The 114,906-nt window shown below is 47.6% G+C and carries 118 protein-coding genes, 1 other RNA gene, 4 pseudogenes and 1 other annotated feature; of the genes and pseudogenes, 47 read left to right on the top strand and 76 right to left on the bottom strand.

Annotated features, from left to right (window positions below):
* Positions 1–19 precede the first annotated feature (19 nt).
* The 6 genes from ppiB to HGT70_RS09950 all read left to right on the top strand — a co-directional run bounded on the left by ppiB (position 20) and on the right by HGT70_RS09950 (position 4,724).
* Positions 20–514 carry a peptidylprolyl isomerase B gene (ppiB, locus tag HGT70_RS09975; protein WP_214195748.1) on the top strand — a complete coding sequence of 165 codons (495 nt, stop codon included), beginning with the start codon at positions 20–22 and terminating at the stop codon, positions 512–514.
* Positions 514–1,230 (top strand): UDP-2,3-diacylglucosamine diphosphatase, encoded by a 717-nt coding sequence (locus HGT70_RS09970; RefSeq protein ID WP_214195747.1) that lies wholly within the window; start codon positions 514–516, stop codon positions 1,228–1,230. The genes ppiB and HGT70_RS09970 overlap by 1 nt, the downstream gene beginning before the upstream one ends.
* 110 nt (positions 1,231–1,340) lie before the next feature.
* The gene (gene purE, locus HGT70_RS09965; protein ID WP_071434519.1) at positions 1,341–1,850 is read left to right on the top strand and encodes a 5-(carboxyamino)imidazole ribonucleotide mutase; all 510 of its coding nucleotides are present in this window, start codon (positions 1,341–1,343) and stop codon (positions 1,848–1,850) included.
* Positions 1,847–2,911: a 5-(carboxyamino)imidazole ribonucleotide synthase gene (gene purK, locus HGT70_RS09960; RefSeq protein ID WP_214195746.1), complete on the top strand. Its 1,065-nt coding sequence runs from the start codon at positions 1,847–1,849 to the stop codon at positions 2,909–2,911. The genes purE and purK overlap by 4 nt, the downstream gene beginning before the upstream one ends.
* A gap of 95 nt (positions 2,912–3,006) precedes the next feature.
* Positions 3,007–3,789: an SDR family oxidoreductase gene (locus tag HGT70_RS09955; RefSeq protein ID WP_214195745.1), complete on the top strand. Its 783-nt coding sequence runs from the start codon at positions 3,007–3,009 to the stop codon at positions 3,787–3,789.
* A gap of 77 nt (positions 3,790–3,866) precedes the next feature.
* Entirely contained in the window at positions 3,867–4,724 is an 858-nt protein-coding gene (locus HGT70_RS09950; protein WP_214195784.1) for a co-chaperone YbbN, read from the top strand.
* Here HGT70_RS09950 and cueR read toward each other — a convergent pair.
* Entirely contained in the window at positions 4,721–5,125 is a 405-nt protein-coding gene (cueR, locus tag HGT70_RS09945) for a Cu(I)-responsive transcriptional regulator (RefSeq protein ID WP_214195744.1), read from the bottom strand. The genes HGT70_RS09950 and cueR overlap by 4 nt on opposite strands.
* Positions 5,126–5,221: 96 nt before the next feature.
* Here cueR and HGT70_RS09940 point away from each other — a divergent pair, with 96 nt between their 5' ends.
* The 3 genes from HGT70_RS09940 to ybaK are packed head-to-tail and all read left to right on the top strand — an operon-like array spanning position 5,222 to position 6,715.
* Entirely contained in the window at positions 5,222–5,425 is a 204-nt protein-coding gene (locus HGT70_RS09940) for a cation transporter (protein ID WP_214195743.1), read from the top strand.
* Positions 5,382–6,233, top strand: coding sequence for a TraB/GumN family protein (locus HGT70_RS09935; RefSeq protein ID WP_342355576.1), 852 nt, complete (start codon positions 5,382–5,384; stop codon positions 6,231–6,233). Before HGT70_RS09940 ends, HGT70_RS09935 begins: the two co-directional genes overlap by 44 nt.
* Before the next feature lie 2 nt (positions 6,234–6,235).
* The gene (gene ybaK, locus HGT70_RS09930) at positions 6,236–6,715 is read left to right on the top strand and encodes a Cys-tRNA(Pro)/Cys-tRNA(Cys) deacylase YbaK (protein WP_071434509.1); all 480 of its coding nucleotides are present in this window, start codon (positions 6,236–6,238) and stop codon (positions 6,713–6,715) included.
* Here the strand turns inward: ybaK and HGT70_RS09925 are convergent.
* The gene (locus HGT70_RS09925) at positions 6,712–7,578 is read right to left on the bottom strand and encodes a LysR family transcriptional regulator (protein WP_214195783.1); all 867 of its coding nucleotides are present in this window, start codon (positions 7,576–7,578) and stop codon (positions 6,712–6,714) included. The genes ybaK and HGT70_RS09925 overlap by 4 nt on opposite strands.
* An 89-nt stretch (positions 7,579–7,667) precedes the next feature.
* Here HGT70_RS09925 and HGT70_RS09920 point away from each other — a divergent pair, with 89 nt between their 5' ends.
* A complete protein-coding gene (locus HGT70_RS09920) occupies positions 7,668–8,093 on the top strand; it encodes a PACE efflux transporter (RefSeq protein WP_071434508.1) in 426 nt (141 codons plus the stop codon).
* A 142-nt stretch (positions 8,094–8,235) separates the two neighbouring features.
* Entirely contained in the window at positions 8,236–9,927 is a 1,692-nt protein-coding gene (gene ybaL, locus HGT70_RS09915; RefSeq protein ID WP_214195741.1) for a YbaL family putative K(+) efflux transporter, read from the top strand.
* A 31-nt stretch (positions 9,928–9,958) separates the two neighbouring features.
* On the opposite strand, the gene HGT70_RS09910 is transcribed toward ybaL, so the two are convergent.
* From HGT70_RS09910 to apt, 8 genes are all read right to left on the bottom strand, one after another.
* Complete coding sequence (locus HGT70_RS09910; RefSeq protein ID WP_214195740.1) at positions 9,959–11,260, bottom strand: inosine/guanosine kinase; 1,302 nt, start codon at positions 11,258–11,260, stop codon at positions 9,959–9,961.
* Positions 11,261–11,343: 83 nt separating this feature from the next.
* Positions 11,344–12,303, bottom strand: a complete 960-nt coding sequence (hemH, locus tag HGT70_RS09905; protein ID WP_214195739.1) for a ferrochelatase — start codon at positions 12,301–12,303, stop codon at positions 11,344–11,346.
* An 85-nt stretch (positions 12,304–12,388) separates the two neighbouring features.
* Positions 12,389–13,033, bottom strand: a complete 645-nt coding sequence (gene adk, locus HGT70_RS09900; protein ID WP_071434502.1) for an adenylate kinase — start codon at positions 13,031–13,033, stop codon at positions 12,389–12,391.
* A 111-nt stretch (positions 13,034–13,144) separates the two neighbouring features.
* Complete coding sequence (gene htpG, locus HGT70_RS09895; protein ID WP_071434501.1) at positions 13,145–15,013, bottom strand: molecular chaperone HtpG; 1,869 nt, start codon at positions 15,011–15,013, stop codon at positions 13,145–13,147.
* Between the two features lie 105 nt (positions 15,014–15,118).
* On the bottom strand, positions 15,119–15,724 hold the full coding sequence (recR, locus tag HGT70_RS09890) for a recombination mediator RecR (protein WP_071434499.1): 606 nt from the start codon (positions 15,722–15,724) through the stop codon (positions 15,119–15,121).
* Positions 15,724–16,056, bottom strand: coding sequence for a YbaB/EbfC family nucleoid-associated protein (locus HGT70_RS09885; protein WP_214195738.1), 333 nt, complete (start codon positions 16,054–16,056; stop codon positions 15,724–15,726). The genes recR and HGT70_RS09885 overlap by 1 nt, the downstream gene beginning before the upstream one ends.
* A gap of 52 nt (positions 16,057–16,108) precedes the next feature.
* Positions 16,109–18,004, bottom strand: a complete 1,896-nt coding sequence (gene dnaX, locus HGT70_RS09880; RefSeq protein WP_214195737.1) for a DNA polymerase III subunit gamma/tau — start codon at positions 18,002–18,004, stop codon at positions 16,109–16,111.
* Positions 16,706–16,767: a sequence feature (DnaX frameshifting element), on the bottom strand. Its footprint overlaps the gene before it by 62 nt.
* Positions 18,005–18,156: 152 nt before the next feature.
* Positions 18,157–18,711: an adenine phosphoribosyltransferase gene (gene apt / locus HGT70_RS09875; RefSeq protein ID WP_071434494.1), complete on the bottom strand. Its 555-nt coding sequence runs from the start codon at positions 18,709–18,711 to the stop codon at positions 18,157–18,159.
* 127 nt (positions 18,712–18,838) lie between these two features.
* On the opposite strand from apt, the gene priC reads away from it, so the two are divergent.
* Both priC and HGT70_RS09865 read left to right on the top strand, forming a co-directional pair.
* Positions 18,839–19,339, top strand: a complete 501-nt coding sequence (gene priC, locus HGT70_RS09870) for a primosomal replication protein PriC (protein WP_214195736.1) — start codon at positions 18,839–18,841, stop codon at positions 19,337–19,339.
* 35 nt (positions 19,340–19,374) lie between these two features.
* Entirely contained in the window at positions 19,375–19,542 is a 168-nt protein-coding gene (locus tag HGT70_RS09865; RefSeq protein WP_071434490.1) for a DUF2496 domain-containing protein, read from the top strand.
* Here HGT70_RS09865 and acrR read toward each other — a convergent pair.
* On the bottom strand, positions 19,539–20,177 hold the full coding sequence (gene acrR, locus HGT70_RS09860) for a multidrug efflux transporter transcriptional repressor AcrR (protein ID WP_071434487.1): 639 nt from the start codon (positions 20,175–20,177) through the stop codon (positions 19,539–19,541). The two genes, HGT70_RS09865 and acrR, sit on opposite strands and share 4 nt — an antisense overlap.
* Positions 20,178–20,344: 167 nt before the next feature.
* Between acrR and HGT70_RS09855 the strand changes: the two genes are divergently transcribed.
* The 4 genes from HGT70_RS09855 (at position 20,345) to HGT70_RS09840 (ending at position 25,547) form a co-directional block, all read left to right on the top strand.
* A complete protein-coding gene (locus HGT70_RS09855) occupies positions 20,345–21,523 on the top strand; it encodes an efflux RND transporter periplasmic adaptor subunit (protein ID WP_214195735.1) in 1,179 nt (392 codons plus the stop codon).
* Between the two features lie 27 nt (positions 21,524–21,550).
* Positions 21,551–24,673 carry an efflux RND transporter permease subunit gene (locus HGT70_RS09850; protein WP_214195734.1) on the top strand — a complete coding sequence of 1,041 codons (3,123 nt, stop codon included), beginning with the start codon at positions 21,551–21,553 and terminating at the stop codon, positions 24,671–24,673.
* 279 nt (positions 24,674–24,952) lie between these two features.
* Positions 24,953–25,303 carry an Hha toxicity modulator TomB gene (gene tomB, locus HGT70_RS09845; protein ID WP_071434482.1) on the top strand — a complete coding sequence of 117 codons (351 nt, stop codon included), beginning with the start codon at positions 24,953–24,955 and terminating at the stop codon, positions 25,301–25,303.
* A 19-nt stretch (positions 25,304–25,322) separates the two neighbouring features.
* Positions 25,323–25,547 (top strand): HHA domain-containing protein, encoded by a 225-nt coding sequence (locus HGT70_RS09840; RefSeq protein ID WP_071434480.1) that lies wholly within the window; start codon positions 25,323–25,325, stop codon positions 25,545–25,547.
* Positions 25,548–25,623: 76 nt separating this feature from the next.
* Here HGT70_RS09840 and ffs read toward each other — a convergent pair.
* Positions 25,624–25,720: signal recognition particle sRNA small type (gene ffs / locus HGT70_RS09835), an RNA gene on the bottom strand.
* Between the two features lie 126 nt (positions 25,721–25,846).
* Between ffs and HGT70_RS09830 the strand changes: the two genes are divergently transcribed.
* The gene (locus tag HGT70_RS09830; RefSeq protein WP_214195733.1) at positions 25,847–26,161 is read left to right on the top strand and encodes an MGMT family protein; all 315 of its coding nucleotides are present in this window, start codon (positions 25,847–25,849) and stop codon (positions 26,159–26,161) included.
* A 25-nt stretch (positions 26,162–26,186) separates the two neighbouring features.
* Here the strand turns inward: HGT70_RS09830 and HGT70_RS09825 are convergent, their stop codons facing one another.
* Positions 26,187–26,657: a YbaY family lipoprotein gene (locus HGT70_RS09825; RefSeq protein ID WP_071434476.1), complete on the bottom strand. Its 471-nt coding sequence runs from the start codon at positions 26,655–26,657 to the stop codon at positions 26,187–26,189.
* A 185-nt stretch (positions 26,658–26,842) separates the two neighbouring features.
* Here HGT70_RS09825 and HGT70_RS09820 point away from each other — a divergent pair, with 185 nt between their 5' ends.
* Positions 26,843–27,706, top strand: coding sequence for an acyl-CoA thioesterase domain-containing protein (locus HGT70_RS09820; protein ID WP_214195732.1), 864 nt, complete (start codon positions 26,843–26,845; stop codon positions 27,704–27,706).
* Between the two features lie 62 nt (positions 27,707–27,768).
* Here the strand turns inward: HGT70_RS09820 and amtB are convergent, their stop codons facing one another.
* From amtB to HGT70_RS09805, 3 genes are all read right to left on the bottom strand, one after another.
* On the bottom strand, positions 27,769–29,058 hold the full coding sequence (gene amtB, locus HGT70_RS09815) for an ammonium transporter AmtB (RefSeq protein ID WP_071434472.1): 1,290 nt from the start codon (positions 29,056–29,058) through the stop codon (positions 27,769–27,771).
* A 24-nt stretch (positions 29,059–29,082) separates the two neighbouring features.
* The gene (gene glnK / locus HGT70_RS09810) at positions 29,083–29,421 is read right to left on the bottom strand and encodes a P-II family nitrogen regulator (RefSeq protein WP_071434470.1); all 339 of its coding nucleotides are present in this window, start codon (positions 29,419–29,421) and stop codon (positions 29,083–29,085) included.
* A gap of 173 nt (positions 29,422–29,594) precedes the next feature.
* Complete coding sequence (locus HGT70_RS09805; protein ID WP_214195731.1) at positions 29,595–30,050, bottom strand: Lrp/AsnC family transcriptional regulator; 456 nt, start codon at positions 30,048–30,050, stop codon at positions 29,595–29,597.
* A 109-nt stretch (positions 30,051–30,159) separates the two neighbouring features.
* Here HGT70_RS09805 and queC point away from each other — a divergent pair, with 109 nt between their 5' ends.
* Entirely contained in the window at positions 30,160–30,855 is a 696-nt protein-coding gene (gene queC, locus HGT70_RS09800) for a 7-cyano-7-deazaguanine synthase QueC (protein WP_214195730.1), read from the top strand.
* Between the two features lie 31 nt (positions 30,856–30,886).
* Here queC and HGT70_RS09795 read toward each other — a convergent pair whose 3' ends face one another.
* From HGT70_RS09795 to bolA, 8 genes are all read right to left on the bottom strand, one after another.
* The gene (locus HGT70_RS09795) at positions 30,887–31,216 is read right to left on the bottom strand and encodes a ComEA family DNA-binding protein (protein ID WP_071434465.1); all 330 of its coding nucleotides are present in this window, start codon (positions 31,214–31,216) and stop codon (positions 30,887–30,889) included.
* A 134-nt stretch (positions 31,217–31,350) separates the two neighbouring features.
* Positions 31,351–33,219, bottom strand: a complete 1,869-nt coding sequence (gene ppiD / locus HGT70_RS09790) for a peptidylprolyl isomerase (protein WP_071434463.1) — start codon at positions 33,217–33,219, stop codon at positions 31,351–31,353.
* Positions 33,220–33,392: 173 nt separating this feature from the next.
* Positions 33,393–33,665 carry a nucleoid-associated protein HU-beta gene (hupB, locus tag HGT70_RS09785; protein WP_071434461.1) on the bottom strand — a complete coding sequence of 91 codons (273 nt, stop codon included), beginning with the start codon at positions 33,663–33,665 and terminating at the stop codon, positions 33,393–33,395.
* Positions 33,666–33,837: 172 nt separating this feature from the next.
* On the bottom strand, positions 33,838–36,195 hold the full coding sequence (gene lon / locus HGT70_RS09780) for an endopeptidase La (RefSeq protein WP_214195729.1): 2,358 nt from the start codon (positions 36,193–36,195) through the stop codon (positions 33,838–33,840).
* A gap of 179 nt (positions 36,196–36,374) precedes the next feature.
* Positions 36,375–37,646, bottom strand: a complete 1,272-nt coding sequence (clpX, locus tag HGT70_RS09775; protein ID WP_214195728.1) for an ATP-dependent protease ATP-binding subunit ClpX — start codon at positions 37,644–37,646, stop codon at positions 36,375–36,377.
* Between the two features lie 87 nt (positions 37,647–37,733).
* Positions 37,734–38,357 (bottom strand): ATP-dependent Clp endopeptidase proteolytic subunit ClpP, encoded by a 624-nt coding sequence (clpP, locus tag HGT70_RS09770; RefSeq protein WP_071434455.1) that lies wholly within the window; start codon positions 38,355–38,357, stop codon positions 37,734–37,736.
* Between the two features lie 219 nt (positions 38,358–38,576).
* Positions 38,577–39,875 carry a trigger factor gene (gene tig, locus HGT70_RS09765; RefSeq protein WP_071434453.1) on the bottom strand — a complete coding sequence of 433 codons (1,299 nt, stop codon included), beginning with the start codon at positions 39,873–39,875 and terminating at the stop codon, positions 38,577–38,579.
* A 279-nt stretch (positions 39,876–40,154) separates the two neighbouring features.
* Positions 40,155–40,469 (bottom strand): transcriptional regulator BolA, encoded by a 315-nt coding sequence (bolA, locus tag HGT70_RS09760; RefSeq protein WP_071434451.1) that lies wholly within the window; start codon positions 40,467–40,469, stop codon positions 40,155–40,157.
* Between the two features lie 156 nt (positions 40,470–40,625).
* Here bolA and HGT70_RS09755 point away from each other — a divergent pair, with 156 nt between their 5' ends.
* The 8 genes from HGT70_RS09755 (at position 40,626) to HGT70_RS09720 (ending at position 49,359) form a co-directional block, all read left to right on the top strand.
* Complete coding sequence (locus HGT70_RS09755) at positions 40,626–41,210, top strand: lipoprotein (protein ID WP_071434449.1); 585 nt, start codon at positions 40,626–40,628, stop codon at positions 41,208–41,210.
* Between the two features lie 42 nt (positions 41,211–41,252).
* A complete protein-coding gene (locus HGT70_RS09750) occupies positions 41,253–42,725 on the top strand; it encodes an AmpG family muropeptide MFS transporter (protein ID WP_214195727.1) in 1,473 nt (490 codons plus the stop codon).
* Positions 42,726–43,116: 391 nt separating this feature from the next.
* Positions 43,117–44,043, top strand: a complete 927-nt coding sequence (gene cyoA, locus HGT70_RS09745; protein WP_071434445.1) for a cytochrome o ubiquinol oxidase subunit II — start codon at positions 43,117–43,119, stop codon at positions 44,041–44,043.
* A 2-nt stretch (positions 44,044–44,045) separates the two neighbouring features.
* Positions 44,046–46,028 carry a cytochrome o ubiquinol oxidase subunit I gene (gene cyoB, locus HGT70_RS09740; RefSeq protein ID WP_071434443.1) on the top strand — a complete coding sequence of 661 codons (1,983 nt, stop codon included), beginning with the start codon at positions 44,046–44,048 and terminating at the stop codon, positions 46,026–46,028.
* Positions 46,028–46,636 carry a cytochrome o ubiquinol oxidase subunit III gene (locus HGT70_RS09735; RefSeq protein WP_071434441.1) on the top strand — a complete coding sequence of 203 codons (609 nt, stop codon included), beginning with the start codon at positions 46,028–46,030 and terminating at the stop codon, positions 46,634–46,636. Before cyoB ends, HGT70_RS09735 begins: the two co-directional genes overlap by 1 nt.
* Positions 46,636–46,965, top strand: a complete 330-nt coding sequence (locus HGT70_RS09730; protein ID WP_071434439.1) for a cytochrome o ubiquinol oxidase subunit IV — start codon at positions 46,636–46,638, stop codon at positions 46,963–46,965. Before HGT70_RS09735 ends, HGT70_RS09730 begins: the two co-directional genes overlap by 1 nt.
* A 14-nt stretch (positions 46,966–46,979) precedes the next feature.
* Complete coding sequence (gene cyoE, locus HGT70_RS09725; RefSeq protein WP_071434437.1) at positions 46,980–47,870, top strand: heme o synthase; 891 nt, start codon at positions 46,980–46,982, stop codon at positions 47,868–47,870.
* A gap of 127 nt (positions 47,871–47,997) precedes the next feature.
* Entirely contained in the window at positions 47,998–49,359 is a 1,362-nt protein-coding gene (locus HGT70_RS09720) for an MFS transporter (protein WP_071434435.1), read from the top strand.
* Positions 49,360–49,415: 56 nt separating this feature from the next.
* On the opposite strand, the gene HGT70_RS09715 is transcribed toward HGT70_RS09720, so the two are convergent.
* Positions 49,416–49,907 carry a YajQ family cyclic di-GMP-binding protein gene (locus tag HGT70_RS09715; RefSeq protein ID WP_214195782.1) on the bottom strand — a complete coding sequence of 164 codons (492 nt, stop codon included), beginning with the start codon at positions 49,905–49,907 and terminating at the stop codon, positions 49,416–49,418.
* A 99-nt stretch (positions 49,908–50,006) separates the two neighbouring features.
* On the opposite strand from HGT70_RS09715, the gene panE reads away from it, so the two are divergent.
* Together panE and HGT70_RS09705 are read left to right on the top strand one after the other, a co-directional pair.
* Entirely contained in the window at positions 50,007–50,924 is a 918-nt protein-coding gene (gene panE, locus HGT70_RS09710) for a 2-dehydropantoate 2-reductase (protein WP_214195726.1), read from the top strand.
* Positions 50,881–51,477 (top strand): DJ-1/PfpI family protein, encoded by a 597-nt coding sequence (locus tag HGT70_RS09705; RefSeq protein WP_071434431.1) that lies wholly within the window; start codon positions 50,881–50,883, stop codon positions 51,475–51,477. Before panE ends, HGT70_RS09705 begins: the two co-directional genes overlap by 44 nt.
* A 30-nt stretch (positions 51,478–51,507) precedes the next feature.
* On the opposite strand, the gene thiI is transcribed toward HGT70_RS09705, so the two are convergent.
* Positions 51,508–52,956: a tRNA uracil 4-sulfurtransferase ThiI gene (gene thiI, locus HGT70_RS09700; RefSeq protein WP_071434428.1), complete on the bottom strand. Its 1,449-nt coding sequence runs from the start codon at positions 52,954–52,956 to the stop codon at positions 51,508–51,510.
* Between the two features lie 216 nt (positions 52,957–53,172).
* On the opposite strand from thiI, the gene xseB reads away from it, so the two are divergent.
* The 3 genes from xseB to dxs are packed head-to-tail and all read left to right on the top strand — an operon-like array spanning position 53,173 to position 56,199.
* A complete protein-coding gene (gene xseB, locus HGT70_RS09695) occupies positions 53,173–53,412 on the top strand; it encodes an exodeoxyribonuclease VII small subunit (protein WP_071434426.1) in 240 nt (79 codons plus the stop codon).
* Between the two features lie 2 nt (positions 53,413–53,414).
* A complete protein-coding gene (gene ispA, locus HGT70_RS09690) occupies positions 53,415–54,314 on the top strand; it encodes a (2E,6E)-farnesyl diphosphate synthase (protein ID WP_214195725.1) in 900 nt (299 codons plus the stop codon).
* Positions 54,315–54,333: 19 nt separating this feature from the next.
* Positions 54,334–56,199, top strand: coding sequence for a 1-deoxy-D-xylulose-5-phosphate synthase (dxs, locus tag HGT70_RS09685; RefSeq protein ID WP_071434422.1), 1,866 nt, complete (start codon positions 54,334–54,336; stop codon positions 56,197–56,199).
* 374 nt (positions 56,200–56,573) lie between these two features.
* Here the strand turns inward: dxs and thiL are convergent, their stop codons facing one another.
* The 5 genes from thiL to nrdR all read right to left on the bottom strand — a co-directional run bounded on the left by thiL (position 56,574) and on the right by nrdR (position 60,164).
* Entirely contained in the window at positions 56,574–57,548 is a 975-nt protein-coding gene (thiL, locus tag HGT70_RS09680) for a thiamine-phosphate kinase (protein ID WP_214195724.1), read from the bottom strand.
* 60 nt (positions 57,549–57,608) lie between these two features.
* Positions 57,609–58,028 carry a transcription antitermination factor NusB gene (gene nusB / locus HGT70_RS09675; protein ID WP_071434418.1) on the bottom strand — a complete coding sequence of 140 codons (420 nt, stop codon included), beginning with the start codon at positions 58,026–58,028 and terminating at the stop codon, positions 57,609–57,611.
* Between the two features lie 16 nt (positions 58,029–58,044).
* Positions 58,045–58,515, bottom strand: coding sequence for a 6,7-dimethyl-8-ribityllumazine synthase (gene ribH, locus HGT70_RS09670; protein ID WP_214195723.1), 471 nt, complete (start codon positions 58,513–58,515; stop codon positions 58,045–58,047).
* Positions 58,516–58,593: 78 nt separating this feature from the next.
* Positions 58,594–59,712: a bifunctional diaminohydroxyphosphoribosylaminopyrimidine deaminase/5-amino-6-(5-phosphoribosylamino)uracil reductase RibD gene (ribD, locus tag HGT70_RS09665; RefSeq protein ID WP_071434411.1), complete on the bottom strand. Its 1,119-nt coding sequence runs from the start codon at positions 59,710–59,712 to the stop codon at positions 58,594–58,596.
* Positions 59,712–60,164, bottom strand: a complete 453-nt coding sequence (gene nrdR, locus HGT70_RS09660; protein WP_071434409.1) for a transcriptional regulator NrdR — start codon at positions 60,162–60,164, stop codon at positions 59,712–59,714. Before nrdR ends, ribD begins: the two co-directional genes overlap by 1 nt.
* A 173-nt stretch (positions 60,165–60,337) precedes the next feature.
* On the opposite strand from nrdR, the gene lysM reads away from it, so the two are divergent.
* Positions 60,338–60,775 carry a peptidoglycan-binding protein LysM gene (gene lysM / locus HGT70_RS09655; RefSeq protein WP_071434407.1) on the top strand — a complete coding sequence of 146 codons (438 nt, stop codon included), beginning with the start codon at positions 60,338–60,340 and terminating at the stop codon, positions 60,773–60,775.
* Between the two features lie 40 nt (positions 60,776–60,815).
* Here lysM and proY read toward each other — a convergent pair whose 3' ends face one another.
* The 5 genes from proY to phoB all read right to left on the bottom strand — a co-directional run bounded on the left by proY (position 60,816) and on the right by phoB (position 67,097).
* The gene (proY, locus tag HGT70_RS09650; protein WP_071434405.1) at positions 60,816–62,180 is read right to left on the bottom strand and encodes a proline-specific permease ProY; all 1,365 of its coding nucleotides are present in this window, start codon (positions 62,178–62,180) and stop codon (positions 60,816–60,818) included.
* A gap of 63 nt (positions 62,181–62,243) precedes the next feature.
* On the bottom strand, positions 62,244–63,563 hold the full coding sequence (gene brnQ, locus HGT70_RS09645) for a branched-chain amino acid transport system II carrier protein (protein WP_214195781.1): 1,320 nt from the start codon (positions 63,561–63,563) through the stop codon (positions 62,244–62,246).
* Between the two features lie 326 nt (positions 63,564–63,889).
* Positions 63,890–64,996: a cobalamin-independent methionine synthase II family protein gene (locus tag HGT70_RS09640; protein WP_214195722.1), complete on the bottom strand. Its 1,107-nt coding sequence runs from the start codon at positions 64,994–64,996 to the stop codon at positions 63,890–63,892.
* A 104-nt stretch (positions 64,997–65,100) separates the two neighbouring features.
* Positions 65,101–66,396, bottom strand: coding sequence for a phosphate regulon sensor histidine kinase PhoR (phoR, locus tag HGT70_RS09635; protein ID WP_214195721.1), 1,296 nt, complete (start codon positions 66,394–66,396; stop codon positions 65,101–65,103).
* An 11-nt stretch (positions 66,397–66,407) separates the two neighbouring features.
* On the bottom strand, positions 66,408–67,097 hold the full coding sequence (gene phoB / locus HGT70_RS09630) for a phosphate regulon transcriptional regulator PhoB (RefSeq protein WP_071434398.1): 690 nt from the start codon (positions 67,095–67,097) through the stop codon (positions 66,408–66,410).
* Between the two features lie 186 nt (positions 67,098–67,283).
* Here phoB and sbcD point away from each other — a divergent pair, with 186 nt between their 5' ends.
* From sbcD to rdgC, 3 genes are all read left to right on the top strand, one after another.
* A complete protein-coding gene (gene sbcD, locus HGT70_RS09625) occupies positions 67,284–68,513 on the top strand; it encodes an exonuclease subunit SbcD (RefSeq protein ID WP_214195720.1) in 1,230 nt (409 codons plus the stop codon).
* 3 nt (positions 68,514–68,516) lie between these two features.
* A complete protein-coding gene (locus HGT70_RS09620; protein WP_214195719.1) occupies positions 68,517–72,191 on the top strand; it encodes an AAA family ATPase in 3,675 nt (1,224 codons plus the stop codon).
* A 77-nt stretch (positions 72,192–72,268) separates the two neighbouring features.
* On the top strand, positions 72,269–73,180 hold the full coding sequence (gene rdgC / locus HGT70_RS09615) for a recombination-associated protein RdgC (RefSeq protein WP_214195718.1): 912 nt from the start codon (positions 72,269–72,271) through the stop codon (positions 73,178–73,180).
* A gap of 35 nt (positions 73,181–73,215) precedes the next feature.
* Here the strand turns inward: rdgC and ppnP are convergent, their stop codons facing one another.
* Both ppnP and aroL read right to left on the bottom strand, forming a co-directional pair.
* Positions 73,216–73,500 (bottom strand): pyrimidine/purine nucleoside phosphorylase, encoded by a 285-nt coding sequence (ppnP, locus tag HGT70_RS09610; RefSeq protein ID WP_214195717.1) that lies wholly within the window; start codon positions 73,498–73,500, stop codon positions 73,216–73,218.
* A 49-nt stretch (positions 73,501–73,549) separates the two neighbouring features.
* Positions 73,550–74,077 (bottom strand): shikimate kinase AroL, encoded by a 528-nt coding sequence (gene aroL, locus HGT70_RS09605; protein WP_071434388.1) that lies wholly within the window; start codon positions 74,075–74,077, stop codon positions 73,550–73,552.
* A gap of 237 nt (positions 74,078–74,314) precedes the next feature.
* Between aroL and HGT70_RS09600 the strand changes: the two genes are divergently transcribed.
* A complete protein-coding gene (locus tag HGT70_RS09600) occupies positions 74,315–74,995 on the top strand; it encodes a DUF2076 domain-containing protein (protein ID WP_214195716.1) in 681 nt (226 codons plus the stop codon).
* Positions 74,996–75,003: 8 nt separating this feature from the next.
* Here the strand turns inward: HGT70_RS09600 and HGT70_RS09595 are convergent, their stop codons facing one another.
* Positions 75,004–75,444, bottom strand: a complete 441-nt coding sequence (locus HGT70_RS09595; RefSeq protein WP_214195715.1) for a YaiI/YqxD family protein — start codon at positions 75,442–75,444, stop codon at positions 75,004–75,006.
* 90 nt (positions 75,445–75,534) lie between these two features.
* Between HGT70_RS09595 and proC the strand changes: the two genes are divergently transcribed.
* A complete protein-coding gene (gene proC, locus HGT70_RS09590; protein ID WP_214195714.1) occupies positions 75,535–76,350 on the top strand; it encodes a pyrroline-5-carboxylate reductase in 816 nt (271 codons plus the stop codon).
* A gap of 89 nt (positions 76,351–76,439) precedes the next feature.
* On the opposite strand, the gene HGT70_RS09585 is transcribed toward proC, so the two are convergent.
* From HGT70_RS09585 to HGT70_RS09570, 4 genes are all read right to left on the bottom strand, one after another.
* Positions 76,440–76,742: a PsiF family protein gene (locus HGT70_RS09585; RefSeq protein ID WP_071434379.1), complete on the bottom strand. Its 303-nt coding sequence runs from the start codon at positions 76,740–76,742 to the stop codon at positions 76,440–76,442.
* A gap of 104 nt (positions 76,743–76,846) precedes the next feature.
* Entirely contained in the window at positions 76,847–76,999 is a 153-nt protein-coding gene (locus HGT70_RS09580) for a hypothetical protein (RefSeq protein WP_214195713.1), read from the bottom strand.
* A gap of 145 nt (positions 77,000–77,144) precedes the next feature.
* Positions 77,145–77,435 (bottom strand): I78 family peptidase inhibitor, encoded by a 291-nt coding sequence (locus HGT70_RS09575; RefSeq protein WP_071434377.1) that lies wholly within the window; start codon positions 77,433–77,435, stop codon positions 77,145–77,147.
* A 68-nt stretch (positions 77,436–77,503) separates the two neighbouring features.
* Positions 77,504–77,698: a hypothetical protein gene (locus tag HGT70_RS09570; RefSeq protein ID WP_214195712.1), complete on the bottom strand. Its 195-nt coding sequence runs from the start codon at positions 77,696–77,698 to the stop codon at positions 77,504–77,506.
* A gap of 141 nt (positions 77,699–77,839) precedes the next feature.
* Between HGT70_RS09570 and HGT70_RS09565 the strand changes: the two genes are divergently transcribed.
* Both HGT70_RS09565 and HGT70_RS09560 read left to right on the top strand, forming a co-directional pair.
* Positions 77,840–78,022: a hypothetical protein gene (locus HGT70_RS09565; protein ID WP_092675674.1), complete on the top strand. Its 183-nt coding sequence runs from the start codon at positions 77,840–77,842 to the stop codon at positions 78,020–78,022.
* 41 nt (positions 78,023–78,063) lie between these two features.
* The gene (locus HGT70_RS09560; protein ID WP_241576286.1) at positions 78,064–78,327 is read left to right on the top strand and encodes a hypothetical protein; all 264 of its coding nucleotides are present in this window, start codon (positions 78,064–78,066) and stop codon (positions 78,325–78,327) included.
* Between the two features lie 28 nt (positions 78,328–78,355).
* Here the strand turns inward: HGT70_RS09560 and HGT70_RS09555 are convergent, their stop codons facing one another.
* The 8 genes from HGT70_RS09555 to ffh all read right to left on the bottom strand — a co-directional run bounded on the left by HGT70_RS09555 (position 78,356) and on the right by ffh (position 85,022).
* Complete coding sequence (locus tag HGT70_RS09555; RefSeq protein WP_071434373.1) at positions 78,356–78,787, bottom strand: OsmC family protein; 432 nt, start codon at positions 78,785–78,787, stop codon at positions 78,356–78,358.
* Positions 78,788–78,867: 80 nt separating this feature from the next.
* Complete coding sequence (gene adhP / locus HGT70_RS09550) at positions 78,868–79,878, bottom strand: alcohol dehydrogenase AdhP (protein WP_071434371.1); 1,011 nt, start codon at positions 79,876–79,878, stop codon at positions 78,868–78,870.
* A gap of 134 nt (positions 79,879–80,012) precedes the next feature.
* The gene (locus tag HGT70_RS09545) at positions 80,013–81,296 is read right to left on the bottom strand and encodes a cystathionine gamma-synthase family protein (protein ID WP_071434369.1); all 1,284 of its coding nucleotides are present in this window, start codon (positions 81,294–81,296) and stop codon (positions 80,013–80,015) included.
* A 223-nt stretch (positions 81,297–81,519) separates the two neighbouring features.
* Complete coding sequence (gene rplS / locus HGT70_RS09540; RefSeq protein ID WP_071434367.1) at positions 81,520–81,867, bottom strand: 50S ribosomal protein L19; 348 nt, start codon at positions 81,865–81,867, stop codon at positions 81,520–81,522.
* Positions 81,868–81,908: 41 nt separating this feature from the next.
* Positions 81,909–82,670, bottom strand: a complete 762-nt coding sequence (trmD, locus tag HGT70_RS09535) for a tRNA (guanosine(37)-N1)-methyltransferase TrmD (RefSeq protein ID WP_071434364.1) — start codon at positions 82,668–82,670, stop codon at positions 81,909–81,911.
* A gap of 33 nt (positions 82,671–82,703) precedes the next feature.
* Positions 82,704–83,252 carry a ribosome maturation factor RimM gene (gene rimM / locus HGT70_RS09530; RefSeq protein ID WP_071434363.1) on the bottom strand — a complete coding sequence of 183 codons (549 nt, stop codon included), beginning with the start codon at positions 83,250–83,252 and terminating at the stop codon, positions 82,704–82,706.
* Between the two features lie 18 nt (positions 83,253–83,270).
* Positions 83,271–83,519, bottom strand: a complete 249-nt coding sequence (gene rpsP / locus HGT70_RS09525; protein ID WP_071434362.1) for a 30S ribosomal protein S16 — start codon at positions 83,517–83,519, stop codon at positions 83,271–83,273.
* 141 nt (positions 83,520–83,660) lie between these two features.
* A complete protein-coding gene (ffh, locus tag HGT70_RS09520) occupies positions 83,661–85,022 on the bottom strand; it encodes a signal recognition particle protein (RefSeq protein ID WP_071434361.1) in 1,362 nt (453 codons plus the stop codon).
* Between the two features lie 168 nt (positions 85,023–85,190).
* On the opposite strand from ffh, the gene HGT70_RS09515 reads away from it, so the two are divergent.
* The 6 genes from HGT70_RS09515 (at position 85,191) to HGT70_RS09490 (ending at position 93,770) form a co-directional block, all read left to right on the top strand.
* Complete coding sequence (locus tag HGT70_RS09515) at positions 85,191–85,982, top strand: cytochrome C assembly family protein (protein WP_071434360.1); 792 nt, start codon at positions 85,191–85,193, stop codon at positions 85,980–85,982.
* An 11-nt stretch (positions 85,983–85,993) separates the two neighbouring features.
* A complete protein-coding gene (locus HGT70_RS09510; RefSeq protein WP_071434359.1) occupies positions 85,994–87,271 on the top strand; it encodes a CNNM domain-containing protein in 1,278 nt (425 codons plus the stop codon).
* 678 nt (positions 87,272–87,949) lie between these two features.
* The gene (locus HGT70_RS09505) at positions 87,950–88,705 is read left to right on the top strand and encodes a MurR/RpiR family transcriptional regulator (RefSeq protein ID WP_214195711.1); all 756 of its coding nucleotides are present in this window, start codon (positions 87,950–87,952) and stop codon (positions 88,703–88,705) included.
* Between the two features lie 93 nt (positions 88,706–88,798).
* Positions 88,799–90,175: a PTS transporter subunit EIIC gene (locus HGT70_RS09500; protein WP_214195710.1), complete on the top strand. Its 1,377-nt coding sequence runs from the start codon at positions 88,799–88,801 to the stop codon at positions 90,173–90,175.
* Positions 90,172–91,620, top strand: a complete 1,449-nt coding sequence (locus HGT70_RS09495) for a glycoside hydrolase family 1 protein (protein WP_214195709.1) — start codon at positions 90,172–90,174, stop codon at positions 91,618–91,620. Before HGT70_RS09500 ends, HGT70_RS09495 begins: the two co-directional genes overlap by 4 nt.
* Before the next feature lie 323 nt (positions 91,621–91,943).
* Positions 91,944–93,770, top strand: a complete 1,827-nt coding sequence (locus HGT70_RS09490; RefSeq protein ID WP_214195708.1) for a glycoside hydrolase family 15 protein — start codon at positions 91,944–91,946, stop codon at positions 93,768–93,770.
* A 37-nt stretch (positions 93,771–93,807) separates the two neighbouring features.
* Here HGT70_RS09490 and HGT70_RS09485 read toward each other — a convergent pair whose 3' ends face one another.
* The 25 genes and pseudogenes from HGT70_RS09485 to gshA all read right to left on the bottom strand — a co-directional run bounded on the left by HGT70_RS09485 (position 93,808) and on the right by gshA (position 114,689).
* Complete coding sequence (locus tag HGT70_RS09485) at positions 93,808–94,044, bottom strand: DUF2171 domain-containing protein (RefSeq protein WP_214195707.1); 237 nt, start codon at positions 94,042–94,044, stop codon at positions 93,808–93,810.
* 431 nt (positions 94,045–94,475) lie between these two features.
* Positions 94,476–94,748, bottom strand: a complete 273-nt coding sequence (locus HGT70_RS09480) for a hypothetical protein (protein ID WP_214195706.1) — start codon at positions 94,746–94,748, stop codon at positions 94,476–94,478.
* Between the two features lie 165 nt (positions 94,749–94,913).
* Entirely contained in the window at positions 94,914–95,285 is a 372-nt protein-coding gene (locus tag HGT70_RS09475) for a MafI2 family immunity protein (protein ID WP_214195705.1), read from the bottom strand.
* Positions 95,282–95,476: pseudogene (locus HGT70_RS16865) on the bottom strand (polymorphic toxin type 50 domain-containing protein); the annotation flags it as partial. The gene HGT70_RS09475 and the pseudogene HGT70_RS16865, both read right to left, overlap by 4 nt.
* Positions 95,477–95,926: 450 nt before the next feature.
* On the bottom strand, positions 95,927–96,157 hold the full coding sequence (locus tag HGT70_RS09465) for a hypothetical protein (protein ID WP_214195704.1): 231 nt from the start codon (positions 96,155–96,157) through the stop codon (positions 95,927–95,929).
* 15 nt (positions 96,158–96,172) lie between these two features.
* A complete protein-coding gene (locus HGT70_RS09460) occupies positions 96,173–96,667 on the bottom strand; it encodes a hypothetical protein (RefSeq protein WP_241576501.1) in 495 nt (164 codons plus the stop codon).
* A 72-nt stretch (positions 96,668–96,739) separates the two neighbouring features.
* Positions 96,740–96,877: pseudogene (locus HGT70_RS16720) on the bottom strand (RHS repeat-associated core domain-containing protein); the annotation flags it as partial.
* 78 nt (positions 96,878–96,955) lie between these two features.
* The gene (locus HGT70_RS09455) at positions 96,956–97,420 is read right to left on the bottom strand and encodes a DUF4279 domain-containing protein (protein WP_214195703.1); all 465 of its coding nucleotides are present in this window, start codon (positions 97,418–97,420) and stop codon (positions 96,956–96,958) included.
* A complete protein-coding gene (locus tag HGT70_RS09450) occupies positions 97,417–97,566 on the bottom strand; it encodes a hypothetical protein (protein WP_214195702.1) in 150 nt (49 codons plus the stop codon). Before HGT70_RS09450 ends, HGT70_RS09455 begins: the two co-directional genes overlap by 4 nt.
* A 122-nt stretch (positions 97,567–97,688) precedes the next feature.
* A complete protein-coding gene (locus tag HGT70_RS09445) occupies positions 97,689–98,156 on the bottom strand; it encodes a DUF4279 domain-containing protein (RefSeq protein ID WP_241576500.1) in 468 nt (155 codons plus the stop codon).
* Between the two features lie 160 nt (positions 98,157–98,316).
* Positions 98,317–98,559, bottom strand: a pseudogene (locus HGT70_RS09440) (DUF7878 domain-containing protein); the annotation flags it as partial.
* A 146-nt stretch (positions 98,560–98,705) separates the two neighbouring features.
* A complete protein-coding gene (locus tag HGT70_RS09435) occupies positions 98,706–99,215 on the bottom strand; it encodes a hypothetical protein (protein ID WP_214195700.1) in 510 nt (169 codons plus the stop codon).
* A 128-nt stretch (positions 99,216–99,343) separates the two neighbouring features.
* Positions 99,344–99,694 carry a hypothetical protein gene (locus HGT70_RS09430; protein ID WP_214195699.1) on the bottom strand — a complete coding sequence of 117 codons (351 nt, stop codon included), beginning with the start codon at positions 99,692–99,694 and terminating at the stop codon, positions 99,344–99,346.
* Between the two features lie 246 nt (positions 99,695–99,940).
* Complete coding sequence (locus HGT70_RS09425) at positions 99,941–100,318, bottom strand: hypothetical protein (RefSeq protein ID WP_241576496.1); 378 nt, start codon at positions 100,316–100,318, stop codon at positions 99,941–99,943.
* Between the two features lie 6 nt (positions 100,319–100,324).
* Entirely contained in the window at positions 100,325–100,603 is a 279-nt protein-coding gene (locus tag HGT70_RS16780; protein ID WP_241576499.1) for a hypothetical protein, read from the bottom strand.
* Positions 100,604–100,834: 231 nt separating this feature from the next.
* A pseudogene (locus HGT70_RS16775) lies at positions 100,835–100,957 on the bottom strand (RHS repeat-associated core domain-containing protein); the annotation flags it as partial.
* A gap of 126 nt (positions 100,958–101,083) precedes the next feature.
* Complete coding sequence (locus HGT70_RS09415; protein WP_214195698.1) at positions 101,084–101,548, bottom strand: DUF4279 domain-containing protein; 465 nt, start codon at positions 101,546–101,548, stop codon at positions 101,084–101,086.
* Positions 101,545–101,694, bottom strand: a complete 150-nt coding sequence (locus HGT70_RS09410) for a hypothetical protein (RefSeq protein ID WP_214195697.1) — start codon at positions 101,692–101,694, stop codon at positions 101,545–101,547. The genes HGT70_RS09415 and HGT70_RS09410 overlap by 4 nt, the downstream gene beginning before the upstream one ends.
* 122 nt (positions 101,695–101,816) lie before the next feature.
* On the bottom strand, positions 101,817–102,284 hold the full coding sequence (locus HGT70_RS09405) for a DUF4279 domain-containing protein (protein ID WP_241576498.1): 468 nt from the start codon (positions 102,282–102,284) through the stop codon (positions 101,817–101,819).
* A 160-nt stretch (positions 102,285–102,444) separates the two neighbouring features.
* Positions 102,445–102,864: a DUF7878 domain-containing protein gene (locus tag HGT70_RS09400; RefSeq protein ID WP_214195696.1), complete on the bottom strand. Its 420-nt coding sequence runs from the start codon at positions 102,862–102,864 to the stop codon at positions 102,445–102,447.
* Positions 102,834–107,069, bottom strand: a complete 4,236-nt coding sequence (locus HGT70_RS09395; RefSeq protein WP_214195695.1) for an RHS repeat-associated core domain-containing protein — start codon at positions 107,067–107,069, stop codon at positions 102,834–102,836. Before HGT70_RS09395 ends, HGT70_RS09400 begins: the two co-directional genes overlap by 31 nt.
* Positions 107,070–107,117: 48 nt before the next feature.
* Positions 107,118–110,021, bottom strand: a complete 2,904-nt coding sequence (locus HGT70_RS09390; RefSeq protein ID WP_214195694.1) for an Ig-like domain-containing protein — start codon at positions 110,019–110,021, stop codon at positions 107,118–107,120.
* Positions 110,022–110,038: 17 nt separating this feature from the next.
* Positions 110,039–112,219 (bottom strand): SdrD B-like domain-containing protein, encoded by a 2,181-nt coding sequence (locus tag HGT70_RS09385; RefSeq protein ID WP_214195693.1) that lies wholly within the window; start codon positions 112,217–112,219, stop codon positions 110,039–110,041.
* Positions 112,220–112,417: 198 nt separating this feature from the next.
* Positions 112,418–112,933 (bottom strand): S-ribosylhomocysteine lyase, encoded by a 516-nt coding sequence (gene luxS / locus HGT70_RS09380; RefSeq protein ID WP_071434277.1) that lies wholly within the window; start codon positions 112,931–112,933, stop codon positions 112,418–112,420.
* Positions 112,934–113,087: 154 nt separating this feature from the next.
* Positions 113,088–114,689 (bottom strand): glutamate--cysteine ligase, encoded by a 1,602-nt coding sequence (gene gshA, locus HGT70_RS09375; RefSeq protein WP_214195692.1) that lies wholly within the window; start codon positions 114,687–114,689, stop codon positions 113,088–113,090.
* Positions 114,690–114,906 lie beyond the last annotated feature (217 nt).

The following is a 114,906-nucleotide window of genomic DNA, read 5'->3' as shown; positions in this document are numbered from 1 at the left end:
ACCCTGACAGGAAATCATTATGGTCACCTTCCAAACGAATTTTGGCGATATCGTCATCAAAACCTTTGACGAGCAAGCACCAGAGACAGTGAAAAACTTTCTGAACTACTGTAGTGAAGGTTTTTACGACAACACTATTTTTCACCGTGTGATCAACGGTTTTATGATCCAAGGCGGTGGATTCGAACCTGGTATGCAGCAAAAAAATACCCACGCAGAAATTCGTAATGAAGCGAACAATGGCCTAAAAAATACCCGTGGTACCCTGGCTATGGCTCGTACCTCAGCGCCACACTCTGCGACTGCGCAATTCTTTATCAACGTTGCCGATAACGATTTCCTTAACTTCCGTGACGAAAGTGTACAAGGCTGGGGATACTGTGTGTTCGCAGAAGTCGTTGAAGGAATGGACGTTGTTGAGAAGATCAAAGCTGTCTCAACCGGACGTAGCGGTATGCATCAAGACGTGCCTAAAGACGATGTCGTGATCCAAAAAGCGATCGTGACCGAGTAATGTCACGAATCCTGTTTATCGCAGATCTCCATCTGTGTCAGGAAGAACCGGCAATTACTGCCGGTTTTCTGAATTTTCTTTCCCATCAAGCCCAACACTGCAGTGAACTCTATATTCTTGGCGATCTGTTCGAAGCATGGATCGGCGACGATGACCCGGCTCCACTGCACCAGCGCATTGCACTCGCGATCGCCGCGCTACCTATCCCCGTCTATTTTATCCACGGTAATCGTGACTTTTTGGTAGGAAAACGGTTCGCGCAGCAAGCGAATATGCAGCTCCTTCCTGAAGAGGTTGTTCTCGAGCGTTTTGGCCAACGTTTGGTGATTATGCACGGCGATACGCTCTGTACCGATGATATTAGCTATTTGAAATTTCGCAAAAAGGTCCGTACGCCTTGGATTCAGTGGTTATTTCTGCGCCTACCCCTGAAGCGTCGCCTGAAGATTGCGCGAAATATGCGACAAAGTAGCCAAGCAGCGAACCAGAACAAAGATATGAAGGTGATGGATGTCAATCAAGATGCAGTGACTGAGGTGCTCACTCGTCACCAGGCGACACTACTCGTTCATGGCCATACTCATCAACCCGCTATCCATCCCGTTACCGACATTTCACCCGCAGCACAACGCGCCGTACTCGGTGCTTGGCATAAAGAGGGGTGGATGATCGAATGGACTGCAGAAGGGCTGACGCTTAGCCATTTTCCTTGGTAATAATTACGACGCAACCGTTTTCCTCCCCGATTCGACATGGTATTCTTGCGCCCTAATCATCGCGAGTCATACGAGCTTGTGTTGCTGTCTAGGATTGAGGAGTTGAGTTCATGTCGTTAAGTTCTGCCCCCGCAAAAGTCGCCATCGTAATGGGTTCAAAAAGTGACTGGGCGACCATGCAGTCTGCCGCAGACGTATTAACCGAGCTGGGTATCGCCCATCATGTCGAAGTGGTATCTGCGCATCGTACCCCCGATAAACTCTTTCAGTTTGCAGAAAACGCGCAACAACAAGGTTTCGATATAATCATCGCAGGTGCGGGTGGTGCTGCGCATCTCCCGGGTATGTTAGCCGCCAAAACGCTAGTCCCAGTATTAGGGGTTCCCGTCCAAAGCGCCGCGCTGAGTGGCGTTGATAGCCTCTATTCCATCGTACAGATGCCTAAGGGGATCCCAGTAGGAACGCTTGCTATCGGTAAAGCCGGTGCCGCTAACGCTGCGCTTCTCGCCGCACAAATCCTCGCTCTCCATGACCCGATTATCACTTCACGCTTAGAAGCGTGGCGCTATGCACAGACAGATGCGGTGCTGCAACATCCAGATCCGCGGGAGGAGGTATGAAGTCAGTCTGCGTTCTTGGTAATGGCCAGCTCGGGCGAATGTTACGCCAAGCCGGTGAGCCGCTAGGGATTGCTGTATATCCTATCGGCATCGATGCTAACCCCACTGAGCTGCCGATCAAGCAGAGTATTATTACCGCAGAAGTCGAGCGGTGGCCGCAAACCGCCCTCACCCGCGAACTCGCCACGCATGACGCGTTTATTAACCGTGATATTTTTCCACGTTTGGCTGATCGTCTGCCCCAAAAACAGTTACTCGATCAACTCGGGCTAGCGACTGCGCCGTGGGAATTACTGCAGTCTCCCGCACAGTGGCCCGCGATTTTTTCACGGTTTGGTGATTTAGCGATCATCAAGCGTAGAACGGGTGGCTACGACGGCCGTGGACAGTGGCGCCTTACGGCACAGACCACGTCGCAACTCCCCGACGAGTGTTACGGTGAATGTATCGTCGAACAAGCAATCGCCTTCAAAGGCGAGCTCTCGTTAGTGGGCGCGCGCAACGCCGCTGGTGAAATGGTCTTCTATCCCATCACCCACAATCTCCATCAAGAGGGGATCCTGTTTGCAAGCGTAGTGTATCCTCAGGCACACAGCGCCCACCAGCAGCAAGCCGAAGCGATGCTGACGGCGATACTCAGGGAACTTGAGTATGTGGGTGTGATGGCCATGGAGTGTTTTATCACCGATGAAGGATTGTTGATTAACGAGTTGGCACCCCGCGTTCATAATAGCGGACATTGGACACAAGATGGCGCGTCGATCAGCCAGTTTGCGCTTCACCTTCGTGCGATCTGCGGTTTAGCGCTCCCGCGCCCCGTGGTGGAGTCACCCTCAGTTATGATTAACCTCATTGGCTGCGAGTTAGACTATCGGTGGCTCGCCGAGCCATTGGTTCGTTTGCATTGGTATGACAAAGAGGTCAGAGCCGGGCGTAAAGTGGGGCATTTAAATCTTTGTAGTGCCGATACCCCTGCACTACGTGAAAGCTTACAACGCTTAGTTGCATTACTCCCTACTGAATACGCGACCGCGATTGCTTGGGTTAACGCACAATTGTGATGATACGCTGAGGGGAAACCCTCAGCACTACTAGTACTATTCCCCCTCTCTATGCTAGCGTAACGCCTTTCCCTCACTCGCGAGCGCGACAATCTGTGCAAAAAAATATCCTTATAACGGGCTGCTCAAGTGGTATCGGCTTAATAACTGCCCTCGACCTTCATCAGCGTGGATACCGAGTTATTGCCGGGTGTCGAAAACCCGAAGATTTAACGCGCCTCAATGCGTTAGGATTGACGGCCCTACACATCGATATGGATGATCCGGTCTCTATCGAACAGGCGATTGAAAACGTCCGTAGGCTGACAGGTGGGAAGCTGTTTGCCTTATTCAATAACGCAGGTTATGGCCAGTATGGCCCATTAGCGACGATCAGCCGACAGCAGATGGCCTATCAGTTTTCGACCAATTTCTTTGGTGTTCATCAGCTCACCCTCGGCCTATTACCGCTGTTGCGCACGCACGGTCATGCTCGGATCATTAATACAAGCTCAGTGATGGGCTTCATTGCCACCCCCGGCCGCGGAGCCTATGCCGCCAGTAAATATGCATTAGAGGCCTGGAGCGATACATTACGCATGGAGCTGGCTGGAGAGACGATTAGTGTTAGCTTGCTGCAACCCGGCCCTATCACCACGTCTTTTTCACAGAATGTTCATCAGGCCGACAGTCATAATCCGGTTGAGAATCCCGGAATTGCCGCGAGATTTGCCCTCCCTCCAGAAGCGCTTCTTCCCAAGATCCACCATGCGCTTGAAAGTCGTTTTCCGCGACGCCGCTATCCGGTGACCTTGGTGTCTCATGCAATGACTATCGCAAAACGACTGTTACCCACCAGCGTTATGGATAGAATTCTTGGTCACCGTTCGAAGAAATAATGAAGATGCCTTGAAGCTGGGTGGGTTCATCCCCATGTTCAGCATTAGGCGAAGAGTTTATTGATGAGGAAAACATGATGTCACCCCAGGCTTCGATTATTGAGATTGACGAGAGTAACCTGCAACAGGTATTAGAGCAGTCGGCCCAAGTGCCGGTGGTCTTTTATTTCTGGTCCGAGCGTAGCCAGCATTGTTTAGAGCTGAGTCCCGTGTTGGAGAAACTGGCCAGCGAATACGCCGGACAATTTATCTTGGCTCGCCTCGATTGCGATCAGCAGCAACACATTGCCAGCCAGTTCGGATTACGCGCTATCCCTACCGTCTATCTATTTCAAAATGGTCAGCCTGTTGATGGTTTCCAAGGCCCGCAACCCGAGGCTGCGATTCGCGAATTACTCGCAAAAGTGTTACCCCGCGAAGAAGACATTAAGGTGCAGCAGGCACAAGTCCTGTTAGCAGATAATAAGCCGCTGGAGGCACTACCTTTACTGCGCGATGCGTGGCAATTGAGCGAAAGAAATAGCGATATCGGTTTTATTTACGCCCAGACCCTTCTCGATCTTAACCGGAGTGATGAAGCTGAGGAAGTCTTGAGCCACGTTCCGTTACAGGACCAAGATACGCAATATGAAGGGTTGCTCGCACAGATTGATCTGTTAAAACAAGCCGCGGATTCTCCGGCGATCCAGCAACTTCATGCCGAGCTTACCGCCGATCCCGATAACACGACATTAGCCAATAGCTTGGCTATCCAGCTGCAACAAGTCGGCCGTCATGAAGAGGCGCTAGAGCTGCTATTAAACTTGTTACGCAAAGACCTCAGCTGTGGTGACGGGCAGATTAGAAAAACCTTCCAAGAGATCCTTGCGGCACTTGGCACGGGTGATGTACTGGCCTCACGTTACCGCCGTCAGCTTTACTCCCTACTCTATTAACCCTTTAACGGGTAGGCGGTGGCCCACCCGGTGATGATAGGACATTCTGCACTGTCATCACCGGGGCAATGTTCAGCTAGGCGAATTAACCTTTCGCGCATCTGCGTAATTTCAGCAAGCTGTTGGGTGAGCTGTTCGATTTTCTGTAAGGTTCTTGCTTTAATCTCTGCACTACGGCGCTGGGGGTTATGATAAAGACTGACGAGCTCCTGACATTCGTCTAAAGAGAAGCCTACGGCCTTGGCTTGTTTAATCAGGGTCAACTCTGTGATGTGCTGTTCGTGGTAGTCTCGGTAGCCGTTTGAGTTTCTGGAGGGTGGGGTAAATAGGCCACGATCTTCATAAAAGCGAATGGCTTTACTGGTTAGTCCTGTCCGCTGTGCCGCTTGGCTGATATTCATTGTTAACTCCTAGAATGACGTTTCAAGGCTTGACCTCCCCCTAAGGGTAGGGTCTACACTATCACTCTTCACCGTTTATGATAATGAGGAACGACTATGACTAGCACCTTACACTTCACACTGAGTGGTCTTTCTTGCAATCACTGTGTCGCACAAGTTAAAAAGATACTCGAACAACGCTCAGATGTCACCTCGGCACAGGTCACTCTCGATCATGCTACCGTCGTCACGACTGCCGCACCGGAAATTCTGATTGATGTCATTCATGACGAAGGCTACCAAGCGCAACTTGATGGCTAAGCTGACACTGCTTGGGAAACTACGGCAGTGGCTCAAGCCGGATAGTGCATGGATATCATGCACATGTCCCTCGGGAAAACGCGAGTTCATCCTAGTGGGGAGCATACACATGGGGATACCGGCTATGTGTCCTCTACCTGGGGGCCTTGACGATATCCTCACAGGGTGTGATGCATTAGTGGTTGAAGCGGATATCACCCTGCCCTTTACGCCAGAGCTTGCCCCGCCAACCCAGCTAGCGCCCTTAATCCAGCAACTGACAGCAGAGCAGTGGCAGACCTTTGAAACTTTATGCCAAGAGTGCCAGCTCAGTAGCGAGGCGCTCGCCAACTTCCCTGCTTGGCAGATAGGTCTGACACTTCAGCAAAAACAGGCCTCTCTATTGGGGTTACGCCCGGAGTTTGGGGTAGATTATCAGCTGCTAATGCGCGCCAAACAGACCGGTCAGTCGGTAATTGCCTTAGAGAGTCAACAGCAGCAACTCAACTTATTGACGACGCTGCCAGATAATGGCCTTCATTTATTATTGGACAGCCTTACGCATTGGCGTAGCAATGCCCGTCAATTACAGAAGATGATTGATTGGTGGCTCTCAAAAGGCCAGCATCCTCGTTTGCCCCTACCGAATTTATCGCGTAGTTTTAGTAATGACCTACATGACAGGTTTATCGTCGAGCGTAATCAGCAATGGGCCGAGTACTTAGTTAGCTTACCCGCTGGCCGCTATCTAGTGGCTGTCGGCGCCCTACATTTATGTGGTCCCGGTAATCTTGTCGATCTCTTAACGTCTCTTACTGAGCGAGAATAATCATGACTCCTGCCCTCTTGCAACTCGATCAGGCTAACATTCCTTATCGCCAGCATAGTTACGATCATGACCCTAACGATACTCAGTTCGGCGAAGAGGCTGTTAGAAAGTTAGGTTTAGTGGCTGCTGAGGTTTTTAAGACTTTACTGGTCGCGATGAATGGTGATCCTAAGCAACTTGCTGTAGCGGTAACCCCAGTCTCTAGCCAACTCGATTTGAAGAAGGTCGCCAAGGCATTACAGTGTAAAAAAGTTGAACTTGCGCCTCCTGCTATTGCAGAACGCACCACAGGCTATAAAGTCGGTGGGATCAGCCCGCTCGGGCAGAAGAAAAAATTACCGACGCTAATCGATAGCAGTGCTATGGCGTTACCCATCCTATATGTCTCCGGTGGAAAACGCGGACTCGATATTAGCCTAGCACCTCAGGATTTAGCGTTACTACTTAATGCGCAGTTCGCGGCTGTCGCCCGCGATCATTAATCTTTTGCGCTGGTCAATTGATCGACCATCCATAAGCATGCGGGTCCAAGGCTATGACGAGCGGACCAAATAATCTCTAGGTTAATTTTTTGCGGCCATCCCGCTAAAGGTAAGGCAGTCAAACTGCCGTTGCCGAAATGATCGACCATCCAACAAGGAAGTTTTGCCCAACCAAAGCCCTGCTGCGCCATATCTAATAACAAAATATACGAGGAGGCAGACCACACCAATCCCTCGCTCCGTTGTATCCCGGCACGGCTCCAGGTATTGAGCTGTAATTGGCGAACACCTTTCAAATCATCGAGGGTCAATGTAGGCTGCTGACATAAGGGGTGGTCCTTAGAAAGATATATTCCCGTATGGCCAGAGATGGCCAAACTCCGACTGACTAACTCGGTAGGCAGGTTGGCCTGACGAGTGATAAGCCCAAGGTGCGCACGCCCACTCTTCAGTAATTCGATGACATCCTCGTTTTCGGCGATTAAACACTCGAACTCGACTTCCGAGAACATGTGCGCGAATTGACTCAATAATCGATCGTGGTGACCGGCCGGCCAATGGTCGGAAATCGCTAGCGTCACACGCGGTTCGATCCCCTGGGCCAAACGCAGTGCTACATCATCGAGCCGACGATTTGCGGCCAAGATTTCGCGCACTTGCGCCAACACCCGCCTCCCCTCCTCCGTCAACAGCAACTGTCTTGACGTACGCTCGAACAGCGCAAAACCGAGGTGATCCTCAAGACTCGATACTGCCACGCTCACCGTCGATTGGCTTTTTCCCAGTGCACGAGCCGCACCTGAAAACGACCCACTGACCACGGCTTGTACAAAAGCTTCTAAAGATTCGGGAGAATAATACATCATTACCTATCGATTTTTACGATACCAGCTAGTTTGTACTATACGCCTTTACGGTGAAAAATGTAGCGCTAAACCATGTTGGAGGAAAAATGAGTACCAAATCACTTACAGAACGAATCTGTCATGCAATAGGTTATGAAGCGACCGCGCTGTTAATCTCTATACCGGGCGCAGCGATCCTATTGAACCGGCCATTAGGACATATCGGTATCACTGTTATCGCGATTGCACTATTGGCAATGGCGTGGAATATGGTATTCAACTATTACTTCGATCGGGTCTATCCCCCACGCGCTCCGCGAAATTTCTTTATTCGCTCATTACAAGCCATCGGCTTCGAGGGGGGCCTACTCAGCATGGCCTTGCCACTTACCGCATGGTTCATGGATATGTCCTTGAAAGAGGCTTTCATGATGGATATCGGCCTATTGATATTCTATCTCCCCTATACTTACCTTTATAATTGGGTCTGGGATACGCTGGTAAATCGCCGCTTGAAGCGTAAAGCGGCATGATTTATCGACGGTAAACACCTGTTCATTAGATCTCATTACAGGTAATACTTTGTAACCTTTACTTATAATTACTCATACGTTCGTCTGCTTCCCTCTTTTTTTTGCTAAGGTAAGGTATTACCCCTGCATAACGGAGAAGCAGATGCACTCAACGACCCCCTTGATTACAACACTTGTCGGCGGCTTGGTGCTTGCTTTCCTATTTGGCATGCTCGCGAACCGCCTACGTATCTCTCCCCTCGTGGGCTATCTGTTTGCAGGTGTTCTGGCAGGTCCTTTTACCCCTGGCTTCGTGGCAGACACCAATCTAGCACCAGAGCTAGCTGAACTAGGCGTAATTCTCTTGATGTTCGGTGTCGGTCTGCATTTTTCCTTAAAAGACCTCATGTCGGTAAAGTCGATAGCCATTCCCGGTGCCATCGCCCAAATTATCGTTGCTACATTACTCGGTATCGGCCTCGCCAGCTTACTGGGCTGGTCGTTAATGACCGGTTTGGTGTTCGGACTCTGTCTATCAACCGCGAGTACCGTTGTCTTACTCAGGGCATTAGAAGAACGGCAGTTATTAGACAGTCAACGCGGACGCATTGCCATCGGTTGGCTAATCGTTGAAGACCTCGTCATGGTACTGGCGTTAGTCCTGCTTCCCGCCATGGCCGGAGTCTTGGAGCAAGGCGAAACTAGCTTTACGGTGCTGGCGGGCGACTTGCTACTGACTATCGGTAAAGTCATTGCCTTTATGTTACTGATGATGATTGTCGGTCGTCGCCTCATTCCATGGATTCTGTCACGGAGCGCCGCGACAGGCTCGCGAGAACTATTCACCCTATCAGTACTCGCGATTGCCTTAGGAATCGCCTTTGGGGCCGTAGAGTTATTTGATGTCTCTTTCGCGCTCGGGGCGTTCTTTGCCGGAATGGTTTTGAATGAGTCAGAACTCAGTCATCGTGCCGCACACGACACGCTTCCACTCCGTGATGCCTTCGCCGTCCTTTTCTTCGTTTCCGTCGGTATGCTGTTCGATCCGCATATTTTACTGGAACGACCCTTCGCGATTATCGGCGCGTTAATGATTATCCTGTTTGGTAAATCGCTCGCTGCCTGGCTGCTCGTTAAGCTACTCGGTCACTCGACTCGTACCGCCTTGACCATCGCGGTAAGCCTAGCGCAAATCGGCGAGTTCTCTTTTATTCTTGCGGGGCTAGGGATCACTTTAAACCTGCTGAGTAAAGAGGGACAGAATTTAGTCCTCGCGGCGGCAATATTATCAATAATGCTTAACCCGATACTTTTCAGCTTAACCGAACGGTGGATAAAACGAGATAACACGGCCGCACAAGAAGAAGAAGACGCTGCGTTGGTTGCTGACCCGCCCCAAGTACCTCTGTCTATTTGCCATCATGCTTTAGTCGTCGGTTATGGTCGGGTTGGCCGACTGCTTTACGAGCAACTCACGGCTGAAGGGATCACCGTCGTCGTCGTCGAAAATAGTCGCAGCCGCATCGAAGAGCTGCGAGAAAGAGGTATACTTGCTATTTATGGTAATGCTGTACGGCCAGAAGTATTAGAGATGATGCGTATCGATTGCGCGCAGTGGTTATTACTCACCATCCCTAATGGCTATGAATCTGGCGAGATTGCCGCGTCCGCCCGCGAGAAAAGACCAGACCTGCAAATTTTTGCACGCGCTCACCACGATGATGAAGTCACTTATCTGCAACAGCACGGCTGTGATCATGTTGTGATGGGAGAGCGGGAAATTGCCTACGGTTTACAGCAAGCGGTGCTCCGTACTCAGCCCTTGCATACCAGTGCTTTCTGCCCGCTAACGTAATCAGACTCCCCCATAAAAATGGGGGAATACGTTATCGATCCCAATAAGCCTCTTCTAAGCTATCTTCTCTTTCTGGTAGACCGCGGCTTAATCGTGGTGAGTGTTGATTAAGCACTTGATAACTGACTCGATTCGCATACTTGCAGACTTGCGAGAGTGACGAGTAAGTTAGGTAGTGATGATGGTGCTTGTTAGAATTAGGCACCTTATGGCGATGGTAAATATTGGCGGAAAGGTCATGAAGCACGGCGGCTAAAGCGCCATCTCCGGCACCGTTGGTATTCATGATTTTTTCAGGGCCGCCCATGTAGGGGGCGATATGTGAATAGACTTTTAACGGCTGCTCGCAATCACTCGCACGCATGGCGCGGCTAAACTCGTACTGGTTAAATTCGGCAATCGCGCCAGGCAATAATGGTAAGTTGGTCTTACGCTTACTGCTCTCTTCGGTGTATCCCCCCATGTACAGGCCAGCCGGGCCCGCGGTACACAGAACGAGATCGACCCATTCCAACGCCCTATCGGTCGCTAACAGAGGATCGGCTTCGCCGGTCAACTCTAGCGCTTCCTCTTCATTCATCGCAAGAATTGATACATGTTCTTGCAAGAAATCGCGCCAAAATTGAGGGTCATCGGCAATGATGTGGCGCGTACCCAATGTTAAGACCACTGGGACATCATGCTTTTTAGCGTAGCTTATCGCTTGCATCGCCGCCTGCGGCATCGGCTCACCGGGTTTTGCTCGTAATAGATAGGAAGTCAGCAGTAAAGCCGACGCCCCTGCTATCACCTCTTCAGGGATGCTTTCAGGACGTAATTGATTGATATCGCCTGGATTGATCGCGAACGTCCGCTCGCCGGCAGAATTGATTAGCGTATAGCAGCGGCCGATAGCTCCTTGCACGCCCTGCATATGGTTCAGATCCATACGGCTTGAGGTATTACATAAATAGCGATAGGCATAATCGCCAATTTGAATATTATTACAGATGACGCCAAGCAGTATGGAGCGATCATCGGCTAACATAGAGTAGTTATGTAACGTATTCCCTACCGTTCCCCCCGCAAATTGGTGCGATAACAGGTTACGCTGACGTAATTCTTGATAGAGAGCCTCAGAAACGTCATCTTCAAGAATAAAAGAATATCCCCCGGTTAGTCCATAACGACGCAGAAAATCGTCATCAACTTTCGCTTCAATATCGACCATCGTTTGGTCGATGCCGACTAACCAACCTAGTGATTCTGCTTCGTCAGGCGTGGAGATCAATAGGGGATCACGGGCGTTAACCGGGAAATAGTGCTTTGATTTACGTTTACCAGGAAATTTCATAGTAGGGATTAATCAGGGGAAATAGGCGCAGAATAGTAGCATAATTCCCCCGTTCATTACTAAGTGTTCGCGTTAGGCGGGGCTTATTTAAATTTCTCCACCAGCTCAAGCATCATCTCGATATGCAGTGGATCATTGTTTAACGCGGGAATGTAGTGAAACTTTTCCCCCCCTGCATGCATAAAGTATTCGCGGTTCTCGCCGTTGATCTCTTCAAGCGTTTCTAAACAATCGGCAGAGAAACCCGGGGACATCACTTGGATATGTCGGATACCTTTATCGGGGAAAGTTTTGATCGTCTCATCAGTATAAGGCATTAGCCAAGGTTCACGGCCAAAGCGAGACTGATAAGTCATCATAATCTGTTCCGATGAAAGCCCCAGTGCATCCGCTAATGCTTGATAAGTCTGTTCGCAGCGTTTGGGATAATCATCGCCTTGATCGGCGAAACGCTGTGGAATGCCATGGAAAGAGAGCAATAAGAGGTCGGGCTTGCCGTGCTCGGCGAAGGAACGTTCCACGGAGGCCTTAAGCGCTTCGATATAACGAGGGTGAGTAGCGTAATCGCGGATAAACTTTATCGCAGGCATAGTACGACGCTTACGGAAAATTTTATACAACGCATCCCACACCGCGGCTACCGTCGAGGAGGAGAACTGTGGATAGAGAGGTAAGACGATTAAGCGGGTAACGCCTTGCTCGAGAAGAGCATTCACCGCGTGTTCCAGCGAAGGATTACCATAACTCATTCCCAATTCAACGGGCATATCCGTTTTTTCGGCTAACGCAGCGCGCTGCTGTTTGCTATACACCATCAATGGTGAGCCGCCTTCCATCCACACCGAGGCGTAAAGCTTAGCCACGCGCGGTGAGCGGAACGGGACGATAACTCCCCGGAGAATAGGTTGCCAGAACACATCAGGGACATCCACGACGCGCTTATCACTGAGAAACTGTTTCAAATAACGTTTTACTGCGGCAGTGGTCGGCGCATCAGGCGTGCCAAGATTAACTAATAACACGCCCGGTTTATCTACGGTCATATACTTTTCCTGGTTAAAAAAAGCGGATCAGTTAAGGCAAACAGGAGGGAGAGGCCGAACACATGACATTGTTCGGCACTAAGGGTTAGCCAAGCAATGTCTTGAGTTGAGCACTTACTTGCACGACGGGTTGCGTACCGTCGATTTTTTCGTAACGCGTCTCACCGTTTGCCGCAGCTTCAGTATAGTAATTAATAAGCGGTGCGGTCATTTGATGATATTCGACTAGGCGTTTACGTACTGTCGCTTCTTCGTCATCTTTACGAATAGTCAACGCTTCACCCGTCACATCATCCTTATCGGCTTCTTTTGGCGGATTGTAAGACACGTGATAAACGCGGCCTGAAGGCGCGTGGACACGGCGCCCGGCGATACGGCCAATAATAACCTCATCCGGTACGGCAAATTCCAATACCACATCGATCGCAATTCCTGCTTCCTTCATGGCATCGGCTTGCGGGATCGTGCGTGGAAAACCATCGAGTAGGAACCCTTTCTGGCAGTCTTCTTGCGCAATGCGTTCTTTGACTAAGGCAATAACCAGTTCATCGGTCACTAATTTTCCAGCGTCCATCAGTTCTTTCGCTTGCTGACCCAGTGATGATCCTGCTTTTACTGCAGCACGTAGCATATCACCTGTTGAGATTTGTGGTATGCCGTAGTTCTCCATGATGAACTGTGCCTGAGTACCTTTACCTGCGCCCGGAGCTCCGAGCAAAATAATACGCATTGCGTAATACCTCTTGCGAATTGCACTAAACTTTATGAAGTGGCAAAAATAACACTATGTTGCATTCACCACAAGACAAGGCGTCGCTTTCACGACGCCTGATAGGGGGGATTACGCGAGGAGTAACTGATTCATTCTACGAATAAATTGGTTAGGATCTTCCAAGGTTCCACGCTCAGCGAATAGCGCTTGATCCAGCAACAGCTCTATCCAGTCTGCGAAACGTGATTCATCTTGAGTCTCGGCAGCCTGCTTCACCAAGCGGTGATCAGGGTTGATCTCGAAGATATATTTCACCTCGGGAGCCTCTTGACCTGCAGCGGCAAAAAGTTTTGCCATCTGCGTACTCATCTCATTGGCATCGGTGACCACAAGGGCCGGAGTATCAGTGAGGCGGTGTGTGAGACGAACCTCTTTGACTCGCTCGCCAAGCAGAGTTTTAACGCGTTCGACAAATGGCTCTAAGGCTTTCTCGCTCTCTTTTTGCGCTTCAGTCTCTTCATCTGCTAGCTTATCTAAAGAGTCATCGGTTTTGCTGACCGATTGGAAGACTTTACCATCGAACTCGGTGAGATAAGACATCATCCACTCATCGATCCGATCAGAAAGCAGTAATACTTCAATCCCTTTCTTACGGAACAGCTCTAAGTGTGGGCTATTCTTCGCCGCAGCATAGCTATCAGCCGTAATAAAGTAGATTTTTTCCTGTCCTTCAGCCATACGTGCAACGTATTCGTCGAGCGTTACTGTTTGCTCTGAACTGTCGGCCTTCGTCGAGGCAAAACGCAGTAACTTAGCAATGGTCGGTAAGTTAGTCGGATCCTCAGCAGGGCCTTCTTTGAGTGCTAAGCCAAAAGCTTTCCAGAAAGAGAGGTATTTACCGCTATCATCTTTCGCCAGCTTCTCAAGCATCTGTAGCGTACGTTTGGTCAGTGCTGTGCGTAGGCTTTGCGTGACTCGGCTATCTTGTAAGATTTCGCGTGAGACATTAAGTGGAAGATCGTTAGAATCAATCAGGCCACGAACAAAACGCAAGTAAGTCGGCATAAATTGCTCGGCGTCATCCATGATAAAGACGCGTTGCACGTAAAGCTTTAAGCCATGTTTATGATCACGATTCCACATGTCCCACGGTGCTTGGGAAGGGATATAGAGCAGGCTCGTATACTCCTGTTTTCCTTCGACACGGTTGTGGCTCCAGATCAATGGATCGGAAAAGTCATGAGAGACATGTTTATAGAACTCTTTATACTCATCGTCGCTTATCTCGGACTTATTCCGGGTCCACAGTGCTTGGGCTTTGTTGATTTTCTCCCACGTGGTGGTATCGGCTTCTTCATCTTTTTCTTCGATTTCTACCGGTAAGGCGATGTGGTCAGAGTATTTACCAACAATATTTTTGACGCGCCAAGTATCTAAGAACTCATCTTCACCTTCACGCAGATGCAGGGTAATTTCGGTCCCACGGTCGGCTTTCTCGATATCTGCAAGGGTGTATTCGCCCTCTCCTGCTGATTCCCAGTACACAGCTTGATCGGCCGCAGCGCTCGCCGCACGGGTACGCACCGTCACTTTGTCAGCGACGATAAATGCTGAATAGAAACCGACACCGAACTGGCCAATTAATTGGCTATCTTTGACTTGGTCTGAGCCCATAGACTCTAGGAAGGCTTTAGTCCCTGACTTCGCAATCGTTCCTAAGTTCTCGATCACTTCTTCGCGGGTCATACCGATGCCGTTATCGCTCAAGGTCAGCGTACGGGCTTCTTTGTCAACGGATAGGCGAACACGCAGGTCGCCATCACCTTGATAGAGATCGGCATTGGACAGCGCCTTGAAACGCAGCTTATCAGCGGCGTCTGAGGCATTGGAGATCAATTCACGGAGGAAAATTTCTTTATTTGAGTAGAGAGAGTGGATCATGAGATGCAGAAGTTGTTTTACTTCTGACTGAAAGCCACGGGTTTCTTGACCTTTCATTATTATTCATCCTCAACAAAATGATGGGTTAATTATGTTGTTAGAGGAGATGGGGACTGTTTTTGGGCTTTTCAAGCTGATGCGAGGAATAACATCAGCAAGTGATTAATATTTGAACTTTTGTCTTCCTGCGAGCGAATGTGAGAGCGTCGTACCATCGACTAGCTCTAGCTCTCCACCAACAGGGACACCGTGGGCAATCCGCGTTGCATCCACCCCATATTGCCGACAAAGCGAAGCAATAAAATTCGCCGTCGCTTCGCCTTCAACCGTTGGATTGGTCGCAAGGATCACTTCGGTCAACGTTTCCGCTTGCAGTCGCTGTTCGAGAATATCTAAACCGATGTCGTCGGGGCCGATTCCGTCTAAAGGAGACAGGTGTCCCATCAAGACAAAGTAGCGACCGGCAAACTGCCCGGTGGATTCAACGGCCTGTATATCTGCGGGACTTTCTACCACACAGATAATACCGTTTTCTTGGCGGCGACTATTGGTACAGATCGCGCAGACCTCTTTTTCGGTAAAGGTCCTACACAGCTGACAATGGCCGATCTCCGACATCGCTGTCGTTAGGGCCTGAGCCAGACGCATCCCCCCGCTACGATCACGCTGTAGCAGATGAAACGCCATGCGCTGCGCCGATTTGGGCCCTACGCCCGGTAAGCAGCGTAGGGACTCCATTAACGCTTCCAGTAATGGACTGGATTGCATCAGAAAGGCATCTTAAAGCCAGGAGGTAATTGCATTCCGCTAGAGACGGAAGCCATCTTCTCTTTTTGTGTCTCGTCGATACGGCGTGCCGCGTCATTAAACGCTGCTGCCACGAGATCTTCCAGCATATCTTTATCGTCTTCCAATAAGCTTGGATCGATTTCGACACGGCGGCAGTTGTGGGCACCGTTAATCGTCACTTTGACTAAGCACGCACCTGACTCACCCGTCACCTCTAACGCAGCGATTTCTTCCTGCACTTGTGACATCTTGTCTTGCATTTGTTGGGCTTGCTTCATTAAGTTGCCCAGACCACCTTTACCACCAAACATAATGCTCTCTCTCTGCTAAGGCCACAGCCATCAAATGATGACCGTCGCGGTATTAAACGGGACGTATACTTTCTTCATCTAACTCTGCATCAAACATTTTGCGCAAGGTCTGGATATGTGAATCGTTAATCACAGCGGCTTTAGCTTGTAATAAACGTTCTTCATAGATGACCTGACGCCACTCGAGCGGCGTTAACTGTTGCGAATTATCGTCTGACTGAATCGTCAGTTCAACCGTTTCTCCCAATAATGCCTCGAAGGCTTGTCTGAGAACCTGTTGCGCCGAGCTCGAATTCAGGTGTTTCTGATGACTGCGTAAGTTAATCACGATCTGTGAATCAACTTGGTGCTTCCAGCTATTCAATGCCAACTGTTGTACTAATTTTGGGAGCTGCATCTCACCAATCTGTGCCGCCCACGGATCCCGTTGACAGGTCTCGGCAATCAGCTGTTGCATTAATTCCGGATTTTTTTCGTGCTCCAGCGCACTACGTAATGCTTTGGGTGTCGCGATAGGCTGCGAAACGACTTCTTCTACCCGTTTGGACGTCCAACGATAGCTCTCTTTCTTTTGCTCCACGACTGCCAGTTGGCGAGACGTCGAAGAGGCCTTACGTTCAGTCAGTATTGCTAAACGTTCTAACGCCGATTGAGCCGGTCGCGGACTTGACGCAACCGGCTCACTCTTTTTTACTTGGGAAGCTCCTTGCCGCATCAATGCCGTCCGCGCTTGTAAAAGCTGACTGGTCGCATCGTTACCTGCCGCTGGTGTCGGCGGAGGTGAAGAGCTTGGCACAACCGGCTTCTGCACAGGCGGCTCGATCACTTGCGTGACGTTCTTGGCTTCTGGCGGTTCGACGGCTTGAGGGTGAAAGGCGAGTGCCCGCAGCAGCGTCATTTCAATCCCCATTCTTGCCTCGGGCGCGAGTGGCAGCTCCTTACGCCCCGTCAGAACAATTTGGTAGTAAAGCTGTAAATCTTCAGGCGGGACACGGCGGGCTAACTCACGCAACTGCGTCTCATGCTGTCGGTAGCTATCGTTTAACGACTCAGGAAGCAATTGTAACATGGCGACGGTATGCAATATCCTGAGCATCTCTGCGAGCAGAGCATCCCATTCCGTTGCACGACTGGCGGCCTCAGCCACCAGAGATAACGCCTGCTCACCATCACCCTTGATTATCGCGGCGACCAACCCTAAGGGTTGCTCATCATCGAGGGTGCCGAGCATCTGCATCACATCGTGGTCGGTAACACACCCATCTCCAGCGGCAATCGCCTGGTCAAGTAGGCTTAGCGCATCACGCAAACTACCTTGAGCGGCCCGTGCTAGCAACTGTAACGCACGGGTTTCGAACGTAATATGATCGCTATCGAGGATATGCGTGAGTTGCTGCTGAATCTGTTCGCTATCAAGGGCTTTTAAGTGGAACTGCAGACAACGCGATAAGATAGTGACCGGTAGTTTATGCGGATCGGTCGTGGCGAGCAGAAACTTAACATGCTCAGGCGGCTCCTCTAACGTTTTTAACAACGCATTGAAGCTATGACGCGACAGCATATGCACTTCGTCGATCAGATAGACTTTGAAACGACCACGGACTGGCGCATATTGGACGTTATCCAATAACTCACGCGTATCTTCAACGCGTGTACGTGAAGCCGCATCGATTTCGATAAGATCAATAAAGCGGCCTTGCTCAATCTCAACGCAGTTATCACATCGTCCACAGGGCGTGGCAGTGATACCTGTTTCGCAGTTCAATCCTTTCGCAAACAGCCGAGCAATACTGGTTTTACCGACGCCTCGCGTACCGGAGAAGAGATACGCATGGTGCAGTCTGCCAAGGTTTAGGCCATTAGCTAGCGCAGTCAATACATGTTCCTGACCCACAACATCAGAAAAAATTTGTGGTCGCCATTTTCGTGCGAGAACCTGATAACTCATGGAGAACGTATCACTTGATAGGAGTTAAATACCGACGACCGCGCACAGAGCCCAGCCATCACATGACAGTACTATCTTTTGTATAATCGAGCCAGTTTAGCAGTCTGACCGAGCGTTGCCCATCTAATTTTGGGCGACGCCCGCGAGAGGAATTAGTGTCCAGGGAAGTCAACGACACTGAAGCAATTAAGGCCGAGCTTCTTAAGACGGCTCTCGCCTTCAAGGTCGAACAGATTGATGACAAAAGCAGCATCTTCAACCTGTGCACCCGCTCGACGAATCAGCTTGACCGTTGCCTCGATCGTACCGCCGGTGGCCAAGAGATCATCGACCACCAGAACTTTATCGTGCTCGGTTAACGCATCTTGGTGTATTTCAAGCGCATCCGTACCATATTCCAATACGTAAGTTTCCTGCCAAACCGGACGCGGAAGTTTACCTGGTTTACGAACGGGAACGAATCCAACGCCTAGTCCTAATGCCACAGGCGCACCAAATAAGAAGCCCCTAGCTTCCGTACCGATGACCTTGGTAATCCCTTTGTCACGGTAACGGGCGACCAGAAGCGCTATCGTCGCAGCATATGCTTGTGGATCTTCGAGTAGGCTTGTGACATCACGAAATAATATGCCTGGCTTTGGGTAGTCGGGTACACTGCGAATACTGTCTTTAATAAGTGTAAGTTGAGCGTGGTGTGTAGTGGTCATGATATTGTGCCTGGTGACATGTGAAGTGTGTGGCGCCCTCAATTAACGGGATAAATGCGGTGTAGATTTTGCCGCCTACGCATCAAAACCGTCAAATTTAAGCAAAGTATAGGATAAATGCAACTCTATGAACCAGAAAGTGATCACTAACCAGCTGCACACACTCCTCGATCACCTTGCTCAACAGGTTAAACGCTCCGGAAACCCGCGCTTAAAAAAAATGAGTTTCCAGCGGCCACTTTTCAAACACTCTCACCCAGTACTCAGTGACTATATCGATGAATGCCGAGCGTCCTTAGCCTCTCTTGAACAAGATGCTCACTCGACGACAATCAAAACATGGCAGCTCGAACACCTCGTTGAGCAGTGCCAAGCGCTGCAAAAAGTCCTTAACTCATTGCCGATTGAAAGAAAAGCTACGACGACTCAACAAGAGCAGCTAGCAGGCTATGAACGTAGGCTGTTAGAGATGGTCGCAGAGTTGGAAGAAAAAGTGGCGACAGCCACCGGTTTCCAAGAGCAGCAGCAATTCCTGTTAACACTCGATATTACCCGCCAGCGCTTAGAACGTTGCCAAACTGCACAAAAAGACTATTCTTGGAAAAAATTATCGCGCAGCAATCGTTAGTTGGCTGAGACTCTTACTCACTTTTTAGGCTATCTATGTCGTTACACTCAGCACCGATCGAGACGCAACTTGCGATCGATTTGATTATGATCCTCGAAAATCAGCAACTTCCTGCTCAAGTAGTTTTAGATGCGCTGAAAATCGTCCAGAAAGATTTTCAGCATAAGCGCGATCAAGAAGAAATTAGCCCCTCTGCAGACTAAACATTCTGCCGTAATGTCGGGCTAAACTGTAAGAGATCGATCATCGATTGCACCAAAAAAGGGGCTTGCTCGGTCATATCGAAACTCGATGGAGAGAAGAGCCAATTCTCAATGACTCCAGTAATATAGGCGCGACAGACAACGGCAGAGCGAAAAGTATCTAACTCGGCCGGTAATTGTTTAGCTCTAACACAAAGAGAAAGGTTTTCTGTAATTTTAGGGTAATCTTCCAACACTAACTTCTGTTGAAGTTGGTTCATCGATTGCATCTCTCCCACAAACTCACATTTGTGATAGATAATCTCCATAATTTTACGTCGGCGTTCATCGGTGACGAGAGATTGTAGAAAAGAAATCAAAAAGTGCTTTAATTGCCCCAAAGGATCGTTAGGATAGAGAGAGGCAAACTCAACATGAAGACGATCAATTTCTTCATCACTGTTTGTCCAAATCTCCCTGAAAAGATCCGTTTTGTTCTTAAAATGCCAATAAATAGCACCGCGTGTCATGCCAGCATGCTCGGCAATATCAGACAGTGATGTCGCGGATACACCTCGACTAGCGAAGCAGTCAATGGCCGCTTCAATGAGTAAGGATCGCGTTTCAAGTGCTTGTGCTTTGGTTTTTCGTGCCATAGTGAATTATTTAGCTTTAAATTCTGCGTTATTGTTAGAATAATTGTTGCACTAATACTTACATACATTCATGTATATATGTACTATAACACGCAGTATTTTTACACACATTTCTCGACACTATTTATTGTCGTGGACTTAATACCGGACGAGTAGAGGTTTTGACTATGAAAATGAACAGAGGATTAACCCCTCTGGCAGCAATCCTGATGTTTTCAGGGGCAGTTGCGCTGAGTGGTTGTGATGATAAATCACAGCAGCCAGCACAAAAATCTGCGCCTGAAGTCGGTGTTGTCACTTTGAAAGCCGCGCCTGTGAATATGACGACTGAATTACCAGGAAGAACCTCTGCTTATCGTGTAGCCGAAGTACGTCCTCAGGTATCAGGGATCATTTTAAAGCGTAATTTTATCGAGGGAACGGATATTAAAGCCGGTGAATCCCTCTACCAAATCGATCCAGCGCCCTATCAAGCCGCCTACAACAGCGCAGTCGGCGATTTAGCTAAAGCGCAAGCGAATGCACGTATCGCCCAAGTAACGCTACAACGTTATAAGCCCCTACTTGGGACGAAATACATCAGCCAACAAGATTATGACACGGCCTCTGCAACGCTCGCACAAAATAACGCTGCAGTCCGTTCTGCTCAAGCCGCGGTTGAGAATGCTCGAATTAACCTTGCTTATACGAAAGTATCTTCACCTATCTCAGGCCGGATTGGTAAAACAGCGGTCACCGAAGGGGCTTTGGTACAAAATGGGCAAACGAATGCGTTGGCAACGGTTCAACAACTTGACCCGCTGTATGTGGATTTAACCCAGTCTAGCGACGATTTTATGCGTCTACGTAACCAGCTCAACTCGGGTGAATTGAAGCAAGGTGCAGGTAAAGCGCCGGTAACTATCGTTTTAAACGATGGAACGACCTTAAAGCAAAAAGGCACGTTGGAATTTTCCGATGTGACGGTTGATCAGACTACGGGCTCAATCACCTTACGCGCCATCATCCCTAATCCAGACCATAGCCTTCTTCCAGGAATGTTTGTTCGGGCTCGCGTAGAGGAAGGCGTTAATCAGAATGCTTTACTCGTTCCTCAGCAAGCGATCGCACGTACCCCAACTGGAGAAGCCACAGCGATGGTGGTGAATGCCGATGATAAAGTCGATGTTCGTCCCGTCACCGCTCAAGAGGCTATCGGCGATAAATGGCTGATCACGTCAGGCTTAAAAGCTGGTGACCGGGTAATTTCTGTTGGTGTCCAGCGTGTCGCACAAGGCGCTAAGGTTACGCCAAAAGAAGTCAGCGCTGACCAGAAAGACGATACTGCCGCGACGCAGTCTGAATAATTTTGCGTTAACAGGAGCCACTGACATATGGCTAAGTTCTTTATAGATCGCCCCATTTTTGCTTGGGTACTCGCCATCGTGATTATGATGGTCGGGGCGCTATCGATCATGAAACTCCCGATCGAGCAGTATCCCGAAGTTGCACCTCCAGCGGTACAAATTCGTGCGGCCTATCCAGGTGCAGATGCGAAAACACTACAAGATTCTGTTACTCAGGTTATCGAGCAGAATATGAACGGCTTAGACGGACTGCTATACATGTCCTCTAACAGTGACTCTTCAGGCAACTTACAGCTAACGCTGACCTTTGCCTCAGGGACCGATGCCGATATTGCGCAAGTTCAAGTTCAAAACAAACTGCAACTGGCAATGCCTTTGCTGCCGCAGGAAGTTCAACAACAGGGGATTAACGTTCAAAAATCCTCAAGTAGCTTCTTGATGGTCGCGGGTTTTGTCAGCGAAGACGGCAGTATGGACATGAACGACCTTGCTGACTACATCTCCTCTAATATTAAAGATCCGATTAGCCGGACGACGGGTGTCGGTGACACGCAACTGTTCGGTGCGCAGTATGCGATGCGTATCTGGATGGACCCCGCGAAGCTGGTGAATTACAACCTGACTCCGGGCGATATCATTACGGCGATCAAAGCACAAAACTCCCAAGTTTCAGCGGGTCAGTTAGGCGGTGCTCCAGCGGTCGCGGATCAACAGTTAAACTCTTCGATCATTGCACAGACTCGTCTGACAAGTCCGGAAGAATTTGGCAAGATCTTGCTTAAAACGAACACTGATGGCTCTACCGTGCGACTCCGTGATGTCGCCACTATTAAGTTAGGCGGCGAGAACTACGAGGTCGTGGCACGCTTTAATGGCCACGCCGCTTCGGGGTTAGGGATTAAGCTCGCCACGGGCGCCAATGCACTGGATACCGCCAATGCGGTGAAAGCGCGTCTAAAAGAGATGGAGCCCTTCTTCCCACATGGGATGAAACTGGTCTATCCTTATGACACCACTCCGTTCGTTAAGATCTCTATCTTTGAAGTGGTAAAAACGCTCTTTGAAGCCATCATCTTGGTTTTCTTAGTGATGTATCTGTTCCTGCAAAGCTTCCGCGCAACACTGATACCGACTATCGCGGTTCCGGTGGTGTTACTGGGAACCTTTGGAATAATCAGTGCCTTCGGTTACTCAATAAACACCCTCACCATGTTCGGCCTCGTACTCGCCATCGGTCTATTAGTCGATGATGCGATTGTCGTGGTCGAAAACGTTGAACGGGTGATGGAGGAGGAAGGACTCGATCCGAAAGAAGCCACTAAACGCTCGATGGAGCAAATTCAGGGTGCGTTAGTCGGTATTGCGCTAGTTCTTTCTGCAGTATTTATTCCAATGGCCTTCTTCGGTGGCTCGACTGGGGTTATCTACCGCCAGTTCTCAATCACTATTGTCTCGGCGATGGTACTGTCGGTGCTGGTCGCGATGATACTGACGCCGGCGCTTTGTGCAACGTTACTTAAAAAACATGGTAGCAACGACCATAAAGAGAAAGGTTTCTTTGGCTGGTTCAACCGGATGTTCGATAAGAGTACTAATCACTATGTAAACAGTGTTAGTCATATCATTCGTCGTACTGGTCGTTACTTGATTATCTACGTTGTGATCTTCGCAGGCATGGTTTGGCTGTTCATGAAGCTTCCCACCTCTTTCCTACCGGAAGAGGATCAGGGGCTACTTGTCGTCCAAGCACAGCTACCGGCGGGGGCAACGCAACAGCGTACGGAAAAAGTCCTAGACCAAGTTACCGATTACTTCCTAACTAACGAGAAAGATACCGTAAAATCCGTCTTTACCGTCAATGGCTTCGGCTTTGCGGGACGCGGACAGAATACGGGTATTGCATTCTTAAGCCTTAAGCCTTGGGAAGAGCGTACGGCTGCAGCGGATAAGGTCGATGCGATTGCAGGTCGGGCCATGGTCGCTCTGGGCAAGATTAAAGATGCGATTGTTATCCCGTTTAACCTCCCAGCGATTATCGAGCTTGGGAACGCAACTGGCTTCGACTTCGAGCTGGTCGATAATGCTAACTTAGGTCACGATAAGTTGATGCAAGCTCGGAACCAGTTACTGGGAATGGCGGCTCAACATCCTGACGTATTAGTCGGTATGCGTCCTAATGGCTTAGAAGATACGCCACAGTATAAGTTGATCGTTGACCAAGAGAAGGCCCGTGCACTCGGTGTGTCTATCTCCGATATCAACACCACACTCAGCGCAAGCTGGGGCGGTAACTACGTCAACGACTTTATTGACCGTGGACGGGTTAAGAAAGTATACGTGATGGGCGAAGCTGATTCTCGTATGCTGCCTAGCGATATCAACAAGTGGTATGTGCGCAATAGCGATGGTGAAATGGTGCCGTTCTCGGCCTTTACCAGTGCGAAATGGCAATACGGTTCACCACGATTAGAGCGTTACAATGGACTGCCGTCCTTAGAAATACTCGGTCAGGCAGCGCCAGGAAAAAGTTCCGGTGAAGCAATGGGCTTGATGGAGCAATTGGCCGGCAAGCTTCCACAGGGTATCGGTTATCAATGGACGGGGATGTCTTATCAAGAACGCATGTCCGGTAACCAGGCACCGGCGCTTTATGCGATCTCCCTGATCGTCGTCTTCCTGTGTTTAGCTGCTTTGTACGAGAGCTGGTCGATTCCTTTTGCCGTTATGCTCGTCGTACCACTGGGGGTCATTGGTGCACTCGCCTTCACGACATTACGAGGGATGAGTAATGACGTTTACTTCGTGGTCGGATTACTCACGACCGTCGGGATCTCCGCAAAAAATGCCATCCTAATCGTCGAGTTCGCCGTTGATCTGATGAAGGAAGGTAAAGGGTTAATGGAGGCTACGTTGGATGCAGTACGTATGCGCTTGCGTCCAATCCTTATGACCTCCATGGCCTTTATGCTGGGTGTCCTACCCTTAGCCATTAGCTCAGGTGCGGGCTCAGGCGCACAGAATGCTGTGGGTACTGGGGTACTCGGTGGGATGATGACCGCGACTTGCTTGGCTATCTTCCTTGTCCCTGTATTCTTCGTCGTTGTTCGCCGACGTTTCAGTGGACAGAAGAAAACACATAAAGAAGAGTAATCCCCTACTCTCTTTACTCAGGGCTGCTTATGCAGCCCTTTTTTATCGTATAAAGGCGGATTTTTAGAGGGTATTTTGACGAAGTCTTTTTGATTTTCGCTAAGTGGTTTATAATGATAACGTTCGCGTCGATAGTTAAAATCTATCTTATTCAAGGAATTCTACTTTAAAATAGTAGAAGTCCTACACCAAGCGGACCCTAGCACCTCAAAGTGAACGAGAAAAGACTCTGGTGCCAAACACGAGTCACTTTGTAATCTGTAGATGAAGAGGTGAACAATGGATGAATATACGCCAAAGTATTTCGATATTGCGCAACTGCATTATCTGTGTAGCAAACTCTATACCGAGTGTGAAATATTGTTGGGTGAAAATACCCCGTTCACTGTCAACGATCCTACGGCAACAGAATCTTTAATATTAAATGATTTTATTGAACATATCGCAGACGTTGGGATCAATTATAGAATTAAATACGCACAAGACGCTGCATTGATAGAAGCGCTGGACGAATTTTTGGACTATTCTTCACAACTCCTTGGAAATTATGGAGTAACACCTAAAGAAATTATGCAATGGAAGCAGACATCAGAAACTCTTTTCGAGCATCTAACAAAAAACAATAAATAAGTATGAGTAACTAACAATAATGAACTCCAACACCTTGCCTTTAACCAAGACCGATTATTTAATGCGTCTAAGACGCTGCCGTTCTATTGAAACGCTTGAAAGAGTGATTGAAAAAAATAAATACGAGTTATCCGATGTGGAGCTGGTCGTTTTTTACTCGGCAGCCGATCATCGCCTCGCCGAACTGACCATGAATAAGCTCTACGATAAAGTTCCCGCGACAGTATGGAAATATGTTCGATAATCAATAGAATGAATAACGAAGTGGCAAGGATGCCATAATAGAAGTTAGAGAGGTAGGGGGAGTAATTGGGTGGGGCCCTTGCCAGCGACATCCCGGCACATGTGTTACCTGCTGCGGCTGCTTCCTTCCGGACCTGACCGGGTTAACAGGTTAACATTGCGGGAGAACCAACAAGGTCCCCATTGAGTTGCTCCTAAGAGCGAGGGAGATTATGGTAGATGGGCGGCAGAAATGCAAGCGTCGCGGCACTAACCGTTGTTTTATTAAGCACACTCAGTCATTAATCGGATATTTACACCATGTCACAGTCAGCCCCCTCCTTTGAACAACGCGTTTGGCTTGTTATAAGGTCTATTCCTTATGGGAATGTCGCAAGCTATAGTGATGTCTCACGTCTAGCGGGCCATCCACGAGCCGCGCGTCAGGTCGGCAGGATCTTAAACAACCTCCCCGCACAATCTCAACTTCCCTGGCATCGAGTGGTCTCTCAACAAGGAAAAATATCGCTGACTGGTGAACAATTGTTTTCGCAAGCAGCAGCATTGCGCGAAGAAGGGGTAGTCGTGGATAACGTCGGTAAGATCAACATGAGGATATATCGCTGGCAGCCTTAAGCTACCAGCGATGAGGGTAATCGACTTATTGCGCCGCTACCGGTAAGGCAACTTGCGGTACCGCAACTAGATTAATGTCTTTCTTCTGGCTCGCCACGCTGGTAATAGGTTGTAGCGTCTCGGAGGTGAAGATCACCTTGCCATTTAAGGTAATGGCGGCAGTCAGCAGCGCTTGGCTACCCGTTCCGAGTTGTACCCCTTGCAGAGGGAGCACGTAACTAAATGGAGATTGTTTACCAGAAAGCGTTTGCACGCGTTGTGCCAAGACTTTCGTTTTTCCAGGGCCACCAGAAATATCAGATAAGGTCACGGTCAGTGCTGCATTTGCAGGAATTGCCATACGCTGACGAACAAATACCGAGCCGCTTAGTTGAAATGGCGCAACAGCTTGCGTCGTAGGATCGTTAGCAACAGGAACCGGGGCTCCGCTATGGCTTGCACAGGATGTCACTGCTAAAGAAATAAGTAGTCCGCCCAATACGTGTTTAGTTTTCATTGATGTCTTCTCCTTTTGAACCAATTTGACCACAATATTGTTGTATTTTTGCCAATAGGGTCGCTATCGTAACAAAATAATTGTGGCACATAATCGGAAATCTGCCCGTATAATCCGGAATTTTTTGATTTTAATTAAAGATATATCAGACATATTCCGTCGACGACTTCTTAGAGGATAGATAAATGAGTCAAGCACTTACCCTACTCGCTGAATTGTTAGCCTTAAAAAAAGAGACGGAGTACCAGTTTATTGGAGAGTGCGAAAATTTAGGATTGCGCCAAGTTTTTGGTGGCCAAGTCATTGCACAGGCGATTAGAGCCGCGCAGCAGACCACGACATCAGACCGCTCTATTCACTCATGTCATAGCTATTTTCTTCGTCCGGGGGATCGCACTCTCCCCATCACTTATCAGGTAGAAAATCTACGGGATGGTCGCAGTTTGAGTGCTCGACGGGTTAAAGCGATACAGAATGATCAGGCCATTTTTTATATGACAGCGTCTTTCCACGGCGACGAATCGGGCTTTACTCATCAATCGGTCGCTCCTGTCGTGCTCCCCCCTGAGCAATTAATGTCCGAACAAGAGCTGGTGAGTCAACTTTCCGCCAGCACCATTAACCAACAGTTCGTAAAAGCGTTCAGTGCCGAACGCGCGCTCGAAGTGCGTCCAGTCCAACCCTATAATCCGCTAAGCGGACATGTTTGCGAAGGGCGGCGACAACTTTGGCTCAAGGCAAATGGGCTGATTGATCAACACTCATGGCTTCATGCCTCTCTACTGGGCTACGCGTCAGATCTGAACTTTCTCCCTGTAGCGTTACAACCACACGGTAAAGGTTTTTTAGAGGAAAATATGCAAGTCGCGACAATCGACCATTCGATGTGGTTTCACCGTCCCTTCAGTCTTAATGATTGGCTACTTTATGATATAGATAGCCCCTCAGCCCACAACAATCGCGGTTTCGTGCGCGGAGCATTCTATGATCGGCAAGGAATATTAGTTGCTTCAACAGCACAGGAAGGGATAATTCGTCAGCGTCAGTAATTCATTTTGAAAAAAATTCAGCCCGGCGAAAGCCAGGCTGAAAGAAACAAGCTAGAGACGCGTTATTGGTTATAAGCGTTCTCACCGTGGCTATTGACGTCAAGCCCTTCACGCTCTAGATCTTCACTGACTCTTAACCCAACCGTGACGTCAGCAATCTTGAAGCTAATGAACGCAACAACGCCTGACCAGACGATAGTGACTAAGCAGCTCAATAGTTGAATCCATACTTGATGGCCCATGGTAACGCCTTCGGCATAGCCTACGCCACCAAGTGAAGATGATGCAAAGACGCCTGTCAGTACACACCCTACGATGCCACAGACGCCATGGACGCCAAATACATCACACGGGTCATCGACTCTTAAGAAGCGTTTTAATCCGGTTACCCCCCAGATACCAGCCAGTCCGCCAACGATGCCAATGACTAACGCCCCCCCTACGCCTACATATCCGCAAGCAGGGGTGATTGCCACAAGACCAGCAATAAAGCCTGAACACGCACCCAGTAGTGAGGGCTTACCACGAATTGCCCACTCACCAAATGTCCATGCGAGAATAGCGCCTGCCGTTGCTACGATAGTATTGACAAAAGCCAGTGCTGCAATTTCATTCGCCGAGGCCGCGGAGCCCGCATTAAAGCCGAACCAACCGATATAGAGGATAGCGGTGCCTGTAAACACCATCGGTAAGTTATGCGGTTTAAACGCTTCTTTTCCAAAGCCGCTACGTTTACCTAATACCCACGCTCCCACTAATCCACCGATCGCAGCATTAATATGGACGACGGTTCCTCCCGCAAAATCTAAAGCGCCGTCTTTAGCAAGCAGTCCGTTTGCCCATACCATGTGTGCAATTGGGAAATAAGAGAAGGTAACCCACAACAAGGAAAATATTAGCACCGCAGAAAAACGGACTCGCTCAGCTAATGCGCCGACGACTAAAGCAACCGTGATGCATGCAAAGGAAGCTTGATAAGCAACATGGATGTATTGATAGATACTCCCCATTACTGCCTTAAGTTCGATCCCTCTCAGTAACGTCCATTGGAAGCCACCGAAGAAATTATTCCCTTCGCTGAAGGTAAGCGAATAGCCGTAGATTACCCATACCACGCAGACAAGGGCAAAGGTCACTGAAACCTGTGTCATGAGAGATAAGACATTTTTACCGCGAATCAAACCGCCATAAAATAAGGCAACCCCCGGCACGGTCATGAACAATACGAGCGCGGTACAGATCATCATGAATCCATTATCTGCAGGACTGGCGGTAGGTTCAGGGGCGGCGAAGGCTAAACTCGGTAGTCCGAGCGCGATAAAAAAGCTAAGCAATGAGACTATTTTTTTCATTTTTTTCTCCTAGCGCTGCGCAAATTAGAGTGCCGACTCGTCAATTTCACCGGTCCGAATACGGATAACTCGTTCTAAGTTAGAAACGAATATCTTCCCGTCGCCAATTTTTCCGGTATAAGCAGCCTTAGTGATCACCTCAATAACTTCCTCAAGCTGATCCTCGGCGATTGCAATATCGATTTTTACTTTAGGTAAGAAATTTACGCTATATTCCGCACCACGATAGAGCTCTGCGTGGCCCTTCTGACGCCCAAATCCCTTAACTTCCGTCACTGTTAAGCCTTGAATACCAATTGCAGATAACGCCTCACGAACGTCTTCAAGCTTGAATGGTTTAATCACTACCGTCACTAGTTTCATCTTATCCCCAGACATCCTGCCAATATTAATTTTTATAAAGCAATTTACATGCCAAGGTTAATATTCAACATGGAGAAGATTCATCCCAAGATTGGAGCCGCTGGAGGCTACAAATAGGGCCTAGCGCACTGCCTTTGTGCATGCCTTTTGGCGCATGCTCTGTTATGGTGCAGCTATAGGGGTAAAGCGGTAGTATATTTTATCTCTTCCATTGAGAAGCTTGACGTCACCACACTTAATCCTTCGATACCGTTGACGAGATTTTTGTAAAAATGGTCGTAACATTTCATATCTTTGACTTGAATGCGCAGCAAGTAGTCATACTCACCGGTAAGTCGATGGCAGGCGAGAACTTCCGGCATTGTCGTGATCTGTTGAACGAAATGAATGTACCATTCGCGGTTATGATGAAGTGTTTTCAGAAACATAAAAGCCGTTAGACTAAGGCCTAGCTTCTCGGGGTCGAGTAAAGCAACCTGAGCTTGGATAACGCCCTCCTCATGGAGCTTTTTCAAGCGTTTCCAACAAGGTGTCGCCGTCAAATTTACCGCATCAGCGAGCGCCTGTAGAGAAAGGCTACAGTCTTCTTGTAGTAAGGCAAGTAGCTTGCGGTCTGTTTTATCTATCATTTTAGCGCCTAATGAGATGAGTACGGGATTGCTATCATACTGCTAATTTTGCCGTGACTCCCTTTCTCAAGGTAAAATAACCAGAATATTCGTTCAGAGGTTTTTAAATATGAAAAAGGCTGTTGTGGTCTTCAGTGGGGGGCAGGATTCAACCACCTGTCTGGTGCAGGCGCTGCATCACTACGACGAAGTTCATTGTATTACGTTCGATTATGGTCAACGTCATCAACAAGAGATTGAGGTGGCAAGACAACTCGTCGAGAAGCTAGGGGTAACTGCACACAAAGTCCTCGATGTGACTTTACTCAACGAACTGGCGATTAGTAGTCTGACCCGAGATAATATTCCTGTACCGGGTTATCAGCCTGGTGCTACCGAACTGCCCAGTACCTTTGTGCCAGGGCGTAATATCCTCTTTCTCACCTTAGCCTCAATTTATGCTTATCAGGTAGAGGCCGAGGCGGTGATCACTGGAGTCTGCGAGACCGACTTCTCCGGTTACCCCGATTGTCGAGACGAGTTCGTTAAAGCACTTAATAAGGCCGTCGTACTGGGTATGGCTAAAGATGTTCGCTTTGAGACGCCTTTAATGTGGCTGAATAAAGCAGAAACTTGGGCATTAGCTGATTATTGGGGCCAGCTCACGCTGATAAAAGACCAGACGCTGACTTGTTATAATGGTATTGCGGGTGCGGGATGTGGAGAATGTGCAGCCTGCCATTTACGGGCTAAAGGATTAGCTGATTATCTCGCTGCCCCCGAAAATACCCTGCAGCAACTTAAGCACAAAACCGACTTAGCTTAATAAAAGGGTTACCCGTGGTAACCCCATATTCTTATAACGTTAAGTTAGCTATTACTCGATTAACGAGGCTCTCACCAAAACCGGGAACCTCGATTAATTGCCTCACATCCGTGAATAGGCCGTATTTCTCTCGGTACTCAACAATCGCTTGTGCTTTTTTCAATCCTACGCCATTGAGTTTTCCCGCCAACGTAGCCGCGTCAGCGGTATTAAGATTGACCTTATCGATTGCTACTTGTTGGTTGACGGGGGCGCTGTTAACGACTTTAGCTGCCGTGCTTGTTTGTTGTTGAGCCGCCTGCACACTACCACTGGCCATCAGTAGTGCAAAAATAAAACGGCTTACTGTCTTATTGAGCATTGTAAATCTCCTGTTTAATCGGGCTTACAGCTTAATCTTAAGGAGAAAGACAACCTACTTAGCACTAACAAAAATGGAAAAGGCCGCATAAGCGGCCTTGGATAGATGTTGAATCTCATCAAAAGTTGGGAGCGTTATTGCGTTTGTAGCGCATCTCCATACTTAATTTTGGCATCGCGGCGTAGCTGCTCTAATAGAGAGGTAAAAGCCAGTTGCGCGTTGTTGTCCGTAATACCCGCTACCATCTGCGCTTTTTGCTGCGCGGGTAACTCACCAGCCGTGACCTTATCTAAAGCAATGATAACGACACTCCCTTTCTCGTCTTCAGCAACACCATAACTGGGTGTTTGACCTTGCGGAGGTGTTAGGCCAAAGACAGCTTCTGTCACAGCTGATTGCTGATTACGCTGCAGGGTTTGTGTCTCTGCGAATTTTAAGCCAGCCTGATCGAAGCGAGTCTGTTTGCCTTGACGCAGTTCAGCGATTATCGCAGCAGCCTCGGTTTTAGCCGCCGCTAATGCTTTATCGTGTTTAATTGCATCCGTAATCTGCGCCGTGACGTCGGCCTGCGGTTTAACACTCGCTGGCTGATGGGCAGAGATACGCAGTACGAACGCACGATCGCCATCAACAGTGATGATGCTTGAGTTGCTTCCTGGTGTTCCTTGCTCGCCGAGTAAGGTTCCGTTAAAAATAACTTCTTTAACGGGATCGAAATTCAGCTCGTTCGGCACCGATTGCTGACTGAACCAAGAGGTTTCAACCGCTTTAGTACCCGCGACCTGTTCAGCTGCGGCGAGCGAACCATTGTCGTTGCTCGCGGCGTCGTTTACTTTCTGTTGTAACGCATAAAATTGACTGATAGCGGTTTCTTGTTTCACTTTATCGGCCACTGCCTGATGAACGGTAGACAGCGGTTGTTGCTGTTCAGGCTGTAAATCATCAAGCCGAATAATCAAGAAACCTACAGAGCTTTTTACTACGCCTGACAGTGCACCTTTTTGCGTCAACTTCGCTGAGGTTAGTTCGTCAGGAATTGCGTCCATCTCCATCCAGCCTAGATCTCCCCCCTGCTTTGCAGAGACGGGGTCTTGTGAATTTTTAGTGGCAAGATCAGCAAAGTTGGCACCTTGTTGCAGCTGCTTTAATAAGTCATTCGCTTGCTGTTCGGTCTTAACTTGGATAATGCTGTAGCGCTGGCGACCCTGCTGGCTATAATCTGCCTTATGGCTATCATACCAAGACTGAATATCTTGTTCGCTTGGGTCTTTTTGCAGCGTTTTCGCATCAAGCTTGATATAGCTGACTTTAAACTGCTCAGGAAGTTTAAACGCGTCTTGATGAGACTGGTAATACCCTTTAATTTCATCGTCGTTCACTTTTTGCTGTGACGCTAATGCATTGATATCGATGCTAGCTTGACGAATTTGACGCTGCTGCGAGACAAGATTAACGATACGGTCAGATTCGCTAGGGAGTACAAAGTCGGTGTTACCGACAGCCTGAGCCAGTTGTTGATTTGCCAAGCTTTTACGCAGTGAAGCGGCGTACTGATCTGGCGTATAACCGACACTACTCAATACTGAATTGTACAGCGCGTTATCGAAATGACCGTTAGTTTGGAATTGAGGTACAGCAAAGATGGCTTGCTTAATCTGCGCATCTGTTACCGCTAAATTGAGGGAGTGAACATATTGCTGCAATAGCGTTTGGTCAATTAGCTGGGAGAGCGCCTGCTGACGGAGCTGTTGCATAAATTGCTCGTTTCCTGCTAGCTGTGCATATTGGTCGCCAAGTTGTTGCTGCTGACGTGCACGCTCATTATTAAACGCATTATCAAATTGGGCGCGGCTGATAGTTTCGCCATTTATCTTAGCAGCATAATCATGCGTTCCGCCGATGAGATAATTGCTAACACCCGTTAGCACGAACGAAATAATGATTATTCCCAGTATGATTTTAAGCACAACGTGATTCGACGCTGAGCGTAAATTATCCATCATGATTTGGCAACACTCCACTGTAGTGTAAATTTAACGCTGACCGATGCGGCCTAGGGAAGCAGTAATGCTTACCCGAAAAAAAGGCACATCGCTTGATGTGCCTCTATGTTACATGAGAAGCGTTATCGCGTCCTCATTCCATGAAAAGAAATCGTTTTCATGGCCAAGTAGACTTAGTTAACTGAGTCTTTTAAACCCTTGCCTGCACGGAAGCTAGGGACTTTACCGGCAGGAATAGTAATTTCTTTACCTGTCTGCGGGTTACGCCCAGTACGCTCGGCGCGCTCTTTAACCGCGAAAGTTCCAAAACCGACTAGCGCAACGTCATCACCAGCTTTTAATGATTCAGTCACCGCATCAATAAATGCGTCTAAAACACGTCCTGCAGCTGCTTTGGAAATATCTGCATCAGCAGCAATTTTATCAACCAATTGTGATTTATTCACGTTAACATCCCCTTTATTATTTCATGTCGTAGAGAGTATCCCCTCTCACTTATGAGCTGCTTGTTATAGCAGGCATCGACGCGTGAAACAACGTAAATGCTCTGAATAAACTATAAAAATCAATTTTCGAGATGTCGAATACCGCTACTCGATATTCGACAGGTATACCATGTTATGCTGGCGCGTTGGCGACTTCAATACCTTCAGGCGCACGCTCAAGGGCAAGCTTTAACACTTCATCGATTGTTTTCACTGGGTGAATACTTAAATCAGCGATGACATTCTCAGGAATCTCTTCCAGATCACGTTTATTCTCGAACGGAATCAACACCGTCTTAATCCCACCACGGTGTGCGGCTAATAGCTTCTCTTTTAGACCGCCTATCGGCAAGACCTGCCCACGTAGGGTGATTTCACCCGTCATGGCGACCTCAGCTTTTACCGGGTTACCCGTTAAGCTTGAGACCAACGCTGTACACATCGCGATCCCGGCGCTCGGCCCATCTTTCGGCGTTGCTCCTTCGGGTACGTGCACGTGAATATCACGTTTCTCGTAGAAGTCTTTGTTGATACCTAATGATTCTGCGCGAGAACGTACCACTGTCATCGCCGCTTGAATCGATTCTTGCATGACTTCGCCTAAAGAACCCGTATAAGAAAGCTTGCCTTTACCCGGTACACTTGCGGTTTCAATGGTCAGCAGATCACCGCCCACTTCGGTCCATGCCAGTCCGGTCACTTCACCGATACGATTTCTCTCGTCCGCGCGGCCGTAGTCAAAGCGCTGGACACCCAGATAATCACTCAGGTTTTCAGCATTGATCGTGATGTGCTTGAGTTTCTTATCCAGTAACAATGCTTTCACTGCTTTGCGGCACAGCTTAGACAGTTCTCTCTCTAAGCTACGGACACCCGCCTCACGTGTATAGAAACGAATAATTCCCATAATTGCGCTGTCTTCGACCGTCAATTCACCCGATTTCAGTGCATTACGCTCCATTTGCTTCGGCAGGAGGTGGTCTTTCGCAATATTAAGCTTTTCGTCTTCCGTATAGCCTGAAAGGCGGATCACTTCCATACGATCCAGTAAAGGACCTGGGATATTCATGGAGTTAGACGTTGCAACAAACATCACATCCGAAAGATCGTAATCCACTTCCAAATAGTGATCGTTGAAGGCATTGTTTTGCTCGGGATCTAAGACCTCAAGCAGCGCCGACGCCGGGTCACCACGCATATCTGCGGACATCTTGTCGATTTCATCGAGTAAGAATAGCGGATTACGTACCCCTACTTTTGCCATCTTCTGGATAAGTTTGCCTGGCATAGACCCGATATAGGTCCGGCGATGCCCACGGATCTCTGCCTCATCACGTACGCCACCTAATGCCATGCGGATGTACTTACGGCCCGTCGCCTTAGCGATAGATTGGCCTAAAGACGTTTTCCCGACACCTGGTGGACCGACTAAGCACAGAATAGGACCGCGGATTTTATTGACACGGCTTTGTACTGCGAGATACTCAAGAATACGGTCTTTGACACGATCTAGGCCGAAATGATCCTTATCCAAAGTTTCTTGCGCTTTATGCAAGTCTTTCTTAACCTTGCTGCGCCCGACCCAAGGAACCTGAACCATCCAGTCGATGTAACCGCGTACCACGGTGGCTTCGGCAGACATCGGCGACATCATTTTTAGCTTCTGTAACTCTGCTTCTGCTTTCTCTTTCGCTTCTGCAGGCATTTTCGCTTCATCAATTTTGCGCTTTAATGCCTCGAACTCGTCGGGAACGTCGTCCATTTCGCCGAGTTCTTTCTGAATAGCTTTCATTTGCTCATTCAGGTAATACTCGCGCTGGCTCTTCTCCATCTGCTTTTTGACACGATTGCGGATCCGTTTTTCGACTTGTAACAGGTCGATTTCCGATTCCATCATCGCCATCAGGTACTCGAGACGCTGATTAACCTCTGACATCTCAAGTACCGATTGCTTATCTGCCAGCTTCAGTGGCATATGAGCAGCGATAGTATCGGCCAGGCGTGCGGCATCCTCGATATTGTTTAATGAGGTCAGTACTTCCGGTGGAATTTTCTTGTTAAGCTTGATGTAGCCTTCAAATTGGCTCACCGCAGCACGGATCAGAACTTCTTGTTCACCATCGTCGATATCCGGGCTTTCAATATATTCAATCTGAGCTGTGAAGAACTCTTGGCTATCATCAAGTGCCGTCAGTGTTGCGCGTTGCACCCCTTCGACCAATACCTTAACGGTCCCATCGGGTAGCTTTAACATCTGTAGAACAGAGGCTACGGTACCGACCGTAAACAGGTCATCGATACTTGGCTCATCCGTTGTCGCTTCTTTCTGAGCGACCAGTAAGATTTTTTTATCATTATCCATTGCCGACTCTAAGCAGCGGATAGATTTTTCGCGACCAACGAATAACGGTATCACCATGTGCGGATAAACCACTACATCGCGTAAGGGTAACACGGGAATATCAATGTGTTCGGAACGCTCAGAAGTCATAGAGCTCTCTCTTAGTTTAATTTCCGCGGATTATGATAGGCCAAACTCTGTGACTTACCACGTCTAGATGATTAACATATGGGGATGATATTAAGATATTCAACGGTCTAACGGTGAGAAAAATAAAGGGGAAATGTAATTTCCCCTTTATAGATGTATCACGTTAACTTTATTACTAATTACTCGCCTGAAGCTTGCGCCTCTTGATTAGCATAAATTAACATCGGCTCTGAAGTACCTGCGATAACATTTTCGTCGATGACGACTTTTTCAACACCTTCAATAGAAGGAAGTTCATACATCGTTTCGAGTAACGCGGCTTCCACGATCGAGCGTAGCCCACGAGCACCCGTCTTGCGGCTCATTGCTTTTTCAGCAATAGCAACCAGTGCCTCTTCACGGAACTCTAGCTCTGCGCCCTCAAGATTAAAGAGTGCTTGATATTGCTTGGTCAATGCATTCTTAGGCTCACGCAGAATCTGAATCAACGCTTCTTCGCTCAGCTCGCTAAGGGTAGCAACAACCGGTAAGCGCCCGATGAACTCTGGGATTAAGCCAAATTTAATCAAGTCTTCCGGCTCAGCTTGCGCAAGTAACTCGCCTTCTGCCGCTTTCTTCGACGGATCTTTAACTTTCGCGCCAAAACCAATACCGGAGCCGGTTTCAACACGCTGAGCGATCACTTTATCCAAGCCAGCAAATGCACCGCCACAAATAAACAGAATTTTGGACGTATCGACTTGTAAGAACTCTTGTTGCGGATGTTTACGTCCACCCTGCGGCGGTACAGCAGCAACAGTGCCTTCGATCAGTTTCAGTAAGGCTTGTTGAACCCCTTCACCCGACACGTCGCGTGTGATGGAAGGGTTATCTGACTTACGTGAGATTTTGTCAATCTCATCAATATAAACGATACCGCGTTGCGCTTTCTCTACGTCATAATCGCACTTCTGGAGCAATTTCTGGATGATGTTTTCGACATCTTCACCCACATAACCCGCTTCAGTCAGTGTTGTTGCATCTGCCATAGTGAACGGTACGTCGAGTAGCCGTGCCAACGTTTCGGCGAGCAGCGTCTTACCACTTCCGGTCGGACCGATCAGTAAAATATTACTCTTGCCTAGCTCAACACCATTAGCGGTATCGCCATTACGCAGACGTTTGTAGTGGTTGTAAACCGCAACAGAAAGGACTTTCTTCGCCTTTTCTTGCCCAATCACGTAATCATCGAGATGCGTGCGGATGTCGCGGGGAGTTGGCAGTGAATCGCGCCCACGATGCGGAGCAACTTCCTTTATCTCTTCACGAATAATGTCGTTGCATAAATCAACACATTCATCACAGATATACACTGACGGTCCGGCAATTAGCTTACGTACTTCATGCTGGCTTTTGCCGCAGAAAGAGCAGTACAGCAATTTACCTGAACCCTCTTTGCGCTTATCAGTCATCAGTTAGCCTCTTCTCAGTGTTATCAATGCCAGCATCACTCTTAGGGTTGATGCTCGGCGTTTGGTATTACAGTATCGCCCTCGCCGCTATTGGCGATGGGTTAAAATGGAGTCGACCAAGCCATAGTCTACGGCTTCCGCGGCAGACAGGAAACGATCCCGCTCAGTGTCACGCTCGATCTCTTCAAGGGTTTTACCCGTATGTTTAGCCATTAACTCATTCATACGCTGTTTTACTTTCAATATTTCTTTCGCATGAATTTCGATGTCAGAGGCTTGACCTTGGTAACCGCCCAAAGGTTGGTGGATCATGACGCGTGAATTAGGTAAGCAGAAGCGTTTACCTTCTGCTCCAGCTGTTAATAAGAACGCACCCATAGAACAGGCTTGTCCCATACAGATGGTGCTTACGTCAGGCTTAATAAACTGCATCGTATCATAAATGGACATCCCCGCGGTGATCACGCCACCCGGTGAGTTGATATAAAGATAGATATCTTTTTCAGGGTTCTCTGCCTCAAGAAAAAGCATCTGCGCAACAATCAAGTTTGCCATATGGTCTTCAACCTGACCGGTCATAAAAATAACGCGTTCTTTTAATAAACGTGAATAAATATCGTAAGAACGTTCGCCGCGCGAGGTTTGCTCGACAACCATGGGAACCAGTGCCATTTGGGCAGGCGTCATTTCGGGTTGATTACTGTATGACATAAACCATCTCCTGGGTAAATTTCTTGAGCAACGCTTGTCGCTTTAAGTAACAGCAGCCATTAATTCAGCGTATTTTACATTCATTCAAGCATAACAAGGTTTTTATTAATACGCGAAGTAGATTACTGCGGTTCAGAAAATTCTTTTCAAGGGGGTACGACAAAAAAAGGCCCGTGATTTGCGATCACGAGCCTAATTCAATCGTTAATCTATTACGTCTTAAGCTGGTTGGTTCATCAGTTCTTGGAACTTCGCAGCTTTTTCGGTAACTTTTGCTTTTTCTAAGATGAAGTCAACCGCTTGCTCTTCTAGCGCAACGTTGCGCATGTTGTTCATCATCTCTTTATTGGTGCTGTAATACTCGATCACTTCTTGTGGATCTTCGTACGCAGCAGCCATGTCGGCGATCATCGCGTTAACACGCTCTTCGTCCGCTTTTAACTCGTTAGTGTTGATCACTTCGCCGAGTAATAAGCCAACCATGACGCGACGTTTAGCTTGCTCTTCGAATAGCTCGCGTGGCAGTTCTAACGCTTGTTGCTCGTTACCACCGAAACGTTGAGCGGCTTGACGACGTAGCACATCGATTTCACCGTCGATTAACGCTGCTGGAACGTCGATCTCGTTTTGAGCTAATAGGCCGTCGATAGCTTGAGTTTTGATGCGATTACGCACGGCACCTTTCAGCTCACGTTGCATATTTTTGCTGATTTCAGCGCGTAGGCCGTCAACGGAACCGTCCGCCACGCCAAAACGTTGAATAAACTCTTCAGTTAATTCCGGCAATTCGCGCTCTTCAACTTTCTTCAGAACGATATCGAATTTAGCGTCTTTCCCTTTCAGGGTTTCAGCGTGATAGTCGTCAGGGAATTTAACGTCGATAGTAAATTCTTCACCAGCCTTATGGCCGACAACACCTTCTTCAAAGCCTGGGATCATACGACCCTGACCCATCGCAAGGACGAAGTCAGAAGATTTTCCGCCTTCGAACTCTTCGCCGTCGACAGAACCCGCGAAATCGATAGTTACGCGGTCTTCAGCCGTAGCGGCTTGAGCAGTTTCTTTCCAATCTGCTTGTTGCTTACGCAGCGTGTCTAGCATGGCATCGATGTCTTCATCGTTGACGTCAACAACCGGTTTTTCGATCTCGATGTTCTCTAGCCCTTTTAATTCAACTTCTGGGTAGACTTCGAATTCGACAGAGTAAGTAAAATCTTCGCCCAATTTGTACTCGCCGGGTACATAGTTCGGCGCGCCAGCTGGGTTGATTTTCTCTTTAATGATCGCATCGATGAAGTGACGAGACATAAGTTCGCCCAGAACATCCTGACGCGCAGAAGCACCATAGCGCTTTTCGATGATGGTCATCGGGACTTTGCCTTTACGGAAACCATCAATACGCGCTTTTTTCGCGATATCAACCAGTTCTTTCTTCACCGCACCTTCGATGTTGTCGGCAGGGATAGTCATGGTAATGCGACGGCCTAGGCCTTGTGTTGTTTCAACTGAAACTTGCATCTTGTTACCTCAAAAAATCACGTGCTCGATTAGCTTCATAATGAACAGGAAAAAGATTTGCTGTTCCGCAACAAATTATGTTGATACGGCTTAAACAACATCCCTGTTACCAGAAGCGTCACGAAGACATTCTGGAAAAATAGACGCCGCATTATAGCGGCATCGAGGATATGAGTCGAGATTTGGCAGGGTTTCGAGGGAGGATTCTGCGTAAATTTTATCAATTAAGGGCACATTCTGAGACAAATCGGGTGCATGCCTAATAAATCTGCATTAATTTTAAGCAATCATTCCTGCACCGCGACAGTCCGGTGATGATAAAACGGTGTCTTGCAGGCCTGCCCACTCTTTAGGGGTATAAGTATGTAACGCTAAAGCGTGTACGCCGCCCGCTAGCTCCGCGGTAAGGATGCTATAGATGGCACGGTGCCGTGCAAGAAAACGCTGCTCCGCGAAGTGATCAGAAACAATAATTACTTTAAAGTGGCTTTCTGATCCGGCCGCTACGTTGTGGCGATAACTTTCGTTCTGTACATCAAGATGTATAGGTGAAAAAGCCTGAAATAATTTTTCTTCAATCGTCTCGCGTATCATAATAAGTCCCTCGCTATTAAGGCATCCAATGACCTTAAATAAATTGTAGCGTTTATTTCTTGTTACATACTACTTTTACGAAAAAAAAACGTGCTATTTTAGTGACGGTACCGCATTGGCGGTTTAATTTAATATGAACATTCGAGTGGCAAATTCATGGCTCTTCTGAAAAAATTTGGTTTCCCCTTACTGGCCTTATTTTTACTAGCGGGTTGCGCAGCCCCAAGCAACACCATCGATGTAACCCCCCAGATTCGTTTACCTCAGCAAGATCCGAGCTTGATGGGTGTAACAATTAGTATTAATGGTGCAGATCAGCGTACCGATCAAGCACTGGCTAAAGTTAACCGCGACGGACAACTGGTTACCTTAACCCCTTCTCGCGATCTGCGCTTTCTTCTCCAAGAAGTATTAGAGAAGCAGATGACAGCGCGCGGATATATGGTCGGGCCGGCTGGCGCAGTAGACCTACAAATTATTGTGAATAAGCTTTATGCCGAGGTTACCCAAGGTAATGTCCGCTATAGCATCACTACCCAAGCTGATATCTCCATTATTGCTACTGCGAAAAACGGTAATAAGCAGGTGAAAACTTACCGTCAGAGCAATAACATTCAGGGAGCATTCAGCGCGACTAACGCTAAGATTACCTCCGCGGTAAACAGCGCGTTGACCGACGTGATTAGTGATATGGCAGACGACACTTCAATTCACGAGTTTATTAAACAAAACGCTCGCTAGCTGATAGTATGGCTGTATGTTTTCTGCATACAGCCATTCATCATGACCTTACCTCTACGATTAGTCACTTTCTCCCGTAGTACCGCAGTATTATTACTACTCGGTTTTTCTTCCGGCCTTCCTCTCGCACTTACCTCGGGGACGTTACAGGCTTGGATGACCGTCGAAAATATTGACCTTAAAACGATTGGCTTTTTTTCTATGGTAGGTCAGGCCTATGTCTTCAAGTTCCTCTGGGCCCCGCTAATGGATCGCTATTCTCTCCCTATCGTGGGTCGGCGCAGAGGCTGGTTAGTGGCTAGCCAATTACTGCTGGTCTTACTCATAGCGGCAATGGGGACCATTAATCCCAGTTCGGGATTATTTTCACTCGCTTTACTCGCCGTCGCGATCGCTTTCTGTTCAGCGTCACAAGATATTGTCTTCGATGCATGGAAAACGGATGTTCTCTCTGCTGAAGAGCGTGGTAGTGGCGCAGCCCTCACTGTCTTGGGCTATCGTCTCGCCATGCTTGTCTCGGGTGGACTGGCACTCTGGCTGGCGGACCGCTACCTCGGTTGGCAACATACCTACTTTCTGATGGCTGGCCTGATGTCCCTCGGACTTATCGGCTCATTGCTGGCCAAAGAGCCTGCACAAGCGGCCACGGCCCCACTTTCGCTGCGCCACGCCGTCGTCGACCCACTCAAGGATTTTTTTCAGCGTAACAATGCCTGGTTAATGATTACGCTTATCATTTTTTATAAGCTAGGCGATGCCTTTGCCGGGGCGTTAAGTACATCGTTCCTCATTCGCGGACTTGGGTTCAGTGCTGGCGACGTAGGATTAATAAATAAATCACTAGGACTGATTGCGACTATCATCGGAGCCTTGTACGGCGGGGCGCTGATGAGAAGGTGGAGTCTGTATCGGGCCCTAATGGTATTTGGTATAGCCCAAGCCGTGAGTAATCTGGCTTATTGGGTGCTCACGGTGATCCCTAGCCATCTCTGGTCTATGGGTACTGCGGTGTTTATTGAAAACTTGTGCGGGGGCATGGGAACCGCAGCGGCGGTAGCCCTCTTGATGTCGCTATGTAATCGGCGTTTTTCAGCAACGCAGTTTGCCCTTCTCTCAGCACTTAGCGCGGTGGGACGTGTCTATGTCGGCCCTATCGCCGGTTGGCTGGTCGACTCCTGGCATTGGTCCGGCTTTTATGCCTTTACAGTCGTTGCGTCGCTGCCTGGTTTACTGTTATTACGTGCTGCTAAATCGTCGTTACTGAGTCTCAATCAAGAGACTCCGTTTGTCGCCCGAACGCAATACTTTCGTTACTATTCATTAACCACCAAGCTCTTCTTATTCGGCACAACGCTCGCAGGAATCGGGTTAATCTTGATGGTCGTTACCGGTTTACTGAAGTTAACTGAATTGCCGATGACACAACCCTTGTTAGGTTATGGAATTGGTATTGCGGCGATAGCCACGCTGCTGGGAGTTGCATTGGATGTCGCTGCGCGGAAAAAAGCGACATAAAATGCTTATTTTTTTATTATTAGGAATAATTCCATTTATCGAAAAATTTGTTTATTGCTTGTTTAGTGAGTGACTGGCTGCAAACTCACTAGGTAAATATGACTGAATGCTACAAGATATGGTTTTTTATGTTACGCAAATGATACGCAAACTGCGTAGTTATAGCAGAAGGAATAATGAAAACAGGCTATCAATAGGCTTTTGTTATATTAAGGCCAACTAATTGATGGTGTTGATAATTTCCATGGGTTAATAAATTTTGTTAAATGTCTCAAATAACCATCTACACTTTACTGACAGAACCTCAAGCAGGTTTACACTACCCCAACGTTACCGTAAAATACAGATACACTTAAACGACAATACAGCCCTTTGTCATTGAGGTCGTTAAATGAGACTCAAGAAATACAAAAATAGTTTGGGGATTTTGTCACTACTTTCAGCCACTCTGCTCATGAGTGGTTGTGATAGTGCACTTTTAAATCCTAAAGGTCAGATTGCACTGGAGCAACGTTCACTAATACTGACAGCCTTCGGCTTGATGTTGATTGTCGTCATTCCAGCAGTCTTCATGGCAATTGCATTCGCCTGGAAGTATCGGGCATCGAATACAAACGCTAAATACTCACCTAACTGGTCACACTCTAATAAAGTAGAAGCGGTAGTCTGGACTGTTCCAATCCTGATCATTGTCTTCTTAAGCGTGCTGACATGGAAAAGTACTCACTCTCTAGAACCGAGCAAACCTATCGCTTCCGATGTAAAACCTGTCGAAATTGATGTCGTTGCTTTAGACTGGAAATGGCTGTTTATTTACCCTGAGCAAGGTATTGCAACAGTTAACGAGATTGCTTTCCCAGCTAACACTCCGGTGCATTTCAATATCACATCAAACTCTGTGATGAACTCGTTCTTTATCCCTACCCTGGGTAGCCAAATCTATGCGATGGCTGGAATGAGAACGCAATTGAACCTGATTGCGAACGAAGCAGGCACTTTTGATGGTATCTCGTCTAACTATAGTGGTCGTGGATTCTCTGGTATGAAGTTTAAAGCCATTGCCACCAACACTAACGCTGAATTCCAGCAGTGGGTAGACAAGGTCAAGACTGCACCTAATACGCTGACTACCATGGATCAGTTTGAGAAGGTGGCTGCACCGAGCGAAAACAATCCAGTGGAATATTTCTCAAATGCTAATCCTGAACTGTTTACACAAGTTGTCGACAAGTTTATGTCTAGCCACGGAAAAATGAACATGCCTGCTCACGCTGGTATGGACATGAATCACACCGCTTCAGCCGGAGCAGAGGAATAATCATGTTAGGAAAATTAACATTAGCGGCGGTTCCCCTCGACGTACCAATCGTCATGGTGACCATCTCCGCTATTATCCTGATTGGTCTGGCACTCGTTGCCGCCATCACTTACTACGGTAAGTGGAAGTATCTGTGGACAGAGTGGTTTACCTCTATTGACCACAAAAAACTCGGTATCATGTACTGCATCATGGCTTTCGTGATGTTACTGCGTGGTTTCGCCGATGCCGTCATGATGCGCAGCCAGCAGGTTCTTGCTTCAGCTGGCGAAGCAGGCTTCCTTCCGCCGCACCACTACGACCAAATCTTTACCGCGCATGGCGTGATTATGATTTTCTTCGTAGCGATGCCTTTCGTTGTTGGTCTGATGAACATTGCCGTCCCGCTGCAAATCGGTGCGCGTGATGTTGCCTTCCCATTCCTTAACAACTTAAGCTTCTGGTTCACGGCAATCGGTGTCATCTTGGTAAACCTGTCACTGGGTGTGGGCGAGTTCGCACAGACCGGTTGGCTGGCCTACCCTCCTCTGTCGGGTGCTGAATACAGCCCAGGCGTAGGGGTCGACTACTGGATTTGGAGTCTACAGCTTTCAGGTATTGGTACGACACTGACTGGGATTAACTTCTTCGTCACGATTCTGAAAATGCGTGCCCCTGGCATGACCATGTTCAAGATGCCAATCTTTACTTGGACAGCTCTGTGTACCAACGTTCTGATTATCGCGGCGTTCCCAGTACTGACTGTTACCTTAGCGCTGTTGACCCTTGATCGTTACTTAGGCTTCCATTTCTTTACTAACGAAATGGGCGGTAACATGATGATGTACGTGAACCTAATTTGGGTTTGGGGACATCCAGAAGTTTATATCCTTGTGCTTCCTGTGTTCGGTGTCTTCTCTGAAGTTACTGCGACATTCGCTAAAAAACGCATGTTTGGTTACACCTCAATGGTGTGGGCAACGGTTGCGATCACCGTACTGTCATTTATCGTTTGGTTACACCACTTCTTCACGATGGGGTCGGGTGCCAACGTCAATGCCTTCTTCGGTATCATGACAATGATTATCGCAATCCCAACAGGGGTTAAGATCTTCAACTGGTTGTTTACGCTGTATCAAGGTCGTATCGAGATGACTGCACCTATGCTGTGGACCATCGGCTTTATCGTGACCTTCTCGGTCGGCGGTATGACGGGTGTTCTATTAGCGGTTCCTGGTGCTGACTTCGTCTTACACAACAGTCTATTCCTGATTGCTCACTTCCATAACGTGATTATCGGTGGTGTAGTCTTCGGTTGTATGGCGGGTGTGACCTACTGGTTCCCGAAAGCCTTCGGCTTTAAGCTAGACGAGAAATGGGGCAAACGCTCTTTCTGGTTCTGGATCATCGGCTTCTTCGTTGCCTTTATGCCGCTGTACGCATTAGGCTTCATGGGTATGACCCGTCGTTTAAGCCAAAACATCGATCCACAGTTCCACCCACTGCTTGTCGTGGCAGCGTGTGGTGCAGGCCTGATTGCACTGGGTATCCTTTGCCAGCTGATTATGTTCTACGTCTCTATCCGTGACCGTGAACTGAATCGTGACCTGACTGGGGATCCATGGGGTGGTCGTTCTCTTGAGTGGGCAACCTCTTCTCCACCTCCGTTCTACAACTTTGCGGTAATTCCAGAAATCAATGAGCGTGACTCATTCTGGGAAATGAAGCAAAAAGGTGAAGCCTACAAGAAACCTGCGCACTATGAAGAAATTCATATGCCTAAAAATAGTGGTGCTGCAGTGGTTATCGCTGCCTTCGCAACTATCTTTGGCTTCGCGATGATCTGGTACATCTGGTGGTTGGCGGTTGTCTCTTTTGTTGGAATCTTGGCGAGCTGGATCATCAAGAGCTTTGACGAAGACGTGGATTACTACGTTACCGTTGAAGAAATCGAACAGATTGAGAACAAACACTTTGAAGAACTTAGCAAAGCAGGTGTGAAATAATGTCTTCTCTATCTAAACACCACGACGCCCATGGAGAGCATGGGCATCACGATGCAGGAGCCAATAAGATTTTTGGCTTCTGGATCTACCTGATGAGTGACTGCATTATCTTTGCAACCTTGTTTGCAACCTATGCAGTAATGATGAACAGCACCGCTGGAGGCCCTGCAGGACACGACATCTTTGAACTGCCTTATGTTCTTGGTGAGACTGCCCTACTCCTCCTAAGCTCTATTACTTACGGCATGGCAGTTATCGCCATGAATAAAGGTAATAAAGGAACGGTCAATGCTTGGTTAGTATTAACGTTCCTCTGCGGTCTAGGATTCATCGGGATGGAAATCAACGAATTCCATCACCTGATCTCTGAAGGCTTCGGTCCTCAGCGTAGTGGCTTCCTGTCTGCGTTCTTTACTTTGGTTGGTACCCATGGACTGCACGTTACTTGTGGTCTGATTTGGATGCTAGTCCTGATGTTCCAGATCGCAACGCGTGGCCTGACGCCAACTAACCGCACTCGTATCATGTGCCTGAGCTTGTTCTGGCACTTCTTAGATGTGGTGTGGATCTGTGTGTTTACCATTGTCTATCTGATGGGGGTCATGTAATGAGTCATTCAGCAACGGAACATGGCGCATCGCATGGTAGCGTGAAGTCGTACATGATTGGCTTCATCCTTTCTATCATCCTGACAGGAATCCCTTTCTGGATGGTGATGGATGGAAGTTCAGCACATTCAACTACGCTCGCAGTGGTTGTAATCTGTGCGGTAGTTCAGGTTATCGTCCATTTGATCTACTTCCTTCACCTTGACAGTAAGTCTGAAGGTGGTTGGAACCTAGTGGCTATCGTCTTCTCAGCAATCATTATTTTGATTGTTGTCGTGGGCTCGCTCTGGATCATGTGGAACCTTAACTACAACATGATGCCCCACTAACTGAGTTATTCGTAATGATTAAGCAATACCTACAAGTGACAAAACCAGGAATTATCTTCGGAAATTTAATTTCTGTGATCGGGGGTTTTTTACTCGCCTCTAAAGGCAGTATCGACTTCCGCTTATTTTTCGTTTCACTGATTGGCGTCTCTCTCGTCGTCGCATCGGGTTGTGTTTACAACAACGTGATCGACCGCGATATTGACCACAAGATGGAAAGAACGAAAAACCGAGTTCTGGTGAAGGGGCTCATTTCAACAAAAGTGAGCTTGGCGTACGCCACCTTGTTAGGTATTGCTGGTTTTGCGGTACTCTACTTTGGTGCTAACCCGCTAGCGATGTGGCTAGCGGTGATGGGCTTTGTGGTTTATGTCGGTGTCTACAGTCTCTATATGAAGCGTAATTCCGTTTACGGTACGTTGATTGGTAGTCTGTCTGGTGCCGCACCTCCCGTGATTGGCTATTGCGCCGTCACGGGCAGTTTTGATGCGGGCGCATTGATCTTGCTTGCAATCTTTAGCCTATGGCAAATGCCTCACTCTTATGCCATCGCTATCTTCCGCTTTAAAGATTATCAAGCGGCAAATATTCCGGTGTTACCTGTTGTTAAAGGTATCTCCGTCGCTAAAAACCATATTACGCTGTATATCATCGCGTTCATGGTGGCGACTCTAATGCTTTCTCTGGGCGGTTACGCTGGCTATAAGTATCTCGTCGTCGCAGCGGCCGTTAGCTTGTGGTGGCTAGGTATGGCCCTCTCAGGCTATAAATCAGAAAACGACGATCGGGTTTGGGCGCGTAAGCTTTTCGTCTTCTCTATCGTCGCTATCACCGCGTTAAGTGTCATGATGTCAGTCGACTTCATGGGACCGGGCTCAACCGACCTCCTCACTTACGTGCGCTAATCTCTAATTTAGCTCTAAAGGCGCGAATTTCGCGCCTTTTCTTTTTGTTACCTAAGCTTAAGATCTATTCATTTACCCAACCCAAACAACTCCTTAGACTATAACCAGAATTAAATTAGAGGTTGTCATGAACGATAATAAAATGACCCCGCTCGAGTTACGAGCAACTTGGGGGCTGGGAACCGTGTTCTCATTACGCATGCTTGGCATGTTTATGGTATTACCGGTGCTCACTACCTATGGCATGGCGTTGCAAGGCGCGACGGAAGGACTTATTGGGTTAGCCATCGGCATTTATGGCTTAGCGCAGGCCATTTTCCAAGTCCCTTTTGGCCTGCTCTCCGACCGTGTAGGACGTAAACCCCTAATCGTTGGCGGGTTACTGGTGTTTGTCATCGGTAGCATCGTTGCCGCAACCACTACGTCTATTTGGGGAATTATTCTCGGTCGTGCATTGCAAGGCTCTGGCGCGATTGCCGCAGCTGTAATGGCTTTACTGTCCGACCTCACACGTGAACAGAATCGTACCAAAGCGATGGCCTTTATCGGTATTAGCTTCGGTGTCACCTTCGCCATCGCGATGGTCTTAGGGCCGATCGTTACGCATCTCTTAGGCCTTCATGCTCTATTTTGGATGATTGCCGTACTCGCTACGCTCGGTATCATCATCACACTTGTTATCGTCCCTTCAACACAAGAGCATGTGCTGAATCGCGAGTCTGGCATGGTAAAGGGCAGTTTTCGCAAGGTCTTGGCGAATCCGAAGCTGCTAAAGCTTAATGCGGGGATTTTGTTCCTGCATATTCTATTGATGTCGAGCTTTGTGGCCTTACCCGGTGAGTTCGAACAAGCTGGCTTTCCTGCAGCTGAACATTGGAAAGTTTACTTGGTGACCATGCTCATTGCATTCGTTGGTGTCGTCCCGTTTATCATCATTGCGGAAGTTAAGCGTAAGATGAAGCTAGTTTTTGTCAGCTGTGTAGCCTTACTTATCGTCGCAGAATTGGTGCTATGGCAAGCAGGTACGCATTTCTGGACATTAGTCGTTGGCGTACAACTCTTCTTCTTCGCCTTCAACTTAATGGAAGCCATTCTTCCTTCTTTGATTAGCAAAGAGTCCCCTCCCGGTTATAAGGGTACGGCTATGGGTATTTACTCGACCAGTCAATTTCTTGGAGTGGCGATTGGCGGAAGCGTCGGTGGATGGGTGTTTCAACATATCGACGCACAAGCTGTCTTTTTGCTGGGTGCAGGAATCGCTATCGTATGGTTGCTGGTTAGCATGACGATGCAAGAACCGCCCTACGTGAGTAGTCTGCGTGTCGTTATCCACTCTACCCGTGACCCGATTGCCCTTGAGCAGCGCTTACGCAACACACCGGGGGTGAGCAACGTGCTCCTTATTCCTGAAGAGCATGCCGCTTACATTAAAATTGATAGCAAAACGACAAATCGCCAAGATATAGAAGCGATCATCGCGGCAAGTTAACCCCTCCCCTTCTTTACCACTTACCTGAACCTCCTTCAGGTAAGTGGCACTAAGGCTTAATCGCGGAAGTTTTTAAATTGGAAGGGTTGTCCTAAATTACCGGCTTTAACGGTTGCCATTGCCGTTTGCAGGTCATCTCGCGATTTTCCCGTCACTCGTAAGGACTCACCCTGAATTTGCGTTTGCACCTTAAGTTTGGCGTCTTTAATTAGCTTAACCAGTTTTTTTGCCACATCGGTTTCGATGCCTTTTTTCATCTTGATCACGACGCTCCAGCTTTTACCGCTGTGAGTAATCTCCTCAGGCACGTCGAGTACAGCACCTTCGATACCGCGCTTTAACATCTTCTCACGCAGAATATCGACGATCTGACGTACTTGGAAATCAGACTCGCTGCTGATAGTAATCTCTTCATTTTTTTCGTTCAGTGTGACTTCTGCCGTGACATTACGAAAATCAAAGCGCGTGGATAGCTCACGGTTCGCATTTTCAACCGCATTTTTCACTTCTGGCATTTCAACTTCTGAAACAATATCGAAAGATGGCATATTTTCTTCTCCTCTTAATTCGTTGACATGCATAATACCGATCTGTAAAGACGACACAACACTTCCGCAGGAAATGGCTAGGGATTGCGAGGGAATTTTATGAAAATAACGGTATTAGGCTGCGGGGCTTTGGGACAAATCTGGCTTTCCGCACTGATCAGAATGGGCCACGATGTACAAGGTTGGCTAAAGGTCTTTGCACCGCACTTTCGTTTTCAGGTAGTGAGTCCTGAACAAGACAGTTTTTCGCACACGCTTAGTGTTAATGATAGCCATAAGTTACAGCAGTGTGAGCTACTGCTTGTTACCTTAAAAGCTCAGCAGTTACCCTCGGGACTCCTACCACTGATTTCCCTCTTACCCAAAAAGTGCCCCATTATCCTCATGCATAATGGCCTAGGCGTGGTTGATGAACTCCCTCAATTAACTCAACCGCTTTGCCACGCCGTCACAACACAGGCCGCCTATCGCACTCCTACGGCTACTTTTCATAAAGGATGGGGCTTTACACAGTTGGGGCCGTTAAATAGTGCGGCAGCATCGCTCAGTGATTTGGCTAAAATTCTTCATCAGGCCCTTCCTGACGTTGCGTGGTACGATGATATCAAGACCTCAGCCTGGAAGAAGTTAGCCGTTAACGCCGTGATCAATCCTTTAACGGTAAAGTACCACTGTCAGAATGGTCAGCTAATGGACGTCCTCAGTGAAGTCACCCTTCTGTGTAGAGAAATCGCGCTCGTGATGAATCGCGAAGGGATCCATACCGATGACAGTCAGCTGTTCGAGTCTGTAGTGAATGTTATCCAAGCCACCGCAGGTAACTACAGCTCGATGCTACAAGATATCCAAGCCCAGCGTTCAACCGAGGTTGACTATATCACTGGCTATCTTCTCAAACGTGCACGCTGTTTTGGGCTTAACTTGCCGCAACACACCGCCCTTTACCAATGGATCAAACAACAGGAATCCGACTATGCCAGCGATACCCTCCGTACTACTCTGCCTAGCTCATGGTAATGATGCTATCGAAATCACAACCTTCTTAGCATTGCTCCCGCGTGCGGGCATTTCTGTCACGGTGGCAAGTGTGGAGGGAGATGGAGCACTCACTATACAGAGTGCGGAAGGTTTACCCTTCTCCGCGCAGTTACCGCTGAGTCAAGCTGTTGATAAGGACTACGAGCTACTTTTACTCGTCGGCGGTGAACAGAGTTGTCGGACTTATGCACAGAGTGACCTGGTAGTGGAATCCATTGCCCAATTTACATCGACACGCCGCTACGTTGCAGCCATGAGCCATGCCGTACCTGGGATAATTGATAGCATCGCAGGCTTTCGTGGGGCGAATGTCACCTGCCTGCCCCAGCATAAGGAACATCTCGCTCATACACAGTGGCAGGAACGCCGTGTTGTCAATGATCCGCGATATTTATTACTCTCTGGTCAAGGCCCACTATGCGCAACAGACATGGCGCTGAAAATCGTCGAACTGCTCATAAACAAAGAAGCCGCTCACGCGCTGACACACGATCTGGCGATCCCTGTCGGGATTTATAATTATCAGGAATAAAAAAAGGCCTCATCATCGAGGCCTTCATTTTTAAGGTCGATAGACCTTAACATTAGTAAACCCCTGCTCGTGCAAATAAAGGGCTTGTAAGCGACTCATAACGCCACGCTCACAATAGAGAAGCCAAGTCCGTGAACGATCTAGGTCACCAAATTGAGTAGCCAATTTGTAGAAAGGTATCGATTTAATTTCGACGCCCTCGACCATCAATGGTTTATCGTCTTGCTCATCAATCGAACGAATATCGAGAATTGAGTCCTGTGCCGTTAAGGCACTGACAGATTCAACTTCAGCCACTTCTTGCGTGGTCTCGACTGCGATATCGCGAATGTCGATGTTACGGGCTTCGGAGATGACTCGCTCTAGAATAGCAAAATCGAAATTATTCTCTTCCGCTTCGATCTTCTCTTTTACCGCTTTAACCGTAGGACTTTTCGAGATCACACCGCAGTACTCAGGCATTGTTTTCGCAAAGTCTTCCGTACCGATCTGCCGAGCGACTTTAATGATATGTTCTTTATCATGGGAAATAAGCGGACGTAACACCAAAGTATCTGTGACGTTGTCGATAAGACGTAGATTGGTGAGAGTTTGGCTGGAAACTTGTCCCAATGCTTCACCGGTCACGAGGGCTTGTACCCCATAACGCTCGGCAATTTGTGAGGCCGCGCGGACCATCATACGCTTGAGTACGACGCCCATCTGACCATCATCGACTTTCTCAAGAATTTCTCCTACCACCGGCTCAAAATCGATCGCGATAAAGCGCACACGATGCGAACGGCCAAAGGTATTCCAGAGATAATGCGCCACTTGGCGCACGCCTATTTCATGCGCGGCACCGCCTAGGTTGAAAAAGCAGTAGTGCACTCGACTGCCACGGCGCATTAGCATGTAACTCGACACGCCCGAGTCGAATCCACCCGATATCAAAGAGATAACGTCTTCTTGAGTACCGATTGGAAAACCGCCTAAACCTTCGTAACGGTCTTTGATCAGTAGCAAACGTTCTTGATCAATTTCGAGGTGTACGGTCATATCAGGTTGCTGAAGTTTTACCGAGGCTGACGCAATATGCTGATTCAGGCCGCCGCCAACATAACGCTCGACTTCGTGAGAGGTAAACTCATGCTTACCACGACGTTTCGCCCTGACACAGAAGGTTTTGCCCTCTAGCTGAGACTGATACAACGCCAAGGTCTGTTCGAAAATATCGTGCAGGCTGGTAAAGGTGCGGTCTTCAACGGAAAGCACATGATGTATTCCGGGGATGCGCGTCAAGGCCTCTGCCACAGCAGCGCTAAGCTCAGGTTTACGCGTGCGAACCGTGATGTGATCCCAAAGACGGACGACCGCTATATCTTCATCGACGCTTTTCAGCACATTTCGTATATTGCTGGACAAGATTTTGATAAAGCGTAATCGCACAGATTGGCTTTTAATCGTTATTTCTGGAAATAATTTTACGATAAACTTCATATTGGCACTAACTTACGTGGGAATAAACGTTAATTATTAAACGTCTATATGTTAAAATAGGAGTCAGAGTTATCCTCTGATTTTAGCGCGCATAGTATACCATCTTTAGGTCGCTATAGCTTGCTTTAGTCGTAAGACACAGAGTATTTTGCGAAATAGTACTAGTCAGCTAACATATATCTCAATTATCGTTCACTCACCAAGCCGGTACTGTATATGCCAAAAAAAACCGCGACGACGATCAGTTTCGAACACTCTCTTTCTGAACTAGAAGCCATTGTACAGCGCCTTGAAAGCGGACAACTCCCTCTTGAAGAGGCTCTCAACGAGTTCGAACGAGGCGTTACCCTCGCGCGCCAAGGTCAGCAGCAGCTACAACACGCAGAACAACGCGTTCAGATCCTTCTTTCTCAAGATGAGCAGGCTGCATTATCGACATTCACGCCGGAAAACTGATCATGGACCTCACCACAACTCTGACGCATTACCGCTCGCGAATTGACCGTGTTTTGCAAGAATGTTTAGGGAATCTTAATTTTCAGTCAATTCCCTTATCTAAAGCGATGCATCATGGCGTATTATTAGGCGGTAAAAGAATGCGCCCGTTTCTTGTCTATGCCACGGGTGAAATGTTCGGCGTCGATAAGCAGGTCCTCGATGTGCCGGCCGCGGCAATTGAGTTTATTCATGCGTATTCTCTCATTCATGATGATCTCCCGGCCATGGACGATGACAGCCTACGCCGTGGGCAGCCGACCTGCCACATCGCCTTTGGCGAAGATACCGCGATTTTAGCCGGGGATGCCTTACTGACGCAGGCGTTTTCTATTCTGAGTGAGAGCCCGCTACCTGAAGTCCCGGATACTACGCGTATCGCAATGATAGCTGAACTCGCCCGCGCGAGTGGCGCAGCAGGGATGGTGTTGGGTCAAGCGTTAGATTTACAAGCAGAAGGTAAAACTTTGGACCTTGAGGCGTTGGAAACGATCCACCGCCATAAGACTGGTGCCTTGATCCGTGCGGCAATTCGTCTAGGCGCGTTGACGGCTGGCGAGAAAAGTCGCCCGTTTTTATCCTCACTGGACCGTTATGCCGAAGCGATTGGCCTAGCATTCCAAGTGCAAGACGACATTCTAGATGTCACAGGCGATAGTGAAATTACCGGCAAACAGCAGGGTATGGATATAGCACTGGGTAAAAGTACTTACCCCAGCCTTCTTGGCCTCGATGCGGCGAAGCAAAAGGCGCACGAACTTTATCAAGAAGCGATCGATGCCCTGACTCCGCTTACAGAGCAAGGTTTTAATACCCAGCAATTACAGGCGTTGGCGAATTATATCGTTGAACGTAATAAATAAATTCTATGATGAGTCTCTGATGAGTTTTGACAATACCCTATATCCGACTTTGGCCCTCGCTGAAACTGTTCAGCAATTACGCCAACTTCCTAAAGAGAAGTTACCTCAACTTTGCGAAGAATTACGCGCGTATTTGCTTAATAGCGTGAGCCAGTCGAGTGGGCATTTCGCCTCTGGCCTTGGTGTCGTCGAACTTACTGTCGCATTGCATTATGTCTATGAAACGCCTTTCGACCATTTGATTTGGGATGTTGGACACCAGGCCTACCCTCATAAAATCCTTACTGGTCGTCGTGACCGCATCGGAACTATTCGCCAAAAAGACGGATTACACCCTTTCCCATGGCGCGCGGAAAGTGAACACGATGTATTAAGTGTCGGACACTCCTCAACCTCTATTAGTGCCGGATTAGGCTTAGCGGTAGCCGCGCAGAAAGAACAACAAGAGCGCAAGGTCGCCTGTATTATCGGAGATGGTGCCATAACCGCGGGGATGGCGTTTGAGGCCATGAACCATGCCGGAGATATCAAGCCGGATATGCTGGTTATCCTTAACGATAACGATATGTCGATCTCAGAGAATGTGGGTGCGCTGAATAATCGCGTTGCACAGCTGCTATCAGGTAAAACCTACTCTAAATTACGCGAGAGTGGCAAACGCGCTTTCGATAACTTTCCTCCGATCAAAGAGCTATTGAAGCGTACCGAAGAGCATCTTAAAGGGATGGTATCGCCAGGAACGCTTTTTGAAGAGTTAGGCTTTAACTATATTGGCCCGGTGGATGGCCATGATGTGCTGACACTCGTCAGTACTCTGACCAATATGCGCCAATTGAAGGGACCACAATTCCTTCATATTATTACGCAGAAAGGTAAAGGCTACGCCCCTGCCGAAAAAGATCCGATCAGTTGGCATGCTGTCCCGAAATTCGATCCCGCCAGCGGTGTATTGCCTGCGAGCAAACCGAGCATCGCCCCAACCTATTCGAAAGTATTTGGCGATTGGTTATGCGAAGTTGCGGCGCAAGATCCTAAGTTAATGGCGGTGACGCCAGCGATGCGTGAAGGCTCGGGGATGGTACGTTTTTCTCGTGAATACCCGAAGCAGTATTTTGATGTAGCGATTGCTGAGCAGCATGCCGTCACTTTCGCGGCTGGGCTGGCGATTGGCGGTTACCACCCTGTCGTCGCGATCTACTCGACCTTTTTACAGCGCGCCTACGATCAGCTCATCCATGATGTCGCGATTCAAAAATTACCGGTATTATTCGCCATCGATCGCGGCGGTATCGTCGGGGCAGACGGACAGACGCACCAAGGCGCGTTCGATATCGCCTTCTTACGCTGTATCCCTGACTTAGTCATCATGACCCCTTCTAATGAAGATGAGTGCCGACAAATGCTCTATACCGGTTACCAATACCGTGAAGGACCTTCTGCTGTCCGCTATCCGCGAGGTAACGGGATTGGTCTGGCTGAACGTCCTCTCAACGCGCTGCCTATCGGTAAAGGCTATGTGGTCCGCGAAGGTGCCAATGTAGCGATACTCAATTTTGGTACGTTACTGGAAGAGGCAAAACAGGCCGCTGAAGAATTGGGCGCGACGCTAGTCGATATGCGCTTCGTGAAGCCACTCGATGAGGAGCTGGTACTCTCTTTAGCACAGACGCATGAGACCTTTATCACTATAGAGGAAGGGGCAATCAAAGGCGGTGCTGGTAGTGGCGTCAATGAACTGCTTATGGCGCACCGGTTACTGCGCCCGGTATTGAATCTCGGCTTACCCGACCTCTTTATTGCGCAAGGAACCCAAGAAGAGGTTAGAACCGCTCTCGGGTTAGACAGTGATGGGATCGTTAATCAGTATAAAAAGTGGTCGCAATAAGAAAAAGCCCTCATTGAAGTGACCCCATAAAATGGGGCACTTTAACTTAGACGACTTGCAAGGCCTGATTTCGGTATTCAACCGGAGTCAGGCCTTTTAATTTGGCTTTAATCCGCTCTGTCTATTCGCTAATATCGGTCAAAATAACTGTGGGCAAACCGAAGCCCTTAAAAGCATAGCCTGGGAAAAGCTGAACATCAGCGCCATCGATGCGAAGTTTGTCGCTGCACTGTCCAGTTTGAGTAGGGCTATCGGCACGATTTAAAAGCGCAAGTTACTAACCTCGCCATGAATAATACGTCTATATTTTTCCATAAAAAAAACCCCCGCTAGATGATTCAATCTAGCGAGGGTGACTTTAGAAAGGCGTTTTTTTATCCAGCGAAATGATCAAAACCCTTGGGCCGGTAGCTTAGCTTCTTGCCATTATCGAAGAGCGCGATCCCTTCTGATGCTGGCAATATCTGCCCGATACAGTGACCTTCAACGCCTAGATTATTGAGCGCGACTTGGATCGCCTCACGATTCACCTCAGGGACAGTGAAGCACAGCTCGTAGTCTTCTCCACCATTAAGAGCTAAATCAATGGCGGCCTCGCGCCCAACAACCTCCTGCAAGATAGAAGAGAGCGGCAGTTGATTCTGCTCGATTTTTGCCCCTACCCCACTGGCTTGTAGGATATGACCCAGGTCAGACAGCAACCCATCGGAAATATCGATCGCGGCCGACGCCAAATGGCGTAGAGCTTGTCCTGGCAAGATGCGCGGCGTCGGGCGCAGATGGCGCTTTAATAGGTAATTACGCTGTTCAAGACTCGGTGCCGTTAAAGTATTCTGTAATAGGGCAAGTCCCGCTGCGCTATCCCCTAATGTGCCGGTCACAAAGATCCAGTCTCCGCGCTGAGCGCCGCTACGTTTCAGCGCTTTACCTGCAGGCACCACACCATGAATACCCAACGTCATGGAAAGTGGGCCACGCGTCGTATCACCGCCAATTAATTGCATATGGTAGTAATCGAGTTGCTCGAAGAGCGCATCACTAAACGCTTGTAGCCACTGATGGTCGATATGAGGAAGGCTGATGGCTAGCGTTAGCCAGGCTGGATCGGCTCCCATGGCGGCGAGGTCGCTAAGGTTAACCGCCAGTGCTTTATAAGCAAGATCGTCAGGGGCAATATCAGGGTAAAAGTGCGTACCTTCCACCAACGTATCGACACTAATGGCTAACGTTTGATTCGGTGCTAGGTTCAACAATGCACAATCATCACCAATTCCCGTCTCAACGTCTCGTCTATTTGTCGTCTTACGATTAAAATAACGACTAATTATCTCGAATTCACCGTCGGCCATCGCACATACCTTTTTATCTTTCTTTGCCATAAAAAAAGGCCGGAATATCCGGCCTATACATTATTTACGGCGAGGTCTAATTTGGGGAGCTACCTTATCGAGTACCCCATTCACAAACTTATGGCTATCTTCCGCACCAAAGGTCTTGGCCAGTTCGATACCCTCGTTGATCGCCACTTTGTAAGGGACGTCATCGCGTTTGCTGAGTTCGTATAAGGAAATACGTAACGCTGCTTTTTCGACTTGACCTAGCTCATCAAGACGACGGCTTAGGTGCGGTTGCATCAGGTTATCAAGAAAATCACTGTTGTTCGCTACGCCAGTCAGGATCTCCCGAAAGTACAGCACATCAACGTCTTTGACGTCGTTTTCAGCAAGGAACTGATATTCAACATCAGCAATGTCGTTTTTCGATATTTGCCAAGAGTAGAGTGCTTGAAGAGCACACTCTCGAGCGCGGCGGCGAGCAGCAGGTTTCACAAAAATTCCCTCAGGATCAGGCGTTAATCGCTTTTAATACGTTAATCATTTCAAGTGCGGTCAAAGCGGCTTCAGCCCCTTTATTACCCGCTTTCGTTCCAGCACGCTCAATAGCTTGCTCGATATTCTCGGTCGTTAAAACACCAAAGGAAACTGGGATGTCGCTGTTCATTGCAACACTCGCAATACCCGAACTGGCTTCGCCTGCCACAAATTCGAAGTGTGCAGTGCCGCCACGGATCACAGTACCTAGCGCGATAACGGCGTCGTATTTTTTCTTGTTGGTTAACCTTCGTGCGGCAAGAGGCAGTTCGTAAGCCCCAGGTACCCACACTACCGTAATGTTTTCGTCTTTGACCTGACCGATACGTTTTAGCGCATCGACTGCACCTTGCAGTAAGCTATCGTTAATGAAGTTATTGAAACGAGCAATAACGATTGCAATTTTTGCTTCAGGCGTAGCAACGGGTGCTTCGATAATATTCATACATATCCTTCAGGTTAAGAGTTAGACGCCCAACAGGGCGCGAATTCTAGCATATTGTTTAACGCTCTGCTTAGGCTTTTACGCAGAGGCTGAGCTTGGCTGTAAAATAATCCGTAGATCAGGTCCCACCTGTTGAACATCTTTCGTTTCAAATTCCAAGGCTTGCGAAAGATGTTCGAGGCCGGGGAGCACGCACAACCCGCGCGCATCTGACCCTAATAATTTGGGCGCAATATAGAGAATCAATTCGTCGACAACGCCTGCTTGCAGTAACTGTCCAGCTAAGGTCGCCCCCGCTTCAACCCACACGGTATTCATCTGCTGCTGACCAAGCACCATCATTAACGCAACCACGTCGATATGGCCTTGATGCTCAGGAATAATCAGCGACTTATCCCAAGGCGTATCCTCCTCGGAAGGCTCAGTGATCGCGCGCCAAGCTGGCGCAGTTCTCTCGGTAAAGATCGCGGCGGCGGCGCTAATCTGCTGGCGGCGGTCCAGCACGACTCGCACCGGTTGACGTAGTGACTGCTCATCACCGATAAGCGCTTGTGTCGCGGCATCAAGTTGCGCCCAACGAACATTCATCGTGGGGTTATCCGCGAGAACCGTTTTGCTGGTAGTAAGAATGGCGGAGGCTTGCGCGCGATAGCGCTGAACGTCTTGGCGGGCAGCCGGAGACGTGATCCATTGGCTTTCACCATTTGCCATCGCTGTTCGACCGTCGAGTGACGCGGCCATTTTGAGCTGTACCCACGGGAAACCGGTACGCATTCTTTTCAGGAAACCACGATTGAGTAACTCTGCTTCCTCGGCGAGTAGACCGAACTCTACCGCAACACCGGCTTGGCGTAGGCGATGTAGGCCCCGCCCGGCAACTTGCGGATTCGGATCTTGCATTGCGGCCACCACCCGAGCGATCCCTGCAGCGATAAGCGCCTCACAGCAAGGGGGAGTTCGGCCATGATGACTACAAGGCTCAAGCGTCACATAGGCGGTCGCCCCTTGAGCCTGCTCCCCAGCTTCATGCAGCGCATGTACCTCCGCATGGCCCTCCCCGGCTTTTTGATGCCAACCACGGCCGACGACCACGCCGTCTTTCACGATAACACAGCCTACATTAGGATTTGGGCTGGTTGTAAAGCGACCCTGAGCCGCCAGTTGCAACGCCTGTTGCATAAAATCGAGATCTGACATTACTCACTCCCCAGCTTCGCGATTTCTTCACCAAATTCACGCACGTCCTCGAAACTTCGATAGACGGAAGCAAAGCGAATATAAGCCACTTTGTCTAATAACTTTAATTCGTCCATCACGTAATTCCCAACGACCTTACTCGGTAGCTCCCGTTCACCTGTCGCCCGTAAACGCGCTTTAATTCTGTGGACGGCATTATCGAGGGCATCAGCACTGACCGGACGTTTTTCTAAGGCTTTCATTAATCCGCGGAGCATCTTTTCTTCGTCGAAAGGTTCACGTACTTCATCGCTTTTAATCACCCGCGGCATCACCAGTTCAGCAATCTCGAAGGTGGTGAATCGCTCACTGCAAAGTAGACACTGCCTGCGACGTCGCACAGATGAACCTTCACTCACGAGGCGAGAGTCAATAACTTTTGTATCGACAGCGTTACAAAAAGGGCAATACATAATGACTCCTCTATAAAGGCGGCAGGTCGCTTAGTGTAGCGCGAACCCCTTATGACAGAAACGTTTAGCGTGAAATTTATTCCTCATAGCCAGAACTCTCTCATTGTGAAGAATATCGACTATACTTTACGTTGAGAGATGTAATATTTTCACTATCTAAACAGGAGTTAGAAATGGGCTTATTTGATTTTGTGAAAGAAGCAGGTGAAAAGATTTGGGATTCTGTTTCCTCACACGATGATGCAGCAACAAAAATTCAGGACCATCTTAAAAAGCTAGGCATTCCTGATGCGGATAAGGTCCAAGTCAATGTCGATGGCGATAAAGCAACCGTTAACGGAGAAGGCTTGAGCCAAGAGTTAAAAGAGAAAATTCTTGTAGCGGTGGGTAACGTTGCGGGGATCAGTAACGTCGAAGATAATGTCAAAACCACCGACGCGACGGCAGAAAGCAAATTTTATACCGTTAAGTCCGGCGACACGCTAAGCGCAATCGCTAAACAGGTCTACGGTGACGCGAACCAATACAATAAGATTTTCGAAGCGAACAAGCCGATGCTTTCGCATCCAGACAAGATCTATCCTGGTCAATCCCTGCGTATTCCTGCCTAATACTAAGGCGCTGCGGGTGACCCTGCAGCGCCAATCTTCTCTACTTTATCGCCTTAGCGTTACGGCGCGTCAATGGATAACCCATCATTAACACAACCACCCATACGGCTCCCACGTAGAGCGATAAACGCGTATCGGGGAAATAGCCAATCAGGGCGATGATAAAGACCAGAAATAGCACCGCAATACTCGACAACACAATGCCACCCGGCAGTGCAAACTTAAGCGACTTCGCCGCTTCCTTACCCATCTTAATTCGTGAGGCAATCTGCGCAAGCAAGATCATGATCCATACCCACACCGTGGCGAACGTTGCCAGCGAGGCGATGACTAGAAATACCTTCTCAGGCATTAAGTAGTTAAGGACCACGGCAATCAATAGCGCCACCATCATCACGATAACCGTGACAGCCGGTGCGCCACGAGACGAGACTTTACGGAAGATAGCGGGGGCTTGCCCCTGCTCCGCTAGCCCGTGTAGCATGCGACCAACGCCGAAAATATCGCTATTAATCGCAGAGAGTGAGGCGGTAATGACCACGAAATTGAGGATGGAGGCCGCGGCGGCGATCCCTAAGTGCTGGAAGGTTAATACGAACGGACTGCCATGCGTGCCGACTTGGTTCCATGGGTAGATAGCCATGATGACAAATAGGGTAGCCACATAGAATACCAGAATACGCCAGGGTACTGAGTTAATCGCTTTGGGGATCGACTGCTCTGGATTTTCAGCTTCACCTGCCGTAATCCCGATAATCTCGATGCCTCCATAGGCAAACATAACCATTTGCAGTGATAACAACATGCCCACCAGCCCATGAGCGAAGAACCCACCGTGGGTCCAGAGATTCGAAATCCCTGTCGGCTGCCCACCGTTACCAATCCCCCAGATGATCATCCCGAATCCAGCAATAATCATTAAGGTGATAGTAGCGATTTTGAAAAATGAGAACCAGAACTCAACTTCGCCGAACGTTTTCACGCTCATCAAGTTAATCGCCCCGATAATGAATACGACGCTAAGCACCCAGACCCAATGTGGAACCTCGGGGAACCAGACGCCCATATACACACCAAACGCCGTGACATCGGCAATCCCGACAATCAATATTTCAAAGCAATAGGTCCATCCCGTCAAATAGCCGGCCCAAGAACCCAGATAGTCGTTGGCATAGCGTGAGAACGAGCTGGCTGATGGGTTATTGACTGACATCTCGCCCAATGCTCGCATAATGATATAGGCGACGAGTCCACCGAGAATATAAGCCAGCAAGACGCTGGGGCCTGCCATACGGATGGCATCTGCTGAGCCATAGAATAAGCCGGTGCCTATCGCTGAACCTAGCGCCATAAAACGGATGTGCCGGATGCTCAGTCCCCGTTTCAAGGAATTTTTTTGTTGCATAATTTTATGATCCCACAAATAAAAACCACGAGCATCGGCTCGTGGTAATGATGTCAATCTTGTTTAGTGTGAAGTCGTAGCGCTTGCCTTACCCTTGACCCTATCGATAACGGCCGCGATAAGAATAACAACCACTACTGGCGGTAACCAAGACAAATTCTGCTCGGATAACGGCAGGTGTTGCAAACTTGCTGGGACCCAAGTACTGAAATCACTCGCTTTCAGACCATCGATGATACCAAACACTAAGCTTACCGCCATCGCAGGCTTAACAATTCTGCCGGCTTGCTGCCACCAGTTTAAGGTAAAACTCAATACGACCAAAACAATACACGGTGGGTAGATAGCCGTGAGAATTGGAATAGAAATCGCGATCAGATGCGTCAAACCAAGGTTAGAAATAATCATCGCAAAGAGACCGAGGATCACGACCAGAGTCTTGTAGGATAACGGGATATACTGAGCGAAAAATTCTGCACAGGCACAGGTCAGGCCAATCGCTGTCACCATGCAGGCGATAAAAATTAGTACGCCTAGGAATAAGCTGCCACCGGCACCAAAGGAGTGTTGGACATAAGCATGGAGAATCGCAGCACCATTCGACGACTGGCTGATTAAACTACCGCTATCTGAGCCCAGCTTAAACAACGATAAGTAGACTAATGTTAAGCCTACGCCCGCGATTACGCCGGCTAAGATAGTGTAGCGCGTCAGTAGTTTAGGATTATCGATACCGCGAGAACGCGCGGCATTGACGATAACGATCCCAAAGACCAAGGCACCCAGCGTATCCATCGTCAAGTAACCATTTACGAACCCATTAGAGAATGCAGCCTGTTGGTAGACCTCTGTCGCAGGTAGATTATTCCCTGCTGGCCATAACAGTGCGGCAATACCCAAGATGGCGAGGGCGACGATTTTTACCGGTGCTAAGAAGTGCCCCACCGTATCAAGCAGTTTTCCAGGAAATAGCGAGATAACGATGACGAGGGCAAAATAGATTGCGCTATAAATGGCCAGTGCCAACGAATTCTCACCGACCAATGGGCCAATCCCCACTTCGAAGGAGACCGTCGCGGTTCGCGGGGTAGCAAACAGTGGACCGACGGCTAAATAGCAGACCATCGCTAAAACAATACCCGCGACTTTACCGACGGGAGTACTTAGGCTATCAACGCCACCGCCGACCCGCGCCAGCGCAATGACGGTCGCAACAGGTAACCCTACGGCGGTGATCAAGAAACCAATCGCGGATACCCAGACATGTTCGCCCGATTGGATACCGACCATCGGTGGGAAGATAATATTACCGGCACCGACAAATAACGCAAAAGTCATAAAACCCAGCGCAAATATGTCCCTAGTTGTTAAACGTTTCATAATAAATATTCTATGTCGCCCTGTCGTTTATAAAAGTTATAGTTTATTGACGATCACTTCCCCTTCTTACTGACCGAGATCAGAGGGAATAAAATGTGAAATGGCGTCGAGCCACAAGCTCCGTCAAGGTCATAAGTAAATCTTTTATAACATACAAAGGCAACAGAGCAACTGTAATGCAGGAGGATATTCTGGAAAATGTAAGGAAAGCAGCAATTGTGCTAAGGATAGTAGGAAACATTTAGAAAATGATATGCGTATTTTTTGTGCAGCCTAATGCCTTTTAAGAAAAAGGGCGATTGTATCCCTCACATCGCCCCTACGACAGGTTAGTGCCACACCTGCTCTGCAACGTGTTGCAACCGATCGATTTTTTGCCACTGTTCGCTCTCGAGAATATCGTTCCCCTCCTCTGTCGAAGCGAAACCACATTGCGGGCTGATACAAATTTGGTCGAGCGCAACATAGCGAGTAGCCTCGAGGATCCTTGCTTTCAGTGCCTCGGCTGTTTCAAGCTTACCGACCTTAGTCGTTACCAGTCCGAGTACGACCTGCTGGTGACCCACCGGTAAAAAACGCAGCGGCTCGAACCCACCCGAGCGATCGTTATCATACTCAAGGAAAAAAGCATCGACGTTGACGCGACGGAAAAGGATTTCGGCGACGGGTCCATAACCCCCCTCTGAAATCCACGTCGAGCGAAAATTACCGCGACAGACATGCAGTCCAATGCGCATATCGGCGGGTTTTCCCTCTAGTGCACGATTCAGTACCCTAGCGTAAGTATTCGCCAGTTGTCGGGGATCATCGCCACGTGCACGAATCTGCTGTTGCTGGGCCTCTGAACACAGGTATGCCCACACCGTATCATCCAGTTGTAGGTAACGACAGCCTGCCTGGTAAAATGCCTGTATCGCTTTTTTCCACGTTAACGCAAGATCATCGAAATAATCTTCAAGATCGGGGTAGACCTCTGTAGAGATCGCCTCCCGCCCTCCCCTAAAATGCAGGACACTGGGGCTTGGGATTGTCATTTTGGCGAGACTGTTCCCCGCAATACTTTGTAGAAAGCGAAAGTCGTCCAGCATCGGATGGTCGGTAAAGTCGATTTTTCCGGTTACTTTTATTCCGCGCGCTTTCGTCTGCACGCCATTGAACTGGATACCTTGCTCAACCGTTACGGATTCAATGCCCGCTAACCCATCGAAAAAATCGAAGTGCCACCACGCTCGGCGAAACTCACCATCGGTCACGACCTGTAAGCCGTGCTGTTGCTGCTGCGCGACAACCTGCTTGATCGCCTCATCCTCGATACTGTGCAACTGTTCCGCGCTAATCTGGCCCTGAGCGAACTGAACACGCGCCTGCTTGATCGCCTTCGGACGTAAAAAACTGCCAACAACTTCCACACGGTAAGGGTATTGCTGCTTAGACATCGTTCACCTCGAGTGTTTATATAAACAAAGGACATCTGGATGGCTAAACACCGTACTCCCTTCAACTCAAAACGCAATGGAAGAGAGTTCAGGTGAATGATGAATTATTCTCTTTCGCTCAGGATCTGCGCCTTAGATAATTGAAAGCTAAAGACTGTCTGCTGATGAGGCTGACTCTCAATTCGCAGCTTACTGCCATGATGGCCGAGGGCGTGTTTAACTATCGCCAAGCCGAGCCCGCTCCCCCCAGAGTGGCGCGATCGCGCACCATCGACGCGATAAAATCTTTCCGTTAGCCGAGACAAATGCTCTGCCGCAATCCCTGGGCCATCATCACTGACCTTGAATTCCGCACCACTAGGGGTCCGCTGCCAGCTTAGTGTAATAGTCGTACCTGGCGGGGTGTGATTAATCGCATTGAAGACTAAGTTGGAAATCGCACTACGCAGCTGCTCTTCGTTGCCCAATGCCCATAACGTTTTATCGCTCAGGCAGATCAGCGAATGCCGTTCCTCGCTCAACGCCTTAGCCTCTTGATAGACTTGTTCAAGCAGTCGAGGGACATCTATCTGTTGGCGCATTTCATAGGTGGGGGTGGCCTCGATCTTCGAAAGCGTTAGGAGTTGCTTAACGAGATCAGCCATACGCTGTGTCTGGGATTGCATGGTAGCCAATGCTTTTTGCTGGCTGGCAGGAGGCATTCCCCCCTGTTCCATCATCTCAAGATAGCCTTGAAGCACAGTAAGTGGCGTACGTAATTCGTGACTAACATTAGCAAAAAAATTACGCCGCATATTCTCAAGTTGATGAATTTGGCTAACGTCCCTGCCCACGATCAACCACTGTTGATCGCTGTAGGGCATGACTCGAAACTCGGTTTGCTGTCCGTTATTCAGCGCTTGGACTAAAGGCTGAGCGAATTGGCGCTGCTGTAGATAGCGTGAGAACTCCGGATAACGTAGAAGGTTTTGAATGTTCTGGCCATTATCTTCCGGCCAGCGCAGCCCTAATAGATGTTGAGCCAAGCCGTTACACCAGAAAATATTCCCTTCTTCTGTCACCAGCACTAACGCATCGGGCAACGACTCCGCGCCACTGCGAAAGCGTTGGATCAGCGAGCGCAACTCACTGCGTCGACGCTTGTTACGCTGTTGCATCAATTGTAAGCCGTAGAACAGTGGCTCCCAACTCCCTCGCCCTACCGGCGGGGTCATGCTGCGGTCGACCCACAGCCAATGAGAAAGGCGCATAAGCTGCCTAAAATGCCAGCCGAGAAGGCCTAATAGCCCGATGATAAGCGCCGCACTCAGGTGGTGACAAAAAAATCCGATGACCGAGGCTACAATAAGGACAACGAACAGCTCAAGCAGCAAGGTTTTTAAGGAGAGTTTATCGAGCACCTTTCACTCCCCTAGTACCGTACTGAGAATCGGTAACCCGCGCCACGTACTGTTTGTACCATTTTTTCATACCCTGAGCTTTCAAGCGCCTTACGTAACCGACGGATATGGACATCGACAGTACGGTCTTCGACATACACATTAGTGCCCCACACCTGATTCAGTAAATGTTCTCGGGTATAGACTTTCTCTGGGTGGGACATAAAAAAGTGTAACAGCCGATACTCCGTCGGCCCCATATCAATCGGCGTTTCACCAGCCATTACGCGGTGAGAACGCGGATCGAGAATAAGTCCTTGGATATCGATGACCTCATCTTCCGGCATGGGGGAGATACGGCGAATAATCGCTTTAATGCGCGCGATAAGCTCTTTCGGGGAGAAAGGCTTGAGCATGTAATCGTCGGCTCCCGCATCAAGCCCTCTTACGCGATCCTCTTCTTCCCCTTTCGCCGTTAACATCAAGACCGGGATATCGCGGGTAAACGCCTCTTTCTTTAGATGCCGGATATACTGGATACCGCTGCCACCGGGTAGCATCCAGTCGAGTAGGATTAAGTCTGGCCAAGGCTCTATCAACTGCCGTAGAGCGCGGTCATAGTCTTCCGCTTCGATTACGTCATAACCATTCTGTTCTAATACGAAACAAATCATTTCGCGAATGGGTGCTTCATCCTCTACTACTAAGATCCGCTTGGCCATTTTTTCTCCAAAATTAACCACTTACTTAGGCATGACCGCTATTATCTGTCACTTTTATGACAGTTTTATGAATCGCGTAAGTAACTAATCATCTTCCGGCGGCTAATGCAAGTTTGCGCCCAAGTGTTTTTCGCAGGATCAGTTGCCGCTATACTCAGGCTTTGATAATCGTAGAAGTGAAGCCTGATGAAAATAATCCATACCTCTGATTGGCATTTAGGCCAATTTTTCTATGCACGGAGTCGAGCGGCAGAGCATCAGGCTTTTTTTCAATGGTTAAAGGCATTGGTTATCGAACAGAGCGTCGACGCCATCATTGTGGCTGGCGATATTTTCGATACCGCCACCCCCGCGAGTTATGCTCGGGAACTCCTCAATCAGTTTATTGTTTCGTTACAAGAGACCGGCTGCCAACTCTACCTATTGGCGGGTAATCACGACTCGGTGGCTACGCTAAACGAATCGAGAGCATTAGTCGCCTGCTTAAATACACATATTATCACCGGTCCTCGGTCGGACGATGAGCCGCATGCGTCGTCGCTCTTCCCAATTAAAGACGCAGAGGGAAAAATTGGCGCATTGCTCTGTGCTATCCCTTATCTGCGCCCACGAGATATCCAACTCAGCCAGGCCGGGCTATCGGGGCGTGAGAAACAGCAAGACCTGTTACAGGCCATCACCCGCTACTACCATGAGAATTTCCTCGCGGCGCGCGAGTATCAACAGCTTCACCAGTGCGGACATCTACCGATCATTGCGACAGGGCACCTTACCGCACTTGGGGTCACGAAGAGCGACTCTGTCCGCGATATTTATATCGGTACGCTAGAAGCCTTCCCAGCGAGCGCCTTTCCTCCCGCCGACTACATCGCGCTGGGTCATATTCATCGCGCCCAAAACGTCAGCGGCGCTACGCCGATCCGCTATAGTGGCTCCCCGATTCCGTTAAGCTTCGATGAGCTAGGCTCGCCCAAGAGTATTACCATGCTCTCCCTCACCGAGGGGGCACCTTTAATGTGGGAGACCTATGAAATTCCTTGTTTTCAACCGATGCGCGTAATAAAGGGATCCTTAAAGGAGCTGGCCGAGCAGCTGTCGGCCTTAGAGCGTCCGAGCAATGGTCAAAGAATATGGCTCGATATCGAAATCCATCACGAGGATTACCTCAGCGATCTGCAGCAGCGGGTAGAAAAACTCACAGAAGATCTTGCCGTGGAAATTTTACTGCTGCGCCGTAAGCGTATCGCGACCTCCTCTACGCTCACTTCTCTGCAGAAAGAGACGTTAGGCGAGCTTACGCCCGAGGAAGTTTTTCGGCGGCGCTTAGCGCAAGAAACGCTGGATGATGACCAACACCACCTGATGCTGCAGCGATTCCGACAAGTTACTGCGCAGATCGATGACGAGCAGGAATAATCGATGAAAATATTAACGTTACGTCTTAAGAATTTAAACTCACTGCGCGGTGAATGGCATATCGACTTTACCCAACCGCCTTTTCGCGACAATGGATTATTTGCGATCACCGGTGAAACGGGAGCGGGCAAGACAACACTATTGGATGCGATATGCTTGGCGCTCTATCATCAGACGCCACGCTTAGGGGGCATCTCACCGACCCAGAACCAGCTAATGACACGCGGTACCAGCGACTGCCTCGCCGAGGTGGAGTTTGAAATCAAAGGAGAAGCTTGGCGCGCTTTCTGGAGCCAAAATCGTGCTCGCAATGACCATCGCGGCAAGCTACAGCCGCCGAAAGTGGAACTCGCACGGTGTCGCGATAATAAGATTTTCGCGGATAAAGTCTCAGATAAACTGAAATTAATCGAAACGCTGTCGGGCCTTAACTTCCAACGTTTTACGCGCTCAATGATGCTATCCCAAGGGCAATTCGCCGCCTTTCTTAACGCCCCGGTCGCGGAACGCGCAGAGTTGCTGGAAGAGTTAACCGGTACCGCTATCTATGGCAGGATTTCGCAGCAGGTCTTCGAACAGCACAAACTCTATAAGATCGAACTCGACCAGCTACAGGCTAAGTTGTCAGGGGTTACGCTACTCAGCGAGCCACAGCGTGAGGCCCTGCAACATCAGCAACATACGCTGGCCAGTGAGCGCGATACCCTTCAGCAGCAGCTCGAACAGTTAACGGCAGCATTGAATTGGCAGCATTATCAGCAACAGCTCCACGAACACCTTATGCAGGGCCGTGAGGCGCTTACCGCCACTGAGCAGCAGGCTCTGGCCTTAGCCCCACTTCAGGAAAAACTGACTGCCTACCAACCCGCTGCGCAATTACTTCCTACGTGGCAAAGGTTACAACAGTCGACCCACGCCGTTGAGCAGGCACGCGCTCAGCAGCATAGCCTGCAACAACTGGTTCAGCAGGCGGAGCAGCAGCGACTGGCCAGTTACGATAACTGGCAGAACAAAGTGCAGGCCGAACAGCAGTTTCAGCGCCAGCAGCACGAGCAGCAACAGCTCTTGGTCGATAAAGTGATCCCCCTCGATGAGCGGATCAAGCATCTCACGCAGTTACAGCAGCAGACCGAGCAACAGCTACAGCCGCTACAGTCGGCTTATCGCGAGTGTGCAGAACAGCTCACCCTGCTCACGCAGCAATCGCAAAGCCACCAGCAGCGGATTGAAGTGATCGACCACTGGCAACAAGGTTATCCGACGCTTAGCGCTTGGGGTGCTCATTTGGTCGGCTGGCGACATCACGCTGAACAGCTGTTACGGGAGCAGCGCGCGGGTCAGACGGTCGCCGATCAGCTCGCACAACGAAAACAGCGACACGTACGTTTAGGTGAGGAACGCGACCAGCAACGTACACTGACCGAAGCCTCGCAACGAGGCGTTGACCAGCAGTCAGCGGCGCTTTTAGCATTACACCAAGATAACGCCACGCAAGACGCAGACAATACGTTTCAGGCTTTGGCCACTTGGCAGCGCGAGCAAGGGCACCTAACGCCCCACTTGCAACAACTGTCGCGTTGGTCGGACCAGTGGCAGGCGGGGGTGACAACCCGCGAACAGACGCAACGCGCGCTTCAACGTAGCGAACAACAATTAGCCACGCTGCGTCAGCAACATCATGCCCAGTCCCAGCAACTCGCCAGCGACAAAGCTCAGCTTGTTGCCTTAGAAAAACTCTGTGTTTTAGAGCAACAGGTGGCAGATTTACAGCGGCTACGCGACAGCCTACAGGATGGCGACCCCTGTGTCGTATGCGGATCGACGGATCACCCCGGCCACTCAATAGCCGATGGTCTTGCGACTCACCCGTCGCACCTGGCAGCGCGTGATGCGCAACGCGCCTGCATTGAACAGGGCTCGCAAGCGGTGGCTCGTCTTGAGGCAGACTGCGAAAACAGCCAACGAGAAGCCCAACACCATCGCGAGACACTGGCGCAATCAGACGACGCTCTTGCCACACTCCAAATGACGTGGCAAACCCTAACGTTAGCGCAAGGGATAGATCTGGCACTGGACGATAGACAGGGGCTTGAACAGGCTCTCGCCCTGCAACTCGAGCGCCAGCAACACTATCAAGACGCCCTACAGGCACAGCAGCGTCGCCAAGAAGAGCGCTATCGTACCGAGAAGGCATTATCTCAGCAGCAACACCACCTTCAGCAGCAACAGCAAGCATTGGCGCTTCTTGACCAGCAGTATCAGCTAGAACAACAACAGCTCAAAGAAGCCACTCAGCAGGCCGCCGCCGCCCAACAGACGTTACAACAGGATTATGACGATCTCCTGCAGCAACTGGCTCAGTATCAGTTAGCACCGTTACCGCTCAGCGAGCTGGTCACCACATTAGACGATTATCAGAAGATCTGGACGACTTATCAGGGCTATCAACAAGAGCGCCTCGAGCTTGAGGCGACACGTAGCACCCTAAGCGAGCGCCTCGCCGCCTTACAGCGTGAACAGACGCAGCGCTCTGCCGAGATACAGCACCAACAGCAGCAGTTATCGGCACATAAAGCGACTACCGCTGACTGTGTCAATGAGCGTCACACGCTGGTGGGTGATCAATCCGTTCATCAGTTACGTCAGTCACTTAACGAACAAGCGCAACGCCTCAGAGACGACGAGCAGCAGCAGCGTCAACTCTGGCAGCAGAAGCAGGACCGCCACCAACAGATCAGTGGTGAGGAACGCCAAGTCGCTACGCAGCTTGCCGCTCTAATATTGCAGTTACAGGAGGCCGAGGCGCTATTTAACGATGCACTGCACGCCTCCGTCTTTACTGATCAGGCGCATTTCTTAGACGCATTGTTACCCGAGTCGGTGATTACCGACTATCGTCAGAAACTCGATCAGGCTGCACAGCAGATCGATCGCGCTAAAACACGACTCACTCAGGCCGAACGGTCGCTTCAACAACATCAGCAGGCTCAGCCTGCGCTGGCAAGTGAGACCGCGCAGCATCTCGTGCCCCAGCGCGACCAGCAGCAGCAACGCTATCAAGCGGTACTCGTTCAACAAGGAGAAGTTACCCAACAATTACTTGCAGACGATACGCTCAAACAGCAGCAGTCGACGCTTGTCGCGACGATCGCCGAACGTCAAGACCACCTTGCAACGTGGGATCAGCTCAATGAATTAATCGGCTCTGCCAGCGGCGATAAGTTCCGGCGTTTTGCTCAAGGATTAACCTTAGAGCATTTAGTTTGGTTAGCTAACCAACAACTCGAACGGTTACATGGCCGCTATCGTTTGCAGCGCACGGAACGCGATCTCCTTGAATTACAAGTGGTCGACCAGTGGCAGGCCGATGAATGTCGCGACACGAAAACCCTCTCGGGGGGAGAAAGCTTCTTAGTCAGCCTTGCCTTAGCCCTCGCGTTATCGGATCTGATGAGCGATAGGAACCATATCGACTCACTCTTTTTAGATGAGGGATTCGGTACGCTCGATTCCGCCACCTTGGATGCTGCACTCGATGCACTGGATAGCCTGAATGCCTCGGGTAAGATGATTGGGGTTATCAGCCATGTCGAGGCGATGAAAGAGCGGATTCCCGTACAAATTAAAGTAAAGAAAGTGAATGGATTAGGCTTCTCTTCCTTAGCGATAAGCCATTAATAGAATGCTATAGAGGCTGAAACCTAGCACCAAATTCAGTATGATACGCGCAGCGCAAAGCAAACAGAGGAAAGTAAATGTTGTGGTTTAAAAATATGATGGTCTACCGTTTAACCCGAGAGATCCCTCTAGTTGCTGAAGAGATGGAGACGCAATTGGCGTCCTGCCAATTTACCCCTTGCGGGAGCCAGGATAAACTCGCCATGGGCTGGGTACCACCGTTGGGCCCGCAAGCGAGCGCCCTCGTTCATGCCAGCCAAGGTCAGCTGTTACTCTGTGCTCGCAAAGAAGAGAAAATGCTGCCTGCGACAGTGATCAAGCAAGCGCTGGAAGCAAAAGTCCATAAGCTGGAAACCGAACAGCAACGCCGTCTAAAGAAAACGGAAAAAGAGTCGTTAAAAGACGAAGTTATACACAGCCTACTGCCGCGTGCCTTTAGCCGTTATAGTCAAACTTGGATATGGATCGATGTCGAACGTCAACGCGTGATCGTCGATAGCGGCAGTGCTAAAAAAGCCGAAGACGTCTTAGCTCTATTACGTAAAAGCTTGGGGTCACTCCCTGTCGTTCCGCTTAACTTGCAAACCCCTGTAGAGATTACGCTGACAGAATGGGTGCGTTCGGGGACGCCTAGCACAGGGTACACGCTGCTCGACGAGGCTGAGCTAAAGGCGACGCTGGAAGAAGGCGGCGTGATCCGCTGTAAAAAACAAGAGTTGGTCTGCGATGAAATCGCCCATCATATTGAGTCGGGTAAACGCGTCACAAAACTTGGGGTCGATTGGCAAGAGCGTGTGCAATGCTTGCTGAACGATGATGCCTCCATCAAACGCATCAAGTTTAGCGATACGTTGCGTGAACAGAATGATGATATTAGTCGTGAAGAGGCCGACCTACGTTTCGATGCAGACTTCGTCCTGATGACCGGTGAGTTAGAGATGTTTATCGATTCACTCATCGAAAGTCTCGGCGGTGAAACCGCACAGTAGTCAATAAGGCTGCCGACACCCGGCAGCCTATTTTCTTACAGGTAACGGCAAAGATAGGCCGCAGGCTCTGCAACTTGTAGGTGGAATTCGCTATGCTCAGGGACATTAAACGCACTACCCGCCTCAAACCACCGCCATTCCGTTTCACCCGGTAGTAACACTTTTAACGCGCCGCTGATGACGGTCATCTCTTCAGCCTTTGCGGTACTGAAGGTATACTCACCGCTCTCCATCACGCCAACACTGGCTTCACCGGCTAGGCTATTTTCAAAACCAATCGATCTAACTTTACCTTCAAAATACTCGTTCGCTTTAAGCATACTAGTTCCTTCGTTAGAAATAAGAGTCAGTGGTTAGGGGGTAAGGGAATCAAGCCGTCAATGAGTCACGACTCAATGCCGTTAGAATATCGATAACGACTTTTTCCGGGGGCTGATTGGCATCGATACAATGATGCGCGGCCTGCTGATAAAGCGGGAGGCGCTGCTGAAGCACCTCGTAGATCTCTTCGGTAATCGGTCTGCCCGTTAGCGTCGGACGCTGTTCCATCTCAGGATCGGCGGTAAGGCGGCTAGCCAATACTTGGTGGTCGACACTTAGCCAGATCACCGCACCAGACTGGCGCATATGCTGGCGATTATCGTCGCGCAGGACGATTCCGCCGCCCGTCGCCACTACCGTATTATCAGAGGTCACAGTAAGCAGTGCTTGATGCTCTTGCTGACGAAAGGTCTCCCAACCATGCTGTGCGACGAACTCTGCGATACTTTGGTCTAAATGCTGCTGTAGTTGCTGATCTGTGTCGCAAAATTGATAGCTGAGCTGTCGAGCGAGGAGCTTCCCCACCGTCGTTTTACCACAGCCTCTGGCACCGATGAGGTATACCGGAAATGACATAAGCAGAACATCCTCTACCGCCGCTTGGCGGACGTCTCCATAGTAAGTGATCTACAGGCATCATAACTGGATTACCGGTCAACGGCTATCCCGCTGAAAGGTTGAAAACACATTTATTTACGGCTATCCCCTTCCCTTTAGGCTGATTATCCCCATATCATCAGCTAAGCGAAGCGTTCCAGCCTTGTGCAGGAGCGCTCATGCACCTTGTTGCGTTTATAAAAAGAGAGGTTTCTGATGCAAACTGAAGAACAAAAACTCATTGATGACCTGTTTGGCCGCCTGCAGCAGGCACAAGCGCAATCTACCGCACGTGATAGCGGCGCTGAGCAGCGTATTAAACAGCATCTGCAGTCGCAACCCGATGCCCCTTATTACATGGCTCAGGCCATTATCATTCAAGAAGCTGCGTTAAAGAAACTGAACGATCGCGTTACACAACTCGAACGTCAGGCCGCTGAGCAGCCGAAACAGAGCAGTGGTGGCTTCCTTTCCGGTCTATTCGGCGGGGGCAATAGTCGTCCACAAAGCGCACCGCAGCAAAATAGTGGTTGGGGCGGTAATCCACAAAACGCTGCACCACAGCAAGGCTATAACAGTGCGCCGCAACAGCCGGCTGCGCGAGGCACCGGATTTTTAGGGGGTGCACTACAAACTGCCGTGGGTGTTGCGGGAGGGGTGGTCATGGCAGATATGTTGACCAGTATGTTCCGCCATTCGCAACCCGAGGAGATCGTCAATATTATTAACGAGCCTCCTCTTGAGCAGCCAAACTACGATGAGAACTTAGATACGCTTAACCAGCCAGCAGATGCCGGTGATTTCAGTAACGACTGGGGCTCACAGCCTAGCGAAGATAATGGTAGCTTCTTTGGCGGTGATAGTAGCTTCGGCGACGATGACGATAGCTTCCTTTAAGCGATAAGTTACCGAGCTTGGAACCACTTATCGAGTTCGTTAGCAAATAGCTGACGATCTTTTTGGCTCAACGCTGCGGGACCTCCGGACGGTATTCCACTGGAGCGCAGCGTCTCCATAAAATCACGCATTACTAAGCGTTGTTTGATCGTTTCACGCGAATAACGCTCTCCTCGCGGGTTTAGCGCTTCCCCCCCCTTCTCCAGTACCTCAGCGGCTAAAGGGATATCGCTAGTAATCACCAGCTCCCCAAGACCCACGCGTTTGACTATCTCGTTATCCGCAACATCAAACCCGGCTGCTACGCGTAGTGTACGTAAATATTCTGATGAAGGAACACGCAGCGATTGGTTAGCAACAAATGTCACGACGGTTTTGGTTCTTTCAGCCGCACGGTAGAGCACTTCCTTAATGACCACCGGGCAAGCGTCGGCATCGACCCATATCATGTTTATTCTTCCTCTATACTTATGGTGAAAGATAATTGTGTATAGTAATAACTTCTACCGAATTTGTCATAGATAAGGTTTAACAGCGACATGAAAAATTTAAAGATAGGTTTTCTAGGGTGTGGCAATATGGCGAGCGCAATGATCAATGGCTTGATTACCAGTAAAGCCCTCCCTGCTGAGAATATTCTGGTCTTTGACCGTAAGCCGAAAACCAATAGTGATCTCCATGACCAATTTGGCGTGACGCCTATGGATAGTGCGAATCAACTCGCCGAGAAAGCCGACTATTTGATTGCAGCGGTCAAGCCCAACGCTCTGCTAGAGACCCTCGCTAAGCTCTCCAGCCACCTACGCAAAGAGACGGTGATTGTTTCCGTAGCGGCCGGCGTTACGCTAGACTCTTTAGCCTCAGCCTTACCGAGCGGACAAAAAATCATTCGGGTGATGCCAAATACGCCCTGCTTAGTGGGCGAAGGGATGAGTTCGATAACCCCAAATAGCGAAGTCAGCGAACAAGAAACTGAAACGGTAGTGACGCTCTTTAGCCAGTTCGGTAAAGCTGAAGTCGTTAGCGAATCCCTGATCCATGCGGTGGTCGGGGTTAGTGGTTCGGCCCCCGCTTATATTTATATCTTAATTGAAGCCATGGCCGATGCGGCGGTCCTAGCAGGGATGCCTCGTGCGAAAGCCTATCAGTTTGCCGCACAGGCGGTTAAGGGCTCTGCTGAGATGGTCTTAGAAAGCGGGAAACACCCGGGGGAGTTAAAAGATAATGTTTGCTCACCAGGCGGTACAACCATTGAGGCGGTTGCGATGTTAGAGGAGACGGGGTTTCGGTCCTCAATTATGCAAGCGATGCAGGCGTGTATCGCAAAATCGGCAGCATTAAGTAAGCAATCATAGGCGCAAGTCGAACTTAGGGTTAGCCTTTATCGTTCCTCGCAAATAAAAAATTCACCCAACCGTGCTTAACACGATTGGGTGAACGGGTATTACGATTTCTTTAAACAGCTACTCATAAACGTTTTACGCTCTGCTCCAGCAAGCTTTTTATCTTTAGCTGTGGCATTACACGTTTTCATTTTTTGCTGCTGGGCGGTTAGGCCAGAGGCTTTGCTATCTTTCTTCAAACAGTTACTCATGAAGCTTTTGCGGCTATCGCCTTTTAGGCTTTGTGAGCCTGCCTGCTGGTTACACACGGTCATCTTCTGCTGTTGGGCAGTTTTCTCAGCTGCTGAAGCGTAACCAGTCACCAATGTTGTGGCTAGAGCAAGGGTCATTAACATCTGTTTCATTCTACTTCTCCTTATAGGTCGACGATATAATTCGCAGGCAACCCTACAAATTTATTTATCAGAATACCTCGATTTTATGAAGGTTCGAAGAAACTATTTGTTAATTATCGTGTTTGGCTGAACCCATAGTGAGGGCCGCCAGGACCACCACCGCCACCGCCGCCACCACCGCCAGGTCCTCCCCATGGAGGAAGAATACACCCGCTTAGACTTGCGGTGAGTGCAAGCACCGATACGACTTTGATTAACGTTTTCATTTGCACATCCTTCTTTTTCTCAGAGACTGAATTCTATCTTGAGATTCATCCAGAAAAATCTGCAACGCGCTGCTGTTAACCTCTGTTAACCACGCTTTACCTAATGCCAACAGAATACTCATTGTTGGCTTGCACTCTTAACCTATTACCCGCAATACACTCGGCTGATTACGCCCTTTTCATCAGCGAGAAAGTTAATCCGATGCAGATTAAAATCCATCGTTACCGAGGCATAGGCAGGGATCGCACGGACCGGCTCGTCCAGTTGCAGCGCATCCACGGCGGTTAGCGGCTTACCGACATAGGTCTGAAATTGCGACGCACTACACATATCGTTATCGGGTAGATAACGCGCAGTCGGCTCAGGGCGAGTATGACTACAGGCGGTAATCGCCGAACAGAGTACAAGAGAAGAAAGGAGGGTAAAATATTTCATAACAGCCTCATTCACTGCTATTTACTCAAGAACGGCTAGAATAAGTGTTCTTGAGTAAGAGTCAGCGACTAGTTAGCGTCCTGTTCAAAGTGTTTTTTGAACTGTTCGTAAATCGATAGCATATTCCCCGCATCACCCTGTAAAGGGCTTAATTTACCGGCGCGCACTAACTCAACGACGACCTGTAGAGCCGCTTGCTTGGGGTGTTTATCAGGATGAGCAATCTGTTCATTGTCATGAGGACGAGCGAGGATTTCTGACATAAAAAACCTTATTTTCTTAAGCTTAATGGCAAGGATAGTGTAACCCAATTACCGCTTTTCTGGCAGAATAGCAGCAGCGAAAATCAAATTATCTCATTTACAGGTAAATGAGGCTTTCCCTTTCCAGCACAGGAGTCAGGTATGCTAATAGGATTTGTATTACTGGTAAGTGCTTGTGGCAATGATGCCTGCGATGCCCTACCTGTGACAGAAACTATTTATCCAACACTGGCAATGTGTCAACAAATGGAAGCGCGCGTACATAAGGTAAGACCCAATGTTGTATTGCTGTGCGGTGAGGTTCATCGTGATCACCCAGATTAAGTTTCAATCGCGATATAGTGACCACAGTGGAAGTTAAGCAAGTGAACGCTACTGTGCGCCGCCCACGTCGACCGGTCGGTTCCTGGGTTTATTACTCGCTCGAAGGTGGGTTACTATGGCCATGCCCTGTGCATTGGGAGTGGGAAAGCCGTTATGGTGGCTGGCTGCCTTTCTATTGTTCTCCCACCCTTGAGTATATTGCCGCTGACCCACTCAAGGTGGTGAAGAGGCCTGCGTCAAGAATGGCAACAAAAGCGACCGTAGCGAGGATTCGGGAACAACGATTGCAGGATAGAGAGGAGTAAAGTGACGCTCGTGGCGTCACTTAGGAGCTTACGCGTTTAGCGTATAGTCGAGCGTGATCTCAGTATCGAATAGTTGCGAAACTGGACACCCTTCTTTTGCTTGGTTGATGATCTTATCAAATTCCTGCTGATCGATACCTGGCAGCGCAACGCGGCTTTTCAAGGCGACCTTAGTGATCTTGAAACCTTCTCCCACTTTGTCTAGAGAGACGGTCGCGGTAGTATCGATACTTTTAGGAGTATGCCCGGCGTTCCCCAGCATCAACGATAGTGCCATCGAGAAACAGGCGGCATGAGCACCACCCAGTAATTCTTCAGGGTTAGTGCCGGCCTTGCCTTCGAAGCGAGTATTAAATCCGTAAGGTTGTTCGCTTAATGCACCGCTTTCGGTACTAACCGTTCCCTTTCCTTCTTTAATTGGACCTTCCCAATGTGCAGAACCACTTTTTAGAATCGTCATAACCACTCCTATAGAAAGTATGTTTAACTCAGTATAGAAGTGATCATCCATTCTTCAACCTCAACGGTCTTTGCCTGCCACTATTTTTTAAAATCGATTACCACGCGGCCAGAAATTTTACCGGCCTGCATCTCATCGAAAATAGTGTTTATCTCCTCGATAGGCCGTAGTGCCACTTTCGGGGTCACCTTACCTTCAGCGGCAAATTGGAAGGCCTCAGCGAGGTCTTTGCGTGTGCCAACGAGGGAGCCGACGACTTGGATGCCATCGAGCACTAAGCGAGGGATATCGAGCGCCATTGAATCTGGCGGTAAGCCAATCGCAACCACTTTCGCCCCGGCTCGCACACTGAACACGGCTGATTGGAACGCTGATTTCGCGACTGCTGTGACTATCGCAGCGTGCGCCCCGCCGCATCTTTCTTGGATAAGGGCCTGTGCATCCTGTTCGCGGGAGTTGATGACAAGATCCGCCCCCATAGAGGAGGCCAAAGCTAGCTGTTGCTCATTGATATCGATGGCAATAACTTTCGCATTGAAGACGTTTTTCGCATATTGCAGAGCGAGATTCCCTAAGCCACCTAACCCGAATATTGCCACCCACTCGCCAGGACGAATATCGCTGACTTTAAGCCCTTTATACGTCGTGACGCCTGCACAGGTAATACTACTTGCCGCCGCGGAGTCTAGTCCGTCGGGAACTTTAACCGCATAATCGGCATGGACAATGCATTGCTCTGCCATACCACCGTCCACACTATACCCAGCATTTTTGACCGAACGACAGAGCGTTTCTCTGCCTGTATTACAATACTCACAATGGCCACAGCCTTGGTAAAACCATGCCACGCTGACCCTATCGCCTACTTTTAAGGCACTGACGCCAGGTCCGAGTTGACTCACGATACCTATCCCTTCGTGGCCGAGAACCACCCCGGTCTTATCGCCGAAGTCGCCATTCTTAACATGTAAATCAGTATGGCAAACGCCACAACACTCCATGGTGAGTAGCGCTTCCCCATATTCCAATGCCCGTAATTGTTTATCTTCAACACTAACCTGATGATCGTGAGTGACTATTGCCGCTTTCATCTCGTACCCTCTCAGTAAATGTCTGCAGAAATGCCTCACTCACTCTACGCTTTTTCCTGTAGAAGAAAGTGATGCAGATCAATGGATACAGAGAGGAGTGTTAAAGATATCTAATCGTTTTATTGCTGGACGCGTTACAACGCATCCAACGCTTGCCCAATATCTGCGATGAGATCAGCGGCATATTCAATACCGACCGAGACGCGGATCGTCGTGTCAAAGATTGAGAATTTTTCACGTATCGATCGGTCAACGCCAGAGTGAGTGGTAGACCCTGGATGACTAATGAGTGATTCAGTCCCCCCTAGACTTACCGCTAACTTGAATATCTTCAGCGCATTAAGAAAACGAAACGCTTCCGCCTCGCTCTGCCCGACCTCAAAGGAGAAGGTCGAGCCTCCGCCTGTACACTGTGCATGGTACAGTTGATACGAACGGCTGCCCTCTTCATACAAAGACGGATGAGTGACGGCTGACACCTTGGGATGCTGGCTCAGATACAAGGCAACCTGCTCAGCATTACTGCTCGCTTTTTCCATTCTAAGCTGAAGGGTTTCTAACGAACGCCCTAACATCCAACTGGTGTGAGGGTCTAGCTGAGTACCGATGGTACTGCGCATCTGTTTGATCGCGGCGATCAGCGTGTGACTGCCCATCGCGGCCCCGGCGACGAGATCCGAATGTCCGCCCACGTACTTAGTTAATGAGTAGACAGTAATATCGGCACCTAACGCGAGCGGCTTCTGAAAAAGAGGTCCTAGCAGCGTATTATCACAGATGATCAGAGGACGAATGCCGTGTTGGCGCTCAAGTTCATCCGCCAGTTGAGCGAGTAGTGCAATATCGGTCATGGCATTAGTCGGGTTCGCCGGCGTTTCTACAAAAATAGCCCGTACTGGCCCCTGTTGTGCCGCCTGTTCAGCCTCTTGCTGAAGAGTTGTTAGTTCGCTTGAATCTTGCAGCGCAAAGGTCTTAATTCCGAAACGCGCGAGGGTCTTATTAAATAGGGTTTCTGTACCGCCATAGAGCGGTTGCGACTTCAAGATAGTGTCGCCAGGCTGACAAATCGCCATGAGTACCGTCGTTATCGCCGACATTCCTGAAGAGAATAAAACACAGCGTTCAGCCCCTTCGTACAAGGCTAAGCGGTCTTCGACAATTTCACTATTCGGATGATTAAACCGTGAGTAGACCAGGCCATCTTTTTGTCCTTCTGGCGCTGGGGTGCGTCCGCTGGTGACATTAAAGAAAGCCTTACCCTCTTCTGCAGTACGAAAAATAAAGGTCGAGGTTAAAAATATCGGCGGCTTGACCGCCCCTTCCGATAACGCGGGATCGTAGCCATAACTCGTCATCAGCGTTTGTGGATGCAGGACATGTTCGCCCTGCGCCGTAGTGAGAGTTTTACGGTCGCTCATGGTATTTCCTTGTCGTGATAAAGCTAAAGAGAGGGTTAACCTAGGCACGCAGTGTAGCGAAAGTTTTCAGTTTTGCTTAATCACGTTTAATTCGAAGATTATGCTAAAAAATAATAATAACCTAGAGGATGGTCTGGCAGGTGGATGATGGCAGAAAAAAAGGGCTGGCCACTGGCCAACCCCTTGTTCATTATTAACTTGTCGATGTCGCGTTAGCGAGACCTTAGCTAAGACGCTCTTTGATACGAGCTGACTTACCAGTACGCTCACGCAGGTAGTACAGTTTAGCTTGACGTACAGCACCACGACGTTTGACAGTGATGCTGTCAATTACAGGTGAGTGAGTTTGGAAAACACGCTCAACACCTTCGCCGTTTGAAATCTTACGAACAGTGAATGCAGAGTGCAGACCGCGGTTACGGATAGCGATAACCACGCCCTCGAATGCCTGCAGACGTTTTTTAGAACCTTCAACGACCCATACTTTCACTTCCACGTTGTCACCTGGACGGAAGGAAGGTACGTCCTGTTTCATCTGCTCTTGTTCAATTTGTTTAATAATGTTGCTCATAATTGTATCTCTTATCCTGGGTAAACTGATATTAAGGGAAGTCAGACTTCCTCATCATCATGTTGTTGTTGATGTTCCTTACGGAACGCATTCAACAATTTTACTTGCTCTTCAGTCAGAGCCAGGTTTTCCAGAAGTTCAGGTCTTCTTAACCAAGTACGTCCTAGCGACTGTTTCATACGCCAGCGTTTTATCTCGGCGTGATTTCCCGACAGCAGTACTGCTGGGACCTCTTCACCTTCTAACACCTCAGGGCGGGTATAATGTGGGCAATCGAGTAAACCTTCAGAGAACGAATCCTCATCTGCCGACGCTTGTTTTCCCAATACTCCAGGAATAAACCTAGAGACTGAGTCAATCATCGTCATGGCCGGTAACTCTCCACCACTCAACACGTAATCGCCAATTGACCATTCTTCATCAACTTCGGCATTGATCACACGTTCATCAACCCCTTCATAACGCCCACAGACAAAAATTAATTTATGCTGCGTCGCTAATTCACAAACCCCATGTTGATCGAGTTTGCGACCTTGAGGCGAGAGATAAATTACTTTCGCATTCTCACCCGCTGCGGCTCTTGCTGCATGAATAGCATCCCGTAAAGGCTGCACCATCATTAACATTCCAGGCCCCCCACCATAAGGACGATCGTCCACGGTGCGGTGCTTGTCATGCGTGAAATCGCGAGGACTCCAGCATTGAATGTCTAGCAGGCCGTTTTTGACCGCTCGGCCAGTTACCCCGTACTCGGTAATTGCTCGAAACATTTCAGGAAACAGGGTGATAACACCAATCCACATATTTCGTCGCTCAGTTACCGTGATATCCGGAGATCAAAAACCAGGATCCCAATCCACTTCAATCGTCGAAGTGTCGAGATCGACTTTTCTGATAACCTGTTCATCAAGAAACGGGATTAACCGTTCCTTCGCACCAAAAGCATCTTTCAGGTTTGCCTTAACGACTAATACGTCGTTCGATCCGGTTTCCATCAAATCAATGACTTTCCCCATCTCATAGCCTTGGAGGTTAACCACCTTGCAACCCATTAGGTCTTTCCAGTAGTAATCACCATTATCCAACGCAGGCAAGTCAGCAGCGTTAACCGATATCTCGGCATTCGTCAATTGGGCTGCTGCATCACGATCATCAATACCTTTGACCTTGATGATCAGATCCTGATTGTGATGACGCCAACTCTCTAGTTCAATCAACTGCCATTTACCGGCATGGTGAATTAACCAAGGTTGATAGTCAAAAATGCTTTCAGAATTTTCGGTGGAGGAAAACACTTTGAGCCAACCGCGAATCCCGTAGGGCGCACCCAACTTCCCCAATACAAGTGGGTTAGCAGGAGGCTGTGCGGAGTTAAATTTGGTCATGCTCACCACCGTGACAGATTAAGCTGCTTTTTTTGCTTCTTTGATCAGTGCATTTACACGATCAGACAGAGTTGCACCCTGACCAACCCAGTGTTCAATGCGATCTAAATCAAGACGCAGACCTTCAGCCAGGCCAGATGCAACCGGGTTGAAGAAACCAACACGCTCGATGAAACGACCGTTACGTGCATTGCGGCTATCAGTGACAACCACTTGGTAGAACGGACGCTTTTTTGCGCCGTGACGTGCTAAACGAATTGTTACCATAACATCCTCTTAAGTTAATAAAACAACTGGGCCCCATCGAGGAACGGGGCCCAGGTGCAATATAAAAGCCCGAAAATTTTACTGATTTTGGCGCAAAAAGCAACCGCTAATGTAAAAAGCCCGGGTCTTTTCGTTTTGGGCTTAACGCCCAGGGAATCCAGGAGGCATCATGCCTTTCATACCACGCATCATCTTGGCCATGCCGCCCTTCTTCATTTTCTTCATCATCCGCTGCATATCATCAAACTGTTTAAGCAGGCGGTTAACGTCTTGAACTTGTAAACCACATCCGCTGGCGATACGACGCTTACGCGAGCCTTTGATGATTTCAGGCTTCGAACGCTCTTGGCGAGTCATCGAATTGATAATCGCCTCCATGCGCACGAGCACCTTATCGTCCATTTGCGATTTCATATTGTCCGGAAGCTGCCCCATTCCCGGCAACTTGCCCATCAGGCTAGTCAAACCGCCCATGTTACGCATCTGTTTTAATTGCTGCAGGAAATCATCGAGATCGAAGCCATCGCCACTTTTCAGCTTCTTAGCGAGTTTCTCCGCTTCTTTATGGTCGACTTTACTCTCGATATCTTCGATCAGAGAGAGCATGTCGCCCATGCCCAAGATACGGGACGCGATACGATCCGGATAGAACGGGTCGAGTGCCTCCGTTTTCTCACCGACACCCATAAACTTAATAGGTTTGCCCGTGATATGACGGATGGAGAGTGCTGCACCACCGCGCGCATCGCCGTCTACTTTCGTTAAGACGACACCGGTAAGTGGTAGCGCTTCATTGAACGCCTTCGCCGTATTCGCGGCGTCCTGTCCGGTCATCGCATCGACGACAAACAGGGTTTCAACCGGGTTAAGTGCGGCATGGACGTCTTTGATCTCATCCATCATCGCTTCGTCGACGTGTAAACGACCGGCGGTATCGACGATTAAGACATCATAGAATTTTAACTTAGCTTCTTTTAAGGCGTGGTTGACGATATCTACCGGCTTCTGACTAACGTCGGAAGGGAAGAAGTCGATGTTCACTTGCTCTGCTAAGGTTTCGAGCTGACGAATCGCCGCAGGGCGATAGACGTCAGCCGAAACGACTAATACTTTTTTCTTCTGCTTTTCGCGCAGAAATTTACCGAGCTTACCGACGCTGGTTGTTTTACCGGCACCTTGTAGACCCGCCATCAAAATAACGGCTGGCGGCTGTGCCGCAAGATTCAGTGCGTTATTTTCAGCGCCCATCGCCGCGACTAGTTCGTCGCGGACAATTTTAATGAACTCTTGGCCAGGTGTGAGGCTTTTATTGACGTCATGTCCGACGGCACTCTCTTTCACCCGAGCGATAAAGTCACGAACGACGGGGAGCGCCACATCGGCCTCAAGTAACGCCATGCGGACTTCACGCAGCGTCTCTTTAATATTTTCTTCGGTCAGCCTGCCGCGACCGCTGATATTGCGCAGTGATTGCGACAATCTATCTGTTAGGTTATCAAACATTATTCACGACTCAGATGTAGGTTGGCGAAACCGCCTGTGAGACATATTGTGCGTATCATAGCATGAAGTCACAGAGATCTCTGCAATTGTACTGAGATCGTTTGGCGCAGGCAGCAGGGAACGTTATACTGCATGTTTACTGGCAATATTTAAACGAATCCATCATCTATGTCTTTGTTTGCGATAGCGGCGTTACTCGCCTACTCCCTAAGTCTTACGCTAATCATACCGAGCCTGCTGACGCGGAGTAACGGCTGGCGGATGATGGCCATGCTCTCGGCGATCGTGGCACTCGTCTGTCATGGCGTAGCCATCGAACAACGTATTTTTACGCTAGATAGCGCCCAGAATTTTAGCCTGCTCAATATTGGTTCTCTGATTAGTCTGATTATCTGCGCGGTGATGACGATCGTGGCGTCGCGTAACCGCGGCTGGCTTCTGCTCCCCTTTGTGTACACCTTTGCGCTGATCAACCTAGCGTTTGCGACCTTCGTGCCTAACGCTTTTCTGACGCACCTTGAGGCCACACCCGGGATTTTGATCCATATCGGTTTAGCGCTGTTTGCCTATGCCACGCTTATTATCGCCGCGTTGTATGCGCTGCAACTGGTCTGGATAGACTATCAGCTGAAAAACAAGAAGCTGGCCTTTAACCGTGAAATGCCGCCACTGATGGTGTTAGAACGTAAGATGTTCCATATCACTCAAGTCGGTTTTGTCTTACTGACCCTCGTGCTCGCCAGTGGTATTTTTTACTTACAGAATTTCTTTAGCACCGAGAATATGGATAAGGCTATCCTTTCTTTCCTAGCCTGGTTTGTCTATCTCGTTCTACTCTGGGGCCACTATCAAAAGGGTTGGCGCGGACGTCGTGTCGTCTGGTTCAACTGCAGTGGCGCCCTTCTGCTCACTATGGGCTACTTCGGTAGTCGCGTACTCCAGCAACTACTCACTCATTAAGGATTTTTTCAGTGGACTCTGTCTCGACCACGTCGTTGATTATTATTTTAGTCGTTATGGTTTTAGTTTCTGCTTGGTTCGCCGGTTCTGAAACCGGCATGATGACCCTTAACCGTTATAAATTACGGCATCATGCTAAGCAGGGAAACCGAGCGGCTAAACGCGTGGAGAAGCTCTTAAAGCGCCCTGATTTATTGATAAGCCTAGTGCTTATCGGCAACAACTTAGTCAACATACTCGCCTCATCGTTAGCGACCATCGTAGGGATGCGTCTTTACGGTAATGCCGGTGTCGCCATCGCGACTGGAGTACTGACCTTCGTCGTATTGATTTTCGCAGAGGTTCTTCCTAAGACAATTGCCGCGCTCTACCCAGAGAAAGTCGCTTACCCGAGTAGCTTACTGCTCGGCCCGATCCAGACAGTCATGTTACCCATCGTCTGGCTACTCAATACCATTACTCGCTTTCTGATGCGTTTAGTCGGTATCAAGACCGAGACCTCGATGAGCTCAGCCTTGAGCAAAGAAGAACTACGCACCATCGTCTACGAGTCGCGTAACCTGATGTCGCGCCGCAATCAAGATATGCTGTTGTCGGTACTCGACCTAGAGAAAGTGACCGTCGACGACATTATGATCCCGCGTAATGAAATCGTGGGGATTAACGTTAACGATGATTGGAAGACCCTTAGCCGTCAGCTCACTCACTCGCCCCATGGCCGCCTTGTCCTCTATCGGGATACATTAGAGGATTGCGTAGGGATGCTACGGGTCCGTGAAGCCTGGCGGACAATGAACGATAAGCGTGAGTTTACCAAAGAGAACCTGCTACGTGCCGCGGATGAAATCTACTTTATTCCCGAAGGGACAGCGCTGAACCAGCAGCTAGTCAAGTTCCAACGTAATAAGAAAAAGACCGGATTAGTCATCGACGAATACGGCGATATCAAAGGGCTGGTCACCATCGAAGATATTCTAGAAGAGATTGTCGGTGACTTTACGACGTCTATGTCCCCTTCCCTAGCCGAAGAGGTCATGCCACAAAACGATGGTTCAGTCCTGATCGATGGCAGTGCAAATGTCCGTGAGATCAACAAAGCCTTTAGTTGGGAGCTTCCCGAAGACGGCGCGCGCACGATTAATGGAATGTTGCTTGAGTTTCTCGAAGAGATCCCAGAAACCAACACTAAAGTAAAACTGGGCGACTTCGCTATCGATATTCTCGATGTGCAAGATAATATGGTCAAGCAGGTACGAGTCGTGCCCAATAAGGCACTCAAACTGAGTTAACCCCTTCTTATTAATCGCGACTTTTTGGTCGCGTTTACCCTCTTCGGCCTTACCGTTATTTCTAGAATAACCGTGCTTCTCTGTGACTATTTGTCGCTATTATTTAGCTACGGCGTTTTACCCGCTCGGTTACTGTAGGGCAGTAACTAGCCCCACCAACGGCATTGTTAGGATTGACTTCAGTCAAACGGGAATATCGATCAGCATCCTCCCTACGCAACCTTCTGGGCTGCAGCGCGCCAAGAGTGTTCTAAATGAGAACTGGTTCAAGTATCTGAGGAATAGTCGGTGCTAAATAAAAACTTAGCCCATACACTGTTACCTGGTTCACACCCAATTTTCCCTCGATTGTATACCCTGTGTTCACTATTCCCTCGCTGTATTTGCGCTTAACGTTTCGATGGGTGGCAAAGAGTAATGAATTCTCTTCCCTTAATATTGAGCCACTGCAAAGTCTCATCGTAGGAGCAGGACATTACGGGTCACGATAATTAAAGGAATCGGCTAAGGGATTTACCGATAAGGAATGTTGATGCAGATAACCAACCACCAGACTTAAAATAGTAAGGGTATAACGTAAGCAACACTCCCCTATTCTTAAAAATAGCGAACTTAAAAAGTTATTCGGATAAAACAACAAATAATTATAATGAATAATAACAAGCAGGGATTCATTAGGTGAAAAAAATTATAAATCCAATTTTTCATAGTCCATTATATGTTAGAGCTTCAGAATATTTATTTCACTCAAGTAAAGCAACCGTTTTTACACGTATTGCGACAGGGATTATTGAAAAGATTGAGGAATTCCCTCATGTTAACATTGAAGCCTTAGCGTTATATTGCGTTACTACCCCCTCAAGTGTCACAAAATTCTGTAGAATAATTGGCTACGACAGCTTCGCTGAATTACGTAATAACATAACATACAATAATAATGCTAAACACTATTTAACCATGAGCGATGAGAGGGAAATAATTAATAATATTTATAAATACCTTCCCTTAGAAAAATGTGAAGATATGGCTAGATCAATGGCGAATAAAAATAAGATCCTTATCATCACCAATGACTTTACGTTTAATATTTCTAATATTTTTAGAGAGGTGTTGAGTAGCTTTACCCGAACAGTCTATCTCGCGAATCGACAGAATAATGAGCTAATACATTACTTGTTCGGTGCCGTCGACAGTGTGGTCGTACTGACCTTTACCGGAGATTGGATGGAGAAGGAGCAATGGTGCTCAGTGATCCCTGATAACCTTTCTTTTTTCCTTATCTCGACGAAAATACCGACTATTCTATCTGGTCGACCAGAGGTATGGGTGCCTATTAATGGCTATCCGGATTTGATGGCATCTAATTACCACTCTCATAAATTCATGGAAAGTGTTATTTATATCATTGTCAAAAAAATAATTGAAATCGCATAATAATTTTCTAAATTTGGAAAACGAAAATATTTGCTTAGTTGATCCCTCTACCTTAGATTTTATGACACCAACATTATCGTTCGGGGATTTAACATGTCCAGCAGATCCGAAATAGATTCCATTCTTGACGGGTTAGGTGGAAGAGGGAATATTAAAGATTATTTCCATTGTGCCACCCGCCTTCGCTTTAATCTTTATGATTATTCGTTGCTTGATCAAGAAAAACTCAAATCTCAACCCTCAATACTGTCTGTCGTCATTGCAAGCGGTCAATGCCAACTTATTATTGGAACTGAAGTGGAATCCGTCTACCAGACAATAAAGACAGTAATCAACAATCAGGAGATGAGCAATACCAATGAGTGTTCAAATGAAGGTAAGAGTGAAAATACGACGACTCGTAAAGAAAGTAAGATAAATTTGATCCTTGGTTTTATATCAGGGAGTTTCCTACCGATTATCGGGGTTATCGCTGCGGCGGGATTACTGCGTGCAATGACCACAGTCTTGGCCGAGTTTTCCTATTTTCATGGAAGTGAGACCCTGAAGGTCATTAATTTAATTGCTAATGTCCCCTTTCATTATCTGCCAGTAATTCTGGGGTTTAGTATCGCAAGAAAATTGAAGTCAAATGAATTGGTTGGCGCCGCAATCGGTGCTGCATTACTCTATCCAGAGCTCACCAAACTAGCCGGTCAAACGTTACACTTCGTAGGCGTTCCCATTATTGTGGCAGATTATTCCGGTACCGTATTTCCAATATTTTTTGCCATCGTTACGGCAGCATTTATCGAAAGATCGCTAAAAAGGATAATCCCTAATTCTTTACAGCTTATGTTCGTCCCATTAATCACTTTCCTTATAGTCGTCCCTCTCACCCTTATTTTACTCGGTCCTTTTGGTGCGATTCTTGGTGACTATATGGCAAAAGGAATTCTTTATGTCATTAATCTAAGTGGGCTTTTATCGGGGATATTCATCGGTGCTTTTTATTCGATTATTGTGATGTTCGGTCTACATTGGACATTAACACCTATAATGTATACCAACCTCGTTCATGGCGGCGACCCAATCTATGCAATAGGTGGAATGTCAGCGATTGCACAAATGGGTATTGCTTTGGGTATTCTTATTAAATCAAAAGATAGTAAAACACGTCAACTGGCAGGCGGTGCTTTCTTCCCTTCGCTGATTAGCGGGGTTACCGAACCCATCTTATACGGACTTATTATTCCCCATAAGCAGACCATACCTTTTATGTTTATATCGGGTGCGGTAGGGGGCGGAATTATTGGGTTTTATGGCGTTAAGCTTAATGAAATGGTTTTTGCAAGTCTTCTGTCAATTCCCACTGCCCAGAACATCCTAGTTTATACCGTTGCCCTTTTTGCCACCTTATTAACCGGTGCATTACTGGTGATAATTTTTGGTTATGAATCTAAAGCTGACGTTTCAGGAGACAAAAAATGAGTAGCAATAAAATAGGTTTTCCAAAAGACTTTCTTTGGGGGGGCGCTATTGCCGCAAATCAAGCGGAAGGAGCGTGGAAAGAAGGTGGAAAAGGGGCGAGTGTGGCTGATATTAATGAATTCGTGCCGCACAAGGATCTTTCCTCCATGTCGAATAAGGAAATGACCCGTGAGAAAGCCCTGTTCGCGCTACAGGATCCCATAGGATTTTATCCTAAACGTAACGGTATCGATTTTTATCATAGCTTTAAGCAAGATCTAGCACTCCTGAGAGAGGCAGGAATTAAGACGTTTAGAACGTCAATAAGTTGGGCTCGTCTGTTTCCTAACGGCGATGAGAGTGAAGCTTGCGCAGAAGGCCTACTCTTTTATGATAATCTAATTGATGAAATAATCCGTAACGATATGGTGCCCTTGATAACGTTATCGCATTATGAAATGCCCTTAAATCTGGCATTTTCCTATAATGGCTGGAAAAATAGAAAGCTAATCGATTTCTTTTTTAATTTTGCTAAAACTTGTCTTAACCGCTATCACGACAGAGTGAAATTATGGATTCCCTTCAATCAGATTAATCTAATCAGGCATGAGTCCTTCAATCATCTAGGTATTTTTCAAGATAGTGAAACTAACCTTGTTCAGGATAAGTTCCAAGGTATCCATCATGAGCTAATCGCTTCGGCGAAAATTAAACGTTACGCGCAACATCTTAACAGTGATATAAAAATTGGCGTTATGCTATATAGTGATTTCGCCTACCCTGAAAGCAGGACGCCTGAAGATAACATCGCCACTTACCAACGTAACCAATATGAAATCTATTACGCAGACGTTCTGCTGCGGGGTAAATACCCAGGATATATTAAACGTTTTTTTGAAGAAAATAATATAACTCTTATTACCGAGGTAGAGGATAATGAAATATTAAAAAATACTGCCGATTTCATGAGTTTCTCTTATTATAATACTCATCTAAGCAATGCAAGCATTGCCCACGACGTCAATAAGAATAGCATGAGAAACCCTTCCCTACCGGCAAGCCTATGGGGTTGGTCGATAGACCCTTGCGGATTACGTTATGTTCTTAACTTCTATTGGGATCGCTGGCAGAAACCACTTTATATTACTGAAAATGGTCTCGGGCACTTTGATGAGGTTATCGATGGTCAGATCAATGACGACTACCGGATCGATTATTTAGCAAGTCACATCAAGGCAATAGGCCAGGCTATTGCTGATGGCGTAGAGGTGAAAGGCTATTATATGTGGTCTCCCATCGATATCGTCAGTTGCTCTTCAAGTCAGATGACAAAACGCTACGGTCTGGTGTATGTCAACTATGATGATCACGGCGTAGGCGATGGCACGCGTATTCCTAAAAAGAGTTTTTCATGGTTCCAACAGGTGGTAAACACTAATGGGAATAACCTGTTTGCTAATGAATAGAAACTAAATTTTCTTTTCAAACCGGTGCTGGCTAACGTTAAGAGTAAGGTCCTGTAATCCCGAATGCCACACGGCCGAGTGCGTGATCGATGGTTCATTCTTATCGCCGTTAACCTGTCATGCAGGTTGAAACGATTGATCGACATTCCCCTAAATCCCCGTTAATGCCAGCTTCTTAAACGCGACCTCTCAGGTCGCATTTTTTTATTTATCCCGCAATATCTGCCTGTTTTCAAGACAAAATCACTTTCTGTGCCATGCTTAAGTGACTTATTAAAAATCAGATTTCACTTAGCTCGTTCGTGCGTCACAAGGAGAACCTCTTGAAGAATAGTCAATATCATTCACCTGTTCGCCAGCAAGGGGCTGTCGGTCTTGGCGACTATGCCGCCATTGGCGAAGGGCGTTCCGTTGCACTGATCGCGCCTGATGGAGGCATCGACTGGTGGTGCGTACCCCATATGGACTCGCCTGCTTTATTCGACCGATTACTGGATACTGAGATTGGTGGTCACTTCAGTTTGACACCGACTGAGGAATATAGCGTTAAGCGACGTTATCGCGAAGACAGTAATATTCTTGAAACTGAGTTTATCACCGCCTCGGGCAGGGCGTTACTCACCGAATCTATTAATAGTAATCTTGCCGGCCCCCTGCCTTGGAATGAATTAGCCAGAAGAATCGAAGGGAAAGAGGGAAGTGTCAACTTCCAACTTACTATTCGGTTTGGAACCCAGGTAGAGACTCGCTCGCCCTGGCTCGACACCACCGCGCAAGGCAATGTTTTCCATATTGGTGACTTGATGGTAATGCTGCGCTGCAGCGACGATGTTAAGATTAAGACTTGTGAAAGTAATAACATTATCGCGCAGTTGACTACAAAACCTTCATCCTCATCACTCTGTGCCCTGCTAGTTTCCCAAGCAGAACCTTTAGCCATCCCGACGGTAGACGCGATTAATAAACGTATCGAGACCAGCCACCTTGCTTGGCAAAATTGGGTTGAAAACTTAAGTTATCAGGGAAGCTATCCACAACATGTTACCCGTTCAGCCCTCGCTTTGAAATTTCTCTGGTTTTCTCCGACGGGTGCGCTCGCGGCGGCGGCCACGACCTCGCTGCCCGAAGGAATAGGCGGAGAGAAAAACTATGATTATCGCTATGCCTGGATCCGCGATGCCTGCCTAATCATCAAATCTTTCGTCTATTTAGGGGCGCTCGAAGATTGCCAGGCCGCTTACTCTTGGCTGTCAAAAACCATAATGCGCCACGGTGAAGAACTGCTTACCTGCTATACGTTAGAGGGCGGAGAAGTCCCCGCCGAGACCTACTTGGATTTACAAGGCTATAAAAATTCACAACCTGTACGTAAAGGTAATAATGCTCGCGACCAGCGCCAATTGAGTATGTACGGCGATATGCTTGCTGTTGGGCAACTCTTCGTCCAATCGGGCCATATTCTTGATTTGGAGACTTCACGACTCTTAAGTCGTTTAGCCAACCAATGTGCTGATCGTTGGCGATTAAAAGATTCGGGTATGTGGGAATTACCGGCTCTACAGCACTATACCCACTCTAAGATGGCGTGCTGGCTAGCCCTGGATGCTGCAGTTGAATTAGCCGATGCTGGACATTTAGAAGCGACCTGGCGCGACCGTTGGGCGGCTGAACGTGACCTTATTGCACAATGGGTAGAACGGCATTGCTGGTCCGACACCCGTCAAGCTTACCGATTTTATGCTGACGATAATGACGAGTTGGATGCAGCGCTAACCTTGGTGTATCGCTATGGTGCGCGTATCAATAAGTCACGCATGCTCTCAACCTACCATGCCATGATCGAAGAGCTTGGTCACGGTGGCCCGCATCTTTATCGTTACAGCCACGTAGAGAAAGAAGAGAGTACTTTCGTTGCCTGCTCGTTTTGGATGGTCGAAGCATTGGCCGCTTTAGATGAAAATGCGTTGGCTGAGCAAAATATGGAAACGATCCTTGAAACCCTATGTGACAGGGGGAATGTCGAGACCTTCAATGAAATGTTTGATATTCGTACCGGGGAATGGCGAGGAAATCTTCCACAGGGGTTGAGTCATTTAGCATTAATCTGTGCGGCACAAGCTCTGGGCAACCAGCCGCTGTCTGGTTGTTAATAAGGATGCTACCCGCCAAGGCGGGTAGCAAGAGTCTTTATACTGCTTTCCACTCTTGTTCGACTTCTTGCAGCGTCTTGGACAAGATGACCTTGTTATCGTCAACGTTAGTGACCCAAGCCAGTGGAATGAGGTGGTGGCTACCATCTGCATTCGGCGCTTTTTTCACTAATTTTATTTGATCTTCACTTTCAAAATGGTCGACAACGCCCACAAAGTCGCCATTCTTATCAACTACTTCCGCATGATCTAAGATTTGAGCTTTAGTTACCATTTGAGAGTCCTCATTATTTAAGGGATTATTTAAAACACTCAAAAAGTGTAGTACAGGATTCAACGATAAAATGAAAATAATTAAAAAAATAGTATCTATAAAAACTAGAATTTCGATATTTTTGTGCTAATGAAAGAGGGTTTTACAGGATGAGTTTATCGACTATAATTTATGGCTATAATGTGAGAAAGATAATCCTCTATTGTTAGGTTCACTCCTACAACCCTTTTAAGGTAAGATCACATGACTATATTATTAGCAAAAGGGAGTGTTTTTACAACCGCCTTCTACCCACCTCCCGTCTAAGTTATTCAATGTGGGTGATCCTCTATATTATCAATAATATTTGATTAATAGATATAATCTCCCTTAAATACATATTACTGTAATTAATAACCAATGATTATTAACCATATTGATAATTTTTAATATTATAAATACTCTTTCCTAAGATAATGCCAACCTATATTTCCCATTTTTTCAAAAATATTAATATTAGAGGGGGCAACAATAAATTTTAGTACCACTTCTTTCACAGTAAAAATTGGCTCAGCTTTTTTACTATAAACAATTGGAATAACATTAGAAGTAACACCTTTTTTGATCTCCATCATTCCCGAATCTTCTTCCTCAGTTAACTCACTTTCAAAAAAAACAATAACTTCTAAAAATTCATCTTGATAATTTGAAGTGATACCCCTCATTTTTTTGTTGCTACCCCTAATAAATCCTCCCAGATACTATTTGTTATTATTGAATGGAAATCCATTCTATTTAGTGTTGCCTTATCTATATGGCACATTGATTTCTCCTCATTTTTTACCATCTAATTTTCTTTGGATAGGTTTCCATTAAGCCATGCTTTCATATTATAAATATTCTTTTCTTAGGAAAAACCACCCTAAATTCCCTACCTTATCAGAAATGTCGATATCGGAAGGTATAACAAAAAAAACAAACCCACATTGTTCTATATTTAAAATCACCTCACTTCGATTATTATAAAGATAAGGGTATGCACTTGAAGTAAGATTAGTATCAATTTCTATCATCTCATCCTCTTCTTCATCAGTTAAGGGAGCATCAAAAATAACCCTTATATCTAAAATTTTATTGTCATAGTGTAAGGTAATCCCCCTCATCTTCCTGGTTGCAATTCCTATTAGGTCACTCGTCAAATAAGACATTATTTCTGAACGAATTTCCAATATATTTTTTACCATCATATCAATATCATTCATTTTTTTGGCCTCGCTGGTACGATATGAACATCATTTTTAGAGTAGTGAATTAAAAAACTGGTGGTTTCTTTAAATTTTTCTGTTTTAGTATTATAGTATTTTCCAATAACCTCATTAGCGTAAATCCTTTCTTTATATCCTGGATTTCCCTTCGTTATTTTCCCTACTTGCGAACCAGTGCCTTCATAATTATTTACTAATTTTTACACTTTGATATTGGGGTTAATTAAACTTATTTTATTCTCCTTTTCCGTATTAAATTTTTTATTATCATTGGTACCATGAATATTTTTATTTATATATTCATATCAACGATAAAATATTTTTTATCGCATTCCTTTCAATACTTAATACCCTACCACAATCCCTTTTTAGGTTGTATTACTCCATCCTACGGTACAAGATACTCCGTGTTTCTTGGTCTTAACTATGGATCGCACTCGTTATCGTAAAGATAATAGATTAAATGATCCAAGACCATGCCAGTGGCCAAGTCGCCAGATAAGCAAGCCATCCGCTCAACTAATACGATGATCGGGAACTTCCCCATTTACTTCTCAATCTCTATTTAATTGCATGAAAAAGTTATTGCTGTTTTTGAGGAGAGATACATTTTATACTAATTGGATGTATTATCCTCTTTAGTTATCTAAATAACTATCCCCCAATATATTCAATTGTTTGTATATTGCATAAATATCATGTTTTAACTTTAGTACTTCTTCCTTTTCGATAGCATGAATTATTTCAAACTCTTCCGCATCAACACAAACTCCAGCATATACCTCTCCAATTATTGAACGAATTATATAAACCTCAAGGTTTGATAATTCAAACATTGATTTGTCATTATTAAATTTAACTAATTTCATTTTATAAACCCATTATTAATTTAAATCATCAAAATATTGACGACCATCCTTTGGTCTAAATGCTGTTCCGCCATCTTTTGCTTTTGGATTTCTAATGACAATCGTTCCCGTGGATTGCTCCCAGTATCTAATACACCCATTATTCAAATATTTTATCGATGTTGGATTAGAAATAAATTTTTCAATATGTGAAGCAAATTGCTCCTTATTTTTTATACCTAGATCCTTAAATTCTCCTTGCTTGATAACATGCTTCGCAAAAGCATGCCCTCCAGCTATTTCTTCCCCCACTAATTGAGAATTCAATTTCGAAGAATTTACTGCACTCTCGGCTCTAAGGGAGGGCCTAACCTGAACAGTAGTTTTATTAGCTTTAGATGTTACCTTAACCCCTGTATGGGGTCTACTTCCCCTCGAGATGTAAGAAATTGCCCGTACCCAATTTCTTGGGCTTAACCACGGATCACACTCGTTATCAGGAAGATAAGAGATCAAGTAATCCAGGGCCATACTGGTAGCCAATCTGCCGACAAATTGTATTATCGGCCTAGCTAACGCGATTAGCGGGAACTGCCCTTCGGGGTCGATATAGCTTAAGGGGTTATTTAGGGCATAGACGTAGCTATTTAATCCGCCGCTAAGCCCTAAGGGATCGGGCTGTAAATACCGTCCGGTCAGCGGGTCGTAATAGCGAAAGCCGTTATAATAGAGTCCGGTTTCCGCATCGGCGTATTAAGATATATGAATAAATCCGATAGTATGAAAAAACACTCAACTTAATAAGTTAAGTACCCTCCTTCAATCTTCATTGAAAAAATACACATCAAAAGCACACTCTATATCTAGATAACTAATTCTTTTCATTTGCGCAGGCCATAATACTGGCCCCCCATACCCCCTATTCCCTCTCCACACACAATTGATATACATTGACAAACCAGATACTTCTTGTAATTTTTTTAATTCTTTATTTCTCGGAACCATTTTATCTAATAACCAATCTATGTGTTCACGTAAATCTCTAGATTTTACAAAACCTTCGGAACATAATTTCCAAATAGAATACTTTACTTTTCTTTTCCTACATATACTATTAGTAACCTCTTCCCCTATAACCTCTGATAATGTTGGTTGTTGTTTTAGGTAATCAGTTATTTCATCTGGATGAATGGCAGCGGGATAGATTAAAATACTTGCATAACATTCGTAACAGCTTTTATAATCTTTACTTACTGGCGTTCTATGGTGAGTTATATCGCTCATTGAATGTAATCCTCGATATTGCCGATAACAAGACCACTATCATCGATATAATCCGCATTATCTTGTATAAAACCGAGCATCTCTGCTGTTAAGCCATTCTCTTCTTTAAATAACAATAACGCTTTAACCCAATCATCCAATTCCACTTAACCACCTCAACATTTAGATTCAAATTAATTATCAATAAAAAATTGATAATCGATTAATTGATTAACAACCGATACTAGGCGTTGAAAATAACACTTTTATTAACTGAATCTCAACACCACTACTGCTCATCAACAAAAAAGCAAAAATCTAAACTGAGCTCTAAGTTAAGATTACTTATTCTTATCATTTGTTCTGGCCATAGAACTGGGCCGCCATCACCCGTTAATGAATGCCATACACAACTTATAGACATAGTCGTTTCTTTTCTAGACTGTAGCTTTTCAATAGCCTGTGAAGCCGGCTCAATTTTATCTAAAATCCAGTCTAAATGTTCACGTACATCCTTGGAAATGACGATATTTTCTGTTGAAAGAAACCAACCTGATTTTTTTATTTCTCTGGTCCTACCCATGCTATTAGTGATTTTTTCGCCAAAAATATTTTCTCTTGTCGGGGTAATTCCTAACATTTCACTAATATTGGCTGGATGAAGAAAATTAGGATAGATTGCAAACGTTGCATAACAGCTTTTGCAACTCGGATAATCGCTCGACACTTCTGTCCACCGCTCTTTTAATTTATTCAATGTAGGTAACCCTCTATATTATCAATAATATTTCCTTTGACTCCAATATAATCACTATTATCTAATATACGTCCATGGTGATTAGATTAAAATTAATACCTCCTTTTAAATTACCAGCTATATCAGTGTGATTATATTTAATTGATAGATAATGTTTAAATTAAAATAACAAATCAATATCAACTCCTCTAGAAATAAGGTCATTAAGAATTTTTCTAATAAAAGCATTACAAGCCAATATCAACTCTACACTTTCAACTTCATAACAAACACCTTCCAGCCAAATCCCTCCCACGCTACAAATTTGTGAGGTTTCATGCCTGAAATAAACAACTGGCCCTTCCTCATAATCCATTGAGTAATATTCAAAGTCTAGATCAGGTTGCTTACTCCAAGTATTTAAGGCTTTTGCAAATTATAATAGTAGGATATTTTTCTATGAAAAAATACATTCATTCCATTTAGAGATTGTTAATGCTCCCTCAACTTCGCAATAAATCTGATTAGTAGGGTGAATCTCCCTTATATACATATTGCTGTAATCAATAACTATTGATGATTCACTGGGAATGCATTCCATATTTTACCGTCGCTCCCGATTGATATCCTGATAGCCGTCTGTTTTTTAGTACCAATTACTCTACCCATATCAGCGACAACTCTGAAGGAATTGTCTTCATTATTAACCATAAATTTAGCATTAGGTGAAGTTAATGCTTCCTTAACTAAGCCCCTTACATTTTCTATATTAGCAGTATTGAATTGTGCACTTTTTCTGGCCGTAGTACCAAGCAAATACTTATATTTCCGAGCCCAAATATTAATATGATTTTTAGTGGCTTCAAAGGCAGTTTTCGATGCATCGTTCAAAGCACCTATTTTACTATTTGGTACAGTACTTCTTGAGAATGCCCGCCCCTTCCATACCTTATACCCTGACCTAATTCCTTTATACGTTATGCCAGATTCGATGACATAACTCATCATCTGCGCCCAGTTTCTTGGGCTTAATAACGGATTGCACTCGTTATCTGGCAGATACGAGATTAAACGACCCATGGCCTCGCCAGCCGCCTATCTACCGGCAAATTACATTATCGGCCAAGTTAACGCGAGGATCGAGTAGTATTTATTATAAGCATAAAAACCAAATTAAACTCCCAGCTTTTAGGTTGGGAGCTTGTTATTTATCTAACAAGAGTTTCAAAATTAACTGAAATAGAGGGGGTAACTCTTATTTCCACTATAGTTCTTGTGTCTTCAAACTCAACCTCTGAGCTCAAATATTCACCGTTAATATCTTTCTTTAATTTGAAGCTTTCCACTCCCTCCATTAAGTAACGTGAAATCTCTTTATCTTTAAATTCAATTATAGCTTGAATCCAGCCGCAGATTGCATTATATGCAAAGATTATAGAAACCCCATGAATATCCTTTTTTTTATATGCAAAGTGGAATTCTTCGGCATTACTAAATATCGGTTCACTTTCAAAAAAAGCAAGTAAATCTATATCATCAGGAAAAGATACAATAAACATTTATTTTACCCTCTTTTGGTATTACTGTTACAAATTTTCGAGAGCCATCAGGCATTATTTAAAACGAAGTTTCTAACTTTGTTGCTTTGCCTGATGGACCAAGTAATAATGATTCTCGATCAAGGTAGCATTTTAATAACTGATCATGAAAATATTATTAGCAAAAGGGAGTATTTTTACAGCTGCCTTCTACCCAGAGACTTTTAGTAATATGTAATTATCCCAAATAGCATTAGATAATCGTTATTAAATTTTTGATATCACTGGTTTTTCACTAGAAAGAATCTCAATCACATCATTCACAGTAACAACCATATAATGAGTAATATTTCCATCTAAATGTATCCCTACGCTTTGCTCATGAAACCATTCCAAATATTCAGAATCAACTAAAGTATAAATCCCTAAGATCATTTCGCCATTGAATTTATTTAGCATCTTGATTACATCACCTTCATCAACCACTCGAAAAGTGTGAAACCAATCAAACGAGATCTTTATCCCACTATCATTATCGTTGGTTAAAAATAATTCTAATACGCTTGGTGAATATATTAATTTATCAAGCATAAAACCTTTGTAAAGGTAGTTTTCAAAAGGATAAACAAAGAGTTTATTATTCATATGCTTTTACCTATTATATCTGAATTTTATACGTCTTTTTCCATCTTGAATTTCAAGTGTAGGTCTACCATCAGTACTTTTATCTCGTACTATTATAGTACGCCCATCAAGTAATTCCCCCGCTCTTCCTCTATCGATATCTCTGATGTTAACTGGTGACAAAGCATTAAACTCTTTATTAGCAACGTCTATATTCCCAGCGCGATCAAATAACTTAGATCGTCCTGACGTTTTTCTCCCTTTAGCAGATGTTAATATCAATTCATCAACTGAGAGACGAGCCACCTGTGCCCGCCCCTTCCATACCTTATACCCTGACCTAATCCCTCTATACGCTGTGCCAGCTGGGACGATATCACTCATCATCTGCGCCCAGTTTCTTGGGCTTAATAACGGATTGCACTCATTATCCGGCAGATACGAGATTAAATAATCCATGGCCTCGCTAGCTGCCCAGCTTCCGACGAAATAAGCCATCGGCTTGAGTAACGCGATTAGCGGGAACTGCCCTTCGGGGTCGATATAGCTTAAGGGGTTATTTAGGCCATAGACGGAGCTATTTAATCCGCCGCTAAGCCCTAAGGGGTCGGGCTGTAAATACCGTCCGGTCAGCGGGTCGTAATAGCGAAAGCCGTTATAATAGTGATCGGTGTCGAGGTATTAAACTGTATATGACTTTTATATATTATTCAGTTGCAATCATTACGACAAAGATGGAAAACACCTTAACCATAACATTCACCTTAGTGATTTTAATAAACATCTTCAGTCCTCGCTAAAAAAATAGACATCAAAACTGCACTCTATATTCAATTCGCCCATTCTACGCATTTGTTCTGGCCATAAAACTGGACCACCATGCCCTCTCTTTCCTTTCCATATACAATAGATACACATAATCAAATCTGGAACTTCTTGTAGTGATTGTAACTCCGTACTTTTTGGTTCCATTTTATCAAGTAACCAGTCTATATGTTCACGTAAATCTTGAGATTTCAAAAAACCCTCGGTGCATAACTCCCAAATAGAATACTTTACTTTCCTTGTCCTCCCTCTACTATTAGTTATCTCCTGCCCAACGACCTCCAATAAAGTTGATTCTTGCTCCAGTAACGTAGTTATTTCATCTGGATGAGTAGCTGCGGGATATATCCGAATACTTGCATAGCATTCGTAACAGCTCCGATAAATTTTATTTACCGGCGTCCTATGATGAGCTATTTCTTTCATTGAAAATAACCCTCGATATTACCGATAACAAATCCATCATCATCGATGTAATCCGCATTATCTTGTATAAAACCGAGCATCTCTGCTGTTAATCCATTCTCTTCTTTAAATAACAATAACGCTTTAACCCAATCTTCCAATTCCACTTGATTACCTCAATATTTAGCTTTAAATTAATTATCAATAAAAAATTGATAATCGATTAATTGATTAACCATTGATACTTGGCGTTGAAAATAACACTTTTATTAACTGAATCTCAACACCACTACTGCTCATCAACAAAAAAGCAAACATCTAAACTGAGCTCTAAGTTAAGATTACTTATTCTTATCATTTGTTCTGGCCATAGAACTGGGCCGCCATCACCCGTTAATGAATGCCATACACAACTTATAGACATAGTCGTTTCTTTTCTAGACTGTAGCTTTTCAATAGCCTGTGAAGCCGGCTCAATTTTATCTAAAATACAGTCTAAATGCTCACGTAAATCCTTGGAAAGGACGATGTTTTCTGTTGAAAGAAACCAACCTGATTTTTTTATTTCCCTAGTCCTACCGATGCTATTAGTAACTTTTTCACCGATAATATTTTGTCTGGTCGGAGCAAGTCCTAACATCTCACTAATGATGTCTGGATGGAGCAACTTGGGATAGATCGCAAGCGTTGCATAACAACCTTTGCAACTTGGATAATCGCTCGACACTTCTACCCACCGCCCTTTTAATTTGTTCAATGTAGGTAACCCTCTATATTATCAATAATATTTCCATTGACTCCAATATAATCACCATTATCTAATATACGTCCATGGTGATTAGATTAAAATTAATACCTCCTTTTAAATTACCAGCTATACCAGTGTGATTATATTTAATTAATAGAGAAAGTTTAAATTAAAACAATAAATCAATATCAACTCTTCTAGAAATAATGTCATTAAGAATTTTTCTAATAAAAGCATCACAAGCCAATATCAACTCTACACTTTCAACTTCATAACAAACACCTTCCAGCCAAATCCCTCCCACGCTACAAATTTGTGAGGTTTCATGCCTGAAATAAACAATTGGCCCTTCCTCATAATCCATTGAGTAATATTCAAAGTCTAGATCAGGTTGCTTACTCCAAGTATTTAAGGCTTTTGCAAATTCTAATAGTAGGATATTTTCCTCTGAAAAAATACATTCATTCCCTTTTGAGATTGTTAATGCTCCCTCAACTTCGCAATAAATCTGATTAGTAGGGTGAATCTCCCTTATATACATATTGCTGTAATCAATAACTATTGATGATTCACTGGGAATGCATTCCATATTTTACCGTCGCTCCCGATTGATATCCTGATAGCCGTCTGTTTTTTAGTACCAATTACTCTACCCATATCAGCGACAACCCTGAAGGAATTGTCTTCATTATTAACCATAAATTTAGCATTAGGTGAAGTTAATGCTTCCTTAACTAAGCCCCTTACATTTTCTATATTAGCAGTATTGAATTGTGCACTTTTTCTGGCCGTAGTACCAAGCAAATGCTTATCTTTCGGAGTCCAAATATTAATATGATTTTTAGCGGCTTCAAAGGCAGTTTTGGATGCATCGTTCAAAGCACCTATTTTACTATTTGGTACAGTACTACCTGCGAATGCCCGCCCCTTCCATACCTTATACCCTGACCTAATCCCTCTATACGCTGTGCCAGCTGGGACGATATCACTCATCATCTGCGCCCAGTTTCTTGGGCTTAATAACGGATTGCACTCATTATCCGGCAGATACGAGATTAAATAATCCATGGCCTCGCTAGCTGCCCAGCTTCCGACGAAATAAGCCATCGGCTTGAGTAACGCGATTAGCGGGAACTGCCCTTCGGGGTCGATATAGCTTAAGGGGTTATTTAGGGCATAGACGTAGCTATTTAATCCGCCGCTAAGCCCTAAGGGGTCGGGCTGTAAATATCGTCCGGTCAGCGGGTCATAATAGCGAAAGCCGTTATAATAGAGTCCGGTTTCCGCATCGGCGTATTGCCCCGCGTAGCGCAAATTTACCGTGATCTTACTTTCTGCGTTAGGGACGACTGCGGCGAAGGGATCGCGGGTTCCCTTCCAAACCGTATTCCCCTGATCATTAAGTGCAAGCAGTGGCGTACCGGTGTTGTCTGCGATTAACCAAGCAACCTTAGCCGTTTTAAGTGTTGCCGCGGGACTTAGATCGGCTTGCCAGAGTGGTTTGCTGCCGTAAAGTGTCCCGGGTTCCCAGCCCCATGCCTGTTGCATCTGGCCATGGCCGTCAAGTTGGGCTAAAAGCCCCTCTGGACTGTAGACAAACCATTGTTGAGCCCCACCGACCCACTTACCGATCCGCCGACCAAACGCGTCATAGTGATATTCAGCGAGAATGTGGTTATTACGGCTGACGGTGACTAATTGATTGGCCGCATTATATTGATAGGTCGTCGTGGCTTGGGGGTGAGTTTCTTCTAACAGATCCCCCGTCACGCCCCAGCGATACTCTACTTCGCTTGTGCCGCTCCCCCGCTTCACAAGCTGTTGTTTATCGTTATAGTGCCATGCGCCCGATGCGTTGCTAGTGAAGGTACGATTCCCCTCAGCATCGTAACCTAGGCGCTGTACGCTACCCAGAGCACTGCGCGTTAGGGTTAACCTATCCTCGGCATCGTATTGATAGCGGGTTGCCTGGCCATTACGAACTTGCTCAGTGATATTTCCGGCATCGTCGTACGAATAACCCTGTTGGTCGACAATCAGTTTATTAACACTGAGCGTGCTGGTCTGCGGTCGCATCAGCGCATCAAAGCTTAGCGTCTGTTCACTGCCGGGTCGTTGGATAGTGGTTGGCTGATACCACTGCCAGGTTTCCCGGCGTTCGCGTTGGCCATTGGGGTGAATAACTTCGCGCAGGCGATCGTTTTGCCAACGAAACTCAAGCTCGCTGTTATCGGGATAGGTGATCGACTGACGCTGACCATCTTCCGTGTACCGATACTGTAACTGAGTTCGTATTGTGCTGTGTTGGTTACCATAGCGCAGGGTTTCACTCAGCAGTTGCCCCCGTGCATCGTAGGTAAAAGTGAAGTGACTTTCGGTCTTGCCGCGTTGCGTCACTTCAGTCAAGTACCCTGCAGCATCGTAGCGATACTCTATCGTCTGTTCTGGCTGAGTCTGTAATGGCGCAAAGTAGTGCGCCTCAATCAATTGCCCCGCAGCGTCGTAGCGATAGTCGATTCGATTACCCAGCCCATCCCGTTGTGCAGTAAGCTGTCCGGCGAGGTCGTACTGATAGCGATATCGGTTACCCGAAGGCCGGCTTTCCCTCACCGCATCGCCAAAGGCATCTTGTTCGAAGGTAAACTGTCGTCCTAGCGGTGTGGTGACGGCGGCAAGCTCGCCATTTGGCTGATAACGATAGCGAGTCTCAGCACCGAGACGGTCGATGGCGCGAGTCAGCGCCCCGAGAGCATTGTATTCACGAACCTCTCTACGGCCTGCGGTATCTTCAACGACTGCCGGTAAATCTTGTGCATTGTACTGGATACGCTGAACCAACCCGGGCAGCATACTGATACTGCTAGGTAATCCTGCTGGGCTGTACTCATAACGCTCTTGATTGACGGGGTTGGTATAACCAACCACGCGCCCTTGATCGCGACTGCCAATCGCGCCATATTCAAGACGATGCGTCTCACCACTCGGTTCGGTGAGTTGACTCAAACGTCCATCAAGGTTAAAGGCTTGTGTCGTTTCATTGCCTTGTGGCGAAGTGGTTTTGACCAACCGCTCAAGCGCGTCAAACTGATAGTGCCAAGATCTGTTAGTTTCGTCGGTCAGCTGCAGACGATAACCCAGCGGTAAGCGCTGCCAGAGATAGGTTAATTGATGCCCTAGGGGGTCAATGATCGCGGTAAGCCGACTCAGCGCGTCGTAATGGTAAGTGGTGTTTTGTTGTAACGGATCGGTGGCTTGCAGCAATTGCCCACTAGCATTGTAGCGATACTGCCAACGATGACCGAGGGGATCGGTAATGGCGGTTACTCGCCCCTCAACGTTATAGTCAAACTGGTATTTACGCTGACCTTGTTGAGTCAGGGTGAGGGGATTACCTTGTTGATCATAGGTGATGACCGACTGCCGTATCGAGTCGCCCTCTCCTTGCGTTATCGTGGTTGGCTGACCATAGGTATCGTACTGCCATGCCAAGCGATAGCGCTCTGGCGTGCCTGCCGCCAGAGTCATTGTGAGCAGATTACCGCGCTCATCGTAGCTAAACTCGGTGGCGATCCCTGCACTATTCCGGTAGAGACTCAGCCGACCGTGGCTCGGATCATAGGCAAATGAACTGTGTTTGCCCTCAGGGCTGATCATCTGCTTAATACGCTGGGCGCTGTCGTAGCGTAGGCGAGTGATCTCCCCACCTTCCTCCGTAATTTCCTGTGTGTGCTTATCCGGCCGAGCCCAACGGGTGATCACCTGGCCGTTGATCGTCACTTGGGTTAAGCGTCCTTCGCGGTCAACATCATGACGCTCAACGGCACCATCAGGCCCCGTTTTCTCCACCCACCAACCGCCATTAACAGCCACCGCATGCCGCTGCCACGTCGTGATCGCGCCAGACTTATCGATAACTTTATTGATATGAGCGCGCGGTAATCCCCCCCGCTCGGTCGTCTCGACTGACGAGAGTGGCGCTAACTCCCCCTTGGCTTCTCGACCACTCAGCATCGCCGTTATGGGTGCGATGACACTGTTGTCGTACTGTAGCGTCATTACGCCGCCATCGGGGTCGATACGCTTGATGAGCTGCCCATTACCATCGTATTGGTAATGCCAAAGGTGCCCTTCGACATCCGTAACACGACGCAGCTGATTGCCTTGCCACTGATAACCTACCGTCCGACCGCTGAGATCGCTGACCGACACTAAGCGTTCTTGCTCATCGTACTGAAAACGATAAATCACCCGACCATGGTGGTCCTGAACGGCTAGCCGCCGCCCACTGCTATCCAATTCGAACTTGGCCAAGGTAAGATTCTTGTTACCATACTGAGTGATTCGGCCAGCAGTATCGTAATCAATCCAGTTTCCTTGGTTGTCTTGCCATTGCCATCCCTTCTCGCGCTGGCGCAGTGTTGAGGTCCCTGCGCGATAAAGTCCGGCCTGCTGATCCCCCCGATAGCGAGTGCCCGCACGGGTAATCTGTAATGGGCGTCCCTCGCTACCGCGCCCTTGAAAACGGAGCGTTGCCCAACTTGGATTAAGGATCCAATGACTATTTACCCAAGCCCGGGTCAGTACTAGCTCCCCACCGAGGATTTTAACGCGTAAATCGACCGTGGCTTCTTGGTACTCGGTATTCGGTAAGGTGACTTCTGCACTCACCCGTGAAGAGAAGCCTTGACTAAGCGGGCTGTCCGCACTGACCCAAGGCGTGAAGATCACGCACCACAGCAGGAGGAGGGCGCGCAGCGTGAAGTGGCGGGTAGAGGTTCTAAAATCGCTTAACATTGTATGCATCCTTGCATTCGCCGAGGGCGTAAGGAGTGAGTTCAGGGATTACCTATCCCCAGCCACCTTCCCTTGTGGTTGACAACAGCCAGCATCGCAGTCAGGTGTACAACCTACTGTCAAAATATTGCTAGCGATAGGGAGCCAGTCGAGGGAATTAGCATTTCCTCCCTGCCAATCTAACTCCAAATTAGTCTGGCTACAGCTTGCCCCGGAGAGTTCATAGAAGAGTGCTTGGCTTTGTTGTGCAACCCGTTGACCGCTTGCGCAAGTACTTTGCCACCCCACTTTCACTGGCGCGTGGTAGGAGGAACACCCGGCATTTGCTGCGGTCTCGTTTCGTCGCATCCCCCCCGTTTCGACGGCTGATGGCGGTCGCGCAGTGACTCGATAACCTAACGAGATTTGTTCACCCGGGAGTAACGTTTTCGGTATCGACTGAGTAAAGTGATAGGTAAAGCGTGGGTCTGAGGCCGGCAATCTCATCTCGATATTCTCGGCATGGATCAGGCCATGATTCGAAAGGGTAAGGGTGCCGCGTTTCTCTGAACCGGGGGTTAACCCCGCTAAGTTTATCGCTGCTGGACGAATAACTAGGACGGGGGCCGGCACATCAGTCTGAAAGGTCGTAGTAAGCTCAATCTCATAACGATCATCAATTGTCGTCGGTTTCACCTCAAAATGAATAGTGACCGTTTGGTAATCAAGAAAAACAGACTGTACATTTTCCCCAGGATTAACCACCATTCTGCCCTGACGGCTTTGATGCTGATCGGCGCTGATACGCCAAAGGTAGGTTCCCGGCGCAATCCCCTCAATGGAAGCTTCTCCCTGTTCATTGCTGGTCAGAGTCCATAATTGACTCAGAACAGCTTCATTTTGTAAGACAATCGTTGCCCCATTGATGCCCGTAATGTCTTTCCCAGTCTTATCCTTCGTTGCGGTATAGATGTCGGTAAGATGGAAGGATAATCGAGATTGCCCCGACTGACTGATCGCTAATTGCACCGGTAAGGAGAGTTCTGCATGGCGGTCATCTTTTATCATTACCCGAAATCGATAATCTCCCTCATCCACCGTCGCCGGGGGAACTGCCGTTAATTCAAATAACAGGGTTTCCCCTTGGGCAAGAGTCCCCAGGAGGGTGGGTGACGAGAAGAATATCCAGTCAGGTGCCGGTTTACCCTGATCATCTACCAACCTTAACTGTAATTGTTCGGCAGGCCGGTTCCCCTCGTTTTTTAACTGCACAGTCTCGGTATGCAGGGTTCCCCGTGTTAAGCCGATATTGAGTCGCTGAGGACTAAGGGTCAGTTTGGCCCTATCAGGTACACGATGCCAGTTCACGCTGAGTTGGCCACGAGAATGATCGGCGGATAACGGACTTAGCGCAGTGAGGGTAACCTGCCCTTGACTCCCTGCTGTGGGTAAAATCGTTAATTCAGCCGTCAGCTCGGCCTGTTTACCCGCTGCGATATCAATACCTGGCGTTTTACTCAGGCTGACCCCGGCAGGTAACCGCTTGCTAGGTTGATCCTTAGCCCTTAGCGTCCAATATAACCCTTTAACGGAGGCAGCGGTCGTCGCTTCACTACTGATCCTCATTGGTTCATTGTTGCTCACCGCCAATTCTTGCTGTGTCGGGCTGAATAAGAGTTGTTCAACACGGAATGATTGCTCTGGCTGAACATGCAGCTCTTTTTCGTCAGGATGCGTGACGGTTGCCTGCCATTGACCGTTATCGCTGAATTTCGGCATAAAGGAATAGTGGAAGTTACCCTCAGCATCGCTGTTAAGATGCAACGAGCGGATCTGCTCGTCGCGACGTAGATGAAGGATTAAGGGTTGCTGTTTAGCAGGTAGCGTCCCTTCACGCGTCCAAGCTTTCCCTTTCAAGACGATCGACTGACCGGGCAGCCAGGAAACGGGCGGTGAAATATCTATGATTTGTGCTAAATAAGGGGAAGCCTGGGTCGGTGGCGGTTCTTTTTGCAATAAAACCGTTTTAGTTAGAGTGGTAGTACGGTTATCACGGTTTGCGATCACCGCTTTTAGCCGATAACGGCCTTTTTCATACGCTGTCGTCGACCATGTTGTCCGCCATGGCGTTGTTAACTGTCGCGAAAGCCATTGTTCGTTGACAAAAAAATCGACCGAGGCAATGTGTTGAACCTCTGGAGCGTCGGTGACGATTTCAATGTCAACCGTCTCCCCGCTCACTTCGTTACCCTCGGGTAAAAGATAATGTCCCGTTGGCGGCGCCGCGAGAGTGAGGTCAATAAAGGAGAAGTCAGCCTGTTTATTGACGCGGTAATCAAGCGAGTCACGTAACGGTGTAAATAAAATGGCCTGCTGATCCCCCACTACATACTGATCACGGTAGCCAATCTGGATAAATTTCAGGTTAGGCCCTTCGATACCAATGGTTGCATTACTACCCACCGTTGAGCTGCCTTGTTGATTGCGGTATTGGTATTTAATGCTGCCTGAATTTTCATCGAGTATGATTTGGAAATCGCCTACAGGCTGTTTGGCCAGTCCTGCGGTGAAATTGCTCCACTGCACGATAAATTGACGGTTAGGGGCGACACCTTGGGTTTCGTAGTGAACACGCCCGACCGCATCACGATTAAAAGCATCTAAACTATCCCAGAACACATACAGTGCACTGCGGCGGTAAGGAAGCGGGAAGTTATTATACATCGGCGCAATCCCTCGCGATTCCATCAAGAGAATGCCATAACGGCTTATATCTACCGTCTCAACCGGTTTACCGTAATAATTGAAACTAAAGCCGATCGGGATATTCCCGACGGCGGCATACACACCAAATTCGACGAGTTTTACGGCGGAAAAAGCGGGGGATACCCCTATCCCACCGCACAACACCAACGCTACCGCCAAACGATGTAAGTAAGCACTGATCGTCAGCGTTCTTCTTGCTCTTTGCATAATTTTCATCCTGAATATTACGGCTTCGACATAGCCTTGCTGGCCAACGCCGCTAACTTATCTTCAATCCATTGGTTAAAATCAAAGTTAAGGGGATTTTTTTGCTGATATTCACTGACCACTATCGACTGCTGGGCCACATTATTGTCAAGATTATCGTCGGGATTTTCGCTGCCGACCTGTGCAAAAAAATTCACCTTTTGTGGTCGAGCGTTAAGGCGGATGAAACCCTCTATCACCAGTGCCTTTTGGCTGTTAGCCGCCATTTTCCCAATATTCCATTCGCCCTGTAGCCAATGGCTGGGATGTTCACTAAGCGCACCCTGTTGAATCGACCAACTACGACTTTTTTTGTACGAGATACTGCGTGTCGGCCAAGGCACTTGGACGCGTACGTCTTTGGCAGACAGCGGTGAGCGATTATTAACGATCAGCATGACTGACCAGGGCTGATAACTCTGCGCCATAACGGAAGGGAGAACCCATTTAATCTCGAGATCAGCCCGGCCAACGTCTGGGAGAATCGCTGCCTGTTTAGCAAATAATAATTGGTTAACCTTTTCACCCGGCGATAAAGCTATATCGCGGATCTGACCCGCAACCGCATGTCCAGAAGCCGTCCCTGGTGACGATTTTCCGTCAACAAAACCGGAAACCGGCTCAACGTTAACACTCCAAGTCCCTGCCGCCAGCTTATCGAAACTGAACCGCCCAGCTCTATCGGCCTTCACTTTTTGTAACCATCGCCGTCCCTGACTATCGATACCTTTCAGCGTAAGCGGCACCTTAGCCACGCCCCGCTCTCTCTTATCCACAAGTCCATTGCCATTCTTGTCATAAAATACTCTTCCCGTAATCTGTCCGCTGTTCTCACTTGAAGGTTCGGAAAATTCGGCAATAACGGTTTCTTCGCGACCGGGGGGTAAAAAGACATTGATGCTGTAGTGCCATTGCAGCTGTGCATTTCGCGTTTTTGATAACCATGCATTGGCCGAAGGGAGGCTCGAACCGTCGCCACGATAGGCAGCGCGTAACGGTTTTTGTCCTTTCCAAGGATCGTCAATTTTTACGTAACGAAAATGGGCGTTTTTTGGCAGAGATAGGCTGAGGTAGTGATTTTTGCGTTGGCTTGTCGTGTCGATTGATACATCGCTGACCTCTGTGTCGTCGCCTTCAGAACTGAACAAACGAAGTCCATTGCCTTCAATGACCAAGAAATCGAGAATATCGTCCCGGCCCGCGCGGGTATCCAATACATCATGTAATAAAGACCACTGACGAGCCTGTTTAATGAGTGAAGTGAGTTCCCCCCCGAGCGCGTCACCATGGCGAATGGACGCAGTGAAATCAACAAATCTTCCTGAAAGCTGGGAAGTCATAATCCACCGCCCCACGCGAGCACTATCAGGATCAATATTGCCAAGATTCAATTGCATACGCCGTTCAGCCGGTTGTGCCCCCACCCGCGTCGATAACAGCTTCCACTGCGTAAGGAGATTCTGCTGATTTTCACGAATAGTCGGTTGCGCCGATTCAATGGTCGTCGCGATGGAGGGACTCGCCCCACTATTTTTAACGCGTACGCCTAGCATAAACGGGATCGGCGGTTCAATTTCCGCGGTGAAAGGATCGTCTCCATAGACCTCGATAGGCAGGAAGTAATCGACGGTAAGTTCAGGAAGCGGTTTCACCACGATGGCAACTGGCTGGACGTCAAACTCTTCTCGGCGTTCCCCTTGGGTATAGCTGACTTTCGCCGCCAAGTAATAACGCGTAGTGGCGCTCACTGCCGCCCCTCTGGTCGGAATAATTTGCCAATGCAGCGTCTCCGCGCGCTGAGCCGTGACCGTGGATAGACCCATCGACGGAGCAAGTAACTGGTAAAAAAAACTCGCCTGACTCGATACACTTTCCATTGAAGCCAGGACTGGCTGCAATTGCGTGTCTAAGAAGCGTAATTCGACCTTAACGTCGGTTAGAGGTAAAGGGCTAGCGTTATGTAAGGTCAGTCTTGCATCGAACGCTTGGCGCTCGAAAGTAGCCTGCTGGCTCAAACTAAATTTTATTTCTGCGCACTGTGCTTCTACCGCTCGCGCAGTCGAGCACAAACTCATCAAAGAGAGAACACTTACACTACAGTAAATAAGGAACGGGAAAATAACAGAATAAAGGCGGGGAAATCGTCGTTCAGCAGGCATCCTTGCGCTCCTTGGGTGTTGGTGACACCAGAGATCTGTGCATTCCTTGCACGTCAATGTCTATAAAACATACTGAACTAGCTAATTACAACCAATTTAAAAGTTATTTACGCCATTTGTGATCGTCATTATAAAAAAAACCGCGAGTCGGTTAACTTCCGATCGCGGCTTATTGACAGTTGATGGGCGTAGAAAGCGTTAGATCTCTAACTCTTTTAGCGTCTCAGGCGGTAACTCTAACTCTTGGTTATGGTTAACCCGTACGTCGTGGGAAATGATATGACGTGCGATATCTTGCGCCTCAGTCAGAGAGTGCATCTCATAGGTCCCACATTGGTATTCGTTCAGCTCAGGGATTTTCTTCTGATCTTGGACTTTCAGTACGTCCTCCATCGCCGCTTTCCAAGCCGTTGCCACGCGTTGTTCCGCTGGCGTGCCAATCAGGCTCATATAAAAACCGGTGCGGCATCCCATCGGAGAAATATCGATGATCTCTACACCGTCACCATTTAGGTGATTACGCATAAAGCCCGCGAAGAGGTGTTCTAACGTGTGGATCCCACGCTCAGGCATCACTTCCTTGTTAGGAATACAGAAACGGAGGTCAAATACGGTGATGGTATCGCCGTGCGGAGTGTTCATGGTCTTCGCAACACGAACTGCTGGTGCAGCCATGCGTGTGTGGTCTACTGTAAAGCTATCCAATAACGGCATATTTCACCTCGCTAAAAAAAAATTTCGATTTTGATGAACTTTTTACGCTGCACTGCGTCTTACTCTATGAAAGACGCGCATTTGTTATCATCATCCTGACAACTAAGATGTTATTCGGCCACAATGACGTGGCCTTTTTCTTGTCTATCGATCGCTAGCCGTTTCGGGAAGCGAGATACTGTTCAAATGTCAGCGTGTCATTCGCCTCGATATCCTGCTGCTCAGCAAGCGACTCTGCTGCCTTCTTAGCGAAAATATCTTCGGTGAGGATCTCTAGCGGTTCTTGCTGCAACGCCTGGCGATAGTTCTCTGCCAACGTGACACCGCTCCCAACAAACCCTTCCTGTTTTATCACACTAAGAATTTTACCTGAATAGGTACTTTCAGGGTCTACGATCATCCCGCGTAGCCGTTGACACGTTGTTTGATAAGGGCCATTCGGCTCTCCATCGAGGATCTGCGCAATGGTATCTAGGCCGTCAAAAAGTGCAAGTCCCGCTTCTTGTAAGGAGAAATTATGCTGGCCACATTCACCTTTTAGGCTAAGGCCTGGCTTACGACCCTGCATAATGACGCTGTTCCAGTTACCCTTGACGAAATTTAGCTGTGCGGCATCCATATCGGGTGAATCTATCAATGCGCACCAGACCAGGAATACATCAAGAAAACGCACTTGCTCTTCGCTGATCCCGGTGGCAGAGAAAGGATTAATATCTAAGGAACGTACTTCAATATATTCAATGCCCCCCCGCTGCAAGGCATCGGAAGGCGCCTCACCACGACGGATCACCCGCTTTGGCCGGATAGGTGCGTAGAGCTCATTTTCGATTTGTAGAACGTTGGTATTAAGTTGAATACGACGCTGCTGCGCATCGAATAAGCCCATTTTTTCATAGGCCGCTGAAGGGGTAGCGATTGCCTGTTTCAGGCCCGCAACGTATTCATCTAAAGAGTTGAACGAAATAGCTAAACCACTTTGCGATTTATTGGTGTAGCCCAGATCGCTCAGTCGCAACGATGTCGCATAAGGGAACCAACGAGTCCCTTGCCCGTCACTTTCCATCGTCTCCAACACCGACGTATCGCTAAGAAAGCTTTCACACACGGCTGGCGATGCACCGAAAAGATAAGGAATAATCCAGCCGAAACGATAATAGTTGCGGATCAGTCCTAAATACCCGTCGGACGCAACATCTTGCAAGGGGCGAGAGTCGTTCTCGGCTGTTGCGCGCGCTTCCCAAAATGCGGTCGGTAGTGAGAAGTTATAGTGGATCCCTGAAATCACCTGCATCAGAGAACCGTAGCGGTGTTTAAGACCTTGACGATAGATATGCTTCATCTGACCTAAGTTAGAGGAACCATAATTGGCAAGCTCGATAGTTTGCGGATCAGTAATCTTTCCTGGAATACTGAATGGCCACAGTCTTTCATCACCCAGTTTTTTGGCAACGTGGCGATGAAGGTCACGCAGGAAGGTTAACAAGTGAGGAATATCACGATCAACAGGTGTTACAAATTCCATTAATGCTTCCGCGAAATCCGTAATAATCCAATCGTGAGTCAGTGCTGATCCAAGCGCAGCAGGATGCCCTTGTTCCGACAAGGCACCATCAGCCCGAACACGCAGAGATTCTCGTTCAATTCCTCGACCAATCCCGGTTAAGAGCTGTGGCTGTTGTTGCAGCCAGCGTAACGCGTTAGTAACGTCAGGTAACACTGACACCTCCCTTGGTGAAAGTCTTTTTAATTCAATCATTAGTCAGGCATTACTCTAGCCGATTGTCGGCGAATTGTCGCGGACATGACTAAACCTTAGATGCTATAACGGCAAAAAGCTATCTTAGCGTAGAACGATTGAATTATTTAATAAAAATTATAGATTTAGGGAGAAGAGACTTATGGTGCATCCGGGAGGATTCGAACCTCCGACCGCTCGGTTCGTAGCCGAGTACTCTATCCAGCTGAGCTACGGA

It is taken from the genome of Rosenbergiella collisarenosi, from assembly GCF_018494085.1.
GTDB classification, from domain to species: Bacteria; Pseudomonadota; Gammaproteobacteria; order Enterobacterales; family Enterobacteriaceae; genus Rosenbergiella; species Rosenbergiella collisarenosi.
This window is presented reverse-complemented; position numbering and strand designations above follow the sequence as displayed.

Excerpts from the sequence above, each read along its gene's own strand:
- cueR (WP_214195744.1), bottom strand. The coding sequence starts at position 5,125 with ATGAATATCAGCCAAGCGGCACAGCGGACAGGACTAACCAGTAAAGCC.
- acrR (WP_071434487.1), bottom strand. The coding sequence starts at position 20,177 with ATGGCACGAAAAACCAAAGCACAAGCACTTGAAACGCGATCCTTACTC.
- tig (WP_071434453.1), bottom strand. The coding sequence starts at position 39,875 with ATGCAAGTTTCAGTTGAAACAACACAAGGCCTAGGCCGTCGCATTACC.
- rdgC (WP_214195718.1), top strand. The coding sequence starts at position 72,269 with ATGTTGTGGTTTAAAAATATGATGGTCTACCGTTTAACCCGAGAGATC.
- rplS (WP_071434367.1), bottom strand. The coding sequence starts at position 81,867 with ATGAGCAACATTATTAAACAAATTGAACAAGAGCAGATGAAACAGGAC.
- HGT70_RS09575 (WP_071434377.1), bottom strand. The coding sequence starts at position 77,435 with ATGAAATATTTTACCCTCCTTTCTTCTCTTGTACTCTGTTCGGCGATT.
- HGT70_RS09385 (WP_214195693.1), bottom strand. The coding sequence starts at position 112,219 with ATGCCTGCTGAACGACGATTTCCCCGCCTTTATTCTGTTATTTTCCCG.
- trmD (WP_071434364.1), bottom strand. The coding sequence starts at position 82,670 with ATGTGGATTGGTGTTATCACCCTGTTTCCTGAAATGTTTCGAGCAATT.
- purK (WP_214195746.1), top strand. The coding sequence starts at position 1,847 with ATGAAGTCAGTCTGCGTTCTTGGTAATGGCCAGCTCGGGCGAATGTTA.
- ribH (WP_214195723.1), bottom strand. The coding sequence starts at position 58,515 with ATGAATATTATCGAAGCACCCGTTGCTACGCCTGAAGCAAAAATTGCA.
- cyoE (WP_071434437.1), top strand. The coding sequence starts at position 46,980 with ATGATTAAGCAATACCTACAAGTGACAAAACCAGGAATTATCTTCGGA.
- HGT70_RS09555 (WP_071434373.1), bottom strand. The coding sequence starts at position 78,787 with ATGACGATTCTAAAAAGTGGTTCTGCACATTGGGAAGGTCCAATTAAA.
- gshA (WP_214195692.1), bottom strand. The coding sequence starts at position 114,689 with ATGATTGAATTAAAAAGACTTTCACCAAGGGAGGTGTCAGTGTTACCT.
- HGT70_RS09720 (WP_071434435.1), top strand. The coding sequence starts at position 47,998 with ATGAACGATAATAAAATGACCCCGCTCGAGTTACGAGCAACTTGGGGG.
- panE (WP_214195726.1), top strand. The coding sequence starts at position 50,007 with ATGAAAATAACGGTATTAGGCTGCGGGGCTTTGGGACAAATCTGGCTT.
- ribD (WP_071434411.1), bottom strand. The coding sequence starts at position 59,712 with ATGTCAGATCTCGATTTTATGCAACAGGCGTTGCAACTGGCGGCTCAG.
- rimM (WP_071434363.1), bottom strand. The coding sequence starts at position 83,252 with ATGACCAAATTTAACTCCGCACAGCCTCCTGCTAACCCACTTGTATTG.
- HGT70_RS09705 (WP_071434431.1), top strand. The coding sequence starts at position 50,881 with ATGCCAGCGATACCCTCCGTACTACTCTGCCTAGCTCATGGTAATGAT.
- HGT70_RS09425 (WP_241576496.1), bottom strand. The coding sequence starts at position 100,318 with ATGAATAATAAACTCTTTGTTTATCCTTTTGAAAACTACCTTTACAAA.
- recR (WP_071434499.1), bottom strand. The coding sequence starts at position 15,724 with ATGCAATCCAGTCCATTACTGGAAGCGTTAATGGAGTCCCTACGCTGC.
- proC (WP_214195714.1), top strand. The coding sequence starts at position 75,535 with ATGAAAAATTTAAAGATAGGTTTTCTAGGGTGTGGCAATATGGCGAGC.
- HGT70_RS09805 (WP_214195731.1), bottom strand. The coding sequence starts at position 30,050 with ATGATAGATAAAACAGACCGCAAGCTACTTGCCTTACTACAAGAAGAC.
- HGT70_RS09840 (WP_071434480.1), top strand. The coding sequence starts at position 25,323 with ATGAACTCCAACACCTTGCCTTTAACCAAGACCGATTATTTAATGCGT.
- hemH (WP_214195739.1), bottom strand. The coding sequence starts at position 12,303 with ATGACCGTAGATAAACCGGGCGTGTTATTAGTTAATCTTGGCACGCCT.
- HGT70_RS09390 (WP_214195694.1), bottom strand. The coding sequence starts at position 110,021 with ATGCAAAGAGCAAGAAGAACGCTGACGATCAGTGCTTACTTACATCGT.
- HGT70_RS09970 (WP_214195747.1), top strand. The coding sequence starts at position 514 with ATGTCACGAATCCTGTTTATCGCAGATCTCCATCTGTGTCAGGAAGAA.
- lysM (WP_071434407.1), top strand. The coding sequence starts at position 60,338 with ATGGGCTTATTTGATTTTGTGAAAGAAGCAGGTGAAAAGATTTGGGAT.
- HGT70_RS09715 (WP_214195782.1), bottom strand. The coding sequence starts at position 49,907 with ATGCCATCTTTCGATATTGTTTCAGAAGTTGAAATGCCAGAAGTGAAA.
- HGT70_RS09750 (WP_214195727.1), top strand. The coding sequence starts at position 41,253 with ATGACCTTACCTCTACGATTAGTCACTTTCTCCCGTAGTACCGCAGTA.
- adk (WP_071434502.1), bottom strand. The coding sequence starts at position 13,033 with ATGCGTATTATTTTGCTCGGAGCTCCGGGCGCAGGTAAAGGTACTCAG.
- lon (WP_214195729.1), bottom strand. The coding sequence starts at position 36,195 with ATGACTTCTGAGCGTTCCGAACACATTGATATTCCCGTGTTACCCTTA.
- ybaK (WP_071434509.1), top strand. The coding sequence starts at position 6,236 with ATGACTCCTGCCCTCTTGCAACTCGATCAGGCTAACATTCCTTATCGC.
- HGT70_RS09570 (WP_214195712.1), bottom strand. The coding sequence starts at position 77,698 with ATGTCAGAAATCCTCGCTCGTCCTCATGACAATGAACAGATTGCTCAT.
- thiL (WP_214195724.1), bottom strand. The coding sequence starts at position 57,548 with ATGGCCGACGGTGAATTCGAGATAATTAGTCGTTATTTTAATCGTAAG.
- HGT70_RS09435 (WP_214195700.1), bottom strand. The coding sequence starts at position 99,215 with ATGGGTCGTTTAATCTCGTATCTGCCAGATAACGAGTGCAATCCGTTA.
- htpG (WP_071434501.1), bottom strand. The coding sequence starts at position 15,013 with ATGAAAGGTCAAGAAACCCGTGGCTTTCAGTCAGAAGTAAAACAACTT.
- phoB (WP_071434398.1), bottom strand. The coding sequence starts at position 67,097 with ATGGCCAAGCGGATCTTAGTAGTAGAGGATGAAGCACCCATTCGCGAA.
- HGT70_RS09480 (WP_214195706.1), bottom strand. The coding sequence starts at position 94,748 with ATGAGGGGTATCACTTCAAATTATCAAGATGAATTTTTAGAAGTTATT.
- HGT70_RS09545 (WP_071434369.1), bottom strand. The coding sequence starts at position 81,296 with ATGAGCGACCGTAAAACTCTCACTACGGCGCAGGGCGAACATGTCCTG.
- ffh (WP_071434361.1), bottom strand. The coding sequence starts at position 85,022 with ATGTTTGATAACCTAACAGATAGATTGTCGCAATCACTGCGCAATATC.
- HGT70_RS09475 (WP_214195705.1), bottom strand. The coding sequence starts at position 95,285 with ATGAATGATATTGATATGATGGTAAAAAATATATTGGAAATTCGTTCA.
- HGT70_RS09595 (WP_214195715.1), bottom strand. The coding sequence starts at position 75,444 with ATGATATGGGTCGATGCCGACGCTTGCCCGGTGGTCATTAAGGAAGTG.
- HGT70_RS09620 (WP_214195719.1), top strand. The coding sequence starts at position 68,517 with ATGAAAATATTAACGTTACGTCTTAAGAATTTAAACTCACTGCGCGGT.
- HGT70_RS09820 (WP_214195732.1), top strand. The coding sequence starts at position 26,843 with ATGAGTCAAGCACTTACCCTACTCGCTGAATTGTTAGCCTTAAAAAAA.
- HGT70_RS09460 (WP_241576501.1), bottom strand. The coding sequence starts at position 96,667 with ATGGCCCTGGATTACTTGATCTCTTATCTTCCTGATAACGAGTGTGAT.
- HGT70_RS09910 (WP_214195740.1), bottom strand. The coding sequence starts at position 11,260 with ATGAAATTTCCTGGTAAACGTAAATCAAAGCACTATTTCCCGGTTAAC.
- HGT70_RS09585 (WP_071434379.1), bottom strand. The coding sequence starts at position 76,742 with ATGAAACAGATGTTAATGACCCTTGCTCTAGCCACAACATTGGTGACT.
- cyoB (WP_071434443.1), top strand. The coding sequence starts at position 44,046 with ATGTTAGGAAAATTAACATTAGCGGCGGTTCCCCTCGACGTACCAATC.
- ispA (WP_214195725.1), top strand. The coding sequence starts at position 53,415 with ATGGACCTCACCACAACTCTGACGCATTACCGCTCGCGAATTGACCGT.
- purE (WP_071434519.1), top strand. The coding sequence starts at position 1,341 with ATGTCGTTAAGTTCTGCCCCCGCAAAAGTCGCCATCGTAATGGGTTCA.
- proY (WP_071434405.1), bottom strand. The coding sequence starts at position 62,180 with ATGCAACAAAAAAATTCCTTGAAACGGGGACTGAGCATCCGGCACATC.
- HGT70_RS09795 (WP_071434465.1), bottom strand. The coding sequence starts at position 31,216 with ATGCTCAATAAGACAGTAAGCCGTTTTATTTTTGCACTACTGATGGCC.
- HGT70_RS09935 (WP_342355576.1), top strand. The coding sequence starts at position 5,382 with ATGTCATTCATGACGAAGGCTACCAAGCGCAACTTGATGGCTAAGCTG.
- HGT70_RS09855 (WP_214195735.1), top strand. The coding sequence starts at position 20,345 with ATGAAAATGAACAGAGGATTAACCCCTCTGGCAGCAATCCTGATGTTT.
- queC (WP_214195730.1), top strand. The coding sequence starts at position 30,160 with ATGAAAAAGGCTGTTGTGGTCTTCAGTGGGGGGCAGGATTCAACCACC.
- aroL (WP_071434388.1), bottom strand. The coding sequence starts at position 74,077 with ATGTCATTTCCGGTATACCTCATCGGTGCCAGAGGCTGTGGTAAAACG.
- HGT70_RS09950 (WP_214195784.1), top strand. The coding sequence starts at position 3,867 with ATGTCACCCCAGGCTTCGATTATTGAGATTGACGAGAGTAACCTGCAA.
- nrdR (WP_071434409.1), bottom strand. The coding sequence starts at position 60,164 with ATGTATTGCCCTTTTTGTAACGCTGTCGATACAAAAGTTATTGACTCT.
- rpsP (WP_071434362.1), bottom strand. The coding sequence starts at position 83,519 with ATGGTAACAATTCGTTTAGCACGTCACGGCGCAAAAAAGCGTCCGTTC.
- dxs (WP_071434422.1), top strand. The coding sequence starts at position 54,334 with ATGAGTTTTGACAATACCCTATATCCGACTTTGGCCCTCGCTGAAACT.
- HGT70_RS09600 (WP_214195716.1), top strand. The coding sequence starts at position 74,315 with ATGCAAACTGAAGAACAAAAACTCATTGATGACCTGTTTGGCCGCCTG.
- HGT70_RS09640 (WP_214195722.1), bottom strand. The coding sequence starts at position 64,996 with ATGTCTAAGCAGCAATACCCTTACCGTGTGGAAGTTGTTGGCAGTTTT.
- HGT70_RS09500 (WP_214195710.1), top strand. The coding sequence starts at position 88,799 with ATGTCCAGCAGATCCGAAATAGATTCCATTCTTGACGGGTTAGGTGGA.
- apt (WP_071434494.1), bottom strand. The coding sequence starts at position 18,711 with ATGACCACTACACACCACGCTCAACTTACACTTATTAAAGACAGTATT.
- HGT70_RS09925 (WP_214195783.1), bottom strand. The coding sequence starts at position 7,578 with ATGTATTATTCTCCCGAATCTTTAGAAGCTTTTGTACAAGCCGTGGTC.
- luxS (WP_071434277.1), bottom strand. The coding sequence starts at position 112,933 with ATGCCGTTATTGGATAGCTTTACAGTAGACCACACACGCATGGCTGCA.
- HGT70_RS09920 (WP_071434508.1), top strand. The coding sequence starts at position 7,668 with ATGAGTACCAAATCACTTACAGAACGAATCTGTCATGCAATAGGTTAT.
- HGT70_RS09885 (WP_214195738.1), bottom strand. The coding sequence starts at position 16,056 with ATGTTTGGTGGTAAAGGTGGTCTGGGCAACTTAATGAAGCAAGCCCAA.
- HGT70_RS09825 (WP_071434476.1), bottom strand. The coding sequence starts at position 26,657 with ATGAAAACTAAACACGTATTGGGCGGACTACTTATTTCTTTAGCAGTG.
- HGT70_RS09580 (WP_214195713.1), bottom strand. The coding sequence starts at position 76,999 with ATGAAAACGTTAATCAAAGTCGTATCGGTGCTTGCACTCACCGCAAGT.
- clpX (WP_214195728.1), bottom strand. The coding sequence starts at position 37,646 with ATGACTGATAAGCGCAAAGAGGGTTCAGGTAAATTGCTGTACTGCTCT.
- thiI (WP_071434428.1), bottom strand. The coding sequence starts at position 52,956 with ATGAAGTTTATCGTAAAATTATTTCCAGAAATAACGATTAAAAGCCAA.
- HGT70_RS09430 (WP_214195699.1), bottom strand. The coding sequence starts at position 99,694 with ATGTTTATTGTATCTTTTCCTGATGATATAGATTTACTTGCTTTTTTT.
- ppnP (WP_214195717.1), bottom strand. The coding sequence starts at position 73,500 with ATGCTTAAAGCGAACGAGTATTTTGAAGGTAAAGTTAGATCGATTGGT.
- tomB (WP_071434482.1), top strand. The coding sequence starts at position 24,953 with ATGGATGAATATACGCCAAAGTATTTCGATATTGCGCAACTGCATTAT.
- priC (WP_214195736.1), top strand. The coding sequence starts at position 18,839 with ATGAACCAGAAAGTGATCACTAACCAGCTGCACACACTCCTCGATCAC.
- ppiD (WP_071434463.1), bottom strand. The coding sequence starts at position 33,219 with ATGATGGATAATTTACGCTCAGCGTCGAATCACGTTGTGCTTAAAATC.
- HGT70_RS09395 (WP_214195695.1), bottom strand. The coding sequence starts at position 107,069 with ATGTTAAGCGATTTTAGAACCTCTACCCGCCACTTCACGCTGCGCGCC.
- HGT70_RS09495 (WP_214195709.1), top strand. The coding sequence starts at position 90,172 with ATGAGTAGCAATAAAATAGGTTTTCCAAAAGACTTTCTTTGGGGGGGC.
- ppiB (WP_214195748.1), top strand. The coding sequence starts at position 20 with ATGGTCACCTTCCAAACGAATTTTGGCGATATCGTCATCAAAACCTTT.
- sbcD (WP_214195720.1), top strand. The coding sequence starts at position 67,284 with ATGAAAATAATCCATACCTCTGATTGGCATTTAGGCCAATTTTTCTAT.
- HGT70_RS09415 (WP_214195698.1), bottom strand. The coding sequence starts at position 101,548 with ATGAAAGAAATAGCTCATCATAGGACGCCGGTAAATAAAATTTATCGG.
- HGT70_RS09850 (WP_214195734.1), top strand. The coding sequence starts at position 21,551 with ATGGCTAAGTTCTTTATAGATCGCCCCATTTTTGCTTGGGTACTCGCC.
- HGT70_RS09735 (WP_071434441.1), top strand. The coding sequence starts at position 46,028 with ATGTCTTCTCTATCTAAACACCACGACGCCCATGGAGAGCATGGGCAT.
- HGT70_RS09515 (WP_071434360.1), top strand. The coding sequence starts at position 85,191 with ATGTCTTTGTTTGCGATAGCGGCGTTACTCGCCTACTCCCTAAGTCTT.
- amtB (WP_071434472.1), bottom strand. The coding sequence starts at position 29,058 with ATGAAAAAAATAGTCTCATTGCTTAGCTTTTTTATCGCGCTCGGACTA.
- HGT70_RS09755 (WP_071434449.1), top strand. The coding sequence starts at position 40,626 with ATGGCTCTTCTGAAAAAATTTGGTTTCCCCTTACTGGCCTTATTTTTA.
- HGT70_RS09455 (WP_214195703.1), bottom strand. The coding sequence starts at position 97,420 with ATGAGCGATATAACTCACCATAGAACGCCAGTAAGTAAAGATTATAAA.
- glnK (WP_071434470.1), bottom strand. The coding sequence starts at position 29,421 with ATGAAACTAGTGACGGTAGTGATTAAACCATTCAAGCTTGAAGACGTT.
- adhP (WP_071434371.1), bottom strand. The coding sequence starts at position 79,878 with ATGAAAGCGGCAATAGTCACTCACGATCATCAGGTTAGTGTTGAAGAT.
- xseB (WP_071434426.1), top strand. The coding sequence starts at position 53,173 with ATGCCAAAAAAAACCGCGACGACGATCAGTTTCGAACACTCTCTTTCT.
- HGT70_RS09485 (WP_214195707.1), bottom strand. The coding sequence starts at position 94,044 with ATGGTAACTAAAGCTCAAATCTTAGATCATGCGGAAGTAGTTGATAAG.
- HGT70_RS09400 (WP_214195696.1), bottom strand. The coding sequence starts at position 102,864 with ATGGAATGCATTCCCAGTGAATCATCAATAGTTATTGATTACAGCAAT.
- bolA (WP_071434451.1), bottom strand. The coding sequence starts at position 40,469 with ATGATACGCGAGACGATTGAAGAAAAATTATTTCAGGCTTTTTCACCT.
- dnaX (WP_214195737.1), bottom strand. The coding sequence starts at position 18,004 with ATGAGTTATCAGGTTCTCGCACGAAAATGGCGACCACAAATTTTTTCT.
- HGT70_RS09830 (WP_214195733.1), top strand. The coding sequence starts at position 25,847 with ATGTCACAGTCAGCCCCCTCCTTTGAACAACGCGTTTGGCTTGTTATA.
- clpP (WP_071434455.1), bottom strand. The coding sequence starts at position 38,357 with ATGTCATACAGTAATCAACCCGAAATGACGCCTGCCCAAATGGCACTG.
- HGT70_RS09940 (WP_214195743.1), top strand. The coding sequence starts at position 5,222 with ATGACTAGCACCTTACACTTCACACTGAGTGGTCTTTCTTGCAATCAC.
- ybaL (WP_214195741.1), top strand. The coding sequence starts at position 8,236 with ATGCACTCAACGACCCCCTTGATTACAACACTTGTCGGCGGCTTGGTG.
- cyoA (WP_071434445.1), top strand. The coding sequence starts at position 43,117 with ATGAGACTCAAGAAATACAAAAATAGTTTGGGGATTTTGTCACTACTT.
- HGT70_RS09865 (WP_071434490.1), top strand. The coding sequence starts at position 19,375 with ATGTCGTTACACTCAGCACCGATCGAGACGCAACTTGCGATCGATTTG.
- HGT70_RS09565 (WP_092675674.1), top strand. The coding sequence starts at position 77,840 with ATGCTAATAGGATTTGTATTACTGGTAAGTGCTTGTGGCAATGATGCC.
- HGT70_RS09730 (WP_071434439.1), top strand. The coding sequence starts at position 46,636 with ATGAGTCATTCAGCAACGGAACATGGCGCATCGCATGGTAGCGTGAAG.
- HGT70_RS09465 (WP_214195704.1), bottom strand. The coding sequence starts at position 96,157 with ATGAAATTAGTTAAATTTAATAATGACAAATCAATGTTTGAATTATCA.